This window comes from Runella sp. R5_40 (assembly GCF_057652295.1).
The window spans coordinates 57,672-169,321 of record NZ_JBYFCH010000013.1; the positions used below are offsets into that span (position 1 = coordinate 57,672).

The 111,650-nt window shown below is 45.2% G+C and carries 74 protein-coding genes (1 of these 74 only partly in view); 37 read left to right on the forward strand and 37 right to left on the reverse strand.

The features are described from left to right. Together tig and AC23N5_RS20300 are read left to right on the forward strand one after the other, a co-directional pair. Positions 1 to 1,140, forward strand: partial view of a trigger factor gene (gene tig / locus AC23N5_RS20295; RefSeq protein WP_487757013.1) — the 3' portion only. The gene continues 207 nt to the left of window position 1, outside the view; only the last 1,140 of its 1,347 coding nucleotides appear in the window; the start codon falls outside the window, past its left edge; the stop codon is at positions 1,138 to 1,140. A gap of 71 nt (positions 1,141 to 1,211) precedes the next feature. Beyond that, positions 1,212 to 1,781 (forward strand): Crp/Fnr family transcriptional regulator, encoded by a 570-nt coding sequence (locus tag AC23N5_RS20300; protein ID WP_487757014.1) that lies wholly within the window; start codon positions 1,212 to 1,214, stop codon positions 1,779 to 1,781. A 20-nt stretch (positions 1,782 to 1,801) separates the two neighbouring features. Here the strand turns inward: AC23N5_RS20300 and AC23N5_RS20305 are convergent, their stop codons facing one another. The 3 genes from AC23N5_RS20305 to AC23N5_RS20315 all read right to left on the reverse strand — a co-directional run bounded on the left by AC23N5_RS20305 (position 1,802) and on the right by AC23N5_RS20315 (position 4,933). Continuing rightward, positions 1,802 to 2,383: an O-methyltransferase gene (locus AC23N5_RS20305; RefSeq protein WP_487757015.1), complete on the reverse strand. Its 582-nt coding sequence runs from the start codon at positions 2,381 to 2,383 to the stop codon at positions 1,802 to 1,804. Between the two features lie 10 nt (positions 2,384 to 2,393). Continuing rightward, positions 2,394 to 3,131, reverse strand: coding sequence for a response regulator (locus AC23N5_RS20310; protein WP_487757016.1), 738 nt, complete (start codon positions 3,129 to 3,131; stop codon positions 2,394 to 2,396). Positions 3,132 to 3,211: 80 nt separating this feature from the next. Continuing rightward, entirely contained in the window at positions 3,212 to 4,933 is a 1,722-nt protein-coding gene (locus AC23N5_RS20315; RefSeq protein ID WP_487757017.1) for a tetratricopeptide repeat-containing sensor histidine kinase, read from the reverse strand. Between the two features lie 103 nt (positions 4,934 to 5,036). Between AC23N5_RS20315 and AC23N5_RS20320 the strand changes: the two genes are divergently transcribed. Genes AC23N5_RS20320 through AC23N5_RS20330 form a run of 3 tightly spaced genes read left to right on the forward strand, consistent with a single transcriptional unit; the run spans position 5,037 to position 9,772 of the window. Further along, positions 5,037 to 6,584, forward strand: a complete 1,548-nt coding sequence (locus AC23N5_RS20320; protein ID WP_487757018.1) for an ATP-binding protein — start codon at positions 5,037 to 5,039, stop codon at positions 6,582 to 6,584. 49 nt (positions 6,585 to 6,633) lie between these two features. Next, a complete protein-coding gene (locus tag AC23N5_RS20325) occupies positions 6,634 to 8,181 on the forward strand; it encodes an ATP-binding protein (protein WP_487757019.1) in 1,548 nt (515 codons plus the stop codon). Positions 8,182 to 8,230: 49 nt separating this feature from the next. Next, on the forward strand, positions 8,231 to 9,772 hold the full coding sequence (locus AC23N5_RS20330) for an ATP-binding protein (RefSeq protein WP_487757020.1): 1,542 nt from the start codon (positions 8,231 to 8,233) through the stop codon (positions 9,770 to 9,772). On the opposite strand, the gene AC23N5_RS20335 is transcribed toward AC23N5_RS20330, so the two are convergent. Beyond that, a complete protein-coding gene (locus AC23N5_RS20335) occupies positions 9,762 to 10,538 on the reverse strand; it encodes a hypothetical protein (protein WP_487757021.1) in 777 nt (258 codons plus the stop codon). The genes AC23N5_RS20330 and AC23N5_RS20335 overlap by 11 nt on opposite strands. Before the next feature lie 146 nt (positions 10,539 to 10,684). Between AC23N5_RS20335 and AC23N5_RS20340 the strand changes: the two genes are divergently transcribed. After that, a complete protein-coding gene (locus AC23N5_RS20340; protein ID WP_183971281.1) occupies positions 10,685 to 11,527 on the forward strand; it encodes a universal stress protein in 843 nt (280 codons plus the stop codon). A 92-nt stretch (positions 11,528 to 11,619) separates the two neighbouring features. Here AC23N5_RS20340 and AC23N5_RS20345 read toward each other — a convergent pair whose 3' ends face one another. The 5 genes from AC23N5_RS20345 to AC23N5_RS20365 are packed head-to-tail and all read right to left on the reverse strand — an operon-like array spanning position 11,620 to position 17,039. Then, positions 11,620 to 12,639, reverse strand: a complete 1,020-nt coding sequence (locus tag AC23N5_RS20345; protein WP_487757022.1) for a hypothetical protein — start codon at positions 12,637 to 12,639, stop codon at positions 11,620 to 11,622. After that, a complete protein-coding gene (locus tag AC23N5_RS20350) occupies positions 12,636 to 13,703 on the reverse strand; it encodes a hypothetical protein (RefSeq protein ID WP_487757023.1) in 1,068 nt (355 codons plus the stop codon). Before AC23N5_RS20350 ends, AC23N5_RS20345 begins: the two co-directional genes overlap by 4 nt. Positions 13,704 to 13,742: 39 nt before the next feature. After that, positions 13,743 to 14,786 carry a hypothetical protein gene (locus AC23N5_RS20355; protein ID WP_487757024.1) on the reverse strand — a complete coding sequence of 348 codons (1,044 nt, stop codon included), beginning with the start codon at positions 14,784 to 14,786 and terminating at the stop codon, positions 13,743 to 13,745. Next, a complete protein-coding gene (locus AC23N5_RS20360) occupies positions 14,783 to 16,624 on the reverse strand; it encodes a M56 family metallopeptidase (RefSeq protein WP_487757025.1) in 1,842 nt (613 codons plus the stop codon). Before AC23N5_RS20360 ends, AC23N5_RS20355 begins: the two co-directional genes overlap by 4 nt. Before the next feature lie 46 nt (positions 16,625 to 16,670). Further along, positions 16,671 to 17,039, reverse strand: coding sequence for a BlaI/MecI/CopY family transcriptional regulator (locus AC23N5_RS20365; protein ID WP_028527249.1), 369 nt, complete (start codon positions 17,037 to 17,039; stop codon positions 16,671 to 16,673). 140 nt (positions 17,040 to 17,179) lie between these two features. On the opposite strand from AC23N5_RS20365, the gene AC23N5_RS20370 reads away from it, so the two are divergent. Beyond that, positions 17,180 to 18,019: a dienelactone hydrolase family protein gene (locus AC23N5_RS20370; RefSeq protein WP_183971286.1), complete on the forward strand. Its 840-nt coding sequence runs from the start codon at positions 17,180 to 17,182 to the stop codon at positions 18,017 to 18,019. A gap of 60 nt (positions 18,020 to 18,079) precedes the next feature. Here the strand turns inward: AC23N5_RS20370 and AC23N5_RS20375 are convergent, their stop codons facing one another. The 7 genes from AC23N5_RS20375 to AC23N5_RS20405 form a co-directional block, all read right to left on the reverse strand. Beyond that, positions 18,080 to 21,193 (reverse strand): efflux RND transporter permease subunit, encoded by a 3,114-nt coding sequence (locus AC23N5_RS20375; RefSeq protein WP_487757026.1) that lies wholly within the window; start codon positions 21,191 to 21,193, stop codon positions 18,080 to 18,082. 3 nt (positions 21,194 to 21,196) lie between these two features. Beyond that, complete coding sequence (locus tag AC23N5_RS20380) at positions 21,197 to 22,279, reverse strand: efflux RND transporter periplasmic adaptor subunit (RefSeq protein WP_487757027.1); 1,083 nt, start codon at positions 22,277 to 22,279, stop codon at positions 21,197 to 21,199. Between the two features lie 19 nt (positions 22,280 to 22,298). Further along, positions 22,299 to 23,579 carry a TolC family protein gene (locus AC23N5_RS20385; protein ID WP_487757028.1) on the reverse strand — a complete coding sequence of 427 codons (1,281 nt, stop codon included), beginning with the start codon at positions 23,577 to 23,579 and terminating at the stop codon, positions 22,299 to 22,301. Between the two features lie 120 nt (positions 23,580 to 23,699). Further along, a complete protein-coding gene (locus tag AC23N5_RS20390) occupies positions 23,700 to 24,080 on the reverse strand; it encodes a hypothetical protein (protein ID WP_183971290.1) in 381 nt (126 codons plus the stop codon). Between the two features lie 78 nt (positions 24,081 to 24,158). Next, positions 24,159 to 27,284 (reverse strand): efflux RND transporter permease subunit, encoded by a 3,126-nt coding sequence (locus AC23N5_RS20395; RefSeq protein ID WP_487757029.1) that lies wholly within the window; start codon positions 27,282 to 27,284, stop codon positions 24,159 to 24,161. 2 nt (positions 27,285 to 27,286) lie between these two features. Further along, positions 27,287 to 28,339, reverse strand: a complete 1,053-nt coding sequence (locus AC23N5_RS20400; RefSeq protein ID WP_487757030.1) for an efflux RND transporter periplasmic adaptor subunit — start codon at positions 28,337 to 28,339, stop codon at positions 27,287 to 27,289. Positions 28,340 to 28,398: 59 nt separating this feature from the next. Further along, positions 28,399 to 29,661 (reverse strand): TolC family protein, encoded by a 1,263-nt coding sequence (locus AC23N5_RS20405; RefSeq protein WP_487757031.1) that lies wholly within the window; start codon positions 29,659 to 29,661, stop codon positions 28,399 to 28,401. A gap of 292 nt (positions 29,662 to 29,953) precedes the next feature. Here AC23N5_RS20405 and sufC point away from each other — a divergent pair, with 292 nt between their 5' ends. From sufC to AC23N5_RS20430, 5 genes are all read left to right on the forward strand, one after another. After that, positions 29,954 to 30,712: a Fe-S cluster assembly ATPase SufC gene (gene sufC, locus AC23N5_RS20410; protein ID WP_487757032.1), complete on the forward strand. Its 759-nt coding sequence runs from the start codon at positions 29,954 to 29,956 to the stop codon at positions 30,710 to 30,712. 25 nt (positions 30,713 to 30,737) lie between these two features. Further along, complete coding sequence (locus AC23N5_RS20415) at positions 30,738 to 30,965, forward strand: hypothetical protein (protein WP_183971295.1); 228 nt, start codon at positions 30,738 to 30,740, stop codon at positions 30,963 to 30,965. Continuing rightward, complete coding sequence (locus AC23N5_RS20420; RefSeq protein ID WP_183971296.1) at positions 30,962 to 31,219, forward strand: Txe/YoeB family addiction module toxin; 258 nt, start codon at positions 30,962 to 30,964, stop codon at positions 31,217 to 31,219. The genes AC23N5_RS20415 and AC23N5_RS20420 overlap by 4 nt, the downstream gene beginning before the upstream one ends. A 17-nt stretch (positions 31,220 to 31,236) precedes the next feature. Then, positions 31,237 to 32,556: a Fe-S cluster assembly protein SufD gene (gene sufD, locus AC23N5_RS20425; protein ID WP_183971297.1), complete on the forward strand. Its 1,320-nt coding sequence runs from the start codon at positions 31,237 to 31,239 to the stop codon at positions 32,554 to 32,556. Between the two features lie 149 nt (positions 32,557 to 32,705). Continuing rightward, on the forward strand, positions 32,706 to 33,644 hold the full coding sequence (locus AC23N5_RS20430; RefSeq protein WP_487757033.1) for a D-2-hydroxyacid dehydrogenase: 939 nt from the start codon (positions 32,706 to 32,708) through the stop codon (positions 33,642 to 33,644). Between the two features lie 158 nt (positions 33,645 to 33,802). Here AC23N5_RS20430 and AC23N5_RS20435 read toward each other — a convergent pair whose 3' ends face one another. Further along, positions 33,803 to 36,853, reverse strand: a complete 3,051-nt coding sequence (locus AC23N5_RS20435) for a serine hydrolase domain-containing protein (RefSeq protein ID WP_487757034.1) — start codon at positions 36,851 to 36,853, stop codon at positions 33,803 to 33,805. Positions 36,854 to 37,035: 182 nt separating this feature from the next. Between AC23N5_RS20435 and AC23N5_RS20440 the strand changes: the two genes are divergently transcribed. The 4 genes from AC23N5_RS20440 to AC23N5_RS20455 all read left to right on the forward strand — a co-directional run bounded on the left by AC23N5_RS20440 (position 37,036) and on the right by AC23N5_RS20455 (position 42,285). Beyond that, a complete protein-coding gene (locus AC23N5_RS20440) occupies positions 37,036 to 38,838 on the forward strand; it encodes a TrkH family potassium uptake protein (protein ID WP_487757035.1) in 1,803 nt (600 codons plus the stop codon). Positions 38,839 to 38,844: 6 nt separating this feature from the next. Then, positions 38,845 to 39,528 carry a potassium channel family protein gene (locus tag AC23N5_RS20445; RefSeq protein WP_183971301.1) on the forward strand — a complete coding sequence of 228 codons (684 nt, stop codon included), beginning with the start codon at positions 38,845 to 38,847 and terminating at the stop codon, positions 39,526 to 39,528. Between the two features lie 118 nt (positions 39,529 to 39,646). Then, complete coding sequence (gene pckA, locus AC23N5_RS20450) at positions 39,647 to 41,257, forward strand: phosphoenolpyruvate carboxykinase (ATP) (protein ID WP_487757036.1); 1,611 nt, start codon at positions 39,647 to 39,649, stop codon at positions 41,255 to 41,257. A gap of 113 nt (positions 41,258 to 41,370) precedes the next feature. Then, positions 41,371 to 42,285, forward strand: a complete 915-nt coding sequence (locus tag AC23N5_RS20455; protein WP_487757037.1) for a S1 family peptidase — start codon at positions 41,371 to 41,373, stop codon at positions 42,283 to 42,285. Between the two features lie 90 nt (positions 42,286 to 42,375). Here the strand turns inward: AC23N5_RS20455 and AC23N5_RS20460 are convergent, their stop codons facing one another. Together AC23N5_RS20460 and AC23N5_RS20465 are read right to left on the reverse strand one after the other, a co-directional pair. Continuing rightward, a complete protein-coding gene (locus AC23N5_RS20460) occupies positions 42,376 to 43,179 on the reverse strand; it encodes an SDR family oxidoreductase (RefSeq protein ID WP_183971305.1) in 804 nt (267 codons plus the stop codon). A gap of 15 nt (positions 43,180 to 43,194) precedes the next feature. Next, positions 43,195 to 44,223 (reverse strand): helix-turn-helix domain-containing protein, encoded by a 1,029-nt coding sequence (locus AC23N5_RS20465; protein WP_487757038.1) that lies wholly within the window; start codon positions 44,221 to 44,223, stop codon positions 43,195 to 43,197. A 135-nt stretch (positions 44,224 to 44,358) separates the two neighbouring features. Here AC23N5_RS20465 and AC23N5_RS20470 point away from each other — a divergent pair, with 135 nt between their 5' ends. The 5 genes from AC23N5_RS20470 (at position 44,359) to AC23N5_RS20490 (ending at position 51,241) form a co-directional block, all read left to right on the forward strand. Further along, positions 44,359 to 45,783 carry an aldehyde dehydrogenase family protein gene (locus AC23N5_RS20470; protein WP_487757039.1) on the forward strand — a complete coding sequence of 475 codons (1,425 nt, stop codon included), beginning with the start codon at positions 44,359 to 44,361 and terminating at the stop codon, positions 45,781 to 45,783. A gap of 153 nt (positions 45,784 to 45,936) precedes the next feature. Further along, a complete protein-coding gene (locus tag AC23N5_RS20475) occupies positions 45,937 to 47,655 on the forward strand; it encodes a histidine kinase (RefSeq protein WP_487757040.1) in 1,719 nt (572 codons plus the stop codon). 3 nt (positions 47,656 to 47,658) lie between these two features. Then, entirely contained in the window at positions 47,659 to 49,068 is a 1,410-nt protein-coding gene (locus tag AC23N5_RS20480) for a sensor histidine kinase (RefSeq protein WP_487757041.1), read from the forward strand. A 57-nt stretch (positions 49,069 to 49,125) separates the two neighbouring features. After that, a complete protein-coding gene (locus AC23N5_RS20485; protein ID WP_487757042.1) occupies positions 49,126 to 49,821 on the forward strand; it encodes a 3-keto-disaccharide hydrolase in 696 nt (231 codons plus the stop codon). Positions 49,822 to 49,831: 10 nt separating this feature from the next. Then, complete coding sequence (locus AC23N5_RS20490; protein ID WP_487757043.1) at positions 49,832 to 51,241, forward strand: Gfo/Idh/MocA family oxidoreductase; 1,410 nt, start codon at positions 49,832 to 49,834, stop codon at positions 51,239 to 51,241. A 123-nt stretch (positions 51,242 to 51,364) separates the two neighbouring features. Here the strand turns inward: AC23N5_RS20490 and AC23N5_RS20495 are convergent, their stop codons facing one another. The 8 genes from AC23N5_RS20495 to AC23N5_RS20530 form a co-directional block, all read right to left on the reverse strand. After that, entirely contained in the window at positions 51,365 to 53,515 is a 2,151-nt protein-coding gene (locus AC23N5_RS20495) for a tetratricopeptide repeat protein (protein ID WP_487757044.1), read from the reverse strand. Positions 53,516 to 53,953: 438 nt separating this feature from the next. After that, on the reverse strand, positions 53,954 to 55,876 hold the full coding sequence (locus AC23N5_RS20500; RefSeq protein WP_487757045.1) for a heparinase II/III domain-containing protein: 1,923 nt from the start codon (positions 55,874 to 55,876) through the stop codon (positions 53,954 to 53,956). Between the two features lie 120 nt (positions 55,877 to 55,996). Further along, positions 55,997 to 57,430 carry a TolC family protein gene (locus AC23N5_RS20505; protein ID WP_487757046.1) on the reverse strand — a complete coding sequence of 478 codons (1,434 nt, stop codon included), beginning with the start codon at positions 57,428 to 57,430 and terminating at the stop codon, positions 55,997 to 55,999. After that, the gene (locus AC23N5_RS20510; protein WP_487757047.1) at positions 57,430 to 60,594 is read right to left on the reverse strand and encodes an efflux RND transporter permease subunit; all 3,165 of its coding nucleotides are present in this window, start codon (positions 60,592 to 60,594) and stop codon (positions 57,430 to 57,432) included. The genes AC23N5_RS20505 and AC23N5_RS20510 overlap by 1 nt, the downstream gene beginning before the upstream one ends. Before the next feature lie 27 nt (positions 60,595 to 60,621). Then, on the reverse strand, positions 60,622 to 61,704 hold the full coding sequence (locus AC23N5_RS20515; RefSeq protein ID WP_183971316.1) for an efflux RND transporter periplasmic adaptor subunit: 1,083 nt from the start codon (positions 61,702 to 61,704) through the stop codon (positions 60,622 to 60,624). A gap of 49 nt (positions 61,705 to 61,753) precedes the next feature. Then, positions 61,754 to 62,038, reverse strand: coding sequence for a hypothetical protein (locus AC23N5_RS20520; protein WP_183971317.1), 285 nt, complete (start codon positions 62,036 to 62,038; stop codon positions 61,754 to 61,756). 299 nt (positions 62,039 to 62,337) lie between these two features. Next, positions 62,338 to 63,696 carry an ATP-binding protein gene (locus tag AC23N5_RS20525; RefSeq protein WP_487757048.1) on the reverse strand — a complete coding sequence of 453 codons (1,359 nt, stop codon included), beginning with the start codon at positions 63,694 to 63,696 and terminating at the stop codon, positions 62,338 to 62,340. Positions 63,697 to 63,710: 14 nt separating this feature from the next. Continuing rightward, on the reverse strand, positions 63,711 to 64,382 hold the full coding sequence (locus AC23N5_RS20530) for a response regulator transcription factor (protein WP_183971319.1): 672 nt from the start codon (positions 64,380 to 64,382) through the stop codon (positions 63,711 to 63,713). Positions 64,383 to 64,676: 294 nt separating this feature from the next. Between AC23N5_RS20530 and AC23N5_RS20535 the strand changes: the two genes are divergently transcribed. From AC23N5_RS20535 to AC23N5_RS20550, 4 genes are all read left to right on the forward strand, one after another. Next, positions 64,677 to 68,081 (forward strand): DUF7133 domain-containing protein, encoded by a 3,405-nt coding sequence (locus tag AC23N5_RS20535; RefSeq protein ID WP_487757049.1) that lies wholly within the window; start codon positions 64,677 to 64,679, stop codon positions 68,079 to 68,081. 186 nt (positions 68,082 to 68,267) lie between these two features. Continuing rightward, the gene (locus AC23N5_RS20540) at positions 68,268 to 68,900 is read left to right on the forward strand and encodes a transposase (protein WP_487757050.1); all 633 of its coding nucleotides are present in this window, start codon (positions 68,268 to 68,270) and stop codon (positions 68,898 to 68,900) included. Positions 68,901 to 69,256: 356 nt separating this feature from the next. Further along, complete coding sequence (locus AC23N5_RS20545; protein ID WP_122929166.1) at positions 69,257 to 70,627, forward strand: TrpB-like pyridoxal phosphate-dependent enzyme; 1,371 nt, start codon at positions 69,257 to 69,259, stop codon at positions 70,625 to 70,627. A gap of 337 nt (positions 70,628 to 70,964) precedes the next feature. Then, positions 70,965 to 72,023, forward strand: a complete 1,059-nt coding sequence (locus AC23N5_RS20550; RefSeq protein WP_487757051.1) for an alpha/beta hydrolase family protein — start codon at positions 70,965 to 70,967, stop codon at positions 72,021 to 72,023. A 174-nt stretch (positions 72,024 to 72,197) separates the two neighbouring features. Here the strand turns inward: AC23N5_RS20550 and metG are convergent, their stop codons facing one another. Continuing rightward, positions 72,198 to 74,255, reverse strand: a complete 2,058-nt coding sequence (metG, locus tag AC23N5_RS20555; protein ID WP_487757052.1) for a methionine--tRNA ligase — start codon at positions 74,253 to 74,255, stop codon at positions 72,198 to 72,200. Between the two features lie 96 nt (positions 74,256 to 74,351). On the opposite strand from metG, the gene AC23N5_RS20560 reads away from it, so the two are divergent. Then, on the forward strand, positions 74,352 to 74,870 hold the full coding sequence (locus tag AC23N5_RS20560) for a hypothetical protein (RefSeq protein ID WP_487757053.1): 519 nt from the start codon (positions 74,352 to 74,354) through the stop codon (positions 74,868 to 74,870). A gap of 174 nt (positions 74,871 to 75,044) precedes the next feature. Here AC23N5_RS20560 and AC23N5_RS20565 read toward each other — a convergent pair whose 3' ends face one another. From AC23N5_RS20565 to AC23N5_RS20585, 5 genes are all read right to left on the reverse strand, one after another. Further along, positions 75,045 to 75,938, reverse strand: coding sequence for a glycosyltransferase family 2 protein (locus tag AC23N5_RS20565; RefSeq protein ID WP_183971324.1), 894 nt, complete (start codon positions 75,936 to 75,938; stop codon positions 75,045 to 75,047). Between the two features lie 24 nt (positions 75,939 to 75,962). Then, on the reverse strand, positions 75,963 to 77,591 hold the full coding sequence (locus AC23N5_RS20570; protein WP_487757054.1) for a M1 family metallopeptidase: 1,629 nt from the start codon (positions 77,589 to 77,591) through the stop codon (positions 75,963 to 75,965). Between the two features lie 213 nt (positions 77,592 to 77,804). Beyond that, on the reverse strand, positions 77,805 to 78,110 hold the full coding sequence (locus AC23N5_RS20575) for a cupin domain-containing protein (protein WP_487757055.1): 306 nt from the start codon (positions 78,108 to 78,110) through the stop codon (positions 77,805 to 77,807). A gap of 18 nt (positions 78,111 to 78,128) precedes the next feature. Continuing rightward, complete coding sequence (locus AC23N5_RS20580) at positions 78,129 to 78,650, reverse strand: DinB family protein (RefSeq protein ID WP_183971327.1); 522 nt, start codon at positions 78,648 to 78,650, stop codon at positions 78,129 to 78,131. Next, positions 78,647 to 79,285, reverse strand: a complete 639-nt coding sequence (locus tag AC23N5_RS20585; protein WP_183971328.1) for a pyridoxamine 5'-phosphate oxidase family protein — start codon at positions 79,283 to 79,285, stop codon at positions 78,647 to 78,649. The genes AC23N5_RS20580 and AC23N5_RS20585 overlap by 4 nt, the downstream gene beginning before the upstream one ends. Before the next feature lie 98 nt (positions 79,286 to 79,383). Between AC23N5_RS20585 and AC23N5_RS20590 the strand changes: the two genes are divergently transcribed. Together AC23N5_RS20590 and AC23N5_RS20595 are read left to right on the forward strand one after the other, a co-directional pair. Further along, positions 79,384 to 80,814: an amidohydrolase gene (locus AC23N5_RS20590; RefSeq protein ID WP_487757056.1), complete on the forward strand. Its 1,431-nt coding sequence runs from the start codon at positions 79,384 to 79,386 to the stop codon at positions 80,812 to 80,814. Between the two features lie 127 nt (positions 80,815 to 80,941). Further along, the gene (locus AC23N5_RS20595) at positions 80,942 to 82,399 is read left to right on the forward strand and encodes an aminotransferase-like domain-containing protein (protein ID WP_487757057.1); all 1,458 of its coding nucleotides are present in this window, start codon (positions 80,942 to 80,944) and stop codon (positions 82,397 to 82,399) included. A 34-nt stretch (positions 82,400 to 82,433) separates the two neighbouring features. Here AC23N5_RS20595 and AC23N5_RS20600 read toward each other — a convergent pair whose 3' ends face one another. From AC23N5_RS20600 to AC23N5_RS20615, 4 genes are all read right to left on the reverse strand, one after another. Further along, positions 82,434 to 83,351 (reverse strand): diacylglycerol/lipid kinase family protein, encoded by a 918-nt coding sequence (locus AC23N5_RS20600; protein ID WP_487757058.1) that lies wholly within the window; start codon positions 83,349 to 83,351, stop codon positions 82,434 to 82,436. Positions 83,352 to 83,357: 6 nt separating this feature from the next. Further along, positions 83,358 to 86,321: a hybrid sensor histidine kinase/response regulator transcription factor gene (locus AC23N5_RS20605; RefSeq protein WP_487757059.1), complete on the reverse strand. Its 2,964-nt coding sequence runs from the start codon at positions 86,319 to 86,321 to the stop codon at positions 83,358 to 83,360. A 204-nt stretch (positions 86,322 to 86,525) separates the two neighbouring features. Further along, a complete protein-coding gene (locus AC23N5_RS20610; protein ID WP_487757060.1) occupies positions 86,526 to 88,574 on the reverse strand; it encodes a sensor histidine kinase in 2,049 nt (682 codons plus the stop codon). Between the two features lie 102 nt (positions 88,575 to 88,676). Continuing rightward, positions 88,677 to 89,273, reverse strand: a complete 597-nt coding sequence (locus tag AC23N5_RS20615) for a helix-turn-helix domain-containing protein (RefSeq protein WP_487757061.1) — start codon at positions 89,271 to 89,273, stop codon at positions 88,677 to 88,679. 303 nt (positions 89,274 to 89,576) lie between these two features. Here AC23N5_RS20615 and AC23N5_RS20620 point away from each other — a divergent pair, with 303 nt between their 5' ends. The 9 genes from AC23N5_RS20620 to AC23N5_RS20660 form a co-directional block, all read left to right on the forward strand. Beyond that, a complete protein-coding gene (locus AC23N5_RS20620) occupies positions 89,577 to 90,251 on the forward strand; it encodes a LytR/AlgR family response regulator transcription factor (protein WP_487757062.1) in 675 nt (224 codons plus the stop codon). 34 nt (positions 90,252 to 90,285) lie between these two features. Then, the gene (locus AC23N5_RS20625) at positions 90,286 to 92,232 is read left to right on the forward strand and encodes a sensor histidine kinase (RefSeq protein ID WP_487757063.1); all 1,947 of its coding nucleotides are present in this window, start codon (positions 90,286 to 90,288) and stop codon (positions 92,230 to 92,232) included. A gap of 346 nt (positions 92,233 to 92,578) precedes the next feature. Beyond that, positions 92,579 to 92,986: a hypothetical protein gene (locus AC23N5_RS20630; RefSeq protein WP_487757064.1), complete on the forward strand. Its 408-nt coding sequence runs from the start codon at positions 92,579 to 92,581 to the stop codon at positions 92,984 to 92,986. A gap of 46 nt (positions 92,987 to 93,032) precedes the next feature. After that, positions 93,033 to 93,275: a hypothetical protein gene (locus AC23N5_RS20635; protein ID WP_487757065.1), complete on the forward strand. Its 243-nt coding sequence runs from the start codon at positions 93,033 to 93,035 to the stop codon at positions 93,273 to 93,275. A 13-nt stretch (positions 93,276 to 93,288) separates the two neighbouring features. Next, positions 93,289 to 95,235: a discoidin domain-containing protein gene (locus AC23N5_RS20640; protein ID WP_487757066.1), complete on the forward strand. Its 1,947-nt coding sequence runs from the start codon at positions 93,289 to 93,291 to the stop codon at positions 95,233 to 95,235. Between the two features lie 1,236 nt (positions 95,236 to 96,471). Further along, the gene (locus AC23N5_RS20645; RefSeq protein WP_487757070.1) at positions 96,472 to 100,065 is read left to right on the forward strand and encodes a DUF11 domain-containing protein; all 3,594 of its coding nucleotides are present in this window, start codon (positions 96,472 to 96,474) and stop codon (positions 100,063 to 100,065) included. Positions 100,066 to 100,501: 436 nt separating this feature from the next. Further along, complete coding sequence (locus AC23N5_RS20650; protein ID WP_487757067.1) at positions 100,502 to 101,995, forward strand: hypothetical protein; 1,494 nt, start codon at positions 100,502 to 100,504, stop codon at positions 101,993 to 101,995. A gap of 13 nt (positions 101,996 to 102,008) precedes the next feature. Next, positions 102,009 to 105,659, forward strand: coding sequence for a discoidin domain-containing protein (locus tag AC23N5_RS20655; protein ID WP_487757068.1), 3,651 nt, complete (start codon positions 102,009 to 102,011; stop codon positions 105,657 to 105,659). A gap of 25 nt (positions 105,660 to 105,684) precedes the next feature. Next, positions 105,685 to 111,650 (forward strand): SdrD B-like domain-containing protein (locus AC23N5_RS20660; RefSeq protein ID WP_487757069.1); only part of this gene is annotated, 5,966 nt, incomplete at its 3' end.

A 111,650-nucleotide genomic window follows, 5' to 3' on the forward strand; every position in this document is an offset into this window, starting at 1 on the left:
TTGCTTTCTGAAACCGTAAGTAACTATATCCGTGACAACAAACTTGCCGTAGTGGGCGACCCGCAAATTGACCGCGAAAAAACAGATGCGGTTAATTGGGACAAACAAACGGAATTTGAATTTAGCTACGAATTAGGTTTAGCCTCTGATTTTGAGGTAAATATCGGGGCATTGCCTGCGGTTTCTTCTTACACGATTGAGGCAGGAGAAAAGGAACTTAACGATACCATCGAAAACCTTCGTACGCAGTTTACGGGTCAAATCAACCCTGAAACATCGGAAGCGGGCGATATGCTTTATGGTGAATTGAAGCAAGTCGGTGGCGAATTTTCTACTAAAACAGCGATTCCTTCAAAACAAATCAAAGACGAAGCACAAGCGAAATTCGTTGGTTTGACCAAAGGAAGCGAAGTGACATTTGATATTCGCGATACGTTTGTGGACGACAAAGCCATTGCGCTTTTGACGGGTAAAAAAGAAGAAGAAATCGCTGAATTTACGGGTGAATACGCCTTTGTGGTAGAAGACATCACGCGCCAAGCGCCTTCAGAAATCAACCAAGAGTTTTTTGATAAGGTATTGGGCGTAGGTAAAGCCGAAGATGAAGAGTCGTTCCGTTCACAAGTGGCCGAAATCATCCAACGCAACTACGCACGTGAAGCAGATTCATTGTTGCGCCGCGACATCGACCAGTTGTTGTTGGACAACATCCAAATCGACCTTCCAGAAGCGTTTTTGAAAGATTGGTTGTTCCAACTGAACGAAGGTAAGTTTACCGCAGAACAAATCGACGCTGACTATCCACAATTCACAAAATCGTTGAAGTTGTCGTTGATTAAAAACAAATTGGCCGAGCAAACCGAAATCAAAGTAGAGCAATCAGAAGTGATTGCACGTGCTGAGGACATGGTTCGTGAGCAATTTGGTATCTATGGTGATTCAATGGGCGACCAGATGGAAGAAACCATCCGCAAAATTGCGATGAACTACCTAACTACCGAAAAAGAGAACAACTACTCAAAGATGTTCAACTTGGTGTTTGACGACAAAGTGTTTGAGTACTTGAGCGGCCAAGTGGCAGTTGAGGCAAAAACAATTGACGTAGAGCAGTTCAAAGAAATTGTGAACGCGTTGAGCTAATCACATACATTTATTGCTTAGATTAGGAGGTCGCCACACAATGGCGGCCTCTTTTGTTTTCACTCATCGCCATGAAATCACTAACTGTACTTATCAAACATTTTTGGCCAACCGTTACCCCCGATTTTGAAGTGGCGTTGCAAGAGGCGGTTGTCAGGGAAGAAATTCCTAAAAAAACGGTGATTTTACAAGAAGGGCAAGTAGCCAGAAAGATGTACTTTGTTGAAAAAGGTTGCCTAAGAGGGTATTATCTAAAAGAAGGAAGTGAGGTAAATTCGTGGTTTATGAAAGAGGGTGATTTTGTTATTTCTATTGTTAGTTTTTATACCCAACAACCCTCCGAAGAACTGATTGAGACGCTCGAAGACTGTGTTTTGTGGTCGATTTCTTACCAGCGACTTCACCAATTGTATCTCCAGCACCCAGGATTTAACCAAGTCGGAAGGCTGCTGACGGAACGTTATTATGTGTTGAGCGAACAGCGCACCCAAAGCCTGCGAAAAAAAACAGCCGACGAACGATACCGTCAGCTGATTACATCGTTTCCAGACATTAGCAAGCGAATACCGCTCAAGTACATTGCTTCGTATTTGGGAATTACCTCCGAAACCCTGAGCCGCTTGAGGGCAAAGAAATGGTAAAATTGGGTTTTAGAACTCGCTTATCCCTTCTTTACCAGCATAATCACTCCCGAAGCCCAAGTCATTTTTACCAGCTGAAAACGCGGGTCATTTTCGAGGGTTTGGATGAGATTCGCTGCTTTTTTATCGTGGCCTTTGGGCCAGTTGGGTTGCGGCAACATGTCGTCGATGATATAAAAACCACCCTCCTTGACCAAAGCCAGTGTTTCTTCCAAATGGTTGTATTTCCCTGGCCACGTATCGGCAAAAATGAGGTCGAACTGTCCGTGAGGAAGTTTCACAATCACCTCTTCGCCCAAACTATGAATGAGCTGGAGCCGAGGGTCGGCGCCGAGGTGCTTTTGGGCAATGGCAATGAGTGCTTCGTCAGACTCTACCGAAATAATGTGTGCGTCAGAGGTCATACCTTCGAGCATCCAAGCCGTGGCGCGCCCAGCCCCTGTACCTAGTTCCAGAAATTTGCCTGCGGGTTTGCTGGCAATAAGCGTACGAAGAAAGGCACCCGTAAGGTCATCGGAAGGTTGTCCAAAACTGATAGCCGCCGCATCGGCATCAATGGCGTCTAAGATGGCGGGGGTTTGAGAGATGGGTAAGTCGGTCAATGTATGATGATTAGTTTTGATTGGTTTTGATAATCGTTAATTTTTGGACTAATTCGGTTTTACTGCTGTTGGGGATAGGAATACCTTGATGGAAGCCCTGTAAAAAAAGCGTGTTTTCAACGATTCGTTCTACATAATCGAGGTTGATTAAGTAGGAACGAGAGAGCCTAAAAAAATTAGGAGAAGCAAAATGGGACGAGATTTTGTTAAGGTTCATGCTAATCTCAAAAGGCTTTTGTTGCTCCACTAGAAAAACATTTACATAGGCTCCATCGGCCTCAATGACAACGACTTCGTGAGGGTTGATTTTTTGATAACCTTTGTTTATTACCGAAAAAAACAATCCCGTTGGAGCGTAATTGGGTTGGATGTTTTTATGATTCAGCCATACAATTTCAACCTGCATTCTTAGCTCGTCGGGGTCAAATGGCTTTAATAAGTAGGCAGATGGAAGTGTCTCTTTGGCACGGTCGAAGGTCGCTTTTTCAGAATTAGCCGTGAGGAAAATAAATGGGATGGGATGGATAGAACGGATTTTTTCGGCGGTGATGATGCCATCCGCTGCCGAATTGGTAAGTTTAATGTCGATAATGGCTAAATCAGGCAAATGTTTTTTGACTGATTCTATGGCGGACTCATAATTGCGGGGCGTATCCACGACAATGTGGCCTACGTCTTCCAATGTTTCTTTGATGTCCAATGCCGTAATTGTTTGGTCTTCAACAATTAGAATCCTTAACGGCTGCATAACGAGTGGATAGGTTTGAGTTTTTAACTTGGCAAATCTACGAGAAAAGGAGGTAAAGCGACTGACCGTAAACTAAGAAATTAACCTTTAAAATACATACTAAAACGATAACCGTTGGAGGTATCTACTTGCGACTGGGCATAAAGTTGTTCGAGTTGGGCTCTGATGAGTTTCATACCAAATGTCTTTTTGATGCTTTCGTTAGAAGAAGCATGTAATCCGTTGTCGGTAACAGCGATGTGTATTTGGTCGTTTAATCGTTTACATTCAATCAACAACGAAGGTTGTGGGTGCGTTGGGTAGGCATATTTACAGCAGTTGGTGACAAGTTCGTTGAGAATCAAACCGAAGGGAATGGCTTTGTCGGCATGTAAGTACACATTTTCAATGACGAACTCAGGAGTAATGTGCGCGTAGCCAAAGGTTTTGTGAACCGCCTCGGTGATTTCTTTGATGAAAGCGGGTAAAAAAACGTGCGCGAGTTGCTCCGTATCGTATAGCCTTCGGTGCAAGATAACCATCGACTGAATGCGAAGTTGGCTATTAGTAATGGCCTGAATGGCAGTGTGGTCGGTCAGTTGTCTTGCTTGGAGACTGAGAAGGCTTGATACAGTTTGTAAATTGTTTTTAACGCGGTGGTTTTGTTCATGAACAAGTTGTTGGTTTTTGAGGCTAATGCGTTGGTTTTTGCGGTACAAATTGTAGAAAATAATACTCGCCACAGCCGTAACTGCCAATAAGACAAGAGCTAAGAGGATAGAAATTCGTTGGCTTTTTTCGGTTTCAATTCGGCTATTGATTTCTTGTTGTTGGAGTTGAATTTGTTTTTCTTTTTTCTCAGTTTCATAGACGATACTCAGTTTGCTCAATGCCCCTTGTCGGTCATCCATCAGTTCTTTGTATTCAATTTTATTGAGTTTTTCGGAATGTTCAAGGGCTTTTTTCCAATTTTGAGTTGCTTTACAGAGGTTGACAAGCTCCTGTTGGAATTTGGCCTGAATTTTCGCGTTGATATAAACCGTATCCACCATGTCTTCAATTTTTTGAGCCAATACGGTTGCTTGTTTGTATTTTTTGAAATGAGTATAGGCTGATAAAAGGTTGATAGAAACCGAAATCACTCCTGAATTCCTTCTAACTTTATTTGTAAAAAGAAAACAACATGCTTCAAAATAGCCAATTGCTTTGGGTGAGTTGCGATCTATTAACACTTTTCCAAGCCCTTCATAGGCTTCGGCCAATGCTTCATTATTGTTGTTTTTTTTGGCTATATCAAGGAGTTTTTGGTAATAAAATTGCGCACTATCGAGCCTAGGTAAAGGGCGACGAGGATACTGGGGTGTTTGCCAGTTTTGTTTATGAATTTCTGCCAAAGATTTGTAGGCCCGCATCAAGCCAACTGCTGATTGAATTTTCTTTGCGATAGCAAGAGATTTTCGGATGTGCTTGAGTGCATCTTCGTATTGTAAGGTACTTACGGCCATTTCACATAAGTAAAAATAAAGACGGCCTAGTTCGTAAGTTTCCCCTCGTTTCTCTTGAATCCTGAGTGATTTGGTGAAATAGGCGTGGGCATTTTGGTAATCGCCTGCCGCTGAAAAACTTTTAAAGTACTGGTAATAGGCTTCGGCCAGCAAAACGGTATCTTTTTTCTGAAGTGCTTCTTTTTCAATGGCAATGGCTTTACTATGATAGACAGGATTGAGGGGGAGGGCTTGGCTTGGTAACTGTGCGAAGCAGACAACTGTCCCAAAAAGGAGCCAACAATAAATGAAGCCACTAAACAGGTTGTAAGTTAACATGAGGCAAATGTTGTGGGAATGCAGTTGCCAAAACTAAATAAAAAATAGTGGATTTTAAACGACAAAATTTCGGTCTATCTTTGTTTAAAGAAAGCGAGAAACGATGCAAAAATATCCGATAGGAATTCAGAATTTTCAAGAGCTTATTACGGGAGGGTATCTCTATGTTGACAAAACAGCGTTGATTTACCGCTTGGTGAGTAGGGGAAAATACTACTTTCTGTCGCGTCCTCGTCGTTTTGGGAAGTCGTTGTTGGTGAGTACGTTGCAGGCGTTGTATGAAGGCAAGCGGGAACTGTTTTCGGGTTTGTACATTGGGGATAAATGGGATTTTAGCCAGACGAACCCCACGCTTGTGATTTATTTTAATCAGATGAGTTTGCGGGATGTGGGTTTGGAACAATCGCTGATAACGACGCTTCGCAACGAAGCGCGCCGCCATAATTTGTTGTTGGAGAGTGAAGGGGTGGGCTTTATGTTCCAAGAGCTAATCGAGAAACTCCACGTCAAGACGGGTCGAAAAGTGGTGGTGCTGGTGGATGAATACGACAAGCCGATCGTTGATTATTTGGAGGAGTTGCCCATTGCTCATTTGAATCGTCAGTTGTTGAAGTCGTTTTATGGGATACTCAAACCTTCGGACGAGCATTTGGAGTTTGTGTTGCTGACGGGGGTGAGCAAATTCGCCAAGGTCAGTGTGTTTTCGGATTTGAATAATCTCAATGACATAAGTTTAGATGACGATTACGCTAATTTAGTCGGGATAAGCCAACCTGAATTAGAAGCCAGTTTTGAGGAAGAGATTAGTGTTTTGGCGGCAAAACAAGAAATTTCTAGAGAATCGTTTTTGGACAAAGTGAAAGAGTGGTACAATGGGTATTCCTGGAACGGGACGGATAGGGTTTACAATCCTTTTTCATTATTAAATTTCTTTTCAAAAAGAGGTGCTTTTCAAAATTACTGGTTCAGTACAGGGACGCCTACGTGGCTGGTAAGACTAGCTAAGGAGAAATTTTTGTACGATTTTAGTGATTTGTCAGTGACGGAAGATGAGTTAAACTCGTTCGATATAGAGAACTTGCGTCCAGTCGCCTTATTGTTTCAGACAGGTTACCTGACGATAGTAAGTTACAGCCAAGAGGATTTTTTATACACGCTTGATTTTCCCAATCAAGAAGTAAAACTGTCATTGAACCAATATTTGTTGAAGGCGTATCGTCAAGATGAAAGTGAAGGAGCTTTGTCGATGGTCGTACACCTTCGGAACGCTTTGCAGAACAATGACTTAGCGAAGGCGATGGAAGTGATGGATATGGTGTTTTCGTCGTTGCCTTATGATTTGTGGCAAAATGAGAATGAGCGTTTCTATCACGCACTTATCCACTTGACGTTTACTTTATTGGGCGTATATGTACAGTCGGAGGTTCATACTTCACGGGGCCGTTGTGATGCGTTGGTACAAACGCAACGTTATGTGTATGCGTTTGAATTTAAGTTGGATAAAACGTCATCGGAAGCGTTGGCACAAGTAAAAATGAAAGGCTATTTGACGCCCTACAAACCACTGGGGAAAGCATTGGTGGCAGTGGGCGTCAATTTTTCGACGGCGACGAAATCGGTTGAAAGCTGGGAGGTAGCGGTTTTAAATTGATACGCTGACAAAATTTGGGTCTATCTTTGTTTAAAGAAAGCGAGAAACGATGCAAAAATATCCGATAGGAATTCAGAATTTTCAGAAACTACGGGAGGGTGGCTTTGTTTATATTGACAAAACGGAGTCTGTTTATCGCCTGACGCGACAAGCAGGTTTTTACTTTCTGTCGCGCCCTCGTCGTTTTGGAAAGTCATTGTTGGTGAGTACGTTGCAGGCGTTATACGAAGGCAAGCGGGAACTGTTTTCGGGTTTGTACATTGGGGATAGATGGGATTTTAGCCAGACGAACCCCACGCTTGTGATTTATTTTAATCAGATGAGTTTGCGGGATGTGGGTTTGGAACAATCGCTGAAAACGACGTTGCGCAACGAAGCGCGCCGCCATAATTTGTTGTTGGAGAGTGAAGGGGTGGGCTTTATGTTCCAAGAGCTAATCGAGAAACTACACGTCAAGACGGGTCGAAAAGTGGTGGTGTTGGTGGATGAATACGACAAGCCGATCGTTGATTATTTGGAGGAGTTGCCCATTGCTCATTTGAATCGTCAGTTGTTGAAGTCGTTTTATGGGATACTCAAACCTTCGGACGAGCATTTGGAGTTTGTGTTGTTGACGGGTGTGAGCAAATTTGCCAAGGTCAGTGTATTTTCGGATTTGAATAATCTACGAGATCTTACCCTCAACCCACAATTTTCAGATTTGGTTGGCATTAATCAAGACGAACTTGTCTTGAATTTTAAGGCAGAAATTTCAGACTTAGCCAGTGAACGCGGGATTACGGAGGAGGTATTTTTGGGGCAAATCAAGCATTGGTATAACGGCTATTCTTGGGGGGGCAAGGTCAGTGTTTACAACCCCTTTTCGTTGCTCAACTTTTTTGCGGACAACGGTAGTTTTCAAAATTACTGGTTCAGTACAGGGACGCCTACGTGGCTGGTAAGACTAGCTAAGGAGAAATTTTTGTACGATTTTAGTGATTTGTCAGTGACGGAAGATGAGTTAAACTCGTTCGATATAGAGAACTTGCGTCCAGTCGCCTTATTGTTTCAGACAGGTTACCTGACGATAGTAAGTTACAGCCAAGAGGATTTTTTATATACGCTTGATTTTCCCAATCAAGAAGTAAAACTGTCATTGAACCAATATTTGTTGAAGGCGTATCGTCAAGATGAAAGTGAAGGAGCTTTGTCGATGGTCGTACACCTTCGGAACGCTTTGCAAAACAATGACTTAGCGAAGGCGATGGAGGTGATGGATACGGTGTTTTCGTCGTTGCCTTATGATTTGTGGCAAAATGAGAATGAGCGTTTCTATCACGCACTTATCCACTTGACGTTTACTTTATTGGGCGTATATGTACAGTCGGAGGTTCATACATCACGGGGTCGTTGTGATGCTTTGGTGCAAACGCAGCGTTATGTGTATGGGTTTGAATTTAAGTTGGATAAAACGTCATCGGAGGCGTTGTCACAAGTAAAGGAGAAGGGGTATTTGACGCCCTACAAACCACTGGGGAAAGAATTGGTGGCAGTGGGCGTCAATTTTTCGACGGCGACGAAATCGGTTGAAAGCTGGGAGGTAGCAGTTTTAAATTGATACGCTGACAAAATTTGGGTCTATCTTTGTTTAAAGAAAGCGAGAAACGATGCAAAAATATCCGATAGGAATTCAGAATTTTCAAGAGCTTATTACGGGCGGGTATCTCTATGTTGACAAAACAGAATTGATTTACCGCCTGGTGAGTAGGGGGAAATACTACTTTCTATCGCGCCCTCGTCGTTTTGGGAAGTCGTTGTTGGTGAGTACGTTGCAGGCGTTGTACGAAGGGAAGCGGGAACTGTTTTCGGGTTTGTACATTGGGGATAAATGGGATTTTAGCCAGACGAACCCCACGCTTGTGATTTATTTTAATCAGATGAGTTTGCGGGATGTGGGTTTGGAACAATCGCTGAAAACTACGTTGCGCAACGAAGCGCGCCGCCATAATTTGTTGTTGGAGAGTGAAGGGGTGGGCTTTATGTTCCAAGAGCTAATCGAGAAACTACACGTCAAGACGGGTCGAAAAGTAGTGGTGTTGGTGGATGAATACGACAAGCCGATCGTTGATTATTTGGAGGAGTTGCCCATTGCTCATTTGAATCGTCAGTTGTTGAAGTCGTTTTATGGGATACTCAAACCTTCGGACGAGCATTTGGAGTTTGTGTTGTTGACGGGGGTGAGCAAATTTGCCAAGGTCAGTGTATTTTCGGATTTGAATAATCTGCGAGATCTTACCCTCAACCCACAATTTTCAGATTTGGTTGGTATTAATCAAGACGAACTTATCTTGAATTTTAAGGCAGAAATTTCAGACTTAGCCAGTGAACGCGGGATTACGGAGGAGGTATTTTTGGGGCAAATCAAGCATTGGTATAACGGCTATTCTTGGGGGGGCAAGGTCAGTGTTTACAACCCCTTTTCGTTGCTCAACTTTTTTGCGGACAACGGTAGCTTTCAAAATTACTGGTTCAGTACAGGGACGCCTACGTGGTTAATTGGATTGTTGCGTAGCCGAGGGGTTTATCAGATAGAGGGGCAGGAGGTATCGGCAATTAGTTTAGATACCTTTGATATTGAACAATTAGAAGTCTATCCTATCTTATTCCAAACGGGCTATTTGACGATACGTTCAGCGGAAGATGGGATTTATGTGTTGGATTACCCTAACCAAGAAGTGAAGCAATCGTTTTTGCAATATTTGCTGCAAGGCTATCGGCAAGGGTCATTGGGAGAGGGCTTGCCTCTGGTCGTACATCTTCGGAATGCTTTGCAGAACAATGACTTAGCGAAGGCGATGGAGGTGATGGATACGGTGTTTTCGTCGTTGCCTTATGATTTGTGGCAAAATGAGAATGAGCGTTTCTATCACGCACTTATCCACTTGACGTTTACTTTATTGGGCGTATATGTACAGTCGGAGGTTCATACATCACGGGGTCGTCGTGATGCTTTGGTGCAAACGCAGCGTTATGTGTATGGGTTTGAATTTAAGTTGGATAAAACGTCATCGCAGGCGTTGTCACAAGTAAAGGAGAAGGGGTATTTGACGCCCTACAAACCACTGGGGAAAGAATTGGTGGCAGTGGGCGTCAATTTTTCGACGGCGACGAAATCGGTTGAAAGCTGGGAGGTGGAAATTATTTTGTAGCGTATTGGCTCAAATCAGGGCGTTTAAAATCCGTAAATATACTTTCAGGAAGTTGATCAAACACCATAATATCGGTCAAGTCGCGGTCGCCACGCTCGCCCGAAAGTAAAATTTTTCCGTGTTTTTTGTAATCAGTCCACGGACGAATAAAGCCAGGTTTCTCGGCGTCAAATTTGGGATAATACGCCCATTGCCACACCAAATGATTGCTTTTGTTGACCCAAAGTTTGTACTTATTGTCAGGAGTATTTCCTACATTTTTGAACGTCAATTGAATCACATCTGCTTCGGCTCCGTCCTGCGTTTTTTCTTCCCCAAGGTATTTTAAAGTAACGCCCGAGTCTTTGAGTTTGAAGGGCATAGTGAGCCAATACCCGTCATTTATCCAAGCACCTTTCCCTTGCTTTAAATACTTCGCCAATGAGTCGGGGTGGGTTTGTTCTTGTCCGTATTTGAAAACCCGTCCTTTGCCGTCGTTGATGTTTAATAAAATGGTTTGGTCATTGTTTACATTGTCAACGCGGACATTACCAGTCCATTTGTCCCAAATCAATTTTCGGTTTCCAAAGAAGTTCCAGGCAATAAAACGGGTTTTGTCCCAGTTTTTACGCCCGCCCATCGCGTCCATCGCTTTATCGGCAAGCTCAATGGCTTTGGGGTCAGAGCCTGCTTGGTCAAAGCCAGCCGCTGCAGGGTTTTTCTGGGCAAAAAGTGCACCTGCGAATAGAAGGCACACAAGCATACTGGTAGAAAAAAAATGCTTCATAAATGTGGTTTTTAGGGTTAAAATTCGCAAAAAGTAAGCATCTACTGTCCTAATTGATGTTAATCAGGAAGATAACTGATTTTTGTCATACATTTTTCAGTTTTATAGAGAGAATTTTACATCGTTCAATTCAACCACACACAACGATGAGAGCACTATTAGTTCCGATAGATTTTTCCGAAAATTCACAACGAGCGTTGGAGTTTGCGCAGGAAATAGCCGAACGTTACGACGCAGGTATATCATTGGTTCACGCCTTTCATCCGCCCGTTGTGGATCCTAACCTGCCTGCGGAAACGCTCGTAGCGTTGGCCGAACAAACCGAAAAACTCAACCAAGAAACCCTCTTGAAGTGGGAAAGTGACTGTAGAGCGGATGGTTTTGCGTGCCAAAGTAAACTCGTTTACGGCGCGGCTGCGGAAGTGATTTTGGAGGAAATCAAAACGCAAAAGCCGATTTTGGTGGTGATGGGAAGAACAGGAAAAGGGGGTTGGTTGGATAAAATTATTGGCAGTGTAGCGGCTGGTGTTGCAGGAAAAGCAAGTTGCCCTGTATTGGTTTTACCGCCCCAAACAGAAACTCGTACGATTCGGAAAATTGTGTATGCAACCGAACTCGAACGCCCCGAAGAAAATGCGCTTGGATTTGCATTCAACCTCGCCGAACACTTTAAAGCGGAGCTTGATTTAGTAAAAGTAAGAGCGCCTTTTGAAGTGGATGTGTTTAACGATGAGGAGTTTATGCAGGACATTGCGGCGGTTTTGGGTACTAAAAAGTACGCTTTGCAGGTCATAGAAGCCGACTCAGTTGTAGGAGGTCTCCAAACGTACGCCGACGAACAACACGCGGATTTGATCGTAATGGCTACCCGCAAGCGGGATTGGCTATCGGGCATTATCAATCCGAGCGTGTCGAAAAAAATGGTACTTGCTACGCACATTCCCGTGCTAGTGTGCCACTTAGAAACTGTAGAGACATTAGAAGTATAGTGCTGAACAGAGCACTCAAACTATAAAAATCTTGCGAGAATGGGTTGTTTATAGCACACCTAGGGTCGGTTTGACCCTAGGTGTCTTTGTTTTTAGAAGTCGCCTGTATAAAATGGACTGACGACATAACGGCTAGAGTCGCGCTGCAAGCGATTGGAGGCGCGTTCAATCCAAACTACATAGTCGGTTTGGCCTTTTAGTCGGTTGAGAATACCTGAAAAATCTTCCTTCGCCTGACGTTTATGCGCATAGACCTTGGCGACCTGCTGAATATGCACTTTATGAAGTTCTTGGAGCGTCATTTCTTTGCCATCAACAAACAGGGTGACGTTGTCTTGGTATTTTGGATAGATGTCTAAGTATTTGTCGGGTCGAACATATACCATCGTTCCCTGGCGTTTGAAGAAACTTGCTTCCAACAATTGATTCATGTTGCCCGACCAAGTTCTTTCCATTTTTTCGCGATATTCGGCGGGATAGGTTTGAGTCCCTTTGATTTTATCTTTGAAAGAAATGTCAAATAGAGATTGCTTAAATGCGCTGTTGTGGGTAAATAAACCTTCTTGCGCTAGGACTTGAGAAAGCGAATTGGGGTAGTCAGATGGGTGAATGTCGGGATAGCAACCCACTTCTGGGTCGTAACAAAAATCAAAAAAGGCCATTTTATATCCTTCTGATGTCTTGTCTCTTCGCCTGATAATTTTCATGGCTTCGCTGCCATAGTTGCCCAAAATTACGTTTTTGATGTCGGAAATGCGCCCTTCCGCGTCGTGTTCTACTCCTTGAAGTTCAAAAGTAACTCCGTGTTTTTTTAATGTTTTTTGAATGGCAGTGAGGTCTTTATCGGTGGCATAAGGAGTGATAACACCATATAATTTTCCTTTTTTGGCGACCAAATAACGGGTTCCGAACTCGGAGGGAGACGAGACTTCAGGCAAAGTAAATGATTGAAAACACGTTAAAATAATACTAAAAACGAGCCCAATCGAGACGTACTTCCAGCTGCTTCGCCACGTTGAAGTTCTATTCATCATCGCAATCCGACTTTTGAGGAGTGATTGGTTGAAGTGGTTGGTAAACGTAAAATGTTCGGGGGAGGTGAAGGTTTTCATGGCAGTATAGGTGATTGATTCGTGAAAATGGCAAACGCTCGCTTGATGATTTGAGAGTTTTCATCATCGTACCAAGCATAACAATGCACGGCGTATAAGTTATTGATTGTCAGCTTTTCGGCGTCTTCGAGGGTAGAGGTTTGATTGTCGATGATAAAAAGGGCCTCTCGGTAAAAACTTTCAATGCGCAACTGTTTCTCGGGTGAAAAATAGATTTGATTTCGTGCGCCTGTTTGGCATAAGTAGTTGAATCCACTTTCTTTAAATTCCGAAAAACTTACCTTTTTTCCTTGGGTGATGGCTTTGATACGTGCTTGGTATTCTCTTTTCAGGAGCTCATAGCGGTGGCTATGAATCCAATGATTTACCTCTTGTTCGTCTTTTTTTGTAAGTTCCGCGAGTGAGGCAGCGGCTGCGTAGGAACGACCTGCGCTACAAAAATTTTTTGCGATTTCGATGGAGCCACCTGTAGTCGCAATTGGTTTGTTGGTGTCATCAATTCTGCTTTGACATTGGCTTTTTTTATCATTGTGCGCCCAGGTGGTTGTTAAGTCAATGGCCGTGATGAAATGGCTGAGTGGGTCAAATTTGATTTGATCAACCGAAAAATTCCACCCAATCTTTCTAAATTCGTCTTGAATATTGGCTAAATCCTGCAACGTACATTTGGGGGTAAGAACCCAATAAAGTCGATTGTTTTGAAACACAACGTAAGGCGTTTTGGAAAACAAGGTATCTGAAAGGGCGGTTGAAGCAATTTCAGCTGTTGCGACGGGAGCTGGGGCTAGTTTAAAATCATTGAAATGAACGATTGGTGAGGTTTGGGTGGAAGTGAAAACAGTTTCCAATTCAGGTACTTTCTGAACAATTATCTTTTGCACCTCCTCCCGATACGGCTTTGTAAACGCCGCACACACCCAAATCGAGGCAATAAACAGCCCGTATTTACCGAAGGCTTTCCAGCTAGATTTACGTTTGTTCATCATCGTAATCCGACTTTTGAGGAGCGATTGGTTGAAGTGGTTGGTAAACGTAAAATGTTCGGGGGAGGTGAAGATTTTCATGGCAGTTATTGGTAAAATTATATACTGTGATTAACACTATTACTCGGTAAAAATTAGAATGTAGTTTTTACGTTGATTTTTATCTTTCTCCCACGTCTCTTTAAAAATCGCTGAATAAAAATCTTTGAGAGCTATTTTCTCTACTTCTTCCAATGTTGAGGGTTTTCCGTTAAGTAGGATGATATCATTACGATGAGGTTCGGCTACTTGGAGAAAGTCATTTTCATTTAAATTGAGAAGACCTGAATTTTTCCCTTTATAATATTCCAAGGCTTCCCGCCTCATTCTCCTACCTCCTCCTCCTATTTTGGAATCCGTTTCTATAATAAAGTATTCTATGCGATTTTTATAAAAATCCTCATTAGCAATTTTTTCATCTTGTTCTGAAATTGTTTTTAGAATTGGATGCATATTTTCTTTGTTAGTAGTACCGCACCCACCTGGTACAATTGTAATATATCCGCCATGAGAGGTAAGAGGTTTTAGAATATTATCGCCTTCGTCCCATTCACAACTACTACTGTTCGGTCTGATGGATATTACTGCAATACGCTGTAGAAATGATTGCTTGGGATCCATCTTCATTTCTCGTATTTCAAGTACAAGATTATGTTTTTTAAACTCTTGTTTCATTGCAAAAAAATCTTCTAAAGTAGTTTTGGGTGTAATGACCCAATGCAATGTTTTACCTTCATAAATCACATATTTTGTCGAGGAAATTAACTTCTGTGTATCTGTCTTGGCAATCATTGGAGTCTCAGCCGCAACTTGTGCTGAATCTTTTGACAGCTGATTCGAAGGTTTTTCCAGTACGAAATCGTTTAAAACTGGTTTTGGGGCTATTTCGGTTTGCAAAACAAGTTTCAATTCAGGTACTTTCTCAACGATTTGAGCTGCGACTTTTGCTCGATAAGGCTTTGTAAACGCCGCGCATACCCAAATTGAGGCAATAAACAGCCCGTATTTACCGAAAGATTTCCAGTTGGATTTACGTTTGTTCATCATGGCTATTCTGTTTTTTAGTAAAGATTGGTTGAAGTGGTTGGTAAACGTAAAATGTTCGGGGGAGGTGAGGGTTTTCATGGCAGTTTTTTGAATTTTTTAGTATAAATTGCTATGACACTATAGTGACGTATTGTGTCGGAAGGCGGATAAAAATCATGGAAGTTTACACAAGTAATATCACCAAACGATAACTTTTCAGCATTTGAAAGTTGATTTGTCCTACCATCAATTACCAATTCTGTCCTTCTAGCGAAGTCTTCAAAACGCAATTTCCTGTTTTTATCAAAGTAAAACCTATTTTTTACTCCTGTTTGTGAGAAGTAGTTAAGGTTATCTAAACTAAAATTTAAACTGTGGACTGTATTTTTATTTCTGTGTTCATTAAGCTCAATTTCCAAATATTTCTCACGATTTTTTCTAACCCAATCATCTGCTATTTTTTGGTCATCTAAAGCCACTTGATAAAGTGGGCTTTTAGAAAGATGGCCTCCTATAGTAACATATCCAGTCTTTATGTCTATTGTCCCATAAATACCAGTCACAGGAATTTTAAATTTGGGATAAAAATGTTCGTGCGTAACAGATTTCCCCTTGTCGTTCCTATCAATTCGCAAACCAGCATCTAATAAATGATGGCTTAGTGGGTCATATTTGGTATGAGTTATCGAAAATAGACAATTTATTTTGCGAAACTCTTTTTGGATAGATATAATGTCTGATTGTTTGACCATAGGAGTAAGAATCCATTCTATATATCCTTCATTAAAAATGATATACTTAGTTTGTGAAACTAATGTATCGACTGGAGGCAGGAGTATTGCCTTGGTTATTTGGGTCTTTTTATTTAAAGAAGTTTCTTGAAAAACTACATCTTTCAAAGTGGGTTTTATCGTAGTTTTATTTTCAACAACTGCCTCCAATTCAGGTACTTTCTCAACGATTTGAGCTGCAACTTTTGTCCGATACGGCTTCGTAAACGCCGCACTGACCCAAAGCGAGGCAATAAATAGCCCGTACTTACCGAAGGCTTTCCAGCTAGACTTGCGTTTGTTCATCATCGTAATCCGACTTTTGAGGAGCGATTGGTTGAAGTGGTTGGCGAAGGTTTGTTGGGAAGTGCTGAGGGTACTTCGTAACAAATGAAATTGATATGATTTCTTCTCAACACCCGTATCCAGCACGGCGCGGTCGGTGATGTATTCGAGGGTTTCTTGTACCAAACGCTGGTGCCACCACGCAAAAGGATTGAACCAAAAAACACACTTGAGCAGCTCCGAACTGAGCATATCGAGGCTGTGGTACTGCTGAGCGTGGATGCACTCGTGCGTCCATACCTGTTCCCATTCGTCGGTGGTGTGTTGGTGAGGGTTGTAAAAAATCCAGTGAAAAAATGAAAAAGGGGCTGTAAGGGTTGGGTTTTCGACCAATACTACGTTAAAATCGGTGGCATAAAGCGTGCTTTTCTGCTTGAGCCGCCAAAGGGAAGCCAATTGTACCAAAAATTTTGTCCCTAACAGTCCCACGCCCAGCCAATAGACCAACGCAATCCAAGAAAAGAGTGTCCACGTTTTTTGTGGAGATGCGACAGAGCTGACCGCCTGACGCACTTCCTTAAATGTTGGTGCAGCAGTGCGCGGTGACGACACCTGAGTAGTAGTTGAGAAGGGCTGTTTTGGCGCTTTTTCCTTGGTCCAAGATGCGGCTTGATTGACGATTTGAGCGGGGGTATCGGGTACCCATTCCCAATCGGGGACGGGGACGACGGGCAAAACCAAGGTCGCGGCTACATTGATCCACAGCAACCATCGATTCACCTGCAAAAAAGTTTCGCGTTTGACGAGCCAAGCATAGGCACCCGTCAAAATAGCCATCACCAAACTGGCTTTCAGTAGATAGGAGAGGAGTTCGAAGTTCACGGTTTAGTCGAGGTTAAAGGATGGATGGTCACTGTGAGAGGGAGGTTTAAGTATCGCTACCGCCTTCAATCATGCGTAAGATTTCGCGCAGTTCATCGGCAGAAACTTTGTCGTTTTGGGCAAAATACGAAACCAAGTTTTTGTACGAATTGTCAAAGTAATTGTCAACCAACTTGCTGATAACGAATTGGTTTTGATAGGATTCTTTTGACACCAGCGGATAATATTCGTAGGTGTTTCCGTAGGTTCGATGCCCGATGTAGCCTTTTTCTTCGAGATTCCGAATGATGGTCGAGACGGTATTGTAGTGCAATGGCGGGTTGGTGAAAAACGGCATAAGGTCTTTCACAAAAGCACGTTCTACTTTCCAAAGCGCGTGCATAATTTCTTCTTCTTTGTTGGTTAGCTTTTCCATACTACAAATATAGTACTATAACTGTAGTTTGCAAACTATTTTTGTAGGATTTTTTTTAATGTGCATTTCCAAACCATTTTTTGCATTTTTGGTTTGACAATATGTGTATCAACCTATATCACTGTTTAACTCATTCACCAATGAAAAAATTGATTCTTGTTGGGGCGATGTTTGCTATGCAGGCATTTATCCAACGCCCAGTTGAAACCCCGATTCCATTGTGTCAAACTTCGCACGATATGGCTACGTGGGCGGCTGATGCCAATTTTATGGCCATGCACGAAGCTCCCGAAGCATATCACTATGCGGGTAAGGGAGAAACCATTAAGTTTTCGACACCTGATGGAAAAGAGGCGTCGGGCTTTTTGATTAAAGCCCCTAAGAAGTCAGACAAGTGGCTTTTTGTCTATCAAGAATGGTGGGGGCTCAACGACCACATCAAGCACGAAGCCGAGACGTTCTACAACGATTTGGGCGACGTAAACGTGTTGGCCTTGGATATGTACGACGGCCAAGTAGGTACAACGCCGCAAGAAGCGGGCAAAATCATGCAATCGGTTCCCAAAGAGCGTTTGACGGCCATCATGCAGGGAGCATTGGCACACGTTGGTAAAAAAGCCAAAATTGCGAGTGTAGGCTGGTGCTTCGGCGGTATGTTGTCGTTGCAATCGGCGCTGTTGGAAGGCAAGCAAGCGGTGGGTTGCGTGATGTACTACGGTCGCCCTGAGCAGGATGTAGAAAAACTGAAGACGTTGAACGTGGACGTATTGGGTGTTTTTGGCAAACAAGACAAAGCCCCTTCGCCCGAAATGGTGGCTCAATTTGAAGAAAATATGAAGGCAGCGGGTAAGCAAGTGACCGTGAAAATGTACGACGCAGTACACGGTTTTGCCAATCCAAGTAACCCTAAGCACGACGCAACGGCGACGGCTGATGCGTACAAGCACTCAATCGAGTATTTGAAGAAGAAGTTTAGCTAGTGGCAAACTCATAAAATAAACCTATAAGGTTTCAAAAACCTTATAGGTTTAGAATTGAAGTTACTGTTTTAATAATTGCTTGCGTTTTTCGCGGCTGCTGTAAATCCATTCATAAACCGTAGGAAGGATAAGCAGCGATAATAAGGTAGCCGTAATAAGCCCACCGATGACGACAATCGCCAATGGTTTTTGAGTTTCGGAGCCAATGCCCGTTGAAATAGCGGCAGGCAATAATCCCAACGAAGCCATCAAGGCGGTCATCACAATGGGACGGAGCATCGCTTTCGAGCCGTCTTTAATCGCCTCAATCAGCGGCATTCCTGCTTTTAGGTTTTTGTGGTAATTGTTGATAAGAATAACCCCGTTTTGGGTCGCAATCCCGAACAGGGCAATAAACCCAACCCCCGCCGAAATACTAAAGTTGACTCCCGTCAGAAGCAGCGCCGCAATCCCGCCAATGAGCGCAAAAGGCACGTTGAGGAGCACCAGAATGGAATCGAGGGCGTTGCCAAAAGAAACAAACAAGATAAAGAAAATCAAAATCAAGCTGATAGGCACCACCAAGGCCAAGCGGTTTTGGGCGCGTTGTTGGTTTTCAAATTCCCCGTTCCACTTCATTTCGTAGCCTTTGGGCAATTTTACAGCGGCGTTCACTTTCGCCTGAGCTTCGGCGATGGTGCTTCCTAAGTCGCGACCCCGTACCGAAAACTTCACGGCGATAAAACGGGCGTTGTCTTCGCGGTAGATAAAGGCAGGCCCAGCGACGTTTTCGATGTTTGCTATTTGTTTTAAAGGTATTTTTCCGCCGTTGAGGGTAGGTACTTGGAGCTGTCCAATTTGCTCAATCGACGAACGGAACGGCTGATCGTAGCGGAGGCGTAAATCAAATTTCTTTTCACCTTCATATACTTGGCTTACGGCTTTTCCGCCAATCGCCATTTCGATGACCGCATTGGCGTCGGCCGCATCAATGCCGTATTGCGCCATTTTATCGGGGTTGAGGGTAATGCGAAGTTCGGGTTGTCCCAAGTTACGGAACACGCCTAAATCTTCTACGCCAGGTACTGTTTTGAGGACATTGAAAACTTGCGTAATCTTTTTGTCTAATATAGTGAGGTCATCGCCCTGTACTTTTACGGCAATCGACCCTTTTACCCCCGAAACTGCCTCGGCGACGTTGTCCGAAATAGGTTGTGAAAATCCGAAATCCACGCCTTTGAAGCCTGCCAATTTTGCTTGCATTTCGGCTACCAATTGGTCTTTGGTGATGTCGCGTTTCCATTCGTTGGCAGGGTACAAGTCCACAAAAAACTCTTGGTTGAAAAAGCCCGTGGGGTCAGTACCGTCGTTGGGGCGACCTGTCTGGCTAATGACACCTCTTACTTCAGGAAACTGCTCAAACACCTGACGGAACTTGCGCGTAAAGTGGTAGCTGTCTTCGAGACTAATACTGAGGGGCATACTCGCCCGAACGTAAATGGAGCCTTCGTTGAGCTGGGGTAAAAACTCGGAACCTACAAAGTGGAAAGCACCGAGTGCCAAACCAAGCGCCGTAATGCCCGCTACCATGGCCCGTTTGGGATGACTCATAACGGCATCAAGTAAAGGAGCATAGGCTTTGTTGAGTCCCGTAATGATGGGGTTATGACGCTCGCGGACGTTTTTGTTGAGCAAAATACTGCTCAATACTGGCACAAACGTAAGGGCTAACAACAACGCGCCCAACAAGGCAAAGCCAATCGTAAATGCCAACGGACTAAAGAGCTTTCCTTCGACTTTTTGGAAAGAAAAAATAGGCAATAAGGCCGTGATAATGATGAGCTTAGACGTAAAAATAGATTTTCCCATTTCTACGGCAGTTTTGAGGATTCGGCTGAGTTTAGCACGTTTGTTAAAGCGCTCCATTTCCTCTTTTTCGGCCCAATGTGCCAGCATCACAAACAGTCCTTCGACCATGACCACTGCCCCGTCGATGATGATACCGAAGTCGATGGCGCCGATAGAAAGTAGATTGGCCGTCATGCCTTTGACCCGCATTAAGATAAAGGCAAACAACAACGCCAACGGAATGATAAGCGCCACGGTGACAGTTGTACGCCAATCGGCCAAGAAAATCAAAAGAATCACCGTTACGAGTGTAATTCCCAACGCCACGTTTTCGCCCACGGTGTGCATGGTGTGGTTGTTGAGCTCGGTACGGTCGTAAAACACCTTGATTTTAACGTCTTGGGGCAACACTGTCGAGTTAAGATAAGCTACTTTTTCTTTGAGTTTGGGCAACACCTCGCCTGGGTTTTCACCTTTCCGCATGAGTACGATGCCCTCCACCACGTCGTCGTGAAAATCGCGACCAACGATGCCTAGCTGCGGTAAATTGGAAGGACGGACGGTACTGATGTTTGAAATCCGAACGGGAACGCCGTTGATGTTTTTGACAATGATTTTTTCGATGTCAGGAACGTCTTTCACGATGCCAATCCCGCGCACTACAAAGGCTTGCTGCCCTTCTCGTACGATGTCACCCCCCACGTTGACGTTGGCGCGTTGGAGAGCACCATACACATCAAGCGCGGTAAGGTTGTATTTGGTAAGCAAATTGGGGTTGACGCTCACTTCAAACGTACGTACGCGTCCTCCAAAACTCACGACGTCGGCTACACCCTGTACGGCTTTGATGTTTTTCTGAATCACCCAATCTTGGATGGTTTTAAGCTCAGTGACCGATTTGGTCGGCGAAGTAAGTGTGTAGCGGTAAATCTCGCCCGTAGGCCCTGCGGGAGGCTGGATTTCGGCGTTTACACCCTCGGGAAGATCCACGTTGGAGAGCTTTTGGCTGGCTTCCATGCGGGCGTTGAAGTTGTCAACTCCGTCTTCAAAGATGATTTTGATAAACGATAACCCAAACAAATTGACGCTACGAATGGCCGTGCGGCGGCTGATGGAGTTCATTTCGGTTTCAATCGGAATCGAAATGAAACGTTCTACTTCTTCGGCACTCCGACCAGGCCATTGGGAGATAATCACCACTTCGGTATTGGTGACGTCGGGGTAGGCTTCGACGGGGGTATTGTAAAAACTTACCGCCCCCGCAATCACGACCAACAAGGTGACAAAAAAGACGATGCCCTTGTTTTTGAGTGAAAAGCCAATGATATTTTTGATGAATTTGTTCATGACTTAGTCGGTTAATTCATTGAATAACAAGAGCGCGCCTTCGGTTATAACTTGGTCGCCGTCGCGGAGATTGGCTTTGATGTAGCTGTATTTGGAAGTGCTTTTAATGACTTCTACGGGGATGGATTGGTAATTTCCCTTGCCTTTGTCGAGAATGACAAAGTAGCGGTCTTCGCTAAAAATGACTGATTTGGGGTTGACGGCCAACAGTTTTTCGGGTTTTTCGATGTGAAGTTTTACCGTACAAAACATGTCAGGTTTGAGCAAGCCCCCAGGGTTGGGAAGCACTACGCGCGCTTGCAATACTTTGCTATCGTTGTCGATGACTTGGCTTATGTTGTCGATGCGGCCTTGGAACACGCGGTCGGGATACGCAAGCGTGCTGATGTTGACTTGTTGCCCTATTTTTACGGCCTGAATGTCAGACTCATAAATATTGATAAGCACCCACACATCCGAAAGGTTAGAAATTGTAAACAGGCTGTTTCCGTTGTCGGGACGAATTTGCATGTTGGGGTTAATGTTCCGCTCTACGATGTAGCCGCTTACGGGGGCGGTGACGGTAAAAATAGGCTGGCTATTGGCCGAAGTTCCGCCGTACATTTTCAACACTTGGCTCGAACGCTCCAATTCAGAAGAGGCGATTTCGAGTTGCTTGCGGGCATTGACCAAATCATTTTCTGACGAAAACTTGGTTTTGTAGAGCTGCTCTACGTTATCGGCGTTGCGTTTGGCAATGTCGTAGTTCGATTTGGCGGTGTTATAATCCTTCACAAATTGGCTTACATCCGCGCTTTGAAGTTTGGCCAATACTTGTCCTTTTTTGACAAAAGCCCCGAGTTCAGCGTTGACATCCAGTACATTACCACTGACCATCGGATAGACGCGGTCCACTTGTTTTTGGTCAAACGAGACTTGACCCGTAAACTGTAGTTCTTGTTCGTAATTACGAAGTTGAACCGTATCGGTGCGAAACGCCGAGCCTGTATCTTTGGTCTTGGGCTCTTCGTTTTTTTGTTCGCTTTGGCACGAGAGAAGAACGATAGCGGGTAGGCAGAGTACCCACACAAGTAACTTGGTTTTCATTGGATGGCAGAATTGAGAGTTAAAACACCTTCGCGTTGGTGACGTAATTAAGTTGTTGTTGGGCTTGGTACAGGCGATTGGCGCTGTCGATGAGCGTCATTTGGGCATCTTTGTAAGCCCTGATTTTATCAATAAAACTCACCAAATCAATCACCCGACGGGTATAATCTTCGGTGGCATTTTTAGAAATATCTTGGATACTTTGGAGGTATTCGGGGGTGATTTTGGCTTGTAATTGCGTCGCTTGGCTGTATTGTTGGTAAGCATTTACGACTTCTTGTTCCACTTGAATTCCCACGGCATTGCGGCTTTGGTTGGCTTGGTCGATGCCCCAGCGTGCCGCCTGAATATTGCCTTGGTTTTTGTTCCGAATGGGTAAATCTATTAAAGCTTGGACGCCCAAATAGTGAGGAAAAGCAGCGCCTACCCGCTGGTAATCAGCTCCCAACGTAAGATTAGGCGTGGCAAGGGCTTTTTGGTACGTAAGATTTTGGCGGTTATAGGTGATTTGTTGGTCGGCAAGTTGTAAATCGGGGCGCTGCGATAATGCTTGACTGACCAATTCGTTCAAAGGTGCGGTTGTTTTGGGGGCGTTTCCTTCATTAACGGGAATAATATACGTTGTACCGTTGATGGATAGCAAAGTACGCAACGTTGCTTCGTCTTGGCTGATTTGGGCTTGCAAATCGGTGAGGTCGCTTTCCCAATTTTTCTGTTCCAATTCAAGACGCGTTACTTCGTAAGGAGCAATCACGCCCAATTTTAATTGCGCCCGAAATGCTTCTAACAATGAGGCTAGCTGTTGGCCTTGTAGTTGGAGCATGGTTAGTTTTTGCTGATTCGTAGCCAAGTTGCCAAACGACTGCGCTAACTGAAACCGAACGTTTCGCATAAGGTCTTGAAAAGCAGATTGTTGGAGCGAAATGTTGGTTTCGGCCAGTTGAACGAGTTTACTTCTGAGTTTGACCAAACTGACGATTTGTTGCACCTGAACATTGACGACACCACCCGTTGGGTTGTACAAATCAGCATTACGACCATAAGGAAGCAGTTTGTTGCTGTACCCGTTGTAGAGGTTGGTTTCTACAAATAAGTTGGGGTTGTACCAAAGTTTGGCTTGTTCTTTGGCAGCTTCGGCTACGTTGACGTTGTATTTTTGAGCCAACAATACAAAGTTTTTTTGGATAAACTGTTGCTCAGCTTGGGGCAAAGAAAGTCGCAACGAGTCGGATTGGGCGTGAACGGGGCGTGCGCTTAAAGTCACCATCGTGATGGCAAAAAGCAATAATACAATACGCATAGCTAGATAAAATGTAAATAGAGTGTTAGTTAGGCTGTTGACTGGACTTCAAGGTTAAAGCCCCGTTTTTATCAACTTCTCGAAAGTTTTATTGCTTTCGAGAAGTTGGTTTTAGGGAAGCTATTTACTGGCAGTGACACGGATGACATCGGTGCTGTCGCTTTTCTTAACTTCTTCGATTTGCTCAATGTGCGCTGCCTTAAAACTCATGAGCATTTTTTTCTGATCGATTGTCAGATTGTTTACCTTGAGGGCTTCGTCGGTTTCAATCCAATGGCCGTCTGCGCGGTAAAACAATGCCATGCCTTGCTGCTCGTTTTCGGTAAAGTAGGCAAAATAGTAGTCTGGGTTTTCTTCCCATTCTACTTGACGGGCCTGAGGAACGTGTTGGGTCAAACTCGCACGAACATCGGCGGGAATCTGGTCTTGACTGATGCGGTGCTTACAAGCTTGGAGCCATAACATTCCGATGGCTGTAGCTAAGATGAGTAATCTCTTCATAGAATGGATGTGTTGATTTAACACTCCAAAAGTGCAACAAGAGAATTAAAGCCATTTTAAAGTCGGATTAAAAGCAAGTTAAACCGTCTTTTTGTTCTTGGCGCGACCTTCTATCCATTGATAAAGTGGTGGAAGCAACAGCGGGGTAAACAACAACGTGCTGGTAAGTCCTCCAATGATAACCGTTGCCAAAGGGCGCTGAACGTCCGAACCGATGCCTGTAGAGGTAGCGGCAGGAATCAATCCCACAATCGCAACAACCAAAATCGAAAGCAGTGGACGAAGCTGACGGACGGCAATTTGGAGCGTTTTTTCGTTGAGCGATTGGCCTTCTACGTCGGGAGCGCGGTTGAAGGCAGAGACCAATACAATGCCTGCCATAACCGAAATTCCAAAAATAGAAACAAAGCCTACCCCCGCCGAAACGTTGAAGTGATAATCGCGGATGAGCAACGCAATGATACCTCCCGCCAGCGCAAACAAAATACAGGTAAATGTCACCGCTGTATGGCGTAGGTTGCCAAAAAGCATAAACAGTACCAAAAACACCAGCACAATCGTAAGCGGAATCGTTAGGAGTAATCCCTTTCCAGCACGGGCAAGGTTTTCGTATTGCCCGCCGTACACCACTTGGTAGCCTTTGGGAATACTCAGTTCTTTGTTGATGCGTTGACTAATTTCTTGCACAAAACTTCCTTGGTCGCGGCCTCGGATGTTGGTACGTACCGTAATCATCCGTTTGCCGTTGATGCGGTAAATGTTGGTTTGGCCGTCGGTAAAGCTTACGTCGGCCAACTGCCGCATCGGAATCAATGCCCCACTTGGCGCAGGAACTTGCAGGTTTTGGATGGCTTCAATCGAATTTCTATTTTCGGGTAAATACCGTACCAAAACATCGTACCGACGGTTAGAATCATAAAGCGTGGTGACTACTTTTCCGCCAATCGCCGCTTCAATCATGGTTTCGATTTGGGTGATATTAATCCCAAAACGAGCAGCTTGCTCGCGATTAATCTGAATGGTCAACTGCGCCTGAGGGCCTTCTTGCTCAATGTTGACCGAAACCGCTCCGCTCGTTTCACGAACGATTTTAGCAATACTGTCGGCTTTGGAACGCATCAGATTGAGGTCGTTGCCCACGATAGATACCGCAAGGTCGGCGGCACTTCCCGTCACAATTTCCATTACTTGGTCAATGATGGGTTGCCCCGAGGAGAAAAAGACGCCAGGGAATTGCCGTTGAAGGTCGGTCTGAATGGTACGAATTAGCTCTTTTTTGGAAATCGAATCCGACCATTCGTGGTAATCATTCAGGGCGACCAAAATTTCCATGCGGTTGGCAGGAAAAGGGTCGGTGCCGTCGTCATTGCGACCTGCTTGCGTAATGACCGATTTAACGGGTTTGTACTTCGCGATGGTTTCGCGAATGGCAGGCATCATCGACGTTGTTTTTTGAATATTCACTCCTGAGGGTAAAAAAGCTCGCATAAAAATGGAACCTTCGTCCAATTCGGGCAAAAATTCGGTGCCTAGTTTTCCTCCAAAAGATACCAGAAGCAATACTACTCCAATGCCCACAACCACCGATGCTTGGTATTTTTTGAGCAAAACAGTTTTTAATAACCATTCATAGCCACGGTCTAAGGCGTCCAGAACGAAGTTATGGTGCTCTTTGATTTTGTTTTGTTGGTACGCTTTTTTGAACACAAAACTCATCAAAACGGGAATGATGGTGAGAGCACCTACCAACGACCCAATCACGGCAAACGAAAGCGTAAGTGCCATCGGAGAAAATAACTTACCTTCCACGCGGGTCATCAACAAAATGGGCATATAAGCCAAAATGATGATACCTACCGAGAAGAAAATTTCTTTGACCACTTCGCGAGCAGCTCCCAACGTAAACGTCGCAATTCCTCGGTTGCGGTCGAGTTCGGTGGCGTTTCGGTAGCGGCTCATCAAGTGCTCCACCATGACACAAGCACCGTCCACAATGATACCAAAGTCAATGGCACCGAGGGAAAGTAGATTGGCAGGAATACCTGCTATTTTCATTAAAATAAAGGCAAATAGCAACGAAAAAGGAATCATCACCGTGACCACCAGTGCCGAACGTAAGCTCCCAAGGAGAATGACAAGGATAATCATGACAATCGAAATTCCTTCAAAAAGCGTGTGTGCCACGGTTTCGAGTGAGTGGTCAATCAGGAAGCTGCGGTCATAAAGTACCCGCAAATGCACGCCCTGGGGGAGTTCGTTGGCTTCCAATTGCTGAATTTGGTCTTTGAGCAGTCCCAGCACTTCACTTGGGTTTTCACTTCGTCGAAGCAAAATAATCCCTTCCGTGGCGCTTGCTACGTTGGTTTTAGCGCTTGGAATGGTGTAGCCCAGCACGCCAGAGGGTTGGGGTGGGGCAATTTCGACCGAGGCGACATCGCGTAAAAAAACAGGAATACCGTTATCGGCTTTCAGAACGATGTTTTGAATGTCTTCTAAGTGCTTGATGGCGCCGAGCCCGCGTACGGCAAAACCTTGCTCACCCCGTTCAACGATATTTCCGCCCGTGTTCTGATTGTTCTGTTCCACGGCTTCCATTACGTCTTGGAGCGTCAGGCTATACTTGCGAAGTTTGTCGGGAGAGGTCAGTACGTGGTATTCTTTTTTAGGGCCGCCAAAGGTTGTAATGTCAGCAATGCCAGGCACTTGCAGTAAATAGGGTACAATGACCCAGTCCTGCAAATCCCGAAGCTGCATGGGGGTGTAGGTAGGAGGTGCTTCTACGACGTAGCGATAAATTTCGCCCACGGCGGTGGTAAGCGGAGCTAGTTCGGGGGTGACTCCTTCGGGCAAATTGACGGACGATAATCGTTCAATAACTTGTTGACGTGCAAAGTAGTCGTCGGTGCCGTCTTGGAAGGTCAACTGAACCACCGATAACCCAAAAATGGTTCTCGACCGACGGTCAATGACGCGTGGCATGTTGTTCAGAACGCGTTCAATTGGAACCGTGACTTGCTGCTCCACTTCTTCGGCAGCGCGGCCATCGTATTTTGAAATGATGATGACGTTGGCATCGGCAATATCGGGATAGGCTTCGATTTTAAGCAGGGTAAAACACCAGAAGCCAATCCCCATCAAAACCGCCGCTACGGCCACGACGGCCCAGCGGTTTCGGAGCGAAAACGTAAGTAAGTTGTTGAGCATGATTAATAACCGAAGCTAAGTCCTTTCAATTGCATGGCACCTTGGGTCACTACTTGGTCGTTGGGCTGAAGCCCCGCAAAAATAACTGCGGCATTTTCGACGGGCTGCCCCGCCATAACTTCGCGGCGGACAAAGGTTCGCTCCTTGGTTTTTACAAAAACGTATTGTTTGCCCTGCACCACGACGAGGGCTTCGCGCGGTACAGTAATAAAATCACCTTCGGCCACGCCAAAATGCACGCTCCCAAACATCCCTGCTTTCAAAATACTGCTGGGGTTGATGACCGCCACCCGCAGCTTTACCAAACGAGTAAGATTGTCCACCACTTCGCCGACCTCTTCAATTCTTCCTTCAAATTTTTTGTCGTTAAAGGCAGGAAACTGAATAAAACAATGCTGGCCTTGGGTTACTTTTTGGAATTGATTCTCAGGAAGTTCGCAAATGACCCAGGTCGCATTTTGCTTGGCATTTACGAGTGATTTGGGATCAAATCCTGCCAATTTTAGGCGTGTTTCGTGTTCCAAAAGAGAGGTTTTTTCGTTTTCAAGGGCCGTTACTTCCTGCGCAACTTCGGTTTCGGCGTTTGTTACTTCAATTTGCGCGTTGGTCAAATCTTGCCCCGTGGCGGCTTGGTTGTCAGCCAAGTCTTTGACGCGGGTCAATTGGAGTTTTTTCTGCTGTAAAATGACCTTCTTTTGCGCAATGATTCCCTTTTGTTTATTGATATTGATGAGGTGCTGAAGCATCTCAGTGTAGTTGTAGGTCAGGTCGGGGTTATCGAATAGGACTAAATTTTGCCCCATCGCATCCGACGAACGAACCACTTCGGCCACTACCCGCCCAGGTGCAACAAGGTCGGTGCGGATGGATTTTTTAGCCACGTTGTAGTACAAAAAGCCATTGATTCCGATTGTATCTGCAAACGAAATAGTAATTACGTCGGCAGAAACAGTCGGTTTGGCTACGGAGGCTGTTTGAAGCGTATTTTCTTCTTTTTTGCAGCTCCAAACCATCAAAACTGCACTTATCCAAATGTACTGTACGAATCGACGCATAAAAAGTAGAGATAGAGAATGTTGATTAAAAATGAGTATCTGAAAAGAGGAAGACGACGTTATTTTTTCTCCATAATGAGCCCCGTCGAATAAAGAAGCTCGACATAACTTCTGCGGTATTCCAAAAGCACATCGTTATAGGTAATTTGCGTATCGTACCACGCTCGTTGTGCCTCCAAAAAATCGACGATGGTAGTTCCTCCGCGCAAGTAGGCATACCGAACGGTATTGAGTACACTTTCCGATTGTTTATTGATGTCAATCCATCGGGCTAAGTTTTGTTTTTGGGTCAAATAGCTTTCGTACGCAATCTGCACCTCGGTGCTAATTTGCGTTTGGGCCGTTATAATTGCTTGCTTCACTTGCTCTTTTCGCACGTTTGCTTTTTGAATTTCGCCTTGGTTGCGCGAAAAAATGGGAAGCGGAAGGGTGCCGTAAAAACCAAAATACGGCGCTTTGTTTTGCGGGTTATAAATCAGCCCAACTTCTGGAATTGGTTTTGCAAGCGCTTTCTGCAAGTTGATATTTGCGTCTGCTACATTTTGTTGTTGTTGCGTAGCTTTGAGGTCGGGGCGAAGGCGATGGGTGGCTTCTACAAGCGCGGGCAAACTTTGCGTGAGGCTTTGCCAATCGTCGTTCTCAATCGCAGCTAACGTAATAGGAGTGTCGCTTCCTACCAAAAAAGCCAGCTGTTTCAGTTCGTTTTGGTAATCTTTTTCGAGGTTTTTTAACCGTACCGAATATTGGTCGTACAAAAGCTGCGTTCGAGTAACCTCCGTTCCAGTAGCAAATTGGTTTTTGAGTCGAAGCCGATTAATAATGAGCAATGAATCAACGTTGGAGATGGCGGCTTTTAAGACGTTGATATGAACCCCTACCGACCAGGCATTGAGCCACTGATTGGCCACGTCATACAGAATGCCTCGTTTAATTTCGCCAAACTGCTCACTCGCTAACGTTACTCCCTGTTTTGCCAACTCAATTCGACTTTGCCGCAAGGCCGACGATTGCACTGGCTTGGTAAGTTGGTACCAAACTTGGCGATTACTCCTTCCTCCAAAGCGAGTATTGTCGGGATAAAACTGAGAGTTGGCAGAAAATAACGTTTGGTTATTCAACACAGGGTTGGGGCGTAAGTAAGCGCTGGTGATGTCGCTTTCGGCGAGTTTGACTCCGTGCGCTTCCACTTTGAGGAAAGGGCTATTGTCGCTGGCAAGGGCTAGAGCGTCTGCGAGTGATATACCTTTCGCAGGAGAGGGTTGGGTGTAGCCCCGCATATTGCAGCTGCACCACAAGAGGAAAATGAATAAAATATTTTTCACAAGCGCTATTAGGTTCAAAAGAGGCTGGCTAGAGGTAATAATACACAACTAAGTTTGATGCGCACAAAGGTCTGTGCCGTGTATTAAAGAAGCTTTAAACAAATATTAAATTGAAGTTAAAAGAGGCAAGGTGTTTTTCTTGTAAATGTTTTAGCCCTTAGTCCAACTTTTCCTTCATTAGAATTGTTACTCAAACACAAGGGTTTATGGACTCTTTGTTGTAATTTTGCAGACTTTTTCGGATGTATTACGAGAATCATTCTCGTCCTTACCTAGATAACAAACACTTATTATGCTTACAATCACGGATTTACAAGCGTCGGTTGACGACAAGGCGATTTTGAAAGGAATCAATTTGGAAATCAAAGCTGGCGAAGTCCATGCGATAATGGGGCCAAACGGCTCTGGTAAAAGTACCTTAGCTTCGGTTTTGGCGGGGCGGGAAGAATATGAAGTAACAGGCGGTAGCGTTGATTTTGACGGAGAAGATTTGCTCGAAATGTCGCCCGAAGAAAGAGCGGCTGCGGGTATTTTCTTGGCCTTCCAATATCCTGTAGAGATTCCAGGGGTAACGACTATCAACTTCCTGAAAACGGCTCTTAACGAAATCCGCAAATCGCGCGGAGAAGAGTCGTTGGATGCCGCGCAGTTTTTGAAATTGATGCGTGAAAAAGCCAAATTGGTAAACATCGACGACTCATTGTTGAAGCGTTCGTTGAACGAAGGTTTTTCGGGTGGTGAGAAAAAACGCAACGAGATTTTCCAAATGGCGATGTTGGAGCCAAAATTAGCGATTTTGGACGAGACCGATTCAGGATTGGATATCGACGCGCTTCGTATCGTGGCCGAAGGGGTAAACAAGTTGCGCTCGCCAGAAAACGCAGTAATCGTAGTGACGCACTATCAGCGTTTGCTCGACTACATCGTGCCCGATTTCGTACACGTATTGTACAAAGGCCGTATCGTAAAATCAGGGCCAAAAGAATTGGCACTTGAGTTGGAAGAAAAAGGATACGACTGGATCAAGGCAGAAGTAGCGGCAACGATGTAGTATCGAAATTGAAAAACTAATTCCTATGACTACTACCATAGAATTGAAGGCAGAAGAGCTTGATTATCAGTTTTTTAAAGGACTGAGAGCCATGTATAAAAATCGTAAAATTCGCTTGACTATTGATAGTGAAATGGATGAGACTGATTATCTGCTTTCAACTCAAGCTAACCGTGCTGCCTTAGAAAAATCATTAGAGGAAGCGAAAAGAGGTGAAAAAATAGCCATAGAGTTAAGTGAATTGAGTAAATGAGGAATATTTCCTTTACACCTACGGCTTTCAGCCAGTTTAATGATTGGAGAAACATAAATAAAAAAATGCAAGACCGAATTATTAAGCTACTGGAAGAAATTCAAAGAAATCCTTTTGAGGGAACTGGAAAACCAGAGCCCTTGAAGTTCAACCTTAAAGGGTGTTGGTCGAGAAGGATAGATGATGAACATCGCTTAGTATATCAAGTTACAAACGATGAAATTATCATCATTAGCTGCAAGTTTCATTATTGAGTTGTAAAAATTCAAACATGGATTTATCAAAAAATATAGATTTAAAAGAACAACTCGTTGCCAATTTTCAAGCGACCGAAGGACGTCTTAATGGCGAAACCAAATCGGCGGTGCATCAGACGCGTCGGGCGGCAATGCAAAATTTTGAGACATTGGGCTTCCCAACTATCAAGCACGAGGAGTGGAAATATAGCAACGTCAGCAATTTAGTAAAGCAGGCGTTTGACTTTAACGTCAAAACGGAGTTCGGGGAAAATGAACTTGCTGCCCTTTCAATCCCTAATTTGGAAGGAAACGTTTTGTACTTTATTAATGGCATTTATAATGCAGAGCTGTCGAACATTGTTTCGCCTGAGAGCCAACTGCAAATTTTGAATTTTGGCCAAGCGGTAAAAGAAAATCCGACTTTGTTGGAAACGTATTTTGCCCAATACGCCAATTACCAAAATGAAGCTTTCACGGCCCTCAATACCGCTTTTGCCCACGACGGCGTTGTCATCAACGTGCCTGCGGGGAAAGTAGTAGAACAGCCAATTATCTTGCGTTTTATTACCGACGCCCGCAGTATCAATGTGGCTTCACAGCCCCGTAATTTGGTGGTGGTTGGTAAAAATGCCGAAGTAAAAATCGCCGAGGCTTTCCGTACAATGGGGGAGAATGGTGCCTTTACAAACACCGTGACCGAAATTGTGGTGGAAGAAAATGCTAACGTTCAATACTACAAAGTACAGAACGATACCGAAAAATCGTACCACGTGGGTACTACCCAAGTATGCCAAAAGCAAAATAGCCACTTCTACGCCGTAACGGTAACCATCAATGGTGGGTTTGTCAGAAACAACCTTAACATTGTATTGGATGGCCAAAATTGTGAGGCGTTTATGTACGGTTTGTACTTCCCGAACGGAAAACAGCACGTTGATAACCATACGTTGGTGGACCATGCTCAGCCAAATTCGTACAGTAATGAGTTGTATAAAGGGATTTTGAAAGATAAATCAACGGGAGTTTTCAACGGGAAGATTTTTGTACGCGATGGAGCTAGTAAAACCAACGCGTACCAGTCGTGCCGTAACGTGGTGCTTTCGGACGAGGCTATCATGAATACCAAGCCACAGTTGGAAATTTTTAACGATGACGTAAAGTGTTCGCACGGAACGACAACGGGGAAACTTAACGACGAAGCGTTGTTTTACATGCGCTCACGCGGGATTCCTAAAGCAGAAGCACAGACGTTGCTGATGTATGCTTTCTGCGAAGATGTCATCAGCCAAATCAAAATTGGAGCTATCAAAGAATACCTCGAAGGACTGATTGCTGAGAAATTGGCGCAGTAGTCAAGGTCTTGATAATAAACTAATTTCCGAAAATCCCTGCCACAAGGCAGGGATTTTTTGTTATGCAACAGGGTTATTTTGGCCCCATTTTTTGCTTTAATAAATGGTCATTCAAGGCCACCAAACGTTAATCCTTCAAGCTATATCCCGTGAAAATCGTTTTTTTAGATGCCCGCACGCTAGGAGATATTCCTAACCTTGTCAAATTGTCTGAGCTAGGCGAAGTTGTTTTTTACCCCGATACCCAACTCGACGAAGTCGCCTCGCGCATAGAGGGGGCCGAAGTCGTGATTACCAACAAAGTCAAAGTAGTTCGTCAATCGATGGAGAACTCGCCGTCGTTGAAGCTCATTTGTGTGGCGGCCACGGGAACGAACAATGTCGATTTGGCCGCTGCCAAGGAGTTGGGAGTACAAGTAAAGAACGTAAAAGGATATTCAACCGACAGCGTAGCCCAAGAAACGATGGCGTTGTTGTTGGCATTGCTCAACTCGACAGCTTACTACGATGCGTACGTAAAATCGGGGGAATATTCGAAAGAACGAATGTTTACGCACCTTGGGCGGCCTTATTGGGAACTGCGAGGGAAACGTTTTGGAATTTTGGGACTGGGCGAAATTGGTCGCCAAGTTGCGCAGATTGCAGCCGCCTTTGGTTGTGAAGTGGTGTATTATTCAGCGTCAGGACAAACGTATGACGTACCTTATGCTTCTCTTTCGTTGGAAGAGTTTTTGGCGACGTGCGACGTGCTTTCGGTACATGCACCGCTCAACGAACATACCGATAATTTACTTACCTACGAGCGTATAGCTCAAATGAAGCCCACGGCTTTGTTGCTCAATACAAGTCGGGGAGGAATCGTAAATGAAGCAGATTTGGTACGTGCCCTCGACGATAATTTGATTGCGGGTGCGGCTATTGATGTGTTTACGCAGGAGCCTATTCCCGCGAGCCATCCTTATTTACAACTTAAAAATCCCGAAAAACTGCTGCTCGCCCCTCACATAGCTTGGTCGAGTATCGAAGCCAGAATTCGATTGATGGATAAGGTTGCAGATAATATTCAGAGGTATTTGGACGAGAAATAAAAAGAAGAGTGGGCGAAACTTTGCAGGTGACTAGGCCAAGGTAAACAGAACTGCCTATGTTTACTATGTGTTTATTCTACTATTTTCTATGTGTTTTAAAATGCATCATACCCCTTAAAAAGAGCGAAAATTCATTTTTAAGGGGTATGATACCAACTTTACTTTATTCCCAATCCATCATACACCACTTGCATGATGGCCGTACGGACGTTGAGGGAGGATAGTTTGTTGTTGTCACGCGTTGGATAAACGCGGTTTGACAAAAATACGTAATTGAGGTTGTACGCAGGGTCGTTCCAAATCATAATACCCGTAAAACCTGTGTGTCCGTAGCTTTGCGGACTGGCGCTTTTGGGCGCGTTGCCGTTGTAAACACGGCTAGGTTTGTCAAAGCCAATTCCTCGGCGCGACTCTGGGAATTGATAGCGCGTAAATTCATTCATTGTTTTTTCAGAAATGAACGATTCGCCGCCGTAGCTGCCTTTTTGGAGAAACAACTGCGTGACTTTCATCAAATCATTGGCATTGCCAAACAAGCCTGCGTGACCACTTACGCCATTCAACATGGCTGCTGCTTCGTCGTGTACGTGCCCGTGAACCAGTGTTTGGCGGAAAAAAGTATCCCGTTCCGTAGGAGCGATTTGGCTTAATTTGTTGAAGCGAAGTGGATTGAAAGTAAGGCTATTAGCCCCGATTTTCCGATAAACGTTCGATTTTAAATACTCTTCAAATTCGATTCCCGTGAGGTTTTTCACTACTTGCGGATAAAGCATAAACGACAAGTCGGAATACACGTACTCTTTTTTCTCGTTGAGGGCTGAGTTTTTGAGCGAAGCAAACAGCTTGTTGTGGTATTTTTTGTGCAACCAAAGGCTGTCCGTAATCTGTACGGTATAAGCGCCGTGGGCTTCTTTACCCCAGCGAAACGTGCGAGGCTTCCATTTGCCATTTGGCTTGCGGCAATCGCGCCAGAAGTTAATAAACGCTTTTAGCCCTGCTTGGTGGGTAAGCACTTGTCGCCAAACCAAGTCGGCTTTGTTCGATTTTTTCAAGAACGGCAGATAGTCTTTCATCGTGCCGTCCAAGTTGAACTTACCTTCGCTGTGCAATTTGGCCAATGCAAGGGTAGAGGCCGCAATTTTGGTAACAGAAGCAAAATCATAGAGCCCCCCAATCCCCAAGGAGGGAGAATTAGTAGCACCCTCGTTGGGGATTAGGGTGCCATAACTTTTTCGATAAAATACTTTGCCGTCTTTGGCCAATTGTACCACCATACTCGGCGCCGCCTTCAACGCGATGGCATTATTGGCAATGGAGTCAATTTTGAAAGAAAGCCACTTGCTATCCAAGCCCACTTCTTCGGGAATGGTGTATTTTAATCGACCAATCGCGGGCGTTTCGATGCCTGCTCCGTACGGAAATTGGGTGTTGACTGATACAGGAAGTTTTCCTTTGGCAGGAATAGCGCCGAATATCAATTGGGCCGACAATTCTTCCGTAAATGGCGTCAGCTGATAGGCCATTACCAAACCTTTGGCTTTGCCAATGTCCTGTAGTTTATTGAGTGCGTAGGCATTCCCAAATACTGTAATGACCGAATTGCCGTTGGCCGCAAGTTCTTTCACCCAAGCTGCGGTGGTGGGCGTAATGCCATAGTTGGTACCTGGGCGAATGTTGTTCAAATGCGCCCCTACCAGTACAATGTCGTAGCTTTTGAGCGCCGCTCGAATGCTACCTTGAAGGCTGTCAGGCGTTTTTGGGTGAATAACGTAATGGTCGATGTTGGCGTAAAGTGACAGCGTTTTTTGGAAGGTGGTCAGTTCGCCCGTAAAAGCCGTTTCGTTGCGCGTACCAAGAGCAATGACCCCATCTTTCGTAACGGTGGTAATGGCGGGTGCGTCGGTCAATGAAATAGAAGCAATACTTACTTTGTCTAAATCTTTGATGGGGAGGACGTTGTCGTTGTTTTTGAGGACGGTCAGTGCATTTTCGGTCAATTGGCGATTGATAAGTTCTGATTGTTTATCGTTGATGTCTTCAATCAGGTTTTGGGTTTTAATGGGGGTAAACTTGTCGAGTCCCACCCATGCTTTTGCGGCCAATACTTTTTTTACCCGTGCGTCAATTTCCGCTTGAGAAATACGTCCTTCGGCCACGGCTTTTTTGATTTCCGCAATGGCCGCAGGGACATTGGGACTAAACTCCAGCACATCCATGCCAGCTTCTAAGCCTTTGGCATCGCCCAAACCATTCGGAAAATACTTCGTAAGCCCTTTCATGTTCATGGCGTCGGAGTAAATCAGGCCGTTGAATTTGAGTTGGTCGCGGAGTAGCCCCGTTACAATGGGTTTTGAAAGCGTTGAAGGTACATTTTTTGCCGTATCTAATACTGGAATGGCCAAGTGTGCCATCATGATTCCGTCGGCTCCTTGTTCAATCAATTTACGGAATGGATATAGCTCCACTGAGTCGAGGCGGGCGCGGGTATGAGGAATGACGGGCAGGTCGTAGTGCGAGTCCACGCCCGTATCGCCGTGACCAGGAAAGTGCTTGAGCGAACTCAAAATGCCTCCGTCTTGCATTCCTTTCATGTAGGCGTAGCTTTTTTCGTAAACTTTCTGCGGGTTTTCGCCAAACGAACGGAAGTTAATGACAGGGTTGTTGGCGTTGTTGTTGACATCGACCGAAGGTGCAAAATTGATGTGTACCCCCAAGCGACGTTTTTGAGCAGCTAGGAGTTTTCCCATTTTATAAATCAGCTCATCGTTGCCCTGAATCGCCCCCATCGTCATTTGGTAGGGAAAACGTACCGAACTGTCGAGGCGCATGGCGAGTCCCCATTCTGAGTCCATGGCGACCAACAATGGTACTTTCGAAATCGACTGATAATAGTTTGTCAACTGTGCTTGCTGAACTGGCCCGCCTTGGAAGAAAATCACGCCGCCTACTTTATAATCTTTAATATATTTGGCTACCACACGCGGGTTGGTAAAAGTCGTATCAATGATTACACGACTTGGATTGTTGGGGTATCCGTGCGCAGCGACCATGATGAGTTGGGCAATGCGCTCGTCGGCGGTAAGGCTGTTAAATACCGAGTCAACCCAACGTTGATTTGGGTTTTTGAGAAAAGGCGGGGTAGTTTGTTGGGCGAAACTGGTTTGAACCAATAAAAAAGCTAGAAAGAATAGGAACAGCAGGCGTTTCATGTGTGAAGTGCGTATTTTTTGGCAAAGGTATAGAAAAGGCCGAAAAAACTGGTGAAATAACCTTGGGACGGGGGAATAAGGAGTAGCTTGGAGAGATAAAAAATGGGCATAAGTTTGATAGTCTCACCAAAATGTAACTAATTCGTTTCTTTAAAACCGTATTACAACCTATTTGGTATTCAATGGCTTTACGTCGTCTTTATCACCGTTATCAGCGCTTCAAGATAAAATTGCTCCATTCATTACACAATTTTTTTGAGCAATTTTCTCTGTACGTAGGGCTTGTAACAGCCGTTGTAATGGCCTATGATCTAGGGTTTCGGCACGTCTCTAAGCCCGTTTTTTTTTCGAGTGTCTATTTGCTTTTTCTGGGCACTTTTACCGTGGCTTTTACCCTGCGTACGTTGCTGTTCCCGAGTAAAAGCAACCTGAGTAATGCGTTGCGACTGCTCTTGATTATCGTGCTGTTGTTTGTTTGTGGTTATAAATTTAACCACCTCAAACATGCCTTTGCCCCCCATTCGTGGATGAACGTGGGCAGCTTGGCCATTTGTGGATTTTTGTTGCTTTTTGATGTTTCGCGTAAAGTGCTTTCGCTTTACTCTCAACGCTTCAATCCTGCACTTTCATTCATCCTTAGCTTCTTATTACTGGCATTGATAGGGGCGGGGTTACTGATGCTGCCTCGGGCTACGGTTCATGGCCTTAGCTTTGTCGATGCGCTCTTTACGTCGGTAAGTGCGGTATGTGTGACGGGCTTATCGACGGTGGATGTCGCCGTAGAATTTACCCGTTTGGGTAAGATTATCTTGCTGATATTGATTCAACTGGGTGGGCTGGGGATGTTGTCATTTACCAGTTTCTTTGGGTATCTTTACCAAGGTGGTTTTTCGATTGAAAATCAGTTGTTTCTAAAAGATATTGCCACTTCCGACCGTATTGGGGACGTCTTTCGGACTTTGTTCAAAATCATCTTTATTACCCTGTTTATTGAACTGGTAGGGGCGTTGTTTATTTATTTGACACTTGATACCACGGATCTTTTTGCCACCAATGGTCAGCGGCTTCGGTTTGCCGTTTTTCACAGCATTTCTGCTTTCTGCAATGCGGGTTTTTCTTCTGTTCCAAATGGCCTTTATAATGAGTATCTGCGTCAAAATATCAGTTTGCATTGGGTGCTCATGGTGCTTGTCATCATGGGAGGAATTGGATTCAGTATTATCAATGACTTTTACCTATACCTTAAACACTACGGCCGACAGCTTTATTTGTGGATACGCTACGGTCTCAAAGTACATCACATGTCTCGGTCGGTCAGTATCAATACCCGTTTGGTAATGGTGATGACCGCCTTGCTGCTTCTGGTCGGTACGCTTGCATTTTGGTGGAGCGAATCCAACGGCGCGTTGGCCAATGAAACCAGTACATTTGGAAAAATTACAATGGCGTTTTTTGCCTCAACCGCACCAAGGTCAGCGGGTTTTACGACCTTTGACATTGGGCAAGTATACCCTGCCACTGTCCTGATTTTCTTGTTGTTGATGTGGATTGGGGCCGCTCCTGGGTCAACGGGAGGAGGGATAAAAGTTACCACTTTTGCGGTGGCATTGCTCAACGTCCTGAGCTTGGCGCAAGGCAAAGACAGGGTAGAGGTAATGAAGCGTCGAATTCCTTCTGAATCTGTCAGAAGGGCGTTTGCTGTTATTACGTTGTCTTTGTTGATTATTGGTCCTGCCATTCTCATTATCACCATTTTAGAGCCCGAAAAACCTTTGATTGGCTTGGCGTTCGAGTGCTTTTCTGCCTTTGGAACGGCAGGAATGAGCCTAAATCTTACGCCATTTTTGGGAGATAGTACCAAGCTGGTATTAGTTGTTCTTATGTTTGTTGGACGGATTGGTACTTTTACTTTGTTTGTGGCTTTTGTGCGACGGGTCAAAGCGCTGAACTATCAGTACCCCAACGAAAACGTTTTCATAAACTAGAAAATCATGAAGTTTTTTGTAGTAGGTCTTGGGAATTTTGGTTCTACCCTCAGCATTCGGCTTACCGACATGGGGCATGAGGTGATTGGAGCCGATATTAGCCTCAATAAAGTCGAATCCCTCAAAAATAGAATCACGCATACCGTTTGTATGGACTGCACAGACGCGACCAACCTCCACACCGTCCCGCTGAAAGAAATGGATGTGGTAGTGGTGGCGATTGGGGAAGACTTTGCGGCTTCGGTACTGATTACGGCGTTGCTGAAACAACAAAATGTAAAAAAACTCATAAGCCGAGCTTTCAACGATGTGCATCGAACGGTGATTGAAGCCTTGGGCGTGGACGAAATTCTTTTTCCCGAAGAAGACGCTGCCGAACGAGTCGCCAATAAGTTAACCTTGCCTTTGGTTGATAACTCTGTGCAGATTTGTGATAATTCGTCGATGATGGAATTGTCGATTCCCCAAAAGTTTTATTACCAAAAATTAGCTGAAACGGAGCTGGCGCAGGCCAAAGAGCTAAAAGTAGTAGCGTACGTGCAGGTTAAAAATGAAAAAAGCCTCTGGGGAAATACCCGAAAAATTAAAAAACTCAACCTAGAGATTGATGCCGAAACGGAACTGCGGCCTGGTGATCGCTTAATTATTATTGGCAATGTGAAGGAGTTGAAGAAAATTTTAAATCGATGATAAAATAATGGTCAAAAATTATAAAAAACACCAGTGGCTATTTTTATAATTACGGTTGCTGTGTACTTTTGTAGTGGTTAGTTTAACCCCTTCCACTTCATCAACACAATATACTAAAATGACTGCAATTTTGGAACGCGTCCTCGTCGATACCGAAGAGGTTCGCGACTCGTTAGGATTACAACGGGTCAACAAATTTCATTTCAATTTACCACCAGCGACGTTGGTCGAACACGCGCTTCTCAACGGCGAAGGCCACCTTACGGACACGGGGGCACTCATGGCCGATACGGGCGAATTTACAGGACGCTCACCGCAAGACCGCTACATTGTCAACGACGAGAAAACATTACACTCGGTTTGGTGGAGCGACATCAATACCCCGTTTGACGCCCTCAAGTTTGATGCTTTGCACAAAAAAATGCTGGACTTTTTGGAGGACAAAACGGTGTACGTTCGTCAAGGTTACGTGTGCGACCACCCCGATTATCGCCTCAATCTGACCGTGGTCAACACCTGGGCGTGGCACAATTTGTTTTGTCATAACATGTTTTTGCGCCCTTCTGAAACAGAATTGAGCCAGTTTGAGTCAGAGTTTACCATTATTAATATCCCCGAATTTAAAGCCGACCCCTTCGTTGACGGAACCCGCAGCGAAAATTTTGCCATTCTAAACCTGACCAAAAATGTGATTTTGATTGGGGGAACGGGCTACGCGGGCGAAATGAAAAAAGGGGTGTTTTCGGTGCTAAACTACAAATTGCCCCACGAACGCGGCACGTTGTCGATGCACTGCTCGGCCAACGTCGGCAAAGAAGGCGATACGGCTGTTTTCTTTGGCTTGTCGGGGACGGGAAAAACCACCTTATCGGCCGACCCCAACCGCTCGTTAATTGGGGACGACGAGCACGGCTGGACGGGCGACACGGTGTTTAATTTTGAAGGAGGGTGTTATGCCAAAGTCATTAACCTGACCCAAGAGCGCGAACCTGAGATTTTTAACGCGATTCGTTTTGGGACGATTGTCGAAAATACCCGCTTTTACGAAGGAACGCGCACCGTTGATTATACCAATAGCTCGGTGACGCAAAATACCCGCACTGCCTACCCCATTGACTACATTCCGAACATCATGCAGCCGTCGAGGGGAGACGCGCCTAAGAACATCTTTTTCTTGACTACAGATTCGTTTGGTGTACTGCCACCGATTTCAAAACTGACGACAGGTCAGGCCATGTATCACTTTATTTCGGGATATACTGCCAAAATAGCAGGCACCGAAATGGGCATCAAAGAACCGCAAGCTACTTTTTCGGCTTGTTTTGGAGCGGCTTTTTTACCGCTTCATCCAACACGTTATGCTGATTTGTTGGGAAAAAAAATTAACCAACACCAAGTAAACGTTTGGCTGATTAACACGGGCTGGACGGGCGGTGGCTATGGCGAAGGTGAGCGGATGAAACTGGCCTATACGCGGGCGATGATAACGGCGGTATTAAAAGGCGATTTGGAAGCGGTAAACTACGTAAAACACCCGATTTTTGGCTTTGAAATGCCCGAAACGTGCCCAAATGTGCCTAGCGAATTGCTTAACCCACGTGCGACTTGGAAAGATGCCGTAGCTTATGACCACGCCGCTTTGCACCTTGCCGATTTGTTCCGTAGTAACTTTGCCAAATACAGTGATTATGCAAGTCCGCAAATCTTAGCGGGTGCGCCGTTGGCCTAACGATTTTCTTCCTCTTTTTTAATCCCCAAAGCCCTCAGAAATCTCGCTGAGGGCTTTTTTGTGGTACGAGAATTGTACTATACATTGCCATAACTTTATACCTGAGAGAAAAAATGTTTGTAAAAGCCATCGAACGCGTTAGTGAGTTTACTCGACCTATTCATATTATCACTCGTTTATACAACCAAGCCGAAATCAGACCTGGTGCTGCGACCTTGTTTTTTATCAATGAAAATGGCGATGCCATCACTTGCAAGCACGTAGCCGACTTGATTGTCAACGTGGGAGCTATCCAGCAGCACTATGCACGTTTTATGGCGGAGTACCGTAAAATTTTACGCGAGCCTCAGCATGACTATTTGCGACAACGATTGGAAGACCAGTTTAATATGAAGTTGGGGACAGTCATTGGGCAAAAATTCGATTTTATCAATTGCTTTGAAAGTCTGTCCCAAATCCACGTTACGTACCACCCAAAATACGATTTAGCACTTTTGCGTTTTGAAGGAACGGGGCAAAAGTTTTTTCAACGTCCTGCCGAATTTGTCGCCGATGGAGCCAGTACGAAGCCTGGAAAGTCATTGTGCCGCTTGGGGTATCCGTTTGCCGAATACACCAACTTTCGCTACAATTCAGATTTAGACGACATTGAGTGGGTTCGTACCCATAACCAAGTAACTCCTTCGTTTCCCATTGATGGAATTGTCACTCGATACATTGCCGATGAGTCAGGAACTCCTTTTGCGATTGAAATGAGTACCCCAGGGTTGGTAGGACAAAGTGGTGGCCCGTTGTTTGATACCGAAGGGACCGTTTACGGAATGCAACAATCGACTCGGCACTTGCACATGGGGTTTGACATGGTCAATCACGACGTTTGGGTAGGGGGAACCCACCGCGCCAAGATTTCTAATCATCCCTTTTTGCACGTAGGCGTTTGCATCAGCGCCGACATCATCAAGGAGTTTCTTCGCCAACACAATGTGAAGTTTTATACAAAAAAAGCCTTTAGGGAAAATTTGAATTAGGAATTAACGAATGAACGAGTTACGAATGAGCGAATGACGAATATACCCTCTTGGCCTACCATTCGTAATTCGCTCATTCGTCATTCTACATCATTTCATTCCATAATTTTCGCGAAGCAAGTACTCAAAAATGCGGCTGGGTAGGAAGCGCTTGAGCCATAACGAGGCGCGCTGGAGGAATGGCCCTGCTACGTAATAAATATTGGGTGACTTTGCGTTGATAATTTTCTCAATCGTTTCGGCAATGTACATTGGTTCGGCGGCTTCGCTTACTTCGGCCTTTACCTTGGCGTTCATATCGTCCACGTAAGCGCGGTAAGGCGAATTGGAAGGGCTGTGCGCCACCAAACGGTTGGCGTTGATGTTGGTGCGGACGTCGCCAGGCAATACGCTACACGCTTCAATACCAAAAGGTTTGAGTTCAATGCTAAGGGTTTCGGTCAGGATTTCTACCGAGGCTTTGCTGGCGCTGTAAATGCCACGGAAAGGCAAGCCCATGCGTCCTGCAATCGAACCTACGTTGATGATAAGCCCACTGCGGCGTTGGCGCATGGCGGGCAACACGGCGCGACAAACCCGCAAAAGTCCCCAAACGTTGGTGTCAAAAACCCGTTGAATCATTTCTTCGGGAACCTCCTCAAGAGCACCAATAATTCCCAAACCTGCATTGTTGATGAGGATGTCGATTTGTTGTTCACGTTGCAAAACGTGGGCGATGGCACTTTGTACCGAGGCGTCGTCGGTGACGTCCATCACAACCGTTTGAAAAGAAACGACCTCGTTGAAGGGTTTGCGACTGGTGCCATACACGCGATGCCCTAGATTCGTTAAGTACTCGGCGGTAGTGCGACCTATCCCCGTCGAAGCTCCAGTAATGAGAATAACTTTAGACATGTATTAACAACCCATCTATTTCTTAATTTGGTTCAGTTCTTCGTGCATTTGATTCACTAAATACCGAAGATGGTCAAGCGAAACGGTAGGCTCGGGCAAAACTGTGCTAAAAAATGCCTTGATTTCCCACACTTCCAGTACATCCTTGATGGGTACCTCAAAGGTAGGAATGTTTACTTTATCTGAACTCAGTAAAAGTGTTCCTTTGATTTTTACTTGGTTATAAACTCGTCGGCAAACGACGCCCAAATTGCGGGCTACCAAGACGTACATTTTCCCATCGGCGATGTCGTACCAATTGCTGATTTGTTGACCCACCAAAAACGAATTGACGTACGAAAAATCGTCGCCCGCTTCAAAGGCACGATAACTGCCGTTGGGCAAAAGTGGAAATTCAAAAGAAGGAAGACGTTTGACGTAATCGTTTTGCGAAAATTTATCAATATACTCCTTCATTTGCGACTGCCGAACGTAGGGAATCGCCTGCGGATTGGGCTTGTCGTACGCACTCGGTGTTTGGACAATGGTAGCCGAACCGCCGTCATAATTGTTGTTGAACGTCGTCGCTGGGGTATAAGTCGGTACAACAGGCGGTGGGGTAACGGGCGCCGAATAACTGGGTGGGCTCGGTGGTTTGGGAGGCTCAATCACAGGCGGTGCTACGGCAGCGGGTGGGCTTACAGGCACAGGCTGTGGACGCGGCTGCGTGGACGTAGGCGGTACATAAAACTGGTCAAAAATGCTCGAAAGTGTCTGTGGCTCTTTTTCTTGAGGCTCCGATACCAACGACGAAACCGCTGGTTTGTCGATGGGAATAAGACTCGGCGTTTCGCGGATTTTCCGAAGGTCTTTTTTTAGCAAATCGTCCACAGAAACATTGAACAACTTCGACATTACCTTCAAAACGTCGATGTTGGGATTGGCGCGTTGTTCCTCGTAAGCGCCCACAGAAGCCCGTTTTATGCCAATTCGGCGGGCAAATTGGTCTTGCGTCATTCCGTGCAATTTCCGCAAGTATTTCATGTTGTCGCTGACAATGCTCATGGCGATTTTGATAAAAATTTTAGTAAAAGTAGATAAATTTCTGTTTTACTAAAAATATGTAACTATCCTGCTGAAAAATTGTATTTTTGTACTTACCCAACGCTGACTTAACCTAACCTTTTTGACCAAAAACCTATGATAGTTCAAGAACCAATAGTCCATGAGGACTGTAAGCGTATTTTTGAAAAACAGCGGCGCAAAGCTGCCTACATTGCTCTTACGGACGCCAATGAGCGGAAAGAAAAGCTCCAAAAGATTCAGGCGTATTTGATGGAACACCAAGCCGAAGTGGAAAAAGTCATGTACGATGACTTCCGAAAACCAGCTTCTGAAGTGCTTTTGGGAGAAGTTTATAGCATTACGTCGGAGATAAAATTTGCCTGCAAAAACCTGAAACGTTGGATGGCCCCGCAGCGGCTTTCGACGCCCATGGGGATGATAGGCACCGTAAGCTACATCAAACACGAACCCAAAGGAAATGTACTCATTATTTCTCCTTGGAACTACCCGCTTTCGTTGGCCATTAAGCCGTTGGTATCGGCCATTGCGGCGGGGAATGTCGCCATCATCAAACCCTCGGAAATGACGCCAAATACCTCGGGATTTATCAAAAAAATGATTGGTGAATTGTTTGATGAAAACGAAGTGGCGGTGGTAGAAGGCGATGCCGCTGTGGCCACGGAGCTGTTGAAACTACCATTTAACCATATCTTTTTTACGGGAGCGCCCTCCATTGGTAAAATAGTGATGCGGGCGGCGGCTGAGCATTTGGCTTCGGTGACGCTGGAGTTGGGAGGAAAATCGCCCAATATCATCGATGAAACAGCAGATATTCAAAAAGCGGCTGAAATGACGGCTTGGAGTAAATGTTTGAACAACGGTCAAACCTGCATTGCGGCTGATTACGTGATGATTCATGAGTCGAAAAAAGACGCGTTTGTCAATGCTTATCGGGACGTAGTCAAAAAGATGTATGCCTCAGATGGCAACAAAGTGGAAGCTTCGGATAGCTACGCCCGCATTGTGAACCAACGCCATTTTCAGCGCATCAAAGGGTATCTGAACGACGCCGTAGAAAAGGGCGCTAAAATTGAAGTGGGTGGGGCGACCATTGCTGACCAAAATTTCATTGAACCAACGCTCCTTACCCACGTCAACGATAGCATGAAAGTGATGCAAGAGGAGATTTTTGGGCCTGTGTTGCCTGTATTGACCTACCGCGACAAAGAGGAGGTGATTGGATACGTTAACAGTAAAGAAAAACCGCTGGCTTTGTACATTCACAGTAACAGTCAACGGAGCATCGATTATTTTCTGAATAATACCACGGCGGGCGATACGGTCATCAACGACATGATGTTGCAGTTTAGCAACGCCGAAGTACCTTTTGGGGGCGTAAACAACAGCGGAATTGGAAAGTCGAATGGTTTTTTCGGGTTTCAAGAAATGAGCAACCTGCGGGGAGTAACCAAACGACAATTTGGAACGATGAAGTTTATTTATCCGCCTTATACCGACAAAGTCAAAAAGCTTATTGAGCTATTCATTAAGTATTTTTAGGGGATTATTTTTTCGGAAAAAGACGTATTTGTTACGCAAAATAAGTGGATGCCCCTTTTCGGGGCATTTTACGTATATATATGCCAATGGTCTCGCTGGGTTTTGGTATTTTTGGAGGTTAAGATAAAACTCCAAAATCGCGAACCGAAATCAATGAAAAAAGTGCTACTGATAGGGCTGGCTGTGCTGTGGAAACTGAGTGTTTTTGCGCAGATAACAGCCTCGTATCAGGGTGATTCGTGGAAAGAAGTACTGCGCAATAAACAAGGAACAGTTACGTCGCTTTGGAATGGCATCGACCCGTTTGTGTTTAAGGCTTCGGATGGGCGGCTGATGGGCGTGGAGTACGAAGTGATGGAAGCATTTGTGCGTTTTACCGAAAAAAAATATGGGGTAAAGTTGGCCGTGAACTGGGTGGAAAACCCCGATTTTCAGCAGATGATTGCGGCCATTAAAAACAGCAAACAAGCAGGGGTTTTTGCGTGGGGGTACATCTCAATCACCGCCGAGCGGGCCAAGTTTCTTCAATTTACCCCGCCCTACATGCCCGACCTCAACGTGCTCGTGACGCACGCCAATCGAGCATTGTACAAATCGCCCGAAGCGTTTTTAGACGGTGCCAAACAGATGCATAGCTTTGCGATGGATAACACCACGATGGCCGAAGACCTGGCCAAACTTCGCTCGCGGATTCCTCAGGTGGCGACAACGTTCAAAAACAATGATTACGAAATTGCCGAGGCCATTTCCCAAGATGAGAAAGCGTTTGGGTATCTGCCATTGTCGATATACATTGTGGCGCTCCAGCGTGGCCTCAAAGTCAAACGCCAGCCCGTTTGGGCGGTAAAACGTCCAGGTTTTGCGGGTATTTATCCTCAAAAAAGTGATTGGAAAGAGCCCGTCGATGCGTACTTTGAAAGTGCTGATTTTCAGCGTGATTTTGAGCAAATTGCCCGTAAGTATTTGGGAGCTCACATGTGGAAATTGGTGTTTCTGAACGTGATGAACGATTCGATGCGAAACCAAAACGATTTGGAGTTATTACAAATTGAGAAAGACTTGTTTGCCGCACGCGTCATCGAAGCCGCTCAGGAGTCGGAGTTTCAGCGTGACCTGCGGAATATTCTTTTGCTCACGGGTGTGTTCGCGTTGGTATTGATGTTTGTTTTTTACCTTCGTTATCGCAGTAAAAAGCACTATTCGGAAGTGTTGAGAACGCAAAACGAGTTGATTATGGCCCAAAAAAGCGAGATAGAGCGTATCAATCGGGATTTACAACTACGGGTGTTACAGTCGCAAACGACCCCTCATTTTGTCTTCAATGCACTGCATACATTTCGGTATTTTGTAAGCCTCAACGAACGAAAAAGTACACTTGCGTACCTGACGGCGCTATCGGAATGTATGAATAATTTGTTGCAGCAATCCGAAACAACCTTTTGTACGGTAGAGGAAGAATGTCAGTTGCTGACGCAGTGCTTGCAATTGGAAAAAATCCGTTATGCCGACAAATTTGGCTTTGAAGTGCAGTATGACCAAGCCGTCAAAGATTGGCAGATTCCGACGTTGTTGATATACCCGTTGATTGAAACTGCCTTGCACCGCGGTATTTTGGTTAGAAAAGACAACGATGGTTTTCTGCAAATTGGCTTTGATTATAAGAATGGGTACATTGTGGGGTGCATTGAAGTAAATGCGCCAACGGGAGAGCCTTTAGTGGGAGTCAGCAATAAATCAGAAACGGACAACGCTTCATTGAGCCTGATGTGGCAACGGATGGAGCTGTACAACGCAGCCCAAGCAGGTACGATTACGGTTTCGACGTCTGTCCCTAACCGTTACGAAATCCGTTATCGTGTTTTAAAATCATAACGTATGTTGAAAGCGCTTTCGGAATCGTTAAATGCCAAGAAAAATGCCCTCTCACAGACCTTGGTCCGTTGGGTTCGTCCCTTATGGCGTTGGGTGTCGAGACAAGGCGTTACCGACGCGCTTTCCGAAGACCGTAGAAACAAAGTGAAACTGACCAACCGCTTGGCGGCAACAGTTAGTTTGATGCTTATTGGGCCGTTGTTCAACTACATTCAAGTACTGGATGTCTTCATTCTGCATTTTTTAGCGATTCTGAGCTATTTGATACCCATTTTTATCAATCGTTTGGGGTGGTACTCGACGGCGCGGTGGTGGTTGGTCATTACGCCCCCTGTGTTCAATTTGATAGGTGCTGGATTGCTAACCGAAGGCCCTGCATCGGCGGCCAAAATTTCGTTTATGGCCATGATTATCCTGCCTATTTTACTTTTTCAAATCACCGAGTGGTTTCAAATGCTGCTTGGGCTTGGGTGGGTATTTCTGACGGTGCTGTCGTTTGACTACGTGACAGACTTAATTCCTCGGTCGGCCTGGATTGCCAACGATGCCCACTACGACAACCCGTACGTAGCACACATGGGTATCATTTGGAGCATGGTTATGCTGACGGTGGCGTTTATTTATCTTCAATTGGTCAATCGTGGCAATCAACAAAAGCTGACAAAAGCGTTGGACGAAACCGACCGTCAGCGGGCAGTGTTGGACGATACCAACGCGTTGCTTCGCCAACAAAACGAGGAAATTGAGCGCCAGCGCTTGGACATTGAGCACATCAACCACGACCTACGTTTGCAGGCATTGAAGGCCCAAATGGATCCGCATTTTTTGTTCAATGCGCTGGGGTCGATTCAGCATTTTATCCTCAAACAAGAGACCAAAGAGTCGCTGAATTATTTAGCAAAATTCTCAAAACTGATTCGTCAGATGCTGGAAAACTCGGTGAACGACCGCGTGGCGCTGGCCGACGAAACACGGGCGTTGTCGTATTATATTGATTTAGAGCGGCTTCGATTTGAAAATAAATTTGAGTACCTCATCGACATTGACGAAACCATTGATGCCGAGCGGACGGAAATTCCACCGATGTTGCTCCAACCCTACATCGAAAACGCCATCTTACACGGGCTTCGTCCGAAAGAAGAGGGTGGAGGGCAGCTTAAAGTGGTTATTCTGAGACAGTTTGATGATTTGTTGTGCGTCATTGAAGACAATGGTATTGGCCGCGAGGCCGCTGCCTACATCAACTCCCACCGCCGTCGCTCGCACATTTCGCGCGGTACTTCCTTTACCGATAGTCGGATTCGCCTCCTCAATGCCAACCGTACCCAGGCCGTTAGTGCCATTACCATCGACTTGGTGGACGAGCAGGGAAACCCCCGAGGCACGCGCGTAGAACTTAAAATTCCGCTCTGATTGCAGTATCATTTGGCCAAAAATGCCTTCTTAGGGTAAATATTAATCTAAGAAAGCATGAAAGTTAAAAGTTTGTTGGCTTCTTTATTGTTCTGTACGTCACTCTCGTACGCCCAATCGGAAGACAATACCCTGACGAAGAAGGAAAAAACCGAAGGATGGAAACTCCTTTGGGACGGAAAAACCAACGCTGGCTGGAAAAGCACAAAAGCTGACGGGTTTCCTGCCACAGGTTGGTCAACGGAAGGTGGTGTGTTGAAAGTCTTGAAAAGTGCCCGAGGAGGCGATATTATTACGACGAATAAGTACAAAAACTTTGTCCTAAAAATAGACTTCAAACTGACGGAAGGGGCCAACAGCGGCATCAAGTACTTCGTAAATTCGTCGGGCATTGGTTGCGAATACCAAGTGTTGGACGACGACAAGCACCCCGATGCCAAAGCAGGCGTGGAGGGCAACCGTACCTTGGGTTCTTTGTACGACTTGATTACGGCCGACCCCAAAAAACCACTTAAAAAGGACGACTTCAACACGGCCATGATTGTTGTGAATAACAACCACGTAGAACACTGGCTCAATGGCGTGAAAATAGTGGAATACGACCGCAACAACCAGATGTGGCGGGCGTTGGTCAACTACAGCAAATACAAAAAATACGCTGATTTTGGCAATGCTACCGAAGCGCCGATTTTACTCCAAGACCACGGAGACGAAGTGTGTTTTAAAAACATTAAGATTTTAGAAAAAAAATAATCGTTACCAAATGACAACGAGAAGGGATTTTATAAAAAAAGCAGGGGTTGCGGGTTCGGGCCTAGCTTTGGGGCAATTGAGCCCAAGCATCATGACAAATCCAGCACGAAAAGGCGAAAAAGTCAAATTGGCTTGTATTGGAATAGGTTTCCGTGGTGGTGAAATCATCAAAGAACTCAACAAAACGGGCTTAGCTGAGATTGTGGCACTTTGCGACATTGACATGGGAGCGAAGCACACGCAAGAGATTGCGGCGATGTTCCCCAATGCCAAACAATTCCAAGATTTTCGTAAGATGTTTGACAGCATGGGAAATCAGATTGAAGCGGTTTCTATCGGAATTCCTGATTTTGCCCACTACGTAGTGGCCGTCCATGCGATGTCGTTGGGAAAACACGTCTATGTTGAAAAACCAATGGCACGGACTTTCCACGAATCGGAATTGTTGATGAAGTTGGCCAAGAAAAACCCAAAAGTGGTGACCCAAATGGGAAACCAAGGGCACTCGGAGGCCAATTATTTCCAGTTTAAAGCATGGAAAGATGCGGGTATCATCAAAGACGTAACCAAAATTACGGCTCACATGAACTCGGCCCGCAGATGGCACGGTTGGGATCCTAAGATTTCAAAATACCCCGAAGCTCAGCCCATTCCGTCAACGTTGGATTGGGATACGTGGCATTTGAACACGATGTACCACGATTTTAACGAAAAATACCACTACGGAAACTGGCGCTGTTGGTACGATTTCGGGATGGGTGCTTTGGGCGACTGGGGCGCACACATCTTGGATACGGCACACCAATTCCTTGATCTTGGGTTGCCTAACGAAGTGACTGCGGTGAAGTTGGACGGACACAACGACTACTTCTTCCCAATGTCATCGACGCTTTTGTTCCGCTTCCCTGAGCGTAAAGGAATGCCAGCCGTGGATATTACGTGGTACGATGGGGTGAATAACCAGCCACCGCTGCCAGATGGATACGGTTTGTCAGAACTTGACCCGAATATTCCAGTGGTAGCAGGGCAGAAAATCAAGGCGGCGACCTTGAACCCAGGCAAGATTATTTATTCAAAAGACCTCATTTTCAAGGGTGGTTCGCACGGAAGTACGTTGAGTATTATTCCGAAAGAAAAAGCGGTGGAAATGCAGTCAAAACTGCCAGTGGTGCCAGCCAGCCCGTCCAACCACTTCAAGAATTTCTTATTGGCCTGCCAAGGAGAAGAAAAAACGCGTTCACCGTTTGAAATCGCAGGGCCGTTGTGTCAGGTATTTGCGTTGGGCGTGATGGCGCAGCGTCTGAATACCAAACTGTTGTTTGACCGTACGACAAAAACCATTACCAATCATTCTTTTGCCAACGCGATGCTCACAGGCATTCCGCCGCGCAAAGGCTGGGAGGATTATTATCGGATTTAAGCGTGGTTCGGGTTGCTCACAACCCGACCTTTATTACCTTCCCGAAAGTTACTACCTTCCCGAAAGTTTTAAACTTTCGGGAAGGTCTAAAAATGAGTGGGTTATAAGTAACCCACAACACACCTATCGTATCTTAGGGCATTTTGTTCGCCCACGTTGTTTGCGCGAAGCGGGTCGAAATTGAAGTTGATTTTTCGTGACCAAATACCCTCCTTTTCCGTTTCGCGTCCTAATTTCTCCTCCTTCTTTCATCGGAATAAAATCCAACGACGGCAAAAACGCAAAGTCATTAATCGGCTGAGGATGAATGTCGAACAGCGGGTCGCCAGGAAAATGGTACGTCTCAAATTCGTAATCAAACAAGAAAATCGTAATAAACCCATCGGGGCTGTACTTGAGGCTGATGTCTTGGGTAGGTTTCAGTTTAAACGCCTGTTGAAAATCGGCGCGGCGGAAAAACTGGTCTTTAAAATGATCGTGGTGAAGTTTGGCGCGATTGTACAGATAAATCGTGTTTGAGGAGTCGTAGGTAATGGCAATGTCGATGTAGTGCTTTGAAAAATCTTTGCGGGTGTCTTTGGCAAACAAAACCCCCATGTTGTTGATGGCATTTTTGCTTAAATACAATTGATAATGCGCAATAGCCGATGACTCCTCGTTGCGGTTTTTGAAGACATTCCCAATGTTGACATTGTACGCCTTTTTGGTAGAATCAATTTCCAAGCCTTTTTCAAAATCTTTGAGCGATAAGTCGGAAAACTTGGCTTCTTCGGCTTGGTCGCGGTTGTGGCGTTCACGCAATGACATATACGACTGGACAATCCCACGGTTGTTGTACAACATCGGCAATTGCTTTTTTCGCAAAAGGCTATCGTAGAGTACCTTCGCGCGGTCGATGTCGTCGATGTTGAGGTACGAAACGCCTAAGCCGTTGCTCGCGTTGATATTGCTCGGGTCGAGGGCGTGGGCTTGGGTGAAGTCGTCGAGGGCCTGCTGGTACTCGTTGCATTTGAGGTAAATATTCCCTCGATTGACGAGCATCCGAACGCTGATTTCGGGGTTGGCCCGAATGGCTCTTTCCAGCCATTTTAGGGAAGTCAAAAAATACCCTTCGATGCGGCAATACTCGCTCATGGCCAAGCACGGAAGCAGTCCTTTGCCCGAAAGTTGCACCGCCGTTTGAACGTCATCTTTTGCCAAGGCTGTTTGGTGAGAATAGAGCCGACAAAATGCCCGTGCGGCAAAAAAATCGGCATGATGTGGGTTTTTGGCATTCAAAATTTCACCCGCTTGCTCAAAGCAGCATACCGCTTCCCCGTAGTTTTGGAGTCGATAATAAATAATGCCTAAACCAAGCCATGCGTGTTTTTGGGTAGAATCTAAATCCAACGCCCGTTCGTACGCTTTTTGCGCCTGACGTTGCCCATTGGTGCCGACGTACGCATTGCCCAAACTTAGCCACGCTTCGGCCGAAAAATCATTGAGCCGACAAGCCGCGTCGTACTCCAATACAGCTTCTTGGTACTTACGTTGCCGATAAAGCGCGTGCCCCAAACCCAGCCTTGCCGCAAAGCGATAATAAGGGTCTTTGGTAGCAAGGTATTCGCGGTAAAGGCCCTCGGCTGTGGTGTATTCGGCCAAGGCCAGCGAGCTATTCCCGCGCTGTACCAAAAAGCGAGGCCCGCTTGGGTGCTTGCCCACGCGCGTGGCAAGCTTGTCGGCTTTTTCGTAGAGGCGTTCGGCTTGTTTGTAGTCGCCAAGTTTAAAATGAACGTTGGCGGCCAATTCGTGAAATTCGGCCGCTTTGGCAAACCCAATTCGTTTGCTCCAATCTTGCGACTGCTGCAAATCGCCCAATTTGTAATGGGCTAATGCGATGTTAAAAATGAGGGTATCACTAGGAGGCGCGTGTTCCCACGTGGCCAAGCCTTGTTGAATATTGCCTTTTTGAGCTTCCCAAACGCCCTTATTGTGCAAATAACGCCGCCCAGCTCCAGTCTGAGTCAGTAGTTGCAGGGCGGTGTCGTATTCTTTCAATACGCCAGTGACAAGCGCGAGATTGTATAATAGGGTGTCGTTGTTGGCTTGGTATTCTTGGGCTTGCAGAAACATCGACTGCGCACTTTGGTATCGCTGATTGTAAGCGTACTGAATGCCACCATTGTTGAGTTGAGGAAACCGCTTGGGGTTTTGAGGACTATTTTTTTTGGGGGGAGCTACCGTAATTTTCTTGGTTGAATGCGCTGACGCCCCCGTATTAGAAGAATCTACCACGCACGCTTGAGACCGTGTGCCAAGTACAAATTCAACTATAAAAAGGAGTAAAGTAAACCTAAAAGTCAGCATCTCCATACCAATCGTCAATGTAACTAACTTAATTTCATTTACACGAACCATGCCATGATTAGCCACTTGAGGGAAAAAAATGAGCAATAAGGTGTCAAAAACAGCTGTTTTGGTCCTTTGGTGTAGAATGTGTAAGTAAAGTTAACGCTAAGTTTTGACTTTAGCGCCTATTTAGCTACATCGACGATGAAAAAAGGGAAAATACTAGGCTTAATACATAATTTCATTTTTTACCCGCAGAAGCGCGCAGAATAATACAAACGCAGATATTCGCTGATAAACGACTTAATGAAGCTATTTTTATCAGCGAATATCTGCGGCTCTTAATCTGCGGGTAAAACTTAAAAAAAGTAGCAAACAATGTACCTAATTCGGCATAATTAAAAATGTCGATTTTCCTTTCTGAGGCAGTGCTTTGTGCGAAAGAATCAATCGACGCACGGGGCGATTGTCCCATTTGGTTTTGAAACTAACGTACTCCATTCCGTCGGTGGAGGGGAGGTCGGTAGATACGTCCCAAAGTTTGTTATCGTATTGAATAACAAAGGTTTGGCCTTTGGGGGTAGTCAATTTGATTTTGCCAAGAGTGGTTAAATCCGTGTCGCAAACCGTCATAAAAATTTGCTGGAGCGAAGTGGGTTTTTGAGCCAACGAAAAATCATCGTTTATTTCGACAACATTTTTTACGCGATTGAGCTTCACCGAGCGATTCCAAGCCAGAATCCCCGCTTCTTTGGCATAGCTAGGCGCAATATCCATCGACAACGTCGCCTCTTTTTCGTTGATGATACTTTTGACGTTATGCGCTTCGTAGGTGCGTCCCGCAAGTTGTCCTAGTCCGTTGACAATGGGCAAATTATGGTATTGCGATTGGGTAAACCAAAGCTCGTACCGCTTCGACGAAAAAGTGCGGGCGGTGTAGTTGCCGCGACCTGCGTCGATGATAACAGGCTCACCGTTGGCATAAAGTAGAAAATCGCCCACGTCGTTGTGGTTGTGGCTTTCGGCATTGTGCCCGCCGTGGGTAGCCAAATACAGACCGTTGGAACTACGGGCCGTTAGTACTTGAATATCGCCGAGCCAAGCGTCTTTGACGGGTTGATACGTCGCTTTGGTGGAAGGTAATTCTTTGATAGTAAGTAAGTTCTGGATGCGACGCATACGGTGAAAGCCGTTGTTAGACACCGCCAAGGGGTATTTTTCAGTTGCCCATAGACCAAATTGCATGAGTTGAGCATCGTTGATTTTTTTGCCAAAACGATACAACATAATGCCGTCGGGCTTGAGTTTGGGGTCGGCATCGGCAAAGTTGACAAAGTAATCGTCCGAAATGTGGGTTTTGAATACGTACGACGCCATTTTTTGAACAAGCGGCTGTTGGTACGCACTTACTTTGTTTTGAGTCGCGGATTCGAGTAATTCCAAACAGTCAAACACACAAGCTCCCGCCGCAAACCAATAACTTGGGCCTTCGTCGCAGCCGCCATCCTCACCGAGGCCGTTGAGGTACAAATCCAAACCGAGCATAGCGGCGTGTAATTGCTCCGCGCGGCGTTTTTCGTCTTTTTCCAACAACAGCGCCGCTGTCATCCAGTTGGACATAATCCACGGATTCCAGTTATTGACGGCATTTTTCTTGCTCATCCAGCCATATCGATCGGGGTTTTGAATCATGGGGACAAACAACCGCCGATTGGTTTCAACGTAAATTCGCTTGCGGATAAGTTTATTGATTTTGTCTAATTTTTCACCCACAAAATAGTCGGCGAAAGAAAGTACGGCTGCGGTCTCGGCCGCAAACAAATCCACGACGGGGTCTTCGACGTTGGGCAGACCTGTACCGCTAATGTGGGCAGGAACACCCCAAAAACTTTCCTCACAAATGGACCAAACGCCGTTGAAAATGGCTTCCGTAAAACGGCCTTTGTCTTCGACGCTTTCGGCCAAAACAAGGTCAATGAGGGCGTTTCGTTTTCCGTACGAAAGTTTACCGTGGCGTTCGCGGTCGCCTGAGCGGACAAAATCCATCGAAACGCTGGCTGGAATGGCTTCAAATTTGTAGTTCAACACGGCTTCTCCCGCTTTGATCACCCGTGCCACCACACTATCGGGAAGCTGGGATTGCCATTCGGCGGCGGTTTTGGGGTAGGGTTTAAATTGTGCTTGGGGGAGGAGCGACTGCTTGACAGCCTCAAGCGAATAGGCCGTACCGAGCAGGTTACGTTGGGTTACTTGGGCGCTGGCGATGGCCGCCCAACCGATTAAAAGGGTGGTGAAAAGGTGTTTCATTGGTCGTTTTATTGTAGCGACGTTGCAACGCAACGTCGCTATTGAAGGGTTTATATCTAACAGATGGCAAGAAACCCCTTTTCATACTGACCACAGAAAATAAATTTGCGGGATTTTGGTTTAATTCCAACCCCCGCCCAGGGCGCGGTAAATATTCACAACAGCATTCATCTGTTGCATCTTGGTTTCGACCAAGTCAAACCGCGATTCTATGGCGTCGCGTTGTGTCAACAACACTTCCATGTAATCGGCGCGGGCCGAGCTAAACAGGTTGTTTGAAATCGTAATGGACTGCGTAAGTGCCTGAACCTCTTTTGATTTTGTGTCGTACGTTTTTTCCAAATTACCTATTTTGGCCATTTGGTTGGCCACTTCGATGTAGGCGTTTAACAACGTACGTTCATAGTTGTACACGGCTTGAATCTGCTTGGCATTGGCGTTGAAATAAGAGGCTTTGATGGCGTTTTTATTGACCAACGGTGCCGCCAAATCCCCCGCCAAAGAAAGAAGGAGCGATTGGGGTGTTTTTAACAAATAAAGTGGATTAAAAGCCTGATAACCCAGTCCTGCCGAAATGCCCAACGAAGGATAAAAACGGGCTTTGGCCACTTGCACATCGAGTTTGTTGGCGGCCAATTCCTGCTCTGCCTGACGAATGTCGGGGCGATTGCCCAACAACTGCGAAGGCAAGCCCGTATGAATGGTCGTGGGGACTAAATTGCTAAAATCTTGTGAACTACGCGCCACGGTTTGGGGATAGCGTCCCACCAAAAAATTGATGCGGTTTTCGGTTTCGATGATTCGTTGCTGGATGTTGTATTGCAAACTTTGGGTGTTCAATACCTGAGCCTCAAACCGCCGTACGGCCAATTCTGTTACCTTGGTGGCTTCTTTTTGAAGGCGCACAATACGAAGGGCATTGTTCTGAATATCAATGTTTTGGTGAATAATCGCCAATTGATTGTCAAGTGCCAACAACTCATAGTACGAAGTAGCAATTTCGGCAATTAAGTTGGTCACCATGAAATTTCTACCCTCACCACTGGCCAAGTACCGATGCACGGCGGCATCTTTGGCATTGCGGAGTTTATGCCAAATGTCGATTTCCCACGTGGCAAAAAGTCCTCCCAAAAAATTGGGCAACGGTTCGGGGGTTTCTCGGCCAGGTTTGATGTCGGTGGTGGCTTCGCTGGCTCCGATGTTGGTATAACGCCCCACTTTGTCCACGCCCGCACTGCCACGGATGCCCACAAAAGGTTTGTATTCCCCTTGACGAGCCATGATTTCGTTGCGCGACATTTCGATTTCCTGCATCGTAATGCTTAGCTCCTGATTGTTTTGCAAGGCGCTATCAATCAAGGCTGTAAGGTAAGGGTCGGTAAAGAACTCCTTCCATCGAATGGTGGCGCTGCTGGTCGAGTCCTGCGAGTTATTGAAACTCGCAGGTAAGGTGTTTCGTTCGGTTCTGGTGACCAGCGCTGGGGTTTTGCAGCCCGAAATGGCCAACGTTAACCCCGCAACTCCAAGACCGAGTATGATGATTTTCTTAAACATTAGTGCTCAATTTCTTCGGTTAACGGATTCTCTTTTTCGCCTTTAATCAACTGACGACCTTCGGCTATTTTTCCGAAAATAAAGTACAGCCCAGGAACGATAATCACGCCGAATACAGTCCCGAAAAGCATTCCTCCTAGTGCCGACGAACCAATTGTACGGTTTCCGATGGCCCCTGCGCCTGTGGCAAGCACAAGCGGAATTAACCCCGCAATGAAGGCAAAAGACGTCATCAAAATGGGGCGGAAACGTACTTTGGCTCCTTCGATGGCAGCGTTTAAGACGGTGAAGCCTTCCTTGTGTTTCTGGACGGCAAATTCCACAATCAAAACGGCGTTTTTCCCCAATAACCCGACCAACATCACCAACCCTACTTGGGCATAAATGTCGTTGGCAAGTCCCATCACTTTAATGAGCAAGAAAGAACCGAAGACCCCCGCAGGCAGCGAGAAGACCACCGCCAGCGGCAGAATAAAGCTCTCGTACTGGGCAGCAAGGACAAAATACACAAAGGCCAATACGATGAGGAAAATGTAAAGTGCTTCGTTGCCCCGCATTACTTCGTCTTTCGACAACCCACCCCAGTCGATGTCGTAGCCGCGTGGAAGGGTTTTCTTGGCCACTTCCTGAATCACCTTGATGGCCTCCCCACTACTATACCCTTTGGCGGGTGCCCCACGGAAAGCCGCAGTGGTGTACATGTTATAGCGGTTGATTTCGTTGGCGCCCTGCGATTTTTTGATGCGCATAAAGGCCGAGAACGGTACCATTTCGTCGTACTTGTTTTTGACGTACAGGTTCATAATGTCGTCAGGGAGTCGGCGGTATTCGGGCGATGCTTGCACAAACACCTTAAAGAAACGCTGAAACTTAATAAAACCGAGTTCGTACGTACTACCAATCAAGATAGAGAGGGTATTCATGGCGTTGCCAATCGAAACACCCTTTTGCATGGCCAATTTATTGTCGATTTCGAGTTCGTATTGGGGGTAATTGGCACTGTAAAAGGTAAACAAGCCCGTCAGTTCTTTCCGCTTCTTGAGTTCACCCATAAAGTCGGAGCTGACTTTTTCGAGTTGTTTGTAATCACCCGTGTTGGTTTTGTCCAACAATTGCAGCGCAAAACCACCCGCAGCTCCGTAGCCTGGTACGGCTGGTGGGTCAAAAAATTCGATGGTTGCCCCAGGGATTACTTTGGCTCGTTCTTCTAATTCATAAATAATCTCATTGACGGTCTGTTTACGTTCGTTCCAAGGCTTGAGGTTAATCAAACACGTACCCGCGTTTGACCCCCGCCCTTCGGTAAGGACTTCGTAGCCCGCAAGGGCCGAAACCGACTGAATCCCTTCTACTTTTTCGGCAATGGCTTGGAGTTTGCGGGTAATGTCGTTGGTGCGTTCCAAGGTCGAGCCAGGCGGCGTTTGTACAATGGCGTAAATCATGCCTTGGTCTTCGCTCGGAATAAAGCCCGAGGGGAGTTTGGCCGTAATTCCGAAAATTCCAATTCCAAACGCCAACAAGATTCCCCAAGTCACCATGCGGCGGTTGACGATGAGGCGCAGAAGCCCCACGTACCGACCCGTCAGTTTCTCAAAACCTCGGTTGAAAGCATCAATGAAGCGGTCGATGATGGTTTTCTTGCGTTTGTGGCCGTGGTGGTTTTTCAAAATCATGGCACAAAGCACGGGCGTGAGGGTAAGTGCTACCAGCCCTGAAATGACGATAGACGTAGCCATTGTAATCGAAAACTGGCGGTAGAAAATCCCCACGGGGCCTGTCATAAACGCGACGGGAACAAACACGGCGGTCATCAACAACGTGATGGCAATAACGGCACCGCTGATTTCGCGAAGTACTTTCTTGACGGCTTTGTAAGGCGTGAGGTGCGGCTCTTCTTCCATTTTGGCATGGACGGCCTCCACGACCACAATGGCGTCATCGACCACAATACCGATGGCGAGTACCAACGCGAAGAGCGTAATCATGTTGATGGTCAGGCCAAAAAGCTGCATAAAGATAAACGCACCAATCAGCGATACGGGCACGGCCAGCGTAGGGATGAGCGTAGAACGCCAGTCGCCCAAGAAGATAAATACCACCAAAGCCACCAGAATAAAGGCATCGCGCAGGGTGTGAATGACGTTTTCGATGGAGGCATCCAAAAAGTGCGAAACGTCGTAGCTAATTTCGTAATCCATACCAGGCGGAAACGACGTTTTCTTCATTTCGTCCAGTTTGGCTTTTACGCTTTTAATGACATCGCTGGCGTTACTTCCGTAGGTTTGTTTGAGCATAATCGCCGCCGACGGGTAGCCGTTGAGGTTGGAATAAATGTCATAATATTCGCTACCAAGCTCCACTTCGGCAATGTCTTTCAGTTTCAGAATTTCACCGTTAGGATTTGCCTTCACAATCACGTTTTTGTACTGCTCCACGTCGTTGAAACGCCCTTGGTAAGTCAGTACGTATTCCAAGGCTTCGGCGCGTTTTCCGTCGCTTCGGCCAATCCGCCCAGGCGAGCCAATCACACTCTGGTCGTTGAGGGCTTCCATCACCTCGTCGGCCGAAATATTATAAGCCCGCATACGGTCGGGTTTGAGCCAAATCCGCATGGCGTACTGGCGACTCCCCAAGATACTAGCCTGTCCAATTCCCGTAATCCGTTGAAGTTCAGGCAACATATTTACTCCCGCAAAGTTGAAGAGAAACTTCATGTTGGCCTTGGGGTCTTTGCTGTACAAGTTGACGTACATCAACATGTTAGGAACGATGCGGTTTACGATGACCCCTTCGCGTTGTACCAAAATAGGCAAACGGTTGAGTACCTGCGCAATACGCGTATTGACGTTGACGACCGCTTGGTCGGGGTCAGTGCCGAGGTTAAAGACAATCTGGATGTTGGCTTCCCCCGCACTGGTGGCGTCAGAAGTCATGTATTTCATGCCAGGTACGCCGTTGATGGCCTGTTCCATCGGAATCAGCACCGATTCGGTAAGTACCTTCGCACTAGCCCCTGGGTAAGAGGCCCGTACGATGACCATTGGGGGCGAAATTTCGGGAAACTGCGAGATGGGTAAGCTAGTGATAGCCAATATTCCCATAAAAATGATGACCAGCGAGATGACGATAGCAAGTACTGGCCGATGTATGAATTTACTAAACATATTCGTGCGAGGTTTTGGGGACGGCTATTACTCGGTATATACTTTAAGATTGGCCAACACTTTTTGCGGTTCTTGGTAGTCGAAGTGAATCTTCTCGTTGTCGTGTACTTTACGGATACCTTCAAGCAAGATGCGTTCGTCGGCGGCCAGGCCATCTTTCACCACGTAGAGGTCGGGCATTTCGGCGGCGATGTTAATCTCGCGCGATCTGACAACATTGTCTTTGCCTACCACATACACATAGCGTTTTTCCAGAATTTCAAAAGTCGCTTTCTGAGGAATGATGATGGCGTTGCGAAGCGGAACCACCATTTGGATGTTGCCTGTTTCGCCGTGACGAAGCAACCCTTTGGGGTTGGGGAAAGTAGCCCGAAAGGCGATGTTTCCCGTTTCGTTGTTGAAGTCGGCTTCAATCGTTTCGACAATGCCCGAATGACCAAAGAGTTGATTATTAGCCATCAACAAGTTAACTGACATCTTTTTGCCGTCTTGGGCTTTGGCTTTAAAGTCTAAATATTCGGCTTCGGGTACGTTGAAATACACCCACATTTTGCTGTTGTCAGAGAGCGTGGTAAGCAAATCGCCCTCGTCCACCAAGCTTCCAGGGCGTACTTGGAAATGGTCCATGATGCCCGAAAAAGGTGCTTTGATTTTGGTAAAACCTAAGTGAACTTGGGCTAAGGCAAGTTCGGCTTTGGCTTTGTCCCACTTGGCATTGACCATCGCCAATTCGTTGGGCGCTACGATGTTGCTATCGGCAAGGCGTTTGGTATTTCGGTATTCGATGCTGACAAACTTAGCTTCGGCTTCGGCTTTTTGTACTTCGGCTTCGTACAGTTTGGGCATGATTTGGAACATCATTTGGCCTTCTTTGATAAACTGACCTTCGTCCACGTAAATGTTTTGGAGGTAGCCTCGCTGCTGAGCGCGGAGCTCAATGTGACGAAAGGCATGAATCTGGCAGACGTAATCTTTCGTAATGGTAGTGTCTTTTTTGAGGGGGGTAGTTACCAAAAACTTGGTAATTTCTTCCTTCTCTTCTTCTTTTTCTGAGCAGCTTGTACACCACAACAAGGCACAGAAACTTGCGAGCATGAGGGTCTTATTCATACTGATTTCACTTTTTGTGTAGGGAGAATGGGGAATAATGTGAGTGGATTTATTTTTTTGAATGCGAGTTTGTTTTGTAAAGCGGGGGAGCGTTGGGGTGTTGGACCAATTCTCGTAAGAGGCTATCTTTCTCTTGGTTGTGACGAATACATTCCGAAAGTTGCTGCCGACAATACACATTATCGACACTGCTAGCCACGCTGGCTAATTCAAATTCATAGAGGCTACGCTGGCGGGTTTGTTGGTAAAGTAAAAAGCCGTTGAAGCCTAGCGAGAGGGCCAATGTGAGCCCCAAGCCGTAAAGCAAAATCGATGGAAAATAATGGCGTCGCATAGAGTGGATAACTATGTTGATTGACAAAACAAAGCAACCACTTAGGTATTAAAACGGTGTGAGAAGCAAATTAGAAAACATTAGAAAAATCTAAGTGACTTGAAGTGCTTGTGCCAGCCTAAGAAAGTATAAATACCTACTAATAGCCAGTTCTAGGGCTTTTAGGCTGTGCGTTAATAGTTGATAAGTTGAGGAAAAATAGGAATTGTACAATTATTTGTTTTTAAGAAACAAATTTGAAGACATTAGAAAAATCGGGTGATTTTCTAATGTGAGATGAGCGTCGCTCCTAAAAAAGATTAACTTAAACTGGGAAATGAGATGGAAACGGTGGTGCCTTCGTTGATTTTAGAATTCAACTGCAGAAAGCCTTGGTGTAGCTCAATGATTTTCTGCGTCATGGCTAAGCCAATGCCAAACCCAGGTACTCCTTCTACGTTCTTTCCTCGGTAAAGTGGGTCAAAAATGTGGGCAACATCGGCTTCGGCAATGCCCCGCCCGCGGTCTTTGATAACGACCAAAATTTTATCAGAAGTCGTCTGAAGATGTACCGAAACGGCCTCAGTAGAGTACTTGCAGGCATTGTCGAGGAGGTTTAGAAAGGCAGTGGTCAGCAAAGTCGCATTTCCTTTTACCGTCAGCGAGTGGTCGTCGTCGGTTGTAAACTGAAGGGGTAAACTTCGGTGCGGGTATTTGGCATGAATTTGTCCCAATGCGGTCAGCAAACAATCATCCACCTGCACGCTTTGGAGGGTAAGCGCCCCATCGGTTACGCGCGCCAGTCCCAGCAAGCTATTGGTGAGCGAAATGACCTTTTTTAATTCTTCCACGGCGACTTCCATGCTGTCGCGCCAGTCGTTGGGGTTTTGGTCGTAGCGGAGCGATGTTTCGAGCGTGCCGAGGGTGTTGGTAAGCGGAGTACGAAGCTCGTGAGAGGCGTGGGCCACAAAACTCCGTTGGGAGACAAAGGCATCTTCGAGCCGAAAGAGCATTTGGTTGAAGGTCATCGCAAGCTGCGCAATTTCGTCGCGGCGGTTGCCCTCTTGTACCCGTTTGTGCAAATCTTTAGCGGTAATCTGTTCTACTTCTTCAACAATCTGAGAAATGGGTTTCAAGACCCTTCCCGAAAAATACCATCCTGCCAATACAATCAATGAAAATCCTAATAGGTTGGCCAACAGGAGGATTTGTTGTAACGTGCCAAGTTTGGCAAACCCAATGCGGTCGTAGCCCGAGGCAAAAATGAAAAAGCGCTGCCCTTGGTCATTGTAAGGAATTAAAATGGACTCAAGGTGCCCCGTACGAAATTCAAAAATGGCATCAGAAGAGGGGAGGTGCGGGATTTTTTCCTTGTAATAATCCGATTCTTTGAGGGTTCGGTTGGTAAAAACTAGCTTATGTTGTTGGTCAAAAATACTGATTTGCTCCTCGACAATAGTGAGCAAATCGGTACGAACCATGTTTTTAAAAAAATCATCGTGCAGGTGCCGCCTCGAAATCAACACCCTTCCCGCTACCCGCGCTTTTCCCTCCAATCGGCTATAAAATTCTTCTTGACGGTACAGCGAATAAAAATACCAAACCAACAACGACAACGTCACCTGAATGGCCGTGGCAAGCAGGGTAAAAATGATGGTAAGTCGATTCCGAATGAGCATAGTATAGAAAACGATTATCCTTCGCGCAGCACATAGCCCATCCCAACGATGGTATGGAGGAGTTTGGTAGAAAAGCCTTTATCAATTTTTTTTCGCAAATAGCTGACATAGACGTCGATGACGTTGGTGCTGCTGTCAAAATCCAAACTCCAAACGCGTTCGCTAATGTCCACCCGCGAAATAATTTTCCCTTTGTTGAGCATCAAATATTCCATCAAAGAGTATTCGCGGGTCGTCAGGTCGATGCGTTGCCCAGCGCGAGTGACCGTCTTGGTATCAAGGTTCAATTCCAAATCGGCCAACCGTAACACTTGTTTTGGCTTAGTGCCGCTTCGCCGCGTGAGTGCCCGAAGGCGCAAAAGAAGTTCCTGAAATTCAAAAGGTTTGGCGAGGTAGTCGTCCGCGCCAGCGTTGAAGCCATCGGCTTTGTCGGCGAGGCTATCGAGGGCCGTTAGCATTAGTACGGGAACACTTTCATTGTCAGCCCGAATAAGCTGACATAGCTCAAAGCCATTGATATGGGGAAGGTTGACGTCCAATAAAATGATGTCGTAACTATTTTTGCGAAACAGCGACAGACCCATGCGCCCGTCGTAGGCAACTTCTACTTCATAGCCTTCGGCCGAAATGCCTTTACGAATAAAAGAAGCGAGTCTATCCTCGTCTTCCACTAATAAGATTTTCATACAAACGATGTGGGTTGTTGATGTGTCAAAGTGTTCGTTTCCACCCCTTTAGGAGTAATGCTGTTGCTGCAAATATAGACACCGACTCGATTGGGTAGTCATGTAAGTAGCCCTTGTAAAGCGATTTTAATCCTTTTTTCATACTCGCTTGCGATAATTTAGTTGCACTATTTGGCATAAAAAAGGCGATAAAAGAAGGGCTCGTCTAAAAAACTGACGTGGGATAAGTAAAAAGCAGAACTTGGTCGTTTTATTTAGTTTTAAGTATCTCTCTCACAAAAGTTTGATTAACCCATGCGTTTTAAAAAACAGTCAAAATTGCAACTTTCGGCGGCAATCGGGACGGCTTGTTTGGTGGTGTCGTGTATGAAAACACCACGTACTAGCCAGCCCGTTGTCATCAAAGAAGACCCTACCAAGGCCATTGCTAGGGCCAAGGAAATCCGTGAAAAAACGCCCGTAAAGCTTGCTGAAGGGCTACAAATGACCCTTTGGGCGTCGGACTCACTTGCTCCCGACCCCGTGGCTATGGCCATCGACGACCAAGGACGGGTCTATATCAACCGTACCCATCGCCAAAAAAACTCAGAATTTGACATTCGCGGGCACCGCGATTGGATGACGGAGTCGATTGGACTTCAAACGGTAGAAGATCGTCGGGCGTTTTTGCGCAAAACATTTGCTCCTGAGCGCAGCAAAGCCAACGAGTGGTTGCGCGACCTCAACGAAGATGGGGTGCATGATTGGAAAGACTTGGCCGTCGAAAAAGATGAAATTTGGCGGTTAGAAGATACCAACAACGACGGTATCGCCGACGTTTCGCTGCGTGTGCTAGAAGACTTTTTCGACGAAGTAACCGACGTAGCGGGGGGAATGCTCGTACGGGCGGGCGAAATTTTTGTGGCAATTGCTCCTGACCTTTGGCGTTTGAAAGACACCAACGGCGATGGTATCATGGATAAAAAGACATCCATCAGCCACGGTTACGGTGTCCACATTGGGTTTAGTGGTCACGGTATGTCGGGCGTAACCGAAGGCCCCGATGGGCGCATTTATTGGAACATTGGCGACATTGGGGCGAATATCACCGCACCTGATGGCAAAAAATGGGAAAATCCCAACTCAGGAATTATCGCTCGTTCTAATCCAGACGGCTCTGATTTTGAAATTTTTGCTTCGGGACTTCGTAACACCCACGAGTTTGTTTTTGATGAATACGGCAACCTCATTTCGTCTGACAACGACGGTGACCATCCAGGCGAAAGCGAGCGTTTGGTGCACGTTGTGCAGGGGCATGACGCGGGCTGGCGTTCCAACTGGCAATATGGAAAATACACCGACCCGCGCAACAATAAATACAATGTGTGGATGAACGAGAAATTGTTCAAACCACGTTGGGAGGGGCAAGCAGCCTATATTTTGCCTCCCATCATGAACTACCATAATGGCCCAACGGGGATGGAATACAACCCAGGTACGGCGTTAGGGTCGGAGTGGAAAAACAAGTTTTTCTTGGTAGAATTTGTCGGAACACCCTCACGGTCACACATTTGGTCGTTTGGGCTGAAACCAAAAGGGGCTACGTTTGACCTCGATGGAGAAAAGGACATTGTGAGCGGGATTTTGCCAACGGGCATCAAATTTGGGCCAGATGGTGCGTTGTACGTCGCTGACTGGATCAATGGCTGGGGAACCAAAAATTACGGCCGCGTCTGGAAATTGGACGTTACCAAAGATAAAAATGACCTAGCAGCCGTACGCGAAGAAACCAAGCGGATGATTCAGTTGAGTTACCCTGCACAAACCGAAGAAAAACTGTATTCGCTGCTCTCGTACGGCGATATGCGGGTTCGTCAAAAAGCGCAATTTGAGTTGGTGAATCGCGGCAAAAAAGGGCTTCCGCAGTTGATAAAAGCAGCCGAACAAACGCAGAACCAATTGGCACGTATTCACGGAATTTGGGGAATTGGTCAGTTGACACGCATCGACCAAGCCAACGCTGGGACGTTGATGTCGTTGTTGAATGACAAAGACCCTGAGGTTATGACCCAAGCCGCCAAAATGCTCGGAGATGCACGTATCGCCAGTGCAGGAAGTGCATTGGTACCTTTGTTGAAAAACACCAACCCACGTGTTCGTTTTTACGCTGCTGAAGCATTGGGACGCATCGCTTATGCAGATGCCGTAACGCCGCTGATTGAAATGATTGGGGCCAACAACGACGAAGACCTCTACTTACGTCACGCGGGCGTGTTGGCCTTGTCGCGCATTGGAAAAGTAGAACCAATGGTGGCGTTGGCCAATAACCCAAGCAAAGCATTGCGGACAGCGGCAGTGGTGGTATTGAGACGTTTACGTAATGAAAATGTAGCCGTTTTCTTGAACGATAAAGACGAATACATCGTAGCCGAAGCCGCCCGTGCCATCAACGACGACCTGTCGATTGTGGGAGCCTTGCCTGCCTTGGCTGCTACGTTGAAAGAAACCCGCTTTACGTCGGAGGTGATTGTACGCCGTGCCATCAACGCGGCATTGCGCGTGGGCGGCGACAAGGAGCTTCAATTGTTGCTTGATTTTGCCCGTCGCACCGACCTCAAAGAAGACATAAAAGCAGAAGCATTGGCCGCACTCGGAACGTGGGCAAATCCGTCGTACACCGACCGTGTTGATGGTCGTTACCGTGGTAAAATTGAGCGTGACCCTGCGGCAGTAAAAGCCAAAGTGTTGCCCTACATCAATGAGTTTTTGAAGGAGAAAAATGCAGAACCTCTGGCGGCAATTGTGGGCTTGATTGCGGACGTAAAAATCACCGAAGCCAACGAACAACTGGTGTCGATTTTTGACGCCAGCGAAAGTCCTCGGGTAAAAAGTGCTATTTTGACTACCCTCAATCAGTTGGGTTATGCGCAGATTGATGCCATTGTGAAGAAAGGAATGGACGACAAAGAAGAAAGTGTGCGCACGGTAGCATTGGGGCTGTTGAATAATAACAACGTCACCAAAGCAAGTTTACCATTGATTGTCAATTCTATCTTTACCAAAGGCACAACGCGGGAGCAACAAAAAATGCTTGAAGTGTTGGGAAAAATGGACGCTGACAAAACACAGGTAATTTTGGGCGATTTGATAGACCAATTGAAGGATAAAAAACTGTCTCCCAACTTGTCATTGGAACTGAAAGAAGCCGTAGAAGCCTCGGGGGTAGCAGCGTTGAAAGAAAAAATGGCAACGGTGAAGCCAGGCGCTTCGCTTGTAGATGAATATGCGGAGGCACTCTTTGGCGGAAATCGTTTTTCAGGTCGCAACATATTCAACAACAACTCAGCGGCACAGTGCGTACGTTGTCACGCCGTTGGGGGTACGGGTGGAGCCGTTGGGCCATCATTGACGCACATTGGTGATGAACTTACACGCGAGCAATTATTGCAAGCACTTGTAGAACCTAGTGCCCGTTTGGCACCTGGGTTTGGCATGGTATCGCTCACGCTGAAAGACGGGCAAGTGGTGAACGGAACATTAGCCAAAGAAACGGCTGAAACACTCACTGTCAATACCTCCGACGCCGAGCCATTGGTCATTCCTGTGGCGCGCATCGGTAAGCGCGAAAACATGCCATCGGGGATGCCGCCGATGGGGAGCATTCTGTCAAAACGCGAAATCCGCGATTTAGTAGAGTTCTTAACGAGTTTGAAAAAATAGGAGTACCATCTTCCCGAAAGTTCTGAAACTTTCGGGAAGGTCTCGATAAAACTTTTCGACAATCTTTCAACTTCCCGAAAGCTATAAGTTTTCGGGAAGTTTTTGTTTAAGGCTCAGCAGAAACTTTAGCGATGATGTAAAGTCTAATCGTAGGTGAATTATTGTTGACCCTAAAGGAGTTGTAAAATGAAAAATTACGAAATTCCACTTGTTCCTGGTACCTGCTATCATGTCTTTAATCACGCCAATGGCCGAGATAATTTGTTTGCAAACAGAGGCAATTATCAGTTTTTTCTACAACGTTATGCCTTTTTCATGAATCCAATTCTGGATACCTACGCGTATTGTTTATTGCCTAATCACTTACATTTTTTAGTACGAATCAAGGAAGAACATGAGTTGAAAATAGCATGGGGAGCGAAAAATACGCCGTACAATTCAGTGACCAAAGAAGTGAACTGGCCTGCTTTTATAAGTCGAGCGTTTGGTAATCTTTACAGTTCATACTCTCAAGCGTTTAATCGCCAGCAAAACAGAATGGGCAGTTTATTTATGCCAAATTTCAAGCGACGAGAGGTTGACAACGAAGACTATTTGGTACAATTGATTCATTATATTCATGCTAATCCCATTCATCATGGTTTTGTCAACTCCATGGATAGGTGGGAGTTTTCTTCTTACCATGCGCTGAAAAGTGTGAAACCGACTAACCTAAAACGAGACGAAGTGTTGGAATACTTTGGGGGAATCAATGAGTTTGTTCAGTTTCATAACCAAATGCCGATTTCAAAAAAATGCTTAGACGAGGGCGAGTTTTAGCTTAGAACTGCATCTTACCGAAAGTCTGTACCTTCCCGAAAGTTCTAAAACTTTCGGGAAGGTTGCCAAGTCTCATGCCCAAATGCCGATTTCAAAAAAATGTCTAGACGAGGGGGAGCTTTAGCTTAGAACTGCATCTTTCCGAAAGCTCTAAAGCTTTCGGAAAGGTAAAGGCTGAAAGATAGCGGGGAAGTTTCAATTTTGGACATTGATAGCGCTATGTAGGTACCTTCCCGAAAGTTCTGAAACTTTCGGGAAGGTCTCGATAAAACTTTTCGACAAAGGTCATTGCAGGTCGGGAAAATCCTTTTTAAGTTTAAAGGTTAATATTCCTAATCACGTTAATTCCTTAAATCATGTCGGAAAAGCAACACAAAATCTTACTCACCGAAGACGAGATTCCAAGACATTGGTACAACATTCAGGCAGATATGCCCAACAAGCCGCTGCCGCCATTGCACCCCGCTACCAAGCAGCCCGTAGGGCCAGGCGATTTGGCTCCGTTGTTCCCGATGGAGCTGATTAAGCAAGAAGTATCCCAAGAAAGATACATCGAAATCCCCGAAGAAGTACGCGAAATCTACAAGCTGTGGCGTCCAACGCCCATGTTCCGTGCGCATCGCTTGGAAAAAATGCTGGACACGCCCGCAAAAATCTACTACAAATACGAAGGCGTAAGTCCATCGGGTAGCCACAAAACCAACACCGCCGTGGCGCAGGCGTACTACAATAAGATGGAAGGCGTAAAACGCATCACGACCGAAACAGGCGCAGGGCAGTGGGGAACGGCCTTGGCCATTGCGTGTCAGATGTTTGGTATCGAGTGCGAAGTGTTTCAGGTGCGTATCAGCTACAACCAAAAACCATATCGTAAAGCCCTTATCGAATCGTTTGGTGCCAAAATTTTTCCTTCTCCTTCGGAGCTAACGCAGTCGGGACGGAAGATTTTGGAACAATATCCCGATACGCCAGGAAGCTTGGGAATTGCTATTTCGGAGGCGATTGAGTGTGCCGTTCAGGACGAAAACTGTAAATACGCCCTCGGAAGCGTACTGAACCACGTGTTGATGCACCAAACCATCATTGGCCAAGAGTGTTTGGTACAGATGGAAAAAGCAGGCGATTATCCCGACGTCGTCATTGCGCCGCTGGGTGGTGGCTCCAACTTTGCGGGGATTTCGTTCCCGTTTTTGCACAAAAATATCACCGAAGGTAAAAACGTGCGCGCCATTGCGGTGGAGCCTGCTTCGTGTCCTAAGCTTACCAAGGGTGAATTCCGCTACGACTTTGGCGATTCGGCTGGGTTTACGCCGTTGTTGCCGATGTACACCTTGGGCCACAACTTCCGCCCTGCGGCCATTCACGCGGGCGGTTTGCGTTACCACGGGGCGTCGGTATTGTGTTCGCAGTTGTTGAAAGACGGCCTCATCGAAGCCAATGCCATTCAGCAGTTGGAGTGTTTTGAGGCAGGGGTGGCTTTTGCCAAAGCCGAAGGAATTATCCCCGCGCCCGAAGCCACGCACGGCATCGCGCAGGTATTTAGAGAAGCGCAGCGTTGCAAAGAAGAAGGCAAATCAGAGACGATTTTGTTCAATCTTTGCGGCCACGGTTTCTTGGATATGCAGGCTTACATGGACTATTTCGACGGTAAACTCTCCGACCATTTCTTGACCGACGACGAATTGAAATCGGGCTTGAAAGAACTAGAGGGTTATCCAATGGCCTAATAAAAATCAGGTAGTTATAAAAAGTGAGAGGTTGTCCCCAAAGGATAGCCTCTCGCTTTTTATTGGTTTGTTTTTCTGCAAGTTACGTTAAAAAGCACCCAGCCTTCGATGGCGCGAACGTCTCGTTTGTGGCCCTTATTTGCAGGCTTCTAGCCTTTCTATTGCCAAGCTAGGTTCGAAGTCTTGCAAATAGACAGTATAAGCGTGATGCTCTCCCTATCGGGGGCTACTCAGAACTGTGTGTTTCAAAATGTTAGAGCGGCGTCCATTCGCTCGTTGTTAGTAGTTTTAGTAGGATAGTTCTAATAGAAAAATTATGTAGCAAACGAGAAAAACTATGGCATTACGATCCTTCATTATCCTGATTCTGTTCGTTTATAACTCAGCATCTGGACAGATTAAAACAGAAAGTTTTGAGTTTATTCATAATGGTAAAAAACTTAGTGGACTTCTGGATTTACCAATTGGACAAAAGCCCGCTTCAGTAATTTTAATTGTTCAAGGTTACGGAAAAAGTAATATTGTAGAAGGAAATTGGTATTACGATTTACGCTCAAACTTTGTAAAACTTGGACTTGCTTGTGTTATTTGGGATAAACCTGGTTGTGGAAAAAGTGAAGGTGAATTTGACGTAAATCAAACAGTACAAAGTAGTGCCGATGAGGTGCTTTCTGCAATTAAAGAAATAGAAAGTAAAAATATTGCAGGGGCTACAAATATTGGACTTTGGGGGATTAGCCGTGCAGGATGGATTTGCCCTTTGGTAATTCAAGAATATCCAAAAATTGCCTATTGGATTTCGGTGAGTGGAACAGATGATAAAGAAAATTTTGGCTACTTGCTTGAAACAAATCTTAGAATTGACGGCAGAAGTGAAACTGAAATACAACTATTGGTTTCAGAATGGCAAAGAGGTAATGATATATTTAGAAAAGGTGGAGCATTTGCTGAGTATCAAAAAGCGACTCAGAATCTAAGGAAGGATTCTTTTTGGATTTTTTTAAACAATTCTTCAGAAACCGAAGAGTCCTATTTGTCCAAGCAGAAACAATTTATAAGTGAACATCATAAGTTTGACAGAAAAACAGGGCTAATGATATACGTTCCCAATTTTCGGCAAACGCTTATGAAAGTTCAATGCCCTGTACTAGCAATTTTTGGAGAAAAAGATGCTAATATTAATTGGAGACAAACGATTGCCTTCTATAAAGAAACAATAGGAAAAAAAACGAAAGCTAAGCTAACAATAAAGACTTATCCTGATTGTAACCATAACCTTAAAAGTTGTAAAACAGGTGGTATGAAAGAAACTATTGAAAACAGTAATAAATACCAACCACCATGTGATGGATATTTTGATACAATGTCGGAATGGTTAAGAAAAGTAGTGCTCTAAAAATAAAAAACTAACATCAATAACATCGCCTTCATAGTCGCTAAATGCCAAGCTATAAAACGCCTGTAAGCGTTTGGAAGAGGAGAAACACTACGTTTTATTGGTCCTTTTATAAAGTGAGCGGCTGACCCAAAAGGTCAGCCGCTCACTTTGTAGAATCAGGCTTGAAGCAAGTTATGAAATTGAAGCTCCTGACCACACTTCTTTGTGGGGTTGGAGCAGCGATAGGCTGCCGTCGCGGTCTTCGGCCATGAGAATCATCCCGTTAGATTCTTGTCCCATGATTTTGCGAGGGGCGAGGTTGGCGATGAACGTCACTTGGCGACCAATCATTTCTTCGGGTGAAAAATGTTTGGCAATTCCGCTCAGAATCGTGCGTTTTTCAAAACCATCGTCCACCAAAAACTTCAATAACTTATCACTTTTAGGAACGCGTTTGGCTTCCAAAATGGTACCGATGCGAAGGTCTAATTTGGCAAAATCGTCGAACTGAACCGTTGGTTTGAGCTCAGGGACGGATTTGGTCGCTAATTCGTTCATTTTCTTTGCGTCGTGCAGTTTTTGTACTTGTTTTTCGATGACCGAGTCCTCGATTTTTTCAAACAATAAGAAAGCTTCTCCAACGGCTTGGCCTTCTGCCAACAGGTCGCTTCTGCCCGCTTCTGCCCACTGTTGGTGGCTGAGCGACAGTTGATTGCGTAGCTTTTCGGCGGTAAATGGCAAGAAAGGCTCGCTCACGATGGCCAAGTTGGCGGCAATCTGAAGCGCAATGTGCATGATGGTGTTTACGCGCTCGGCGTCGGTTTTAATGACTTGCCAAGGTTGGGTTTCGGCCAAATACTTGTTGCCCAAACGTGCCAAATCCATCAACAATGCCAAGCCTTCGCGGAAACGATAGTTTTCGAGGGCATCCCCAATCTTGACGGGGAGCTCGGCCAACGATGCGAGCGTTTCACGGTCAAAATCCGTTAACTCACCCAAGGCAGGAACGCTACCGTTGCAGTATTTGTGCGTTAAGACAACGGCACGGTTGACAAAATTGCCGTAAATCGCGACCAACTCGCTGTTATTGCGGGTTTGGAAGTCTTTCCACGTAAACTCGCTGTCTTTGGTTTCGGGGGCATTGGCGGTCAATACGTAACGCAGAACGTCTTGTTTATCAGGAAGTTCTTCTAAATATTCGTGCAACCAAACGGCCCAGTTGCGAGAAGTTGAAATTTTATCGCCTTCCAAATTCATAAATTCGTTGGCAGGAACATTGTCGGGCAACAAATACTCGCCTCCCATCGCCATGAGTGTAGCGGGGAAAATGATGCAGTGAAACACGATGTTGTCTTTGCCAATAAAGTGAATCAGCTTCGTCTCTTCGTTGTCCGACTTTTTCCACCACGACTCCCAGCCTGCGTCGGTGCCGTTCTGCTGAATCAACCAATCTTTGGTGGCCGAAATGTACCCAATCGGCGCCTCAAACCACACGTAAAGCACTTTTCCGTCGGTATCGGCAAGGGGTACTTTGATGCCCCAATCTAGGTCGCGGGTCATGGCACGGGGCCGAAGACCTTCTTTCAACCACGACTGACACTGACCAAATACGTTGGTTTTCCATTCGGTATGGCTTCCTATGTATTTTTCTACGTCGGGTTGCATTTTGTCCAAAGGTAAGTACCAGTTTTTGGTCGATTTTAAGACAGGTTTTGAGCCCGAAAGTGTCGAATGTGGTTCTTTCAATTCCATCGGACTGAGGGCGGTTCCGCAGCGTTCGCATTGGTCACCGTAGGCGTTAGGATTGGCACAAACGGGACACGTTCCAACGATATAGCGGTCGGCCAAAAACTGCTGCGCTACTTCGTCGTAATACTGCTCGCTGGTTTCTTCTACAAAGCCGTCTTTGTCGTAAATGGTCTTAAAAAACTCTTGCGATGTGCTGTGGTGAACAGGCAGGCTCGTGCGAGAGTAAACATCGAACGAAATCCCAAAATCAGCAAACGATTGTTTGATTTGCGTATAGTACTTATCGACCACTTCTTGGGGCGTAATTCCCTCTTTTTTTGCACGGATGGTGATGGGGACACCGTGTTCGTCGGTACCGCTTACAAAAGCTACATTGGCACCTTTGGCACGTAAGTACCGCACGTAAATATCGGCAGGGACATAACAACCTGCTAAGTGACCAATATGGATAGGGCCGTTGGCGTAAATGAGGGCCGCCGTAACGGTGTATTTCTTACTCATGGGATAATAAATCAAATTTGAGGCTGCAAAAATAGTAAAATAGCGTGGGAATGGAGAATTGTTTAACTTTGATGCAGTGCCAATTTTGAGTTAACCATGAAAAATTTTAGACAACAGTTGTACTGGGCAGTAAGCATATTGGCGTTGGGACTCTCGCTGGAGGGCTGCACGCCCAAAGAAACGCCCGTTTCCGTACCTCAAGCAGCGTCGTTTGATTTGCTTCAAGACCGTATTTTGACGCCCACTTGTGCCACTGCGGGCTGTCATGCGTCGGAGCAGGAAAGCACGTTTGCGCAGCACGGTTTGGTGTTGGCCAAGGGAAAAACGTATGATTTTTTGGTCAACAAAGACCCTAAAAACGCCAATGCGCGCATTGATAAACTAAAGTTAGTGACGCCTTATTTTTCGCTGCAAAGTCTTTTTTATCATAAACTGGTTTGGGGAGACAGTGGTCACCACAGCGGATTAAGTTACGGAAATCCCATGCCGCTCAACGGTAAAGCGCTTTATAAAGGACAAATTGAGTTTGTGCGGCGGTGGATTGAAGCAGGTGCTCCTCGCACGGGCAGCGTAGTGGATACCACACTCTTGAATGACAAAACACCAAGTTTTTAAGGTACGTGCTGCGTGGCGTGCGTCGGGGTACTCATACCCCGACGACCTATTTGCACAGGTTACTCAGCGGGGTATGAGTACCCCGCTGCACAGTACAATACCCCGACAACCTATTTGCGTAGGTTACTCAGCGAGGTATGAGTACCCCGCAGCACACCTAGTACCCCGCTGCACTTAAAACCAGTACTTTATTTTGTCGCGGGTACGTTTGAAACGAAGCGCGGTACTTTCGGCGGGTTCGCTCAGAATACCTTTGTAATAAGCGTTTTGGGTTGAGCGCTGAAACTGAAGGTAATAATCAAAAAACGTGCGGGCTGAGATTCGCCACTTTTGGTAAAACTGCTTGCTACCGTCGTTCTTTTTGATGCGTGATACGCTTTTCGACATAAAGTGATAGACAAGGCTATCGCCGATACCTCTAAAATTACGTACTCCTACGGCCCAAAGTTTTCTACAAATATCAGGGTCGGAATACATGCCAGGACTAAATTCGACGCTGAAGCCGCCAATCAAATTCCACATCCGTCGGTGCATGATGCTTGGGGGATAATTGGCGCCCTGCCAGTCGGGAATAATCAAACTGGACCATTCTTTCAGCAATTGTTCCTCCTTAAAGTTTTCGACGCTATCGCCATAGTTGTGGGGTGATGATACGTTGCCGCTGTTGGCTGCTACCCGTTCAATCATGGTCGATGAAAAGTAAAAATCGTCGCTTCCATAATCCGTCACTGCCCGAAAAAGTCGCTTGTCCCATTCGGGGCACACGTACATATCGTCGTTGATATAAACGATGTAGTCGGCTTTGGAAAGCGTAAAAGCGGCATTGCAAGCAACGCAAATTCCGACATTTTCGGCCGTTTGGGTGAAGTCAAGCTGTTGTTGTTTGGCCCATGCCACAGTGCCGTCGGAGCCGTCGTTGATGTGGAGAATAATCTGGTGGTTGTAAGTGGAGTTTTTGCGGATGCTCTCAACGCAAAGTTTGACCAGCGAAAGATTATTCCAAGTAGGAATGAGGATGGAGAAAAGTGGTTTTTCTCCATCCGAGTGTTGTTCATAATGGATGTGCATACGTCGTAAGAATGGTGTAATGATTTATTCTAATTTTCTTATTTCTACATAAAAATTAGGGTCTATCATCACAGCGCTTGCCTTAGATGCTTTGAGTGTTTTCCAATCAGAAGTTGGCTGTAGTGTCTTCCAATTATCGCCAATTTTCAATTTTACTGGCATCTCAAAACCTGCTACGCAATTGCTCCAGCGATACGAAAGCTGTTTACCTTCGAGTTTGTACTCTAACGTTGGAATGCGAACATCGCGGAGGTACTGGTCAAACACTTTTGACAGGTTTACGCCCGCTTGTGCGCTCATATACTCTTCAATTTGTGGTGACGTAACGGTCTGGTGGTAAAACGTCTTATTCAATCCGCGCAAGATGCCGCGCCACTTCTCGTCGTCGTTCACAATTTGTCGAATGGTATGGAGCATGTTTCCGCCTTTGTAGTACATATCGCCCGAGCCACTGTGATTAACACCATATACGCCAATAATCGGTTTGTCGTTGCGAATTAATTTTCGACAACCAATCACATATTCTGCTCCTGCTTGCTTACCGTGTTGATACTCAGTGTATAAGTTTTCTGAATAATTTGTAAAACTTTCATGAATCCACATGTCGGCCACGTCTTTGTAGGTAATATTATTTGCAAACCACTCGTGCCCCGACTCGTGGATAATGATAAAATCCCATTTTAATCCCCAACCCGTAGCCGAAAGGTCGCGGCCAAGGTAGCCGTTTTGATAGCCGTTGCCGTACGTCACGGAGCTTTGGTGTTCCATGCCTAAATAGGGGACTTCGACGAGTTTAAACCCATCTTCATAAAACGGATACGGCCCAAACCAGTGTTCAAACGCTTTGAGCATTGGTTTGACTTGTTGAAACTGTACTTTGGCTTTTTCTACGTTTTCGGGTAGTGCATAAAACGACAGGTCGAGCTTGCCTTTTTCGCCTTCAAAGGTGTCGGTCCAACTGACGTAGTTGCCGATATTTACGTTTACGCCGTAGTTGTTGATTGGATTTTGGACATACCAATGAAAAGTGCGCCACCCGTCGGCGTTGTTGGAAACACTACTTAAACGCCCGTTGGAAACATCCGTCAGACCTGGCGGCACCGTAATGCTGATTTTCATGCTGTCGGGCTCATCGTACATGTGGTCTTTGCAAGGCCACCACACACTCGCTCCCAAGCCTTGGCATGAGGTCGCGACAAAAGGCTGTCCGTTTTGGTCGCGTTTCCAAGAAAAACCACCATCCCACGGCGCACGTTTCGCGATGCGTGGCCGTCCGCCATAATACACCGTGATTTCTTCTTGGGCATTGGTTTTTTGGGGTTTTACCAACGTGACAAAAAAAGCGTCTCCGTCGCGCTTGTAGGTGAGCTCCTGACCATCTTGGGTAATTTTAGAAATCGTTAGGGGGCGTTGCAGGTCGATTTGAAGGACTTGTGACGGCTGAATTACTTTGTAGCGAACAGTTACACTGCCTCCAATCGTACTATCGGCAGGGTTGATGCGGGTATTGAGGTGATAAAACTGCAAATCCCACCAAGCACGTTCTTTGGTAATGCTGCCCCGCAGCGTATCGTCGTGCGTGAAGGTGTATTTTTGGGCGTAAAGGGTGAGGGAAAAAATAGAAAATAGCAGAGCTAGACGAAAAATTTTCATGGTAGAAGAGTGCTTGTAGTTTGCTTAGGAATCCAGTTTGGGATGAAAAATGCTTTTGATAAAGCAATAATACCAGTTTGTAGGGCAAAAAAAAATCCGAGCGGGAAGCCCACTCGGATTTTTAACCTTTACTCAACGTTATGAAAAACTCTATAGCTTAGACTATAGGTCGAATACAAGGTCACAATTTTTTTTTATTTTTTTTCAAAGTTTTTAAAAAAATAGCACCCAAGTCGAAAAATCTTCTGAAAAACGAGTGAATTTGTGGGCTGCGTAGGCAGGTACAAACAAAAAATCGCCCGTTTCTACTTCGGTCACATTTCCTTCTAACTCAAACGTTGCGCTCCCTGATGCGATGATGTAAGCTTCGTCGCGGTCGTGGGGAGTTTGTTTGTCCACAAGGTGAGGCTTGTAAAGTTCCACTTCTAAGTTGCTACGCCGAAACAACGAGATAAATTCCTCGGAGTGTTGAGTGAGTTTTTGAGAAGCTTCTGCCAAGCTAATTTTGTTTGCGAACATGATGGTAGTAAGTGAACCTTAAATCAACGGAAAATAACGCTCTTCCAACACTCGTAAGTGGTGAATGGGGTGGCCAATCAACACAAATCCTAAAGCTAAGGGAGAAATTTGCTGGTTAAAACTAACGCCCGAACGGTGAAACATCTCGTCGCTGAAACTTTTAAAAAGTGCGATGGTTGACTGACGAACTACGGCAAATTCATCCAGCAAATCGTCCAACGTGCGTTGGTTAGCGGTGGTGTTGGCCCCAAACAATTCTTCGTCGTATCCTGGAAGGCTTGTTTTGTCATTGCGGGCAAAACGCATCGCTCGATAAGACATAATGCGCTCGTTATCAATCAAATGTTGGATGATGTCCTTGGCCGTCCATTTGCCAGGTGCATAGACTTGGTCGCCAAGTGCTTCCAGTTTTTCTTTGATTTCGGGCGCGTGATAAAGGCCAGCTGTTGCCTCCAGACCGTCGATGATGTCAATGTCGTCAACAAGTAGGATGTAACGATCAAAAAACTGGGGCATGTGTTGGATGTCGGAACGTTTCATGAAGGTAGGTGAGTTAAATGTTCGGGTAAAGATACATTTTTACTGAATTCATCCCCCACGGGAGTTTCACGAACGGTACGAAGGGGAATCAGCCCCGACCAAATCGGCAGTTCTTGGTCTTCTTCGTCGTCTTTGGGCATCCCTGTACGCAATTTGGCCGAGGCTTCTACGATGGGAAACGACAAAACGGTGGTTTTACGAACTTCGCTCTCCGTCATGGGGCGTAGGTACTCCCAACTATTGGGGACAATTTTCTCCGTAATCCAACGGAGAGCCTCCCATTTAAGGGTAGTATCTTCTACTTTTTCGGCGTTGGAAAAAACCACGACCGAACGATAATTGACCGAATGATGAAAGGCCGATTTGGCCACCACCAAGGCATCTGTCAGCATGACCGAAATACAAACAGGAATGCCTTTTTCTAGTTCTCGAATAAAATGACTCCCCACCGACCCGTGAAGATAAATACGGTCTTCGTAGCGGGCAAATGCCGTGGGGAGGGCAAAAGGCTGCCCGTCGATGGTAAAACTTACGGTACAAAACATCGATTCATCCAAAATCGAATAAACGGTTTCTTCGTCGTACTGAGCGCGTTTGGCCAAACGACTTGGAGTTGTGCGGGGAGTTGGCTGCATGGGTTGGTTTTTTTTTGACAAAAGTATATCTTTACTGGATTGCTATACGTGTCCACTTTTAATAAAGTAAGTAGTCCACTTTTTAACCTAAACAAACGATGAAAACCAAAAACCTATGGGTGTTTTTAGCGGGGATCAGTACGGCCTTTGCGCAAGTTCCCAACAAAGCCCACGAAAGTGTTATCAAGGAAATTAACCAAAAAGAAAAGCAGTACGGTGTGCTCTCTAAGCAAATCTGGACGTTTGCCGAAGTAGGGTACCAAGAAGTCAAAAGCTCGGCCATTTTACAAGACCAGCTTCGCAAGGAAGGTTTTAAGGTACAGTCGGCCGTGGCAGATATGCCTACGGCTTTTGTAGCGAGTTTTGGCGAAGGTAAACCTGTGATTGGTATTTTGGGTGAATTTGATGCCTTGCCAGGCTTGTCACAAGATTCAATTCCCATCAAAAAATCAATCGGAGGTATTGCAGGGCATGCTTGCGGGCACCACCTGTTTGGGGTAGGTTCGTTGGCGTCGGTGGTTGCCATTAAAAACTGGTTGGTGCAATCAGGACACAAAGGAACGATTCGGTTTTACGGTACACCTGCCGAAGAAGGTGGGTCGGGAAAAGTATATATGGTACGCGATGGTTTGTTTAAAGACGTGGACGTGGTACTGCACTGGCACCCAGGCGATAGCAACAGCGCAAGTTCGTCGTCGTCGTTGGCGAACAAATCGGCCAAATTCCGTTTCAAAGGCATTTCGTCGCACGCTGCGGCTGCCCCTGACCGCGGTCGCTCGGCTTTGGATGGGGTAGAGGTGATGAATTATGCCGTCAATATGATGCGAGAACACATTCCGTCGGCTACCCGAATCCATTACGTGATTACCAACGGCGGCAAAGCGCCAAACGTTGTTCCTGATTTTGCCGAAGTGTATTATTACGTTCGCCACCCAAGTCGTCAATACGTGGCGTCAATTTGGGAACGCGTACAAAAAGCGGCCCAAGGGGCGGCGTTGGCCACGGGCACGACGGTGGAAGAAGAAATCATTGGAGGCGTACACGAAATTTTGCCCAACGATGTTTTGTCGCAGTTGATGCACGAAAATTTGAAAGGCATTGGAGGAATGAAATATACGGCCGAGGAATTGAAATATGCCGAAGAAATCAGCAAAACGCAAGGAATGGGGATTCGGGAGCTAAGTTCAGTTGAAACGATTGAACCATTGGCCAACGAGGGACTAAGCAGTGCCTCAACGGACGTAGGTGATGTGAGCTGGGCGGTGCCAACTGTTGGTTTGCGCACGGCTACGTGGGTGCCAGGTACGCCTGCCCACAGTTGGCAAGCAGTAGCGGCGGGGGGCACGAGCATTGGACGAAAAGGAATGGTGATTGCGGCCAAAGCGTTGGCAACGACGGCCATTGATTTATTCCAAAACGAAAAAATAATCTCGGAAGCCAAAGCCGAATTTGAAAAACGCCGTGGGGCTGATTTTACCTATAAAGCCTTGGTCGGCGACCGCAAACCAGCCCTTAATTATAGAGATTAAGAGAATGATGAATCTTTGAATGACGAATACTTCGAGTGACGAATGACGAACTTTTTTTTCGTCATTCGGTCTATTCGTCATTCAAAAAATTCGTCACTCGTCATTCAAAAAATTCGTCACTCGAAAAATGCTTGTTTCTCAGTTACAATTATCCATCGACAAAAACGCCAAGCAACCAGCGTATTTGCAATTGGCCAATCAGCTGATTCAGTTGATTCGGACGGGCGAGCTGCGGGCGGGACAGAAACTAATTGGTACTCGCTCGTTGGCAGAACTGCTTGATATTCATCGCAAAACGGTCGTGCAAGCCTACGATGAACTGTTGGTGCAAGGCTGGTTAGAAAGCAAAACAGGGAGCGGGACGTACGTGGTTGAAACTTTACCCGAAGTTGAACCCCAAAAACTGAGCAAACAGACGCTCGAAAAAGTGAATCCTGCCAAAAAAGCGGGGTTTACTTTTGCCCAGCCACCGCATTTACGTCGCGATGTGTTGACGTCGGGGTATGCCTTGCATTTGGACGATGGTTTTCCTGATCCACGTTTGGCACCACTCGCCGAACTAAGCCGTGTGTATCGAAGTCAATTGCTGCTGGGGAATCAGTACGTAAAATTGGGCTACGGTGATACCAAAGGGTCTGGTTGGTTGCGACAAGAACTTTCGTCGTATTTGAACGAAACACGTGGACTTAAAATTACGCCCGAAAACATCCTGATTACCCGTGGTACGGTCATGGGCATCCACTTGGCGAGCGCGGGTTTGGTACAGCGCGGCGACGTGGTCGTGACGGGAAAAATGAGTTGGGGAACGGCTACCACCAATTTTGTCCAAGCGGGCGCGCACATTGAGCAAATTGAGGTGGATGAATACGGTCTAGTGGTAGAAGAACTGGAAAAACTATGCCAACAAAAAACAGTTCGTTTGGTTTATGTGACCTCGCACCACGATTACCCAACGACCGTCACCCTGCGCGCCGACCGCCGATTGAATTTACTGAAATTGGCGGAAAAATACGGTTTTATTGTCTTTGAAGACGATTATGACTATGATTTTCACTACTTGAGCAAACCGCTGCTGCCGCTGGCAAGTGCCGACCGCGCGGGCATGGTGCTGTATTGTGGGTCGTTTACCAAAGCCATTTCGCCCGCCTTTCGGGTGGGGTATTTGGTGGGGCCAGAGGACGTCATTGCACATTTGGCACGCCTGCGGCGGATCATCGACCGACAGGGAGATTTGATGCTGGAAAATACGGTGGCCGAGCTCCTTCAAAGCGGGGTGATTGAGCGGCACCTTCGTAAATCGCTGAAAGAATACCGCAAACGGCGGGATGTCTTTGCCGAACTACTTCAAAACGAATTGAGCGATTACGTACAGTTTCAACTTCCCGACGGTGGGATGGCGATTTGGACGTTGTTTGATAAAAGTATTGACCTAGAACAATTTGCGGAACGTTGTCTCAAACACGATCTCTTTTTTTCCAACGGAAAACACCTTCACCCAACCCTCAACGGCACACGCTTAGGGTTTGCGTCGTCGAGAGAGGAAGAATTAGTGAGATGCGTGGAGGTAATGAAGCGAAACCTTTGATGCCCAACATCGCTGGGTGTTAGTCGTTTGGGGGTTAAATCACTGAAATGGCTTCTTTCAACACGGTAAAAACAACGGGGGTGACGCCTACAAACTCTCCGTCCATATCAATAGGTAACGGTTTTTGGGTGTCAATTTGAATGGATTTAGCAGATGAATAACTCACTTGGGGATGTTGTATAGGGCGGCACTTACGGATGGTAGGTAGGTGACGCAAGTAGTCGATGACCGTGATGTTTTTGAGCATTACTACTTCCAGCAGACCATCGTTGAGGAGGGCGCTGGGGGCTATCCCAAGGCCACTACCAAAGTATTTCCCATTGGCCACTACTAAGCTCATCATGGGGGTAGCTATTTCTTCCGCAGGGGTGCGGACTAACAGCCATTGGGGAGTATAACTCAAAAAGGTAGCCAAAATCGCCCGTTGGTACGTAAAATTAGCGCCAAGCCAACGTTGGTATCGGCTTAGTTTTTCAGCAATCACGCCACCAATGCCAACATCGGCGATATTGATAAAATAACGATGAGTCGGTTGGCCATCTACTGTTAAAAATTCAGCTTTTCCAACATCGACCAATGTGTTATTGGAATCCTGAATAGCTTCTAGTAATGAGTTTAAGGTATGTTTTTTGGCTAAACTTTTAACAAAATCATTACCTGAACCCGTCGCAAGAACGCCCAGTGCGACGGTACGGGAATCAAGTCCGCTTTTGGCACAGCCTTTCATAATTCCATTGATTACTTCATTGAGCGTTCCGTCACCTCCAACGCTGATTATAACCAAGGCACCCGATTGCACAGCTTCTTCTGCCAACATTGCAGCATGACCGCTATAGTTCGTAAGTTGAACGCTTATTGGATAAGCGGCAAAGGTATTTGTAATTTCAGGTATGATACGTTGGCTGGCTTTTTTTGAGCCATTGACAATGAAATAGATAGTGGTGTAGTTCATGGTCTGCTACGCGTATTCACTTGGTGAAATTCCGTATCGTTCGCTAAATATTTTAGAAAAATAGGGCAAACTCTCAAAGCCCACTTGATAAGCTATTTCTGAAACGGTTCCAGCCTTGGCCCTCAGCATATCAGCCGCTAGTTGGAGGCGATAATTTCGGACGTATTCGGTCACGGTTTGGTTGGTGAGTGCTTTCAATTTACGACGTAGCTGCACGGGCGTTAAGCTCATCTCCGCCGCAAACTGGTCAACGTCAAAGCTACTTTCGGTATAGTTTTTAGCTAAAACATCGGTTGCTTTTTGTAAAAATAAGTCATCCATCGACGCCGCTGGAACGACTTCGTCGGTAGCCTGAACTATCGGGGTCAGATGAGCGTACTTTTGTTGGAGCAATTGTTGTTTTTTGAGCAAATTCTGGAGTCGTACTTGCAGTTCTTCCGTATGAAACGGTTTCGACAGGTAATCGTCGGCACCTGTCTCAAGCCCTTCCAGTCGGTCGTTGAGCGTAGCTTTTGCGGTAAGCATTACGACAGGAATGTGATTGGTGCGAATGTCGGTTTTGAGGGCTTTACAAAAACCAAACCCATCGAGCCGTGGCATCATAACGTCACAAATAACGACATCAGGAATTAGTTCGGTAGCCATTTGTAGGCCGATTTGGCCGTCTTGTGCTTCTTCGATGCGATACGTGCTACTAAAAATACTTCGGATATAATGGCGCAAATCGGGGTTGTCTTCGACAATAAGTAGTAACGGTGCCTCGCTATTTTTATCGACAACAGGAGCTTCCGTAAGGCTTGATGCGCTAGACTCGAACGCCAGCCGTGAATCTGGTTTTTCAACAGTTGTTTGGCCAACGTGGACAAACTCACCCCAATGAGCAGCATCGCAGGGGAGAGTCACGACAAAAGTGGTTCCTTTTTCGGGCTTACTTGTCACGTCAATCGTCCCTTTGAGGGCTAAAACCAATTCTTTCACCAAGGCCAATCCAATACCCGTTCCTTCGTAGTGGCGTCGTTGGCTGTCATCAACTTGGTAAAAACGGTCAAAAATTCGGGGGAGTCGTTCGGCATCCATCCCAATTCCGTTGTCAGCCACTGTTAGCGTGAGAAGTGCGCCTTTCTCATGGTCATCTCCTTCGGGAGTAGTGTACTGTACATTCACTTTTACGCGCCCATTTTCATTGGTAAATTTAAAAGCGTTAGAAAGTAAGTTGGTGACGATTTTTTCCAGCTTATCTTCGTCAAAATAAGCAAGGCATTTTTGATGACTTTGCGTCCGTTCAAAAATAATTTGTTTGCTCTGCGCAAGCGATTCAAAGGACGCAAATTGGTAACGTAAAAAATGGGCTACGTCGCCATACTGAATGGTGGGTTCTAGTTTTCCGACTTCGAGTTTGGAAAGGTCAAGAAGTTGATTGATAAGGTTTTGGAGGCGAGATAGGTTTCGTTGCATGACAGGAATCATGCCTTCGGTGGGGTATTTTTTGCCTAGCTCTGCCAAAGGGCCAACGAGCAGGGTCAGCGGGGTGCGAAACTCGTGCGAGATATTGGTAAAAAAGCGCGTTTTGGTTTCGTCCAACGCCACCAATCGTTCGGCTTCTTTTTGCTCAAAAGACAAGCGCTGCATTAATTCCTCGCGTCGTGTTTTTTGGCGGTAATAAACAAAGTAGGCACCAAACAAAACGATGACAAGCACCAATGAAATGGCCAATACCCAAAAGCGCGAGTTTTGGGCTTGCTCATTTGCAAGTTCAGCCTGAAGTTTATTTTTTTCTACGTCAAACCGTACCGAAGCTTCCGAAGTAATGGCTTTAATTTCTTGTTCGTTGCTGACAATCAATTCTTCGTAATACCCTTTTCGGTGCAGAAAAGCGCTTTTGAAATCTCCAATCAGCGAATCGGCAATCATTCGGTTTTTGTATAATCCAGACAGCAAGGCGTGGTAATCTAGCGTATCAGGATCAGAGTTGAGAATTTTAACGGCTTTTTCAAAATTCTGAACTATTTCCCCTTTGTTGCCTTTGACCCCAGCTACTTGGCACAAATTACCATATACCTTGGCAATATCGCCCAACCCTTTGGGTTTGTAGCGCAAACGATAAACCAACTCTTGCTTAAAGTAGGGTTCTGATTGGGCGGGATTAGGGGAGGTATTGAGGATGATTTCGCCAATGTTACCGTTGATGGTGCCTATTTTTAAGCTATCTTTTTTTAGTCGGACTTGAGCAATCGCCAATTTGTTATACTTAATGGCTTGGTCGTATTGGTTTAAGTAGCCCAAACAGTTGGCATAGTTTTTATAAAAATCAATCCGATAATGGTCAATTGGGTCTTTGGCCAAATACTTTTCACCTTCTCTGAAATACTTAATAGCCGTCTTAAAATCAGAAACTTGGTTCATGTAATACGTTCCAAGGCGGTTGAGCTTGTGGTCTGCTAACAAGACATTGTCATAGCCTATTTTCCGAAAAAGCAGGTCCGCCGTAAGAAAATGATTGACGAGGGTGACAGAATTGGCGCGTTGGTTATAAAGGTACACACCCATTCTAAATTCAACATAAGCCCTGATTCGATCGGTTAAAAGGGTTTGGGGTAGTTTTGCTAATCCGTCCAGCAATTTTTTCAATTCTAAATACCTAGAGCTAGGCTTGGGTATTTTTTTAAAAGTAAAGTAGTTGAGTGTTAGGTAATTGAGAAAAAGGCGTAGCTGCTCGTCTTGCGATTGCTTGGCATACAGTTCAATCGCGTTCAAATCAGCAGCCATTGAAGTACTGTCAGGCTCTTCGCTCGCCCAAATAAAGTGCATTTCAAGACTGTCTAACCGAGCTAGGTCTTTTAACGTTAAGAACGAAGCTACCTTGGGGGTTTGAGCATTCAAAAGCGTAGCACTTGATGACCCCAAAAATAAGGCAACGAACAGGGTGATTGCTGCTAAACGTTTATTTTTAAAGGGAGAAAGAGTAGGCATTGGTCACAATTGAAGTTTTGGTATGGGTTTTTAACCAATACAACAAAATACGTCAATTGTAGATTTAGGAAAAAGCCTTTTGCTAAAAAAGATACCAAAAGAGGTTGAATGTATATTATAATAAAAAAGATGCTATTGATTTTAATGCGTTTAACCCTGATACCTAAAAGCAAATTTTTGCTGTTTTTGGGGCAAAAGGGCAAGTTAGGTTTGTCCTGCTGCAACAGGAATCATTAAATTAAAATTTGTACCTTGGCCTAAAACACTTTTCACGCCAAATGAGATTTGGTTTCTTTGAAGGAAGCGACCAATGAGAATCATGCCTAATCCACGGGGAGTATTTTGGCTTATTTCAGGATGGTGAAGGGTGTGAGTAAGTTGTTGAAGTTTTTCTGGAGACATTCCTTTTCCATCATCTTCGACAGACAATTCAACACAGTTGCTGGTCTCGTTATAGGCTGCTTTAATGAGAATTCGGCCATTTTTCTGTAGGTTCTTGGAGGCGTTATCTACTAAGTTACGAATGATTAAATCACACGCATTGGAATCCATATATACGGTCAAGTTGGTAGGACACTCTACGGTTATTTTGGCGTGTTTGTAAGAAGTGACTTGTTGATAGAGTTCGGTAATGGGAAGAATTTTTTTGAGCAGTACAAGTTGTTCGGGCAAGTGGGGCAATTCATGACGCTGACTCAATGCCCAACTCAGCAAGTTATCAAGCAGTACCCTGATGCGCAGGCCCATTTGATCAATGCCATCCGAGATTTTTTTTAATTCATCATAACGTTTGGTTTCAATATAGAATTTTATCACTTCTGCCATTTCTTGAAAGCTATTTAAGGGGCTGCGCAAATCATGAGCAATGATTCCGAAAAAATAATCGCGGGCTTGATGAAGCTGTAAAATTTCATCATACGCATTTTTAAGCTTAAAGTTGGCCTGTCGGAGCCGATATAGAAGAAATATGGTAACCAAGAGGGCGAGTGCAATTGCTGCTCCTAATCCTAAAAACAACTTATTTTGGGCCTCTACAAGTTTTTTTTCTTGTTCTAAAGCTTTGGTACGAGCCTCTTTTTTCTCAACTTCATATTTCACTACGGCGTTCTGAAGTTTTGTGTTCAAGGCCCTATTATTGTGTTTTTCGGCGTACGTGTAAATACTGTCAGCCCATATCGCGGCTTCTTTGTATTTATTTAGGCTTACTAAAGAAGCGTGTATGCCCATAGAAATATTATAACGCATTTGAAAAGTAAAGTCGCCTAAATCACGTGCTTTTTGCATAGACTTCTGGTAATACACTAGAGCTTCCTCATATTTCTTCAAATTTTCATTAAAAAGGGCAAGGTTATATAGCGTGATTAATGGAATGTTACTGCCGCGGTACAATTCATAGAGTTTATAAATCTCGAAAGTATATTTGTAACTTTCTTGAAATTGCTGTTTTGACTCATAAACGACAGCTAAAATATTCAGTAAGAAGGGTTTGTAGCATATATACTGGGGATGCTTTTTTATCAAGATAAGTCCTTTTTTGAGTTCGGTTATTAACTGTGCACTTTGAGTTGTGAGCCCTTCTCTTCCGATAAGTCTGGTAAAAACATAGCAATAAATAATCCTCAACTCAGGGTTTGAAGAGTTTTTACAAATGGTCATTGCTTCTTCTAGATGCTTACGCCCAAATTGTATTTTTTTAGGAGAGTTCACTTCTCTTTCAACTGCAATGGTTCCTAGACTTAGCAAAGAGGATACGATACCAGTGGTGTCGTTATGGCTTTTGTAGTATTCATATGCCAGCCTACTGTAGTTATAGGCATCTTCTATGCTATTTTGTGAAGCTTTTAGCTTGGCAAAAAAATAGAAGTAATGGCCCTTGGATTGTGAAAAGGTTTTTAATTCCCCTTTGATTTGATGAATGTAAGTCTCTAAATTGCTCTCATTTGTTTCCCATAAGTCAAGGCTTTTGCAAAGACTCAATAAGGTGGAAAGTTTTGCAGTGCCAGTTTTGTGGGAAAGGGTTTGGGCGAGGCTGTCAGTATTGGCAGTTAAAAAAACATTCCCAAGGGTAGGTACTTGCGCGCATAGGTTCAATGCCGCGGCAACGCAGGTGCCCCAGAGTAGAATAACTTTCATGGTGAGTAAAGGAAAGAGTTTTTCGGAAAATGATAGATTAGACTTGCTGTTTTTTGCAAGTTCAAAAAAAACAACCAACAACAAAAGATGACTTTTGTCATCTTTTGTCTTATCTCCCAAAAAGTACTTGTAGTTACAACCAAGAAGGTATTCATCGAAAGCTAGTTGGGCTCAGAACAACCCAACTAGCTTTATACACAATTTATTGACTTTTAGATCTTTCTAGGTATAAAAAGCGGAAGAAGTATTTACTGAGTCTCTAAAACTTACTTGATATTTTTTTGGGGTTGTTCCAAAGTATTTTTGAAACATTTTGTTGAATTTGATGGACGAGTTTACTCCATAGCCCACTAAACGAGCTACTTCAACTGCCTTATAACCAGATTTTAACAACGAAGATGCCTTGTCCATTCGTTTATCCATGTACATCTGGTAGAGCGTTTTTCCGTACAGCCGCTTAAAAACCAATTTTAGCTTCATGACACTAATACCCTGCTCTTTTGCAATCTCAACTTCCGTCGGGATGGGTTGGGAGAAATCGCTATGAAGGTATTTCTGTATCAATTCTCTACAGATTTGTAAATCATTGGGTTTGGCAGCGGGGTGAATGACGGGTATTTCTTCGGGTTCTTGTTTTTGGTCTTTAGCCACCGCTTGCTCTCGAAAAACCATTTTAACAGGGGTTGGAGTGTGCTGGGTCAAGCTTTGGGTGCTTGCCGTTGGCTGCAACATAAAGGGGATGCCTTGAAATACAAGGAACTCGGTCAGTTTGATTACGCTTTCTTGACCGATTCGAACTGAAAATCCTAACGTTTCCATACTCATCTGATTAAAATTTTAAAAGTAGGTTGAAATATTCTAAAAAACGACTTGAATAGTTTTATGTGACTATTGTCTTATCGTTCGTGTATATACATTCCCAATAATCAGGCTATTTTCATGGAAAACAATGTGTAAAGGGGATGTAATGCACATTATGTACACAATGCGTTTCTCCTATAATCACAATATCACCTTTAATTGCATTTCGTACCCGTTTGTGATAGTCTCTTGGTTGAACAGGTTGGTATAACCTTATAAGTATGTGTACATTTATGACATAAAATAAACTTACAATCAGTTATGAAAATATTAGTAATTGAAGACGACCTATTATGGCAATCAAAGCTTCAGATGATGCTTATTCAGTATCAAAATGACGTCATAATTAAACTAGCAGCCTCATTATCGGAAGGAAAAGAGATTTTGCTCAGTTGGAATCCTGATTTGGTGATTTCGGATGTAGTACTTCCTGATGGCTTTTCTTATGACATATTTAATATTGATAATAGAGCATATCCTATTATCTTTTTAACGGGTCATCCGAACAACGATTATTTAAAATCAATATTGACCCTACCCAAAACGATGTTCATCGTGAAGCCCTTTCATCAGCTAAGTTTACAGGCCATGGTTGAGCATCTGATGCCTCCTGCTCCATCGCAAGAAGGGTTGATGATTCCAGGTAAGTTTCGAAAAAAACTTTTTTTACCCTATGAAAAAACGATATACATAAAAGCTGACCGTAATTATGTTCATTTTCAGACCACTGAGCGCCGTTATAGTATAAAACGCTCTTTAAGGAATGTAATTCATGAGCTAGATGCGCGCTTTTTACAAGTGCATAAGGCTTTTGTCGTCAATGGCGATTTTGCCACTCGCCTCGATTTGTCAGCGCAGGAAGTAATCGTAAATGGGAATCCCATCCCCGTAGGACGGTCATTTCGGGAGAATCTTATTCGACTGTTTAGTCAGTAAGTATATCCAATGAACATACATAATAACTAGGCAAATGAGGTTTCTTTTCTATATCACACTATTTATTGGGCAGGTACATGGGGTTATGGCTCAGACGCTTACGTTTGCTGACGTAGCTCCTGTATCGAAAGTGGATAGTTTGGAAAAATGGACGACTGGCCATCAAAGTAAACGAATTGAGCGATTACAAAACCTACTTGTGCTCGAACGTACATACACTTGGGTGAATGCAAATAAACAGGGAAGGTTCTTCAAAGAAATTGAGCAGTTGATGGCTGCCTTTCCTGACCAATCGTTTGCCCAGCCGTCTTATAATTACCTCCAAGCCTACTTTTTTTACAAAAAGAGGCAAACATACCAAGCGTCAATTCATCTCAAAGAAGCCTTAACGCAATTTGAGCGCTTAGAAGATGCTTCTGGGATATTGCATTGTTATGCTTTGTATATCATTATGCAATCATCAAACTTTGGTGATGCCGCCACAAAAAGCAGCCTATTACAGAAGGAGTACATTGCCCATATTGAGAAAATTTTAAAAGAATACTACAATATTCATGATTTTGTACAGGCCCAAATAGCTTTCCTGACGCTGGGTTATTCTGACATTGTAAAAAAAAACTCCTTAATGCCGCTAGGGAGAAATGGAGTGAAGGAAGGATTGTATGTGGTTGAGGGGCAAAGGCTAGAGGTAATGGCAAAAGAGGCAATCGCCTTGGCAAGGCGAGATGCTACGGTGGGTTATTCGTTGGATGATTTTCGGACGTTTCTTGCCATTACTTATTATGTTCAAAACAGAATGTTGGATTCATTTAAGCTCAATAAAGAAATTCTCCATGCTATCTCCGAGCAACAGAGCCGCGAAAAAGCAACGGCTTACCTGAACTTATCTAATGATTGTAGGTCGTTAGAGAAAATAGAGGAAGGAAAAGAATATGTACTAAAAGGGCTAGCTGTTTTGGATAAATATGAAAAAGAAAATAATGTGTTACGCTGGGGATTGTACAACAACTTGCAATGGTTTGAGGCTAAAAAGGGCAATTATAAGCAGGCCCTAGAATTTGAATATAAAATGTTTGAACATTATAGAAAGCGCATTGAGGAAGAAAAAAGTGACAAAATGCTGGATGTTCAAGCGCAGTACGAATTTGAGCGAAAACAAGAGCAAATTAAACACTTAGAAGAGGCTGAAAGACGAAATTTTATTCTTCTAATGGTTGCAGAATTAGTTGTTATTGGGATAGGTGTTTTAGGATATAAATTATACAGTGCTAACCAAAAGATTCAACGTTATTTTAGCGCAAGAGAACGGTTTTTTGGGATAATTGCCCACGATTTACGCAGGCCCATGCACGCCTTTCATGGAATAGGGGACTTGATAAGTTTTCATCTTAAAAGGAAAGAATACGAAGCTATTGAAAAATTTTCTAAGTCCTTGGATGAGTCTGGAATAGCCATTCAAAAAATGCTTGATAATTTGTTGAGTTGGGTTTTATCCCAGCGCAATGAATTACCCTATAACCCTACATTGTTTCAACTTTCATTGGCAATCAATGCTGTGGTAGATTTGTACCAAAAAGTAGGTATTGTGAAAGGTGTTTCATTCGAAATTGACTGTGCGGAAGATATTTTGGTATATGCCGATTACAATGCGGTAGAATTAATCGTACGGAATTTGGTCGATAATTCGTACAAAGCGCTCAGTGAGCGTGGAAAAGTAAGGATATTGGCCCAAAATACTAGCCCTAACCGCGTAGAGATACAAATCATAGATAACGGAAAGGGAATGTTGGCGACTAAATTAGAAATGATTCAAAAAGTATTTCGTAAGCCAGAACGTGCGGTGGTGGGTGCAGAAGGTATGGGCATGGGCATGATCATGATTGGGCGATTTATTCAGAAGAACAAAGGAACTATTTGGGTAGAGAGTTCAGAAATAAACGGTACTACTTTTACACTAGTATTGCCAAGAAAAAAGCGCTAATATTTTCTTACTTAATATAATGGTTATTTATAAGCACTCAGATAATATGAGTGCTTATTTTTTTGAAAAAAAAATTTATAATAAAAATAACTCATCGTGGCATAAAATTTGTTAGAATTATTTTATTGAACTAAAATAATGTTTATATGTAAAATATTGTTTTCGTGTCCTTTGCCTGTATTTCGTAACCTTAATAAATTCGATAATAAATACTTAGCATAAAGATTGCGTCAAATCGATAGTAATAATAATGATTTGGCATTTCATGAAAGTATTACCAAATGCATATAGAAGAATAAAAAAGTACAGGTCTAGAAATAGCCAACAGTTTTATGTATTTTTTTATTTGCCGTTAGTTACTGCATTAATAAGTTGCAGTACCGATGCTCGTAGAGCAACATCTTCCTCTAAGCTTCCTATATTTCGCGAAGCCCTTGGTAAAAGCCACCCGCCCATTAACACCCGCAGCATTGAGGCTCAGAAGTGGTTTGATCAGGGGCTGAACCTGCTGCATGATTTTTGGCACATCGAAGCGTATCGTGCTTTTCGTCAGGTGATTCGTTTGGATTCGACCTGCGCCATGGGTTATTGGGGCGTGTTTGAGAAAGCCCTCGCCAGCGCGCAGCAGTATGCCAACCTCACCCTCAGCCAACAGGCTCCGATTGACGGGCTCGTCGTTAATGCTTCTCTACGAGGGGCGCATCCTGCTGGCGTTGGTATATATGTGTTTTCGGGAGTAGAGCAACGAGTTTAAGAACATCAACGAGACCTACGATATACTGAGCATGGCACGCTACGAATTGGCGGGCTGGATCGACAACCTCGACGCCGCTCAGCCTTTTAATGACATGGCGTGGAAAGCGGCCCTCGACCTGGAAGGGGCCATTGCCTACGACGAGCCGCCGCGATTGATGGCTCCTATTGGCGAGAGCTTGGGGCGGCTGCACCTGCGTCGTGGCGACTCGCCCGAAGCGCGCAAAGCCTTTTTGTTGGCGTTGGTCAAACGCCCACATAGTCCTTTTATCAAAACCTTAATTAACTAAATATACTACCAAAATGAATCCAATTATACAAACAATGCTCAATTGGAGGAGACTGTTGCTATTGATAGGCAGTAGTCTATTAGGAGGTTTATATACTTCAGCAATAGCTCAGACCTGCCCCTCGGGCTGGACTTCAGTGGCGAGTGGGACAGTCTACCCGGATACGGCTACAGGAACGATTTATGCCGGTTCCTTATCTAATATTGCATTTGGGGGAATGGCCGAAGGACAAGGCGTGCAACTTTTTACGGGTAATGCTGTAGTCGTCAAGTTTAATCAAGTATTGACAACAAGTGGTTCCCTTAAAATAGTCGCCAAACAGCTACTCTCTACACTTTATCCAGGAACACTGTCAGTTTCATTTTCTTCTGATGGAGTAACATATAGTAGTGCACAAACAATCAATACTATTACTACTTCGCAATCGTATTCTGTCACTGTACCCTCTGCATTCCAATATGTAAAGTTGGCTACTTTGTCAAACTCTTGGGTAGGAGTAGATGATGTACATTATCAAGGCCCGTATTGTCAGATAGATAGCTACTCCAATTGTGCAGCCGGGCAGGTATTGAGATGGCAGAATTTTAATCCGGTATCAGCTAAAGGTACAGTATGGGTAGTATCGGGTAATGTGCTCCAAGGGGCTGACGGTATAAGTGCGGATCTTACGGCTACGGAACAAGGTGTACTTGTTAAATTTCAGAAAACATTGGCGGTTGGAGATAGCATTATAATAGAGGGAGGACAATATACATCGGTCAGGCCGGGAAATTTCACAGTTTACACCTCTATGGACGGAGGTAATTATACACCATTGCAAACAACTGCTTTTACGGTCGTTACACCGAAATTCCAAAAACTTAAATTTTTGGCAACGCAAGAGTTTCAATATGTCAAAATCATGCCTTCGGGTACGGGGCAAGTAAGCATCGATGCTATACACGCATATGGGCAGGGTTGTGTAACCCAAGAGACGGGGTCTTGTTCTCTACAGTATAAAGAGATTCCTGCGGTTGCAGTAGTTGACGGAAATAAATGGGGCAATGAATTGGATGATGTCCTCTACAAGGATGGATTTTCTACTTTATTTTATACTTCGGCCAACTGGGTAACAGTAGATTTTGGCGTGTCATCACCGTTAGGGACTACTGGAGAGGTGTTTGTATTAGCAGCCGGAGCTGGTACATCAACACCAGGAAATTTCTATGTCGAGACTTCTAATGATAATGTTACATGGACCAAGGTTGGTGAGACAGTAGTAGTAGCCTCCAGTGGGAATAATTTGCAAACATATCGGTTTTTTGCGCCTTCTTCCTTTAGATATGTCAAGGTCACAGCTATCGGATCTTTAGCAGTAGAATACATATCAGCTGCTATGTTTCAGTGTGTACAGTGCTCGGGGGTAACAGGAACTGTTACTACGGTACAAACTACCTGTGGGAATACGGGTGCAGCCAATTCAGACGCCAAGCTGGTTTTAAGTACGTATTCATCTGGGGTTATAAAAGTAGGTTATTCAGCCGGCAGCAGTTATACAGGGCCTGATTATTCAGCAGCTATGGCAGTTACTGCCGCCCCTATGACCTTGGTCAACAATTTAGCCAACCCTGTAGCTGGTCAGCCTTATACGGTCAGGATATTTAAGGATGCTTCCTGTTATAAAGATTATATGGTTACCTTAATTTCTAAAAAGTGCTTAACATCCGATTTGAGTCTGACGGCCAATTCTGTTACAGCGAGTGGTAACAAAGGAGAACAGGTTAATTATACATTTACTCTGACAAACGCCGGACCGGATGTAGCGACAGGGGTAAAGGCTCGTCTTCCTGTGCCGATGAATACCAAATTTTTATCTGCTGTACCGACGATAGGTACATATAATTCCGGAACGTCTATTTGGGATGTAGGAACCGTAGCAGTTGGAAGCCAAACAATTACCTTAACCTTACAAGTAAAATAACTAAACTATCATTCCAAACATGTTACGACGATGAAATTAATATTTAGAAAATCTGTAGTGGCTGGAAAAATACCATGGATAGTGGGTTTGAACTGGTTACTTATGTTTTTGCTGATAGACTCCTCCTGCGTATATGGGCAGCAAGCATGTAATACACCTTCAATATTAATTGGGTGGGATATGAATACCCCGGAGCAAAAAAAAGCAGTATGCTCCGGCAGTAAGATTTCGGGTTGGTCAGTAGTTGCATTTCGGGGAGAAACGTATAAGTATTGCCCTGATATTAATAATGGATGTGGAAATGCGCTGTTAGGAACAAAGGGGCATGCCAATACAAATAACTTTGCAGGTGCTATATGCCTATTGAATTTTTATGTGGAAAATATTTTTAACGGTTTTGTCATAGGCGGTGTCCAATGGGACGGCAATAGAACTACTTGGGAACCACTTGATCCTGCAAACCTGTATATCGACTACACGATTCCTAAAGGTAAAAAAGCTTGCTTAGAACATTTTGAATTACAACTTGTACAAACTAATTCTTCTAAAGTTCAGTTTGAAAAACAGGGGGTAGCGGTTTATAAAAATGGAGTTCAAATATTTTCTGATACCAAGGTAATACAGCGTAGCAACATTAATGGTCCGCCGATAACCTTTGGGTTTTCAGGAGATGCTTTCTGTACTGATGGAAGTGAGGATGTGACTTATCGCATCTACTTTGGGCTTGTACATCGTATATATACGGCTTCATATAACGAAGGAACAGGAGTTGGCTACGATAATATTTTTCTATATGGTACTTGTGGCGCACCCGTAGTGACTGCTCAGGCAACCCCAGCCACCTGTAGTCCAAGTGGACCGAATATAGATGGAAAAATTACACTTTCGGGGTTCAATTCAACGAATAAGTTTGATTATACCGCTGGAAGTACATATACCGGATCGGCAACCTATGCAACCGCAATAGCCATTCCTGCAAATGGAATAATTGTAAGCAATCTTCCGGATCCGGGTACGTCCAAAACGTACACAGTTCGCGTGTTTGATGTATCGGGATGTGATGTAGATATACCCGTTACTTTAAATCCAGCACCTTGTACTCCAAATTGTACCCCACCAAGTGGTTTTACTGTTGCAGTTACATCAGCAACCTGTTTTAATACGACTCCCAATAATAATGCATCTATTACAGTAAGTGGGATTATAGGGGGAGATAAAGTAGGAATTTCAACGGGAATGTCTTATACCGGCACATCATATGCGCTCTCAACATCGTTGACAAATGGGACTTACACATTTACCGGGCTTACGAACCCTATTGGTAGCCAAACTTATACAATACGAATATTTAACGGAGGTGATAATTGCTATATAGACAAAACAGTTTTAATCGAGGAAAACACCTGTACTCCATGTAAAAATGCAGTAGGTGAGATTATTGCGTCAGATTCAGCTGACCCGGATTCAAATCCAAATAATAATATAGTTGGAGAGGATGATCAGGTAGTATATCAGACTTGTACTAATCCCCAATATATTGATTTGAAACTAACAAAAACAGTAACCCCTAAAACAGGGACTCTCTGTCCTATAAACACTGCTTTTACGTGGACTGTGGAAGTATCTAATGTTGGTACAATGCCCGCTTCTAACATTCAGATAGGAGATGTATTTTCAGAAAATGAACTATTGCTGCTTTCAGTATCAGCTACTAAAGGAAACTTCTCTTCGACAGCAGGTTGGTTAATAGATACTTTAAAAGCAGGACAAAAGGCAACATTAACTTTAGTAACTAAAGCGCTGAAAGTTGGACAGATTAGAAACTGTGCGGAGATTATGACAGCCTTTCCTTTAAATGACCTTAATAGTACGCCGGGGAATGGTATTACGACAGAAGATGATTATGCATGTGATGAAATTACGGTAACCTCTACAAATGGAATTGAAAATCTGCCCACATTAGCCAAGGAGTTCAGTCCCAATATGGCCCCTCCGGGTACACCGATACGATTGACGTTAAAGTTATACAATAACGGAAATACTCCCATTACGCTAACCGCTAATTTGGTAGATACGTTGACTAAAAGCCCGGCTCAAATGGTAATTGCTCCTAATCCAAATATCAATACAACGAATGGAGTAGGTGTAATAGGTATAGCAGGAGGGGCTTCGTTTTTTATTCCTGCCGGAACTGTTTTACCGCCGGGTTTAACACAAATTTCATTGGATGTAGTTGCACCTACGATGGGGATTTTTTGTAACACTTTAGCTGCTGGTGCACTCAAAACAACCTCATGTGAAAATTTAACAGGAGCAACAGCCTGCGTTTCTATTGACACATCATTCGTTGCTCCACCTTTATTAAGTAAGTCATTTTCTACACCTACTCTTGAGGTGAATCAAGTAGGGATCTTGACTATTAAAGTAGAAAACCGTAACATAACTAATTTTACGCTAACTCAGAATTTTTCAGATTATTTACCTTTGGGATTGGTTGTGGCAGGAACACCAACAGGTAGTTGCGGAACAGTTAGTGCAACTATTGGAGGGGATGTAATTACATTGGTATCTGGATCAGTTATTCCCCCAGGAATTTGCACTATTACAGCTCCTGTTAAGAGTGCTACAGTAGGGAAATATTGCAATGTATTGGTTATGAATGCGCTGATAGGACAGGTAAATGGGGTTCCTATAGGCAATAGAGATATCGCCGAAGCCTGCGTGGAAGTTGTCAACACGCCGATTTTCGATTTGGCCTTAACCAAAAAAGTTGCTTTAGGTCGCACAGCAGTCTTAGTAGGTGATACAGTCACGCACAACATCGAGGTTGTTAACCAAGGCACGGTGGCGGCCACCAATATACAGGTGACGGATTATATTCCTTCCTCTATGAGCTTAGTAGCCGATGCCAACTGGACGCTCTCGGGAACTAATGCTGTACTGAGCACCCCGATTGCAACCCTAGCAGCGGGTGAGTCTAAGATTATTCCCATTAAACTGAAAATAGTATCTGGGGCAGTGGGTGATACCCTTGTAAACCGTGCCGAAATCAGCAGCGCTACTGGCGGTACTGACAAAGACAGCACCCCTGACAATAACCCGACCAACGACGCGGGCGGTCGCTACAACAGCCCCAGTGATGATTCGGTCAACGGCAACGGCACGGGCAGTCCGGGCGACCGCAGCGGTCTGACCGACGAAGACGACGAAGACCCAGATTATGTGGTGGTGGTTCAATGCGTCAACAGCAATTTGGCCGCCGGGGTAATCCTTTCTCCCAAGGCGATTCGGAGCCAAAACGACGTGGTACAAATCACCTTCGGGGTGACCAATCCGGGCGGGGTTCCTTTGAGCAATCTCACCTTTGTAGGTCAGGTCAAATCCTTCAATCGGCCTAATTTCACGCCGGTAACACTGACACTGACCAAACAGGGGGATCTCAACAACGATGGAGTGATGGATCCCAACGAGTCGTGGCTTTATACGGGTAGTTTCAGCAGCACCTACACGCCAGGGACAGTGTTTGTGGTGACTGGAGAGGCGACAGCTTCGTGCGGTAGTGCGACGATTAAAGCCGCCACGGCGGATCTAATCTACACTGTAGGCGTCAATATGGACGTAGTGAAGGGAGCCTGTGCGCAGCCTGGTGGTATGCTGAGCGTGGATTTGGTGACGCGTCTTCTGATTGACGAAGACCTAGCTGTGAACCCTGGTTCGATTACTGTAGCGGGTATCAACATCCCCTTGCCCAAACGCCGCTTTGAAGGCCGTGACTTGAAGATCATGGTTCAGGGCGTGAACAACAACCAACCCTTCGATCCCTTCAATCCACCTGCGGGCGTCAACATCACTCGTTTTGTAGATCAAAGCTCGGACGGTGGGCGCAATACGAACAATATTTTGGATGAATCCGACGCGGTCAATACCTTTCGTGCGCCTTGTACGGCCTTAGGTCAGGATGATGTGGGTTGTGATTTTCCCGATTGGGTGTTTCGGGTTCAAATACCGATTCCAGCCAATTACAGTGGAAGCACGTTTACGGTAAGTGCCTCGGATGATTTTAAGCTCTTTCAATCGGTAGAAGACATCACGAATCGCGGCACATTCAAGCCTTTTGAAGACATCACACCGACGAGCGGCGCGGGTGGCAGCGACAGCGAGACGGTGTCGGTGTGTAGTTCAACAGCGACGACGGATTTACGTTTGACGACGCAGGTGAATAAGAATGTGGTATCGTTGGGAGAAGAGATAGAATATACCGTAAAAGTATGGAATGAGTCAGCAGTACCTGCGACGGGGGTAGAAGTAGCCGATAGCCTGCTGACTGGACTTCAATACGTAAGCAGCAGTGCCACAAGGGGGAGCTATGTTCCAAGTATTAGTCGTTGGGTGATTGGTACCATTGGCGTCCAGGGGGACACGGTGAAGTTGACGATTCGGGTAAAGGTACTCTCGCAGGGAGTATGGTTTAACACAGCTGAGATTGTGAAACTCAACGAGCGGGACGTGGATTCGACTCCTGGGAATAGCAAGAATGGAGAAGATGACCAAAACCAATTATGTATAACGGTACCTATTCAATTGTGCGTTTCGGAAAAACTAGAGGCGAGTGTGCCGAGTACGTACACGGGTGTAAAATGGTTTAAGAATGGCCAACAGATTGCGAGTGGGAACGTAGTATTATTGAGTGAGGCGGGGGTTTATACCTATACAGCACAAAACAATAGTTGCCCAGCAGGAGGTTGTTGCCCTCTAATCATAGAGGCAGGCGGTAATTGTTGTCCTACGCAGACATGTGTTCCATATGTAGTGAGGAAATTAAAGAAATAACATATCTTAAAAACTAGTATTTACACCCCGTTGGCATTGCTGATGGGGTGTTTTTTCTTGTATAAGTACTGGCCTGAAAAATTAACACAGCCGTGGCACAAAATTTGGTAAAGCGTATTTTATGGCTAGATAAATAGTGTTTTATGTTGGAAATATTTTTTGTACCCTTTACCTGTATTTCGTAACCTTAATAAACTCGATAATAAATACTTAGCATAAAGATTGCGTCAAATCAACTGTAATAATAATGATTTGGCATTTCATGAAAGTATTACCAAACACATATAGAAGAATAAAAAAGTACAAGTCTAGAAATAGTCAACAGTTTTTTGTGTTTTTTTATTTGCCGTTAGTTGCTGCATTAATAAGTTGCAGTACCGATGCTCGTAGAGCAACATCTTCCTCCAAGCTTCCGCCGTTGTGTGGGCAAGGGAGTATGATAAACGTTACGACATTAAGTTTAGATACTTTACCCCCACCTATATTTCGCGAAGCCCTTGGTAAAAGCCACCTGCCCATTAGTACCCGCAGCATTGAGGCTCAGAAGTGGTTTGATCAAGGGCTAAACCTACTGCATGATTTTTGGCACATCGAAGCGTATCGTGCTTTTCGTCAGGTGATTCGTTTGGATTCGACCTGCGCCATGGGTTATTGGGGCGTAGCCATGTGTCAACCTGGTTTTGGTGGCGACGATAACAGCGTGTGGCAAAAGGCTATTGCTCAAGCCAAAGCCCGACAGCATGGAGCTACCGACCTTGAGAAAAAACTGATTAGTGCTACGGAAGTTCTCATTTTGCAGGGCATTCATGGGGCTGTTTCCGCCTTTCGGGCGTTGGCGACTCGCTTTCCCAACGAGCCCGAAGTGTTGGCTTTCGCTGCTATCGTTTTGCGGCAAAACGTCCGCACAGATGATGGTTGGAAAAGTAGTGACGAAGTGAAAACTTTTTTGGAGCGTAGTTTGGCGCGATTTCCGCAGCATACGGGCTTGCAACATTACTATGTACACGTGATGGAGGTACGGCCCGATTTCAATTCTGTAGCTGCTTTGGCCGAGCGGATGCCCGCCACGGCTCCTGGTGCTTCGCACATTACCCATATGCCAGGGCATATCTATTTTTTGCAGGGGCAGTATGCCAAGGCCGTGGCCGTGTTTGAAAAAGCCCGCCAACAGGAATTGGCGTACCACAAAACGGAAAAGGTTCCCTACGCTGCTGATCAGAACTATATGCACAACCTCCACTACCTGACGGTAGCCTACAGTGAGCTGGGTCAAAAGGAGAAAGCCCTCGTCAGCGCGCAGCAGTATGCCAACCTCACCCTCAGCCAACAGGCTCCGATTGACGGCTCGGCGTTGATGCTTCTCTACGAGGGTCGAATTTTACCAGCCATGGTATATATGCGTTTTCGTGAGTTTGGCAAGGCCAAGGAGAAAATTAGTTTTTGGCTTAATAGTCTTGATGTACCGCTGACCAATCCATTGGTGCGTCTATACCTACAGGGAATGCAAGCTTATTGCCAGGGTATGGAGGCCGTAGAACGTGGCGATGTTGCTCAATCCATGGCGCAAGGAGGACAATTAACTCAAATTATGCAGGTTTTTGAGCAGGAGGGCATCAAGCGTCAACAGACTGGCGAGTTTAAGAATATCAACGAGACTTACGATATATTAAGCATGGCTCGCTATGAGTTGGCGGGTTGGATCGACAACCTCGATGGGGCTGAACCTTTCAATGAAATGGCTTGGAAGGCCGCTCTGGATCTGGAAGGGGCGATTTCCTACGACGAGCCGCCGCGATTGATGGCTCCTATTGGCGAGAGCTTGGGGCGTCTGCACCTGCGTCGTGGCGACCCACCCGAAGCGCGCAAAGCCTTTTTGTTGGCGTTGGTCAAACGCCCACATAGTCCTTTTATCAAAACCTTAATTAACTAAATATACTATCAAAATGAATCCAATTATACAAACAATGCTCAATTGGAGGAGGCTGTTGCTGTTGCTAAGTATCAGTCTTTTAGGGGGTTATCATGCTTCAGTGATGGCACAGACATGCCCATCTGGCTGGACGAGTGCAACAGGGACGACCTATCCCATAAGTGCAACAGGCACAGCAACTACGGGTTACGTAAACAATGTTTTTCTTGGAGGTGCCGACGGGAATGTGGTACGAGCCGATGCAGGGATTGTTGTTAACTTTGGACAAAGTTTGGCTGCGGGGGGTACTGTTGAGATTATTGCTTCGGGTATCAACACTAGCAACACAGGGAACTTTAATGTTTCTTTTTCAACCGATGGGATTAATTTTTCTACTGCAACGCTTAAAACTGTACCAGCTAATACGACCTTGGCTAGTTATACGGTCACTGCACCGCAGGCATTTCAATACGTAAAAGTAATTTCGGCAGCCAGTAACTATACCAATTTTGATGTGGTACGTTACCAGGGTACTTATTGTCAGGCACCAGTGGTGAATTATGCTGACTGCGTATCAGGGCAGAGCCAGACGTGGCAATATATTGAGCCAGCTGGAGCTTCTGGGACAGTGGGCATCGTTCCGAACAATGTGATAGATGGTCCAGATGGATTGAACACAGATTTGACGACGTCGGCCCAAAGTGTGGTAGTTAAGTTTGCCAAGGCTTTTGCTATTGGTGATACCATAGAAGTCACAGGGTATAAGTATGTATCTACCCAAGTGGGAGATTTTACAGTATATACTTCTATGGATGGGGTAAACTTTACAGCCTTATCGACACAGGTCTTTACAAATGTGTCTCCCGCTTTTCAGATTTTCAAGTTCCCAGCCACATCGACGTTTCAGTATTTGAAGGTGGTGCGTTCAGGTTCTGGCCAAGTGACCATAGACGCCGTACGGGTGTTTGGGAAGGTGTGTATAAGTACTCCTGCTGCCTGTGCTGCAGGAGAGACAGCAGTGTCCAATGCAAATATATACCCTACAACGGCGACTGGTACGGCTAATTCTGGACTTATTAATAATATATTATTTGGAGGCGCTGATGGGAATGTTGTACGTGCAGATGCTGGGATTGTTCTGAATTTTGGTCAGAGTTTGCCTGCTGGTGGTCAGTTGGAGATTACTGCCTCAGCTATTAACACGACCTCCGCAGGCAATTTCAATGTAACTTTTTCTACCGATGGAATTAACTATTCTGGTTCTACCCTGATTACTATACCCGCGGCGATTAGCACTAATTTACAGACGTATAGATTGCTCGTACCCCAAGCATTTCAATATGCTAAGTTGGTATCTGTAGCAAGCAATTACACGAATTTTGACGCAGTTTCCTATAAAGGAGATTTTTGTAAAAAAGCGGTAGTTAATTATGCGGATTGTAGCGCTGGTCAGAGCCAAGTATGGCGATACATAGAAGCAAGTGCGGCCTCAGGGACATCAACCCCAACCAATATTTTGAAGGGGCCAGACGGGTTAGTATCTAGCATAATTAACTCAACCCAAAATGTAGTGATTAAATTTGACAAGGCATTTGCAACAGGCGATACAATAGAGGTAACAGGATATAAATATACATCTGGGCAAGTGGGTGATTTTACGGTATTTACCTCCATTGACGGGGTCAATTTTACTGCCTTACCGACGCAAATATTTACGAGTGTATCTCCTGCCTTTGAAATTTTTAAAATACCAGCCACGTTGGCATTTCAGTATTTAAAGGTAGAGCGTTCTGGTTTTGGTCAAGTAACAATAGACGCCGTACGTGTCTTTGGGAAGGTGTGTGTGAGCACTCCTGCTGCCTGTGTTGCTGGTGAGACAGCGGTGACCAATGCAAAAATATACCCTACAGCAGTGACTGGTACGGCCACTGCGGGTTATGTCAATAACGTGTTATTTGGAGGAGCTGATGGGAATGTCGTTCGGGCTGATGCTGGTATTGTAGTTGATTTTGGACAAACTTTGGGTAATGGAGGACAATTGGAAATTGTCGCCTCAGGTATTAACACGACTTACACAGGCAATTTCAATGTAACTTTTTCTACAGATGGGGTTAATTTCTCGACGGCGACGTTGATTACGATACCTGCAGCGATTGGGACGAACTTACAAAGCTATAAATTGATAGTGCCTCAGACGTTCCGTTATGCGAAGTTGGTGCCTGTTTCGGGCAGCTACACGAATTTTGACGCAGTGTCTTACAAAGGAGATTTTTGCAAGAAAGCAATAGTGAATAATGCAGATTGTAGTGCAGGGCAAACTCAGGTATGGCGGTACATTGAACCCACGGCTACTGCAGGGGCATCTGCCACTGCAATGCGTGGCGCAGATGGAACTATTGCTAGTTTAACAACTGCGACACAAAGTATAGTAGTGAAGTTTGCAAAGGCACTGGCTTCGGGAGATAGCATCGTTATTGATGGATTTAAGTATGTTTCGAGTCAGGTGGGTGATTTTACAGTGTACACCTCTATGGATGGGGTCAATTTCACGGCAGTGCAAACGGTGATTTTTACCAATAACCCTCCTCTTTTGCAACGTATGAAGGTAGTGGCAATACAAACTTTTCAGTACGTCAAAATTATGAAATCAGGTTTTGGGCAGGTAAGCATTGATGCCGTCAATGTATATGGAAAAGCTTGTGTGGCATCTTCGGGAAGTTGTAATTTGGCTTATACGTTGATGACACCACAGACAGCTACTGGGACGGTTAATTCGGGTACAGCTAATAATGTATTGGCCAAAGACGGTACCGTAGCTGCAATTTATAACGGTCAATCGGTGGTGGTGAATTTTGGTCAGTCGATGTTGGCAGAAGGGGATATTTACGTAGTTGCCAGTTCATTCAACACGTCTTACGCTGGAAACTTCGATGTTTATACTTCGACGGATAACGTGAATTTTACAAAAATTACGACAGGTACCATTGCGGCTACTAATACGACCTTACAAACCTATCAATTCCATATCCCGATTGCTTTCCAGTATGTAAAGATTACCTCAGCTGCTTCTAATTACCTAAAAATTGATTACATAAGTGCTGGAGGTATTTTTTGTCCACCGTGTTTGGTAACGGGTACGGTAGCGGTTACGCAGGCGACCTGTGCTACAAATGGAGGGTCTAATTCGGATGCTAAATTGGTGTTGAACACTTATGGAGGGGGAGCTACCAAGGTTGGCTATTCAGCAGGTAGCAGTTACTCTGGCTCTGGCTTCTCAGCAGCGATGGCTTTGACAACCGCTCCGATGACTTTGTCAGGTACATTGCCGAACCCTACTTCTTTGCAACCTTACACGATTCGGGTATTTCAGGATGCTTTTTGCTACAAAGATATAGTGGTGGTATTGGAACCCAAAATTTGTTTAACAGCTGATTTGAGTTTAACGGTGAGCCCAGCTACAACAAATGGAGCGAAAGGAGATCATTTGACGTACACCTATACACTTACTAATGCTGGACCAGATGCAGCACCAGGGGTGACAGCTTGTATTGTGCTACCGAGTAATACGAAGTTTGTTGTTGCAAAGACGAGCCAGGGTAGTTATGATGCTACTTCAACGATATGGGATTTAGGGACAGTTGCTGTGGGTTCCCAAACCATTACGCTAACAGTAGAGGTAAAATAAGTCAGAAACATTAAAAATGAAGAAGATGAAAAATATATATAGGAAAGCTGAGCAAGCTTTAATTGTGCTTTTCTTCGTGTTGGGTGGTTTGAGGTTAGAATCAATAGCACAGGCTCAGAACACGTGTAAGACTTCTATTGTAGCAGGATGGAAAAACTTTGTAACTACTTCTTACTACAATCCTAAGACAGGAACGTGTGCAGGAGGAGGGTATTATCGATTCTCAAATGATAATACTTTTTTCTGCCCCGAATTTCGTGAAAGTACTTGTGCTAAAGTGTATTTAGGTTCAAAAGCCTCACAGCTTAACCCTGACCATACAGGTTGGCTGCACTTGTTTTTTGCACAAAACTGTAAACTATATGATTGTACTTCAACGGAATTTAACCCAGACAACCCAACCAACTTGTACATTGATTATATCATTCCTAAAGGAACGATTGGTTGCTTGGATAAATTTAGTATTACCCCTGTACAGTCAAATGTTACAAAACCTGTTTTTGAGAAACAGGGAGTTGCCGTTTTTAGGAATGGGGTAAAGATATATCAAGAGCTACAAACCATTGCACCAAGTAATATAAAGTGGGGAACCGAATCTATAGGTACAACCAACACACGGACAGCGACTCCGATGAACTTTGAATTTTCAGGAAATGAGTTCTGCAGTGATGGAACAGAAGAAGTGAAATACAGAGTGGTTTTTGGATATGTTCATTTGGTTGGTAGTATTAATGCCGTAGTAGGATATGATGATATGCTTTTGTATGGTACTTGCGGAAGTGTATTGGCAACTGCTTCTGCCACTCCTGTTACGTGTGGCCGCCTGGGAGATTCCAACAATGATGGAAAAATTACTTTATCCAAATTTACAAGTACCCAACGTTATGATTATGTGGAAGGAAGCTCCTATACAGGTAGTGCCACTTACAATACAGCCAAAGTTATACCGGAGGATGGAATTATAGCGAACAACCTACCTAATCCAAGTACGTCCAAAAAATATACAATACGTGTATTTAATTCTTCTGGTTGTTATAAAGACGTGACAGTAACGTTAGAGCCAAAGGTTTGTGTGCCAGACTGTACACCACCAAGTGAGATTGTCATTACTCCTACCATTGCCAGTTGTACAGGAACAACCCCTAATAATAACGCGACTATAACTGTATCTGGTGTATCTGATGGAGATAAGGCGGGAATTTCTTTAGGGGGAGTCTATGCGGGACCAGCATACGAATCGGCAGTTAGTTTGACAGCGGATGCAGCAACTTTCAGTAATTTGACTAATCCTATAGCTAGTCAAATATATACAATTCGTATTTTTAATGGCAGTAATACTTGCTACGTTGATAAGACGGTGATATTGGAAGAAAACACCTGCGGGCCTTGCAAGAATGGTTATGCACAAATTAAGACATCAGGTGCAGTTGACCCAGATTCTAAGCCAGGAAATGGTTTACCTACAGAGGATGACTTCGTAACTAATAAGACTTGTGTAGATAATACGAATATTGACTTAAAACTTTCTAAAAGCGTAACTCCAACGACAGGGGGAACATGCCCTGTGGGGACAACGTTTACTTGGACGTTAACTTTAACTAACGAAGGAAGCATGATCGCGACAAATATTCAAGTCGCGGATTTAATACCAACAGACCAACTAGCTTTGATTAGCAGCAGTGCAACATCTGGCATTTTTTCTCTAAATGGTGGTTGGCTATTGACTTCTTTAGGTGCTGGTCAAAGTGCAACACTAACATTGACTACTAAGGCATTAAAAGCAGGGGTTATCCAAAATTGTGCTGAAGTGCAAAATGTAACTGAAACAAATGACCCTGATAGCACTCCAGGAAATGGTGTAAATACGGAAGATGATTATGCTTGTGCGACCATTACCATAACGGGGATTAATTCCCCCACATTAAAAAAGGAATTCAGCCCTCAACAGGCCAATGTAAATGTTCCTGTACGTTTGATAGTGACCATTATGAACAATCATACGGCTCCAATCACTTTACAGGAAAATATGGTGGATAGCTTGCCTAACTCGCCAGCACAAATGGTAGTTGCGCCTAATCCCAACCTTCGCACTAATAATGGGTTAGGTGTAGTAGCTGTGGGGGGGGCAAAGTTGTTTTTTATTCCTAAAGGACAGGTATTATTACCAGGAGAGACAATGCTTTCATTAGATGTAGTAGCACCTGCTGAGGGAAATTACTGCAATACGATAGCAAGCGGGGCTCTAAAAACAGTAGAAGCATGTAGTAATGTTGACGAGGCCAAGGCTTGTTTGGATGTTAGTTCTACTCATATTACCCCCCCTCTGGTTAGCAAAAGTTTTTCTACACCACGTTTAGAACCTAATCAGGTAGGCTATTTGACTATTTCAATAGAAAATAGAACTAGTGGAAATATGGTTGTGGCAGAGGATTTTGTTGATATGTTACCTCATGGGTTAGTATTGGCAGCTGGAACTAATACAGGAACTTGTACAGGAGTAAAACCTTTTTCAGAGGGAGATACAATTGTAACAGTAGTACCAGGGACTGTTATTTTACCAGGTATATGTACCATCATTGTGCCTGTCAAAAGTAATACAGTTGGGACTTATTGTAATCGAATTTTTGTTAATGCCTTGCAAGTATTGATTGGAGAAATGGGAATAGGGAATCGAGAGTGCCCAATGGCTTGTATAGAAGTAATTGACACCCCGATTTTCGATTTGGCCTTGACCAAAAAAGTTGCTTTAGGTCGCACAGCAGTCTTAGTAGGTGATACAGTCACGCACAACATCGAGGTTATTAACCAAGGCACGGTGGCGGCCACCAATGTACAGGTGACGGATTATATTCCATCCTCTATGAGCTTAGTGGCCGATGCCAACTGGACGCTCTCGGGTACCAATGCCGTACTGAGCACCCCGATTGCAACCCTAGCAGTGGGTGAGTCTAAGATTATTCCCATTAAACTGAAAATAGTATCTGGGGCAGTGGGTGATACCCTTGTAAACCGTGCTGAAATCAGCAGTGCCACAGGTGGCACCGACATAGACAGCACTCCCGACAATAATTCCACTAACGACGCGGGTGGGCGATATAATAGTCCAAGTGATGATGCTGTCAACGGAAAAGGTACTGGTCAGCCTGGAGACCGAAGCGGTTTAACTGATGAAGACGATGCGGATCCAGACTATGTAGTGATTGCGCAATGTGTTAACAGTAACTTAGCGGCTGGTGTGCTTCTCTCACCAAAGGCTATTCGCAGTCAAAATGATGTGGTCCAGATTACTTTTGGGATAACTAACCCAGGTGGAGTTCCGTTGAGTGGGGTCACGTTTGTTGGGCAAGTTAAGCCCTTTAATCTTCCAAACGCGACGGCCCAGACATTAACGCTGACCAAACAGGGGGATCTCAACAACGACGGTATCATGGATCCCAACGAGTCGTGGCTTTATACGGGTAGTTTCAGCAGCACCTACACGCCAGGGACAGTGTTTGTGGTGACAGGGGAGGCAACAGCTTCATGCGGTAGTGCGACGATCAAAGCCGCCACAGCGGACCTTCTCTACACCGTAGGGGTCAATATGGATGTGGCCATCAAAGACAAATGTTACCAACCTGGCAGTAAACTCGAAGTGGACTTTATAACGCGTTTGCTGATTGATGAAGATGCGGCTTTGAATCCAGGTTCGATTACCATTGGGGGCATTAACATCCCCTTACCTAAACGTCGTTTTGAGGCTCGTGGCTTGATGATTACTATTCAAGGGTTGAACAACAATCAGCCGTTTGATCCCTTCAACCCGCCATCGGGTATCACTCTGACGAAGTTTACAGATCAATCAAATGCCGACGGGGGCCGCAATACGAATAATATTTTGGACGAATCTGACCCAGTAAATACTTATCGAGCGCCTTGTACTGCCTTGGGTCAAGATGACGTAGGTTGTGAGTTTCCTGATTGGGTGTTCCATTTGCAGATACCAGTTCCTGCCAATTACACGGGAAATACCTTCAGCGTAACAGCCTCGGATCAGTTCCAACTATTCCAGTCGGTAGAAGACCCAGCTGGCAGTGGCACCTTCAAACCTTTTGAAGACATCACCCCTGGAGCGGGTGCTGGCGGAGCCGATACCGACATCGTACCAGTGTGTTTAGATATGGCTTTACGCAAGAAATTGGCTACGGGTCAGGCGTCGGTGGTCGCCTCGGGCAGTACGGTGAAATTTACGGTGACGGTCTTCAACCAAGGCAGTGTCCCAGCCTACAATGTGAAATTGGTGGATTATATTCCAACAGGTTTGACCCTGGCGGATGCAAATTGGACGCTAAGCGGCACAACAGCAACGTTGAATACGCCGATTGTGGGCCCGATTGCTGTAGGCGACAGTGCTAAAGTAGATATCAGCTTTACGGTCAATGCGGGCGTGAGCGGGGAGTTGGTCAATCGCGCCGAGATTACAAGTGCGGACGATGACACCGATCCCAACAACACGCCGCCTTTTGACAAAGACAGCCAATACGATACCAATCCGAGCAACGATGCTGGGGGGAAAGAAAAAACAGCTTCAGACGATGCTATCAATGGTACGGGAACAGGTACACCAGGCGATACCAATGCTGCCACGGACGAAGATGATTCAGATCCAGCGGTGATTACGGTGAATAATTGTACTAAGCCAGTGTTGACAGCAGGAAATGTCGTCTGCAATGGCACCACTTACGACATTATTTTCTACAGTAGTGTAAGCAATGTAACCAAAACTGCGGGTAGCGGAACCCTTACCGCTAACGGAGTTATGGGCATCCCGATTGGCACGAACGTAACCCTGACTGCGACCGAAAGTGCGGGCTGTGTGAGCACGCTGACGGTAGAAGGCCCTGCAAGTTGCCCAACTACTTGTACGACGCCATTGCTGACTGTAGGCCAACCGATTTGTAATGGTACAACTTACAGTGTGTCGTTTACGTCGAGCCCTGGGGCATTGGTAACTACAACCAACGGAACTGTGAGTGGCAACAGTATCATCAATATTCCGTTGAATTCGAGTGTAGTGGTGACGTCCACATTGGGCAGTTGTATGGCGAAAGTGGATGTAACTCCGCCTGTGAGTTGCAGTAATCCTTGTGAGAATCCAGGCATCAGTATCAGCGGTCCGCTGTGTAACGCGACCAATACTGGTTATACATTAAATTATATTTTGACATCTGGCGCCACAGTGACTCCTTCGGCGGGTACGGCAAGCAACGGTGTTATCAGTGGTTTGACCTTAGGACAGTCGGTAACATTGACGATTAAAGTATCAGGTTGTCCCGACAAAGTGGTGGTGGTACCGGCACCGTTGTCGTGTCCAGTAGGAAGCCTCGGGGATTATGTGTGGAAAGACACGGACAACGACGGGATTCAGGACAATACCGAAGCGGGCGTAGCGAATGTAACGGTACAGTTGCTGAACAGCAGTGGCACCGTTATCAATACGACGACGACAAATGGTTCGGGCTTTTACAGCTTTACCAATCTACCAGCGGGCAGCTATCAGGTGAAGATTGTGACGAGCAGTTTACCAGCAGGCTGTATCTTATCGACGTTCCAAAATCAAGGCAACGACGATGCCAAAGATAGCGACTTTGACCCAACGACGGGCTTGAGTCAAACGGTGACAATTGACCCTTATGGGGCAGGGTTGAGCAAAGATAACCCGACCATAGATGCTGCGTTATACTCGCCCAAATTTGACTTGGCGTTGAAGAAGACGTTGGCGACAGGCCAAGCTTCGAGTGTGAACCCAGGCAGCACGGTGAAATTCACGATTACGGTTTACAACCAAGGAGAAGTTGATGCGACGTCGATACAGTTGAGTGATTACATACCGACTGGATTGACGCTATCTGATGCAAATTGGAGCGTAAGCAATGGCATTGCGACCTTGAACACGCCGATTTCGAGTTTGTTGGCGGGAGCGAGCACGACCCGCGACATTACGTTTACGGT

What these genes read in the sequence shown, in the direction of transcription:
- AC23N5_RS20300 (WP_487757014.1), top strand. Translation starts at nt 1,212, where the DNA reads ATGAAATCACTAACTGTACTTATCAAACATTTTTGGCCAACCGTTACC.
- AC23N5_RS20310 (WP_487757016.1), bottom strand. Translation starts at nt 3,131, where the DNA reads ATGCAGCCGTTAAGGATTCTAATTGTTGAAGACCAAACAATTACGGCA.
- AC23N5_RS20315 (WP_487757017.1), bottom strand. Translation starts at nt 4,933, where the DNA reads ATGTTAACTTACAACCTGTTTAGTGGCTTCATTTATTGTTGGCTCCTT.
- AC23N5_RS20320 (WP_487757018.1), top strand. Translation starts at nt 5,037, where the DNA reads ATGCAAAAATATCCGATAGGAATTCAGAATTTTCAAGAGCTTATTACG.
- AC23N5_RS20325 (WP_487757019.1), top strand. Translation starts at nt 6,634, where the DNA reads ATGCAAAAATATCCGATAGGAATTCAGAATTTTCAGAAACTACGGGAG.
- AC23N5_RS20330 (WP_487757020.1), top strand. Translation starts at nt 8,231, where the DNA reads ATGCAAAAATATCCGATAGGAATTCAGAATTTTCAAGAGCTTATTACG.
- AC23N5_RS20335 (WP_487757021.1), bottom strand. Translation starts at nt 10,538, where the DNA reads ATGAAGCATTTTTTTTCTACCAGTATGCTTGTGTGCCTTCTATTCGCA.
- AC23N5_RS20340 (WP_183971281.1), top strand. Translation starts at nt 10,685, where the DNA reads ATGAGAGCACTATTAGTTCCGATAGATTTTTCCGAAAATTCACAACGA.
- AC23N5_RS20345 (WP_487757022.1), bottom strand. Translation starts at nt 12,639, where the DNA reads ATGAAAACCTTCACCTCCCCCGAACATTTTACGTTTACCAACCACTTC.
- AC23N5_RS20350 (WP_487757023.1), bottom strand. Translation starts at nt 13,703, where the DNA reads ATGAAAATCTTCACCTCCCCCGAACATTTTACGTTTACCAACCACTTC.
- AC23N5_RS20355 (WP_487757024.1), bottom strand. Translation starts at nt 14,786, where the DNA reads ATGAAAACCCTCACCTCCCCCGAACATTTTACGTTTACCAACCACTTC.
- AC23N5_RS20365 (WP_028527249.1), bottom strand. Translation starts at nt 17,039, where the DNA reads ATGGAAAAGCTAACCAACAAAGAAGAAGAAATTATGCACGCGCTTTGG.
- AC23N5_RS20370 (WP_183971286.1), top strand. Translation starts at nt 17,180, where the DNA reads ATGAAAAAATTGATTCTTGTTGGGGCGATGTTTGCTATGCAGGCATTT.
- AC23N5_RS20375 (WP_487757026.1), bottom strand. Translation starts at nt 21,193, where the DNA reads ATGAACAAATTCATCAAAAATATCATTGGCTTTTCACTCAAAAACAAG.
- AC23N5_RS20380 (WP_487757027.1), bottom strand. Translation starts at nt 22,279, where the DNA reads ATGAAAACCAAGTTACTTGTGTGGGTACTCTGCCTACCCGCTATCGTT.
- AC23N5_RS20385 (WP_487757028.1), bottom strand. Translation starts at nt 23,579, where the DNA reads ATGCGTATTGTATTATTGCTTTTTGCCATCACGATGGTGACTTTAAGC.
- AC23N5_RS20390 (WP_183971290.1), bottom strand. Translation starts at nt 24,080, where the DNA reads ATGAAGAGATTACTCATCTTAGCTACAGCCATCGGAATGTTATGGCTC.
- AC23N5_RS20395 (WP_487757029.1), bottom strand. Translation starts at nt 27,284, where the DNA reads ATGCTCAACAACTTACTTACGTTTTCGCTCCGAAACCGCTGGGCCGTC.
- AC23N5_RS20400 (WP_487757030.1), bottom strand. Translation starts at nt 28,339, where the DNA reads ATGCGTCGATTCGTACAGTACATTTGGATAAGTGCAGTTTTGATGGTT.
- sufC (WP_487757032.1), top strand. Translation starts at nt 29,954, where the DNA reads ATGCTTACAATCACGGATTTACAAGCGTCGGTTGACGACAAGGCGATT.
- AC23N5_RS20415 (WP_183971295.1), top strand. Translation starts at nt 30,738, where the DNA reads ATGACTACTACCATAGAATTGAAGGCAGAAGAGCTTGATTATCAGTTT.
- AC23N5_RS20420 (WP_183971296.1), top strand. Translation starts at nt 30,962, where the DNA reads ATGAGGAATATTTCCTTTACACCTACGGCTTTCAGCCAGTTTAATGAT.
- sufD (WP_183971297.1), top strand. Translation starts at nt 31,237, where the DNA reads ATGGATTTATCAAAAAATATAGATTTAAAAGAACAACTCGTTGCCAAT.
- AC23N5_RS20435 (WP_487757034.1), bottom strand. Translation starts at nt 36,853, where the DNA reads ATGAAACGCCTGCTGTTCCTATTCTTTCTAGCTTTTTTATTGGTTCAA.
- AC23N5_RS20440 (WP_487757035.1), top strand. Translation starts at nt 37,036, where the DNA reads ATGGCTTTACGTCGTCTTTATCACCGTTATCAGCGCTTCAAGATAAAA.
- AC23N5_RS20445 (WP_183971301.1), top strand. Translation starts at nt 38,845, where the DNA reads ATGAAGTTTTTTGTAGTAGGTCTTGGGAATTTTGGTTCTACCCTCAGC.
- pckA (WP_487757036.1), top strand. Translation starts at nt 39,647, where the DNA reads ATGACTGCAATTTTGGAACGCGTCCTCGTCGATACCGAAGAGGTTCGC.
- AC23N5_RS20455 (WP_487757037.1), top strand. Translation starts at nt 41,371, where the DNA reads ATGTTTGTAAAAGCCATCGAACGCGTTAGTGAGTTTACTCGACCTATT.
- AC23N5_RS20460 (WP_183971305.1), bottom strand. Translation starts at nt 43,179, where the DNA reads ATGTCTAAAGTTATTCTCATTACTGGAGCTTCGACGGGGATAGGTCGC.
- AC23N5_RS20465 (WP_487757038.1), bottom strand. Translation starts at nt 44,223, where the DNA reads ATGAGCATTGTCAGCGACAACATGAAATACTTGCGGAAATTGCACGGA.
- AC23N5_RS20470 (WP_487757039.1), top strand. Translation starts at nt 44,359, where the DNA reads ATGATAGTTCAAGAACCAATAGTCCATGAGGACTGTAAGCGTATTTTT.
- AC23N5_RS20475 (WP_487757040.1), top strand. Translation starts at nt 45,937, where the DNA reads ATGAAAAAAGTGCTACTGATAGGGCTGGCTGTGCTGTGGAAACTGAGT.
- AC23N5_RS20480 (WP_487757041.1), top strand. Translation starts at nt 47,659, where the DNA reads ATGTTGAAAGCGCTTTCGGAATCGTTAAATGCCAAGAAAAATGCCCTC.
- AC23N5_RS20485 (WP_487757042.1), top strand. Translation starts at nt 49,126, where the DNA reads ATGAAAGTTAAAAGTTTGTTGGCTTCTTTATTGTTCTGTACGTCACTC.
- AC23N5_RS20490 (WP_487757043.1), top strand. Translation starts at nt 49,832, where the DNA reads ATGACAACGAGAAGGGATTTTATAAAAAAAGCAGGGGTTGCGGGTTCG.
- AC23N5_RS20500 (WP_487757045.1), bottom strand. Translation starts at nt 55,876, where the DNA reads ATGAAACACCTTTTCACCACCCTTTTAATCGGTTGGGCGGCCATCGCC.
- AC23N5_RS20505 (WP_487757046.1), bottom strand. Translation starts at nt 57,430, where the DNA reads ATGTTTAAGAAAATCATCATACTCGGTCTTGGAGTTGCGGGGTTAACG.
- AC23N5_RS20510 (WP_487757047.1), bottom strand. Translation starts at nt 60,594, where the DNA reads ATGTTTAGTAAATTCATACATCGGCCAGTACTTGCTATCGTCATCTCG.
- AC23N5_RS20515 (WP_183971316.1), bottom strand. Translation starts at nt 61,704, where the DNA reads ATGAATAAGACCCTCATGCTCGCAAGTTTCTGTGCCTTGTTGTGGTGT.
- AC23N5_RS20520 (WP_183971317.1), bottom strand. Translation starts at nt 62,038, where the DNA reads ATGCGACGCCATTATTTTCCATCGATTTTGCTTTACGGCTTGGGGCTC.
- AC23N5_RS20525 (WP_487757048.1), bottom strand. Translation starts at nt 63,696, where the DNA reads ATGCTCATTCGGAATCGACTTACCATCATTTTTACCCTGCTTGCCACG.
- AC23N5_RS20530 (WP_183971319.1), bottom strand. Translation starts at nt 64,382, where the DNA reads ATGAAAATCTTATTAGTGGAAGACGAGGATAGACTCGCTTCTTTTATT.
- AC23N5_RS20535 (WP_487757049.1), top strand. Translation starts at nt 64,677, where the DNA reads ATGCGTTTTAAAAAACAGTCAAAATTGCAACTTTCGGCGGCAATCGGG.
- AC23N5_RS20540 (WP_487757050.1), top strand. Translation starts at nt 68,268, where the DNA reads ATGAAAAATTACGAAATTCCACTTGTTCCTGGTACCTGCTATCATGTC.
- AC23N5_RS20545 (WP_122929166.1), top strand. Translation starts at nt 69,257, where the DNA reads ATGTCGGAAAAGCAACACAAAATCTTACTCACCGAAGACGAGATTCCA.
- AC23N5_RS20550 (WP_487757051.1), top strand. Translation starts at nt 70,965, where the DNA reads ATGGCATTACGATCCTTCATTATCCTGATTCTGTTCGTTTATAACTCA.
- metG (WP_487757052.1), bottom strand. Translation starts at nt 74,255, where the DNA reads ATGAGTAAGAAATACACCGTTACGGCGGCCCTCATTTACGCCAACGGC.
- AC23N5_RS20560 (WP_487757053.1), top strand. Translation starts at nt 74,352, where the DNA reads ATGAAAAATTTTAGACAACAGTTGTACTGGGCAGTAAGCATATTGGCG.
- AC23N5_RS20565 (WP_183971324.1), bottom strand. Translation starts at nt 75,938, where the DNA reads ATGCACATCCATTATGAACAACACTCGGATGGAGAAAAACCACTTTTC.
- AC23N5_RS20570 (WP_487757054.1), bottom strand. Translation starts at nt 77,591, where the DNA reads ATGAAAATTTTTCGTCTAGCTCTGCTATTTTCTATTTTTTCCCTCACC.
- AC23N5_RS20575 (WP_487757055.1), bottom strand. Translation starts at nt 78,110, where the DNA reads ATGTTCGCAAACAAAATTAGCTTGGCAGAAGCTTCTCAAAAACTCACT.
- AC23N5_RS20580 (WP_183971327.1), bottom strand. Translation starts at nt 78,650, where the DNA reads ATGAAACGTTCCGACATCCAACACATGCCCCAGTTTTTTGATCGTTAC.
- AC23N5_RS20585 (WP_183971328.1), bottom strand. Translation starts at nt 79,285, where the DNA reads ATGCAGCCAACTCCCCGCACAACTCCAAGTCGTTTGGCCAAACGCGCT.
- AC23N5_RS20590 (WP_487757056.1), top strand. Translation starts at nt 79,384, where the DNA reads ATGAAAACCAAAAACCTATGGGTGTTTTTAGCGGGGATCAGTACGGCC.
- AC23N5_RS20595 (WP_487757057.1), top strand. Translation starts at nt 80,942, where the DNA reads ATGCTTGTTTCTCAGTTACAATTATCCATCGACAAAAACGCCAAGCAA.
- AC23N5_RS20600 (WP_487757058.1), bottom strand. Translation starts at nt 83,351, where the DNA reads ATGAACTACACCACTATCTATTTCATTGTCAATGGCTCAAAAAAAGCC.
- AC23N5_RS20605 (WP_487757059.1), bottom strand. Translation starts at nt 86,321, where the DNA reads ATGCCTACTCTTTCTCCCTTTAAAAATAAACGTTTAGCAGCAATCACC.
- AC23N5_RS20615 (WP_487757061.1), bottom strand. Translation starts at nt 89,273, where the DNA reads ATGGAAACGTTAGGATTTTCAGTTCGAATCGGTCAAGAAAGCGTAATC.
- AC23N5_RS20620 (WP_487757062.1), top strand. Translation starts at nt 89,577, where the DNA reads ATGAAAATATTAGTAATTGAAGACGACCTATTATGGCAATCAAAGCTT.
- AC23N5_RS20625 (WP_487757063.1), top strand. Translation starts at nt 90,286, where the DNA reads ATGAGGTTTCTTTTCTATATCACACTATTTATTGGGCAGGTACATGGG.
- AC23N5_RS20640 (WP_487757066.1), top strand. Translation starts at nt 93,289, where the DNA reads ATGAATCCAATTATACAAACAATGCTCAATTGGAGGAGACTGTTGCTA.
- AC23N5_RS20645 (WP_487757070.1), top strand. Translation starts at nt 96,472, where the DNA reads ATGTCTTATACCGGCACATCATATGCGCTCTCAACATCGTTGACAAAT.
- AC23N5_RS20650 (WP_487757067.1), top strand. Translation starts at nt 100,502, where the DNA reads ATGATAAACGTTACGACATTAAGTTTAGATACTTTACCCCCACCTATA.
- AC23N5_RS20655 (WP_487757068.1), top strand. Translation starts at nt 102,009, where the DNA reads ATGAATCCAATTATACAAACAATGCTCAATTGGAGGAGGCTGTTGCTG.